This is a genomic window from Mesorhizobium sp. B283B1A, assembly GCF_020165735.1.
GTDB classification, from domain to species: domain Bacteria; phylum Pseudomonadota; class Alphaproteobacteria; order Rhizobiales; family Rhizobiaceae; genus Mesorhizobium; species Mesorhizobium opportunistum.
Genome location: NZ_JAIUIQ010000001.1, coordinates 109,227 through 221,366, shown reverse-complemented (window position 1 = coordinate 221,366; position 112,140 = coordinate 109,227). Strand labels below are relative to the sequence as shown.

110 protein-coding genes and 1 pseudogene (2 of these 111 running past the window's edge) are annotated in these 112,140 nt (G+C 63.5%); 46 read left to right on the top strand and 65 right to left on the bottom strand.

What is annotated here, in order from left to right; genetic code table 11:
• Both LB577_RS01155 and LB577_RS01150 read left to right on the top strand, forming a co-directional pair.
• Positions 1–81, top strand: partial view of a type II toxin-antitoxin system Phd/YefM family antitoxin gene (locus LB577_RS01155; protein ID WP_023780515.1) — the final stretch only. It extends 144 nt beyond the left edge of the window; the window shows 81 of its 225 coding nt (coding positions 145–225); its start codon lies beyond the left edge, outside the window; its stop codon occupies positions 79–81.
• The gene (locus LB577_RS01150) at positions 78–455 is read left to right on the top strand and encodes a type II toxin-antitoxin system VapC family toxin (protein ID WP_023780514.1); all 378 of its coding nucleotides are present in this window, start codon (positions 78–80) and stop codon (positions 453–455) included. The genes LB577_RS01155 and LB577_RS01150 overlap by 4 nt, the downstream gene beginning before the upstream one ends.
• A gap of 18 nt (positions 456–473) precedes the next feature.
• Here the strand turns inward: LB577_RS01150 and LB577_RS01145 are convergent, their stop codons facing one another.
• From LB577_RS01145 to hmgA, 4 genes are all read right to left on the bottom strand, one after another.
• Positions 474–1,010 carry a DinB family protein gene (locus tag LB577_RS01145; protein WP_224685200.1) on the bottom strand — a complete coding sequence of 179 codons (537 nt, stop codon included), beginning with the start codon at positions 1,008–1,010 and terminating at the stop codon, positions 474–476.
• Between the two features lie 16 nt (positions 1,011–1,026).
• The gene (locus LB577_RS01140) at positions 1,027–2,040 is read right to left on the bottom strand and encodes a fumarylacetoacetate hydrolase family protein (protein WP_224685199.1); all 1,014 of its coding nucleotides are present in this window, start codon (positions 2,038–2,040) and stop codon (positions 1,027–1,029) included.
• 112 nt (positions 2,041–2,152) lie between these two features.
• On the bottom strand, positions 2,153–3,007 hold the full coding sequence (locus LB577_RS01135) for an MBL fold metallo-hydrolase (protein WP_224685233.1): 855 nt from the start codon (positions 3,005–3,007) through the stop codon (positions 2,153–2,155).
• An 11-nt stretch (positions 3,008–3,018) separates the two neighbouring features.
• Positions 3,019–4,332, bottom strand: a complete 1,314-nt coding sequence (hmgA, locus tag LB577_RS01130) for a homogentisate 1,2-dioxygenase (RefSeq protein ID WP_224685198.1) — start codon at positions 4,330–4,332, stop codon at positions 3,019–3,021.
• Positions 4,333–4,428: 96 nt separating this feature from the next.
• On the opposite strand from hmgA, the gene LB577_RS01125 reads away from it, so the two are divergent.
• Positions 4,429–4,866 (top strand): MarR family winged helix-turn-helix transcriptional regulator, encoded by a 438-nt coding sequence (locus tag LB577_RS01125; protein WP_224685197.1) that lies wholly within the window; start codon positions 4,429–4,431, stop codon positions 4,864–4,866.
• 221 nt (positions 4,867–5,087) lie between these two features.
• Here the strand turns inward: LB577_RS01125 and tdh are convergent, their stop codons facing one another.
• Together tdh and LB577_RS01115 are read right to left on the bottom strand one after the other, a co-directional pair.
• On the bottom strand, positions 5,088–6,122 hold the full coding sequence (tdh, locus tag LB577_RS01120) for an L-threonine 3-dehydrogenase (RefSeq protein ID WP_224685196.1): 1,035 nt from the start codon (positions 6,120–6,122) through the stop codon (positions 5,088–5,090).
• Positions 6,123–6,290: 168 nt separating this feature from the next.
• Positions 6,291–7,478, bottom strand: coding sequence for a glycine C-acetyltransferase (locus tag LB577_RS01115; RefSeq protein ID WP_224685195.1), 1,188 nt, complete (start codon positions 7,476–7,478; stop codon positions 6,291–6,293).
• 328 nt (positions 7,479–7,806) lie between these two features.
• On the opposite strand from LB577_RS01115, the gene LB577_RS01110 reads away from it, so the two are divergent.
• The 3 genes from LB577_RS01110 to LB577_RS01100 all read left to right on the top strand — a co-directional run bounded on the left by LB577_RS01110 (position 7,807) and on the right by LB577_RS01100 (position 10,693).
• The gene (locus LB577_RS01110) at positions 7,807–9,879 is read left to right on the top strand and encodes a putative bifunctional diguanylate cyclase/phosphodiesterase (protein ID WP_224685194.1); all 2,073 of its coding nucleotides are present in this window, start codon (positions 7,807–7,809) and stop codon (positions 9,877–9,879) included.
• A 110-nt stretch (positions 9,880–9,989) separates the two neighbouring features.
• Positions 9,990–10,568 carry a polysaccharide deacetylase family protein gene (locus tag LB577_RS01105; protein WP_224685193.1) on the top strand — a complete coding sequence of 193 codons (579 nt, stop codon included), beginning with the start codon at positions 9,990–9,992 and terminating at the stop codon, positions 10,566–10,568.
• Positions 10,463–10,693 (top strand): hypothetical protein, encoded by a 231-nt coding sequence (locus tag LB577_RS01100; RefSeq protein ID WP_224685237.1) that lies wholly within the window; start codon positions 10,463–10,465, stop codon positions 10,691–10,693. Before LB577_RS01105 ends, LB577_RS01100 begins: the two co-directional genes overlap by 106 nt.
• 37 nt (positions 10,694–10,730) lie before the next feature.
• Here LB577_RS01100 and LB577_RS01095 read toward each other — a convergent pair whose 3' ends face one another.
• On the bottom strand, positions 10,731–11,186 hold the full coding sequence (locus LB577_RS01095) for a MarR family winged helix-turn-helix transcriptional regulator (RefSeq protein ID WP_224685192.1): 456 nt from the start codon (positions 11,184–11,186) through the stop codon (positions 10,731–10,733).
• A gap of 88 nt (positions 11,187–11,274) precedes the next feature.
• On the opposite strand from LB577_RS01095, the gene LB577_RS01090 reads away from it, so the two are divergent.
• A complete protein-coding gene (locus LB577_RS01090; protein ID WP_023780505.1) occupies positions 11,275–11,682 on the top strand; it encodes a hypothetical protein in 408 nt (135 codons plus the stop codon).
• A gap of 141 nt (positions 11,683–11,823) precedes the next feature.
• On the opposite strand, the gene LB577_RS01085 is transcribed toward LB577_RS01090, so the two are convergent.
• The gene (locus LB577_RS01085) at positions 11,824–13,869 is read right to left on the bottom strand and encodes an FAD-dependent oxidoreductase (RefSeq protein WP_224685191.1); all 2,046 of its coding nucleotides are present in this window, start codon (positions 13,867–13,869) and stop codon (positions 11,824–11,826) included.
• A 138-nt stretch (positions 13,870–14,007) separates the two neighbouring features.
• On the opposite strand from LB577_RS01085, the gene queF reads away from it, so the two are divergent.
• Positions 14,008–14,469: a preQ(1) synthase gene (queF, locus tag LB577_RS01080; RefSeq protein ID WP_224685190.1), complete on the top strand. Its 462-nt coding sequence runs from the start codon at positions 14,008–14,010 to the stop codon at positions 14,467–14,469.
• Between the two features lie 8 nt (positions 14,470–14,477).
• Here queF and LB577_RS01075 read toward each other — a convergent pair whose 3' ends face one another.
• The 6 genes from LB577_RS01075 to LB577_RS01050 form a co-directional block, all read right to left on the bottom strand.
• Positions 14,478–15,101: a hypothetical protein gene (locus LB577_RS01075; protein ID WP_224685189.1), complete on the bottom strand. Its 624-nt coding sequence runs from the start codon at positions 15,099–15,101 to the stop codon at positions 14,478–14,480.
• Between the two features lie 4 nt (positions 15,102–15,105).
• On the bottom strand, positions 15,106–15,600 hold the full coding sequence (locus LB577_RS01070) for a DUF3828 domain-containing protein (protein WP_224685188.1): 495 nt from the start codon (positions 15,598–15,600) through the stop codon (positions 15,106–15,108).
• Between the two features lie 173 nt (positions 15,601–15,773).
• The gene (locus LB577_RS01065) at positions 15,774–16,883 is read right to left on the bottom strand and encodes a mandelate racemase/muconate lactonizing enzyme family protein (protein WP_224685187.1); all 1,110 of its coding nucleotides are present in this window, start codon (positions 16,881–16,883) and stop codon (positions 15,774–15,776) included.
• A 128-nt stretch (positions 16,884–17,011) separates the two neighbouring features.
• Positions 17,012–17,704 carry a corrinoid protein gene (locus LB577_RS01060; RefSeq protein WP_013896099.1) on the bottom strand — a complete coding sequence of 231 codons (693 nt, stop codon included), beginning with the start codon at positions 17,702–17,704 and terminating at the stop codon, positions 17,012–17,014.
• A gap of 99 nt (positions 17,705–17,803) precedes the next feature.
• A complete protein-coding gene (locus tag LB577_RS01055; RefSeq protein ID WP_224685186.1) occupies positions 17,804–19,453 on the bottom strand; it encodes an ABC transporter substrate-binding protein in 1,650 nt (549 codons plus the stop codon).
• Positions 19,454–19,496: 43 nt separating this feature from the next.
• On the bottom strand, positions 19,497–21,047 hold the full coding sequence (locus LB577_RS01050; protein WP_023780501.1) for a trimethylamine methyltransferase family protein: 1,551 nt from the start codon (positions 21,045–21,047) through the stop codon (positions 19,497–19,499).
• Between the two features lie 92 nt (positions 21,048–21,139).
• On the opposite strand from LB577_RS01050, the gene LB577_RS01045 reads away from it, so the two are divergent.
• Both LB577_RS01045 and mutL read left to right on the top strand, forming a co-directional pair.
• On the top strand, positions 21,140–22,042 hold the full coding sequence (locus LB577_RS01045; protein WP_023766521.1) for a LysR substrate-binding domain-containing protein: 903 nt from the start codon (positions 21,140–21,142) through the stop codon (positions 22,040–22,042).
• 56 nt (positions 22,043–22,098) lie between these two features.
• Positions 22,099–23,973: a DNA mismatch repair endonuclease MutL gene (gene mutL / locus LB577_RS01040; RefSeq protein ID WP_224685185.1), complete on the top strand. Its 1,875-nt coding sequence runs from the start codon at positions 22,099–22,101 to the stop codon at positions 23,971–23,973.
• A gap of 200 nt (positions 23,974–24,173) precedes the next feature.
• On the opposite strand, the gene LB577_RS01035 is transcribed toward mutL, so the two are convergent.
• Complete coding sequence (locus LB577_RS01035; protein ID WP_224685184.1) at positions 24,174–25,067, bottom strand: DMT family transporter; 894 nt, start codon at positions 25,065–25,067, stop codon at positions 24,174–24,176.
• A 92-nt stretch (positions 25,068–25,159) separates the two neighbouring features.
• On the opposite strand from LB577_RS01035, the gene LB577_RS01030 reads away from it, so the two are divergent.
• A complete protein-coding gene (locus LB577_RS01030) occupies positions 25,160–26,086 on the top strand; it encodes a LysR substrate-binding domain-containing protein (protein WP_224685183.1) in 927 nt (308 codons plus the stop codon).
• Between the two features lie 30 nt (positions 26,087–26,116).
• On the opposite strand, the gene LB577_RS01025 is transcribed toward LB577_RS01030, so the two are convergent.
• A complete protein-coding gene (locus LB577_RS01025; RefSeq protein WP_224685182.1) occupies positions 26,117–26,704 on the bottom strand; it encodes a hypothetical protein in 588 nt (195 codons plus the stop codon).
• 126 nt (positions 26,705–26,830) lie between these two features.
• On the opposite strand from LB577_RS01025, the gene LB577_RS01020 reads away from it, so the two are divergent.
• Positions 26,831–27,064: a DUF2093 domain-containing protein gene (locus LB577_RS01020; protein WP_023779388.1), complete on the top strand. Its 234-nt coding sequence runs from the start codon at positions 26,831–26,833 to the stop codon at positions 27,062–27,064.
• Here the strand turns inward: LB577_RS01020 and lpxK are convergent.
• From lpxK to LB577_RS00990, 6 genes are all read right to left on the bottom strand, one after another.
• Entirely contained in the window at positions 27,061–28,086 is a 1,026-nt protein-coding gene (lpxK, locus tag LB577_RS01015; RefSeq protein ID WP_224685181.1) for a tetraacyldisaccharide 4'-kinase, read from the bottom strand. The two genes, LB577_RS01020 and lpxK, sit on opposite strands and share 4 nt — an antisense overlap.
• A gap of 115 nt (positions 28,087–28,201) precedes the next feature.
• Complete coding sequence (gene waaA, locus LB577_RS01010; RefSeq protein ID WP_224685180.1) at positions 28,202–29,518, bottom strand: lipid IV(A) 3-deoxy-D-manno-octulosonic acid transferase; 1,317 nt, start codon at positions 29,516–29,518, stop codon at positions 28,202–28,204.
• Positions 29,515–30,306, bottom strand: coding sequence for a lysophospholipid acyltransferase family protein (locus LB577_RS01005; RefSeq protein WP_140571575.1), 792 nt, complete (start codon positions 30,304–30,306; stop codon positions 29,515–29,517). Before LB577_RS01005 ends, waaA begins: the two co-directional genes overlap by 4 nt.
• Before the next feature lie 5 nt (positions 30,307–30,311).
• Positions 30,312–30,557, bottom strand: a complete 246-nt coding sequence (locus LB577_RS01000) for a DUF4170 domain-containing protein (RefSeq protein ID WP_013896111.1) — start codon at positions 30,555–30,557, stop codon at positions 30,312–30,314.
• A 76-nt stretch (positions 30,558–30,633) separates the two neighbouring features.
• Positions 30,634–31,437, bottom strand: coding sequence for a 3'(2'),5'-bisphosphate nucleotidase CysQ (locus LB577_RS00995; RefSeq protein WP_224685179.1), 804 nt, complete (start codon positions 31,435–31,437; stop codon positions 30,634–30,636).
• The gene (locus LB577_RS00990) at positions 31,424–32,767 is read right to left on the bottom strand and encodes a TldD/PmbA family protein (protein WP_224685178.1); all 1,344 of its coding nucleotides are present in this window, start codon (positions 32,765–32,767) and stop codon (positions 31,424–31,426) included. Before LB577_RS00990 ends, LB577_RS00995 begins: the two co-directional genes overlap by 14 nt.
• 170 nt (positions 32,768–32,937) lie before the next feature.
• Here LB577_RS00990 and LB577_RS00985 point away from each other — a divergent pair, with 170 nt between their 5' ends.
• Positions 32,938–33,354, top strand: coding sequence for a VOC family protein (locus tag LB577_RS00985; protein WP_023766510.1), 417 nt, complete (start codon positions 32,938–32,940; stop codon positions 33,352–33,354).
• A gap of 18 nt (positions 33,355–33,372) precedes the next feature.
• On the opposite strand, the gene epmA is transcribed toward LB577_RS00985, so the two are convergent.
• Positions 33,373–34,419 (bottom strand): EF-P lysine aminoacylase EpmA, encoded by a 1,047-nt coding sequence (epmA, locus tag LB577_RS00980; RefSeq protein ID WP_224685177.1) that lies wholly within the window; start codon positions 34,417–34,419, stop codon positions 33,373–33,375.
• Between the two features lie 126 nt (positions 34,420–34,545).
• Between epmA and efp the strand changes: the two genes are divergently transcribed.
• The gene (gene efp / locus LB577_RS00975; RefSeq protein WP_023766508.1) at positions 34,546–35,112 is read left to right on the top strand and encodes an elongation factor P; all 567 of its coding nucleotides are present in this window, start codon (positions 34,546–34,548) and stop codon (positions 35,110–35,112) included.
• 48 nt (positions 35,113–35,160) lie between these two features.
• On the opposite strand, the gene LB577_RS00970 is transcribed toward efp, so the two are convergent.
• Positions 35,161–36,060 carry an HNH endonuclease gene (locus LB577_RS00970; protein WP_224685176.1) on the bottom strand — a complete coding sequence of 300 codons (900 nt, stop codon included), beginning with the start codon at positions 36,058–36,060 and terminating at the stop codon, positions 35,161–35,163.
• Between the two features lie 174 nt (positions 36,061–36,234).
• On the opposite strand from LB577_RS00970, the gene LB577_RS00965 reads away from it, so the two are divergent.
• Positions 36,235–36,777 carry a dihydrofolate reductase family protein gene (locus tag LB577_RS00965; RefSeq protein ID WP_224685175.1) on the top strand — a complete coding sequence of 181 codons (543 nt, stop codon included), beginning with the start codon at positions 36,235–36,237 and terminating at the stop codon, positions 36,775–36,777.
• A gap of 67 nt (positions 36,778–36,844) precedes the next feature.
• Here the strand turns inward: LB577_RS00965 and LB577_RS00960 are convergent, their stop codons facing one another.
• The 5 genes from LB577_RS00960 to LB577_RS00940 form a co-directional block, all read right to left on the bottom strand.
• Positions 36,845–37,714 (bottom strand): patatin-like phospholipase family protein, encoded by an 870-nt coding sequence (locus LB577_RS00960; protein WP_224685174.1) that lies wholly within the window; start codon positions 37,712–37,714, stop codon positions 36,845–36,847.
• A complete protein-coding gene (locus LB577_RS00955; protein ID WP_224685173.1) occupies positions 37,711–39,033 on the bottom strand; it encodes a M16 family metallopeptidase in 1,323 nt (440 codons plus the stop codon). Before LB577_RS00955 ends, LB577_RS00960 begins: the two co-directional genes overlap by 4 nt.
• Before the next feature lie 203 nt (positions 39,034–39,236).
• Complete coding sequence (locus LB577_RS00950) at positions 39,237–40,625, bottom strand: M16 family metallopeptidase (protein ID WP_224685172.1); 1,389 nt, start codon at positions 40,623–40,625, stop codon at positions 39,237–39,239.
• 169 nt (positions 40,626–40,794) lie between these two features.
• Positions 40,795–41,349, bottom strand: a complete 555-nt coding sequence (rsmD, locus tag LB577_RS00945; RefSeq protein ID WP_140571595.1) for a 16S rRNA (guanine(966)-N(2))-methyltransferase RsmD — start codon at positions 41,347–41,349, stop codon at positions 40,795–40,797.
• Between the two features lie 30 nt (positions 41,350–41,379).
• Positions 41,380–43,494, bottom strand: a complete 2,115-nt coding sequence (locus LB577_RS00940) for a pseudouridine synthase (protein ID WP_224685171.1) — start codon at positions 43,492–43,494, stop codon at positions 41,380–41,382.
• 242 nt (positions 43,495–43,736) lie between these two features.
• On the opposite strand from LB577_RS00940, the gene LB577_RS00935 reads away from it, so the two are divergent.
• On the top strand, positions 43,737–44,186 hold the full coding sequence (locus LB577_RS00935; protein ID WP_023766501.1) for a nucleoside deaminase: 450 nt from the start codon (positions 43,737–43,739) through the stop codon (positions 44,184–44,186).
• A gap of 40 nt (positions 44,187–44,226) precedes the next feature.
• On the opposite strand, the gene LB577_RS00930 is transcribed toward LB577_RS00935, so the two are convergent.
• Both LB577_RS00930 and ileS read right to left on the bottom strand, forming a co-directional pair.
• A complete protein-coding gene (locus LB577_RS00930) occupies positions 44,227–44,904 on the bottom strand; it encodes a hypothetical protein (RefSeq protein ID WP_224685170.1) in 678 nt (225 codons plus the stop codon).
• A 258-nt stretch (positions 44,905–45,162) separates the two neighbouring features.
• Positions 45,163–48,132: an isoleucine--tRNA ligase gene (gene ileS / locus LB577_RS00925; protein WP_224685169.1), complete on the bottom strand. Its 2,970-nt coding sequence runs from the start codon at positions 48,130–48,132 to the stop codon at positions 45,163–45,165.
• Between the two features lie 108 nt (positions 48,133–48,240).
• Here ileS and LB577_RS00920 point away from each other — a divergent pair, with 108 nt between their 5' ends.
• Positions 48,241–48,444, top strand: a complete 204-nt coding sequence (locus LB577_RS00920) for a hypothetical protein (protein WP_156937931.1) — start codon at positions 48,241–48,243, stop codon at positions 48,442–48,444.
• Here the strand turns inward: LB577_RS00920 and LB577_RS00915 are convergent.
• Positions 48,420–49,190: a MipA/OmpV family protein gene (locus LB577_RS00915; protein ID WP_224685168.1), complete on the bottom strand. Its 771-nt coding sequence runs from the start codon at positions 49,188–49,190 to the stop codon at positions 48,420–48,422. The genes LB577_RS00920 and LB577_RS00915 overlap by 25 nt on opposite strands.
• Positions 49,191–49,420: 230 nt before the next feature.
• On the opposite strand from LB577_RS00915, the gene LB577_RS00910 reads away from it, so the two are divergent.
• On the top strand, positions 49,421–49,975 hold the full coding sequence (locus tag LB577_RS00910; RefSeq protein ID WP_224685232.1) for an HdeD family acid-resistance protein: 555 nt from the start codon (positions 49,421–49,423) through the stop codon (positions 49,973–49,975).
• 48 nt (positions 49,976–50,023) lie between these two features.
• On the opposite strand, the gene LB577_RS00905 is transcribed toward LB577_RS00910, so the two are convergent.
• The 3 genes from LB577_RS00905 to LB577_RS00895 are packed head-to-tail and all read right to left on the bottom strand — an operon-like array spanning position 50,024 to position 52,284.
• On the bottom strand, positions 50,024–50,398 hold the full coding sequence (locus tag LB577_RS00905) for a hypothetical protein (protein WP_224685167.1): 375 nt from the start codon (positions 50,396–50,398) through the stop codon (positions 50,024–50,026).
• Between the two features lie 38 nt (positions 50,399–50,436).
• Entirely contained in the window at positions 50,437–51,417 is a 981-nt protein-coding gene (locus tag LB577_RS00900) for a bifunctional riboflavin kinase/FAD synthetase (protein WP_224685166.1), read from the bottom strand.
• Between the two features lie 6 nt (positions 51,418–51,423).
• The gene (locus tag LB577_RS00895; RefSeq protein WP_224685165.1) at positions 51,424–52,284 is read right to left on the bottom strand and encodes a TIGR01459 family HAD-type hydrolase; all 861 of its coding nucleotides are present in this window, start codon (positions 52,282–52,284) and stop codon (positions 51,424–51,426) included.
• A 298-nt stretch (positions 52,285–52,582) separates the two neighbouring features.
• On the opposite strand from LB577_RS00895, the gene LB577_RS00890 reads away from it, so the two are divergent.
• From LB577_RS00890 to LB577_RS00880, 3 genes and pseudogenes are all read left to right on the top strand, one after another.
• Positions 52,583–54,547: a TadE/TadG family type IV pilus assembly protein gene (locus LB577_RS00890; RefSeq protein WP_224685164.1), complete on the top strand. Its 1,965-nt coding sequence runs from the start codon at positions 52,583–52,585 to the stop codon at positions 54,545–54,547.
• A gap of 200 nt (positions 54,548–54,747) precedes the next feature.
• A pseudogene (locus tag LB577_RS00885) lies at positions 54,748–56,731 on the top strand (pilus assembly protein TadG-related protein).
• A 128-nt stretch (positions 56,732–56,859) separates the two neighbouring features.
• Positions 56,860–57,492 carry a LysE family translocator gene (locus LB577_RS00880; RefSeq protein ID WP_224685163.1) on the top strand — a complete coding sequence of 211 codons (633 nt, stop codon included), beginning with the start codon at positions 56,860–56,862 and terminating at the stop codon, positions 57,490–57,492.
• Here LB577_RS00880 and LB577_RS00875 read toward each other — a convergent pair.
• Complete coding sequence (locus LB577_RS00875) at positions 57,489–57,659, bottom strand: hypothetical protein (protein ID WP_224685162.1); 171 nt, start codon at positions 57,657–57,659, stop codon at positions 57,489–57,491. The genes LB577_RS00880 and LB577_RS00875 overlap by 4 nt on opposite strands.
• Positions 57,660–57,729: 70 nt before the next feature.
• Positions 57,730–58,554 (bottom strand): DUF2189 domain-containing protein, encoded by an 825-nt coding sequence (locus tag LB577_RS00870; protein ID WP_224685161.1) that lies wholly within the window; start codon positions 58,552–58,554, stop codon positions 57,730–57,732.
• 198 nt (positions 58,555–58,752) lie between these two features.
• Here LB577_RS00870 and LB577_RS00865 point away from each other — a divergent pair, with 198 nt between their 5' ends.
• The 3 genes from LB577_RS00865 (at position 58,753) to LB577_RS00855 (ending at position 60,636) form a co-directional block, all read left to right on the top strand.
• Positions 58,753–59,346, top strand: a complete 594-nt coding sequence (locus LB577_RS00865) for a TetR/AcrR family transcriptional regulator (RefSeq protein ID WP_224685160.1) — start codon at positions 58,753–58,755, stop codon at positions 59,344–59,346.
• 76 nt (positions 59,347–59,422) lie between these two features.
• Positions 59,423–59,998, top strand: coding sequence for a DUF308 domain-containing protein (locus LB577_RS00860; protein WP_224685159.1), 576 nt, complete (start codon positions 59,423–59,425; stop codon positions 59,996–59,998).
• A 125-nt stretch (positions 59,999–60,123) separates the two neighbouring features.
• Positions 60,124–60,636: a CAP domain-containing protein gene (locus LB577_RS00855; RefSeq protein ID WP_224685158.1), complete on the top strand. Its 513-nt coding sequence runs from the start codon at positions 60,124–60,126 to the stop codon at positions 60,634–60,636.
• Positions 60,637–60,892: 256 nt separating this feature from the next.
• Here the strand turns inward: LB577_RS00855 and LB577_RS00850 are convergent, their stop codons facing one another.
• The 5 genes from LB577_RS00850 to LB577_RS00830 form a co-directional block, all read right to left on the bottom strand.
• Positions 60,893–61,330 (bottom strand): hypothetical protein, encoded by a 438-nt coding sequence (locus LB577_RS00850; protein WP_023766485.1) that lies wholly within the window; start codon positions 61,328–61,330, stop codon positions 60,893–60,895.
• Positions 61,331–61,970: 640 nt separating this feature from the next.
• The gene (locus tag LB577_RS00845) at positions 61,971–62,390 is read right to left on the bottom strand and encodes an ArsR/SmtB family transcription factor (RefSeq protein WP_224685157.1); all 420 of its coding nucleotides are present in this window, start codon (positions 62,388–62,390) and stop codon (positions 61,971–61,973) included.
• Between the two features lie 282 nt (positions 62,391–62,672).
• Positions 62,673–64,208 carry a DHA2 family efflux MFS transporter permease subunit gene (locus tag LB577_RS00840; protein ID WP_224685156.1) on the bottom strand — a complete coding sequence of 512 codons (1,536 nt, stop codon included), beginning with the start codon at positions 64,206–64,208 and terminating at the stop codon, positions 62,673–62,675.
• A 307-nt stretch (positions 64,209–64,515) separates the two neighbouring features.
• Positions 64,516–65,703 carry an HlyD family secretion protein gene (locus LB577_RS00835; protein WP_224685155.1) on the bottom strand — a complete coding sequence of 396 codons (1,188 nt, stop codon included), beginning with the start codon at positions 65,701–65,703 and terminating at the stop codon, positions 64,516–64,518.
• Positions 65,700–66,179 carry a MarR family winged helix-turn-helix transcriptional regulator gene (locus tag LB577_RS00830; protein WP_224685154.1) on the bottom strand — a complete coding sequence of 160 codons (480 nt, stop codon included), beginning with the start codon at positions 66,177–66,179 and terminating at the stop codon, positions 65,700–65,702. The genes LB577_RS00835 and LB577_RS00830 overlap by 4 nt, the downstream gene beginning before the upstream one ends.
• 257 nt (positions 66,180–66,436) lie before the next feature.
• On the opposite strand from LB577_RS00830, the gene LB577_RS00825 reads away from it, so the two are divergent.
• The 6 genes from LB577_RS00825 to LB577_RS00800 are packed head-to-tail and all read left to right on the top strand — an operon-like array spanning position 66,437 to position 72,254.
• On the top strand, positions 66,437–67,045 hold the full coding sequence (locus tag LB577_RS00825; RefSeq protein WP_023766481.1) for a CDP-alcohol phosphatidyltransferase family protein: 609 nt from the start codon (positions 66,437–66,439) through the stop codon (positions 67,043–67,045).
• A 36-nt stretch (positions 67,046–67,081) separates the two neighbouring features.
• A complete protein-coding gene (locus LB577_RS00820; protein ID WP_411969175.1) occupies positions 67,082–68,866 on the top strand; it encodes a bifunctional alpha/beta hydrolase/class I SAM-dependent methyltransferase in 1,785 nt (594 codons plus the stop codon).
• Positions 68,867–68,879: 13 nt separating this feature from the next.
• On the top strand, positions 68,880–70,220 hold the full coding sequence (locus LB577_RS00815; protein ID WP_224685153.1) for a phosphatase PAP2/dual specificity phosphatase family protein: 1,341 nt from the start codon (positions 68,880–68,882) through the stop codon (positions 70,218–70,220).
• Positions 70,217–70,660 (top strand): hypothetical protein, encoded by a 444-nt coding sequence (locus LB577_RS00810; protein WP_224685152.1) that lies wholly within the window; start codon positions 70,217–70,219, stop codon positions 70,658–70,660. The genes LB577_RS00815 and LB577_RS00810 overlap by 4 nt, the downstream gene beginning before the upstream one ends.
• Positions 70,657–71,319 (top strand): lysophospholipid acyltransferase family protein, encoded by a 663-nt coding sequence (locus tag LB577_RS00805; protein ID WP_224685151.1) that lies wholly within the window; start codon positions 70,657–70,659, stop codon positions 71,317–71,319. Before LB577_RS00810 ends, LB577_RS00805 begins: the two co-directional genes overlap by 4 nt.
• The gene (locus tag LB577_RS00800; protein ID WP_224685150.1) at positions 71,319–72,254 is read left to right on the top strand and encodes a phosphatidate cytidylyltransferase; all 936 of its coding nucleotides are present in this window, start codon (positions 71,319–71,321) and stop codon (positions 72,252–72,254) included. The genes LB577_RS00805 and LB577_RS00800 overlap by 1 nt, the downstream gene beginning before the upstream one ends.
• 69 nt (positions 72,255–72,323) lie before the next feature.
• On the opposite strand, the gene LB577_RS00795 is transcribed toward LB577_RS00800, so the two are convergent.
• From LB577_RS00795 to LB577_RS00785, 3 genes are read right to left on the bottom strand one after another with little or no spacing between them, the layout of a single operon-like run.
• Positions 72,324–72,764, bottom strand: a complete 441-nt coding sequence (locus tag LB577_RS00795) for a TadE/TadG family type IV pilus assembly protein (RefSeq protein WP_224685149.1) — start codon at positions 72,762–72,764, stop codon at positions 72,324–72,326.
• A gap of 13 nt (positions 72,765–72,777) precedes the next feature.
• Positions 72,778–73,218, bottom strand: a complete 441-nt coding sequence (locus LB577_RS00790; protein WP_224685148.1) for a TadE/TadG family type IV pilus assembly protein — start codon at positions 73,216–73,218, stop codon at positions 72,778–72,780.
• A 7-nt stretch (positions 73,219–73,225) separates the two neighbouring features.
• The gene (locus tag LB577_RS00785; RefSeq protein WP_224685147.1) at positions 73,226–74,455 is read right to left on the bottom strand and encodes a pilus assembly protein TadG-related protein; all 1,230 of its coding nucleotides are present in this window, start codon (positions 74,453–74,455) and stop codon (positions 73,226–73,228) included.
• A gap of 362 nt (positions 74,456–74,817) precedes the next feature.
• On the opposite strand from LB577_RS00785, the gene LB577_RS00780 reads away from it, so the two are divergent.
• Positions 74,818–80,043: an autotransporter outer membrane beta-barrel domain-containing protein gene (locus LB577_RS00780; RefSeq protein ID WP_224685146.1), complete on the top strand. Its 5,226-nt coding sequence runs from the start codon at positions 74,818–74,820 to the stop codon at positions 80,041–80,043.
• Between the two features lie 39 nt (positions 80,044–80,082).
• On the opposite strand, the gene LB577_RS00775 is transcribed toward LB577_RS00780, so the two are convergent.
• Positions 80,083–80,403, bottom strand: a complete 321-nt coding sequence (locus LB577_RS00775; RefSeq protein ID WP_224685236.1) for a hypothetical protein — start codon at positions 80,401–80,403, stop codon at positions 80,083–80,085.
• Between LB577_RS00775 and LB577_RS00770 the strand changes: the two genes are divergently transcribed.
• Positions 80,323–80,760, top strand: coding sequence for a hypothetical protein (locus LB577_RS00770; protein WP_224685230.1), 438 nt, complete (start codon positions 80,323–80,325; stop codon positions 80,758–80,760). The two genes, LB577_RS00775 and LB577_RS00770, sit on opposite strands and share 81 nt — an antisense overlap.
• A 104-nt stretch (positions 80,761–80,864) precedes the next feature.
• Here the strand turns inward: LB577_RS00770 and LB577_RS00765 are convergent, their stop codons facing one another.
• Positions 80,865–81,770, bottom strand: coding sequence for a hypothetical protein (locus tag LB577_RS00765; RefSeq protein WP_224685145.1), 906 nt, complete (start codon positions 81,768–81,770; stop codon positions 80,865–80,867).
• Between the two features lie 443 nt (positions 81,771–82,213).
• On the opposite strand from LB577_RS00765, the gene LB577_RS00760 reads away from it, so the two are divergent.
• Both LB577_RS00760 and LB577_RS00755 read left to right on the top strand, forming a co-directional pair.
• Complete coding sequence (locus LB577_RS00760; protein WP_224685144.1) at positions 82,214–83,236, top strand: aminopeptidase; 1,023 nt, start codon at positions 82,214–82,216, stop codon at positions 83,234–83,236.
• A gap of 131 nt (positions 83,237–83,367) precedes the next feature.
• A complete protein-coding gene (locus LB577_RS00755) occupies positions 83,368–85,719 on the top strand; it encodes an endonuclease/exonuclease/phosphatase family protein (protein ID WP_224685143.1) in 2,352 nt (783 codons plus the stop codon).
• 102 nt (positions 85,720–85,821) lie between these two features.
• Here LB577_RS00755 and LB577_RS00750 read toward each other — a convergent pair whose 3' ends face one another.
• From LB577_RS00750 to LB577_RS00730, 5 genes are all read right to left on the bottom strand, one after another.
• Entirely contained in the window at positions 85,822–86,805 is a 984-nt protein-coding gene (locus LB577_RS00750) for a substrate-binding domain-containing protein (RefSeq protein ID WP_023766465.1), read from the bottom strand.
• Positions 86,806–86,872: 67 nt separating this feature from the next.
• A complete protein-coding gene (locus LB577_RS00745) occupies positions 86,873–87,928 on the bottom strand; it encodes an ABC transporter permease (protein WP_023779330.1) in 1,056 nt (351 codons plus the stop codon).
• A complete protein-coding gene (locus LB577_RS00740) occupies positions 87,928–89,445 on the bottom strand; it encodes a sugar ABC transporter ATP-binding protein (protein ID WP_224685142.1) in 1,518 nt (505 codons plus the stop codon). The genes LB577_RS00745 and LB577_RS00740 overlap by 1 nt, the downstream gene beginning before the upstream one ends.
• Positions 89,442–90,485 carry a LacI family DNA-binding transcriptional regulator gene (locus LB577_RS00735; RefSeq protein WP_224685141.1) on the bottom strand — a complete coding sequence of 348 codons (1,044 nt, stop codon included), beginning with the start codon at positions 90,483–90,485 and terminating at the stop codon, positions 89,442–89,444. Before LB577_RS00735 ends, LB577_RS00740 begins: the two co-directional genes overlap by 4 nt.
• A complete protein-coding gene (locus LB577_RS00730) occupies positions 90,469–90,771 on the bottom strand; it encodes a hypothetical protein (RefSeq protein ID WP_156937930.1) in 303 nt (100 codons plus the stop codon). Before LB577_RS00730 ends, LB577_RS00735 begins: the two co-directional genes overlap by 17 nt.
• A 271-nt stretch (positions 90,772–91,042) precedes the next feature.
• On the opposite strand from LB577_RS00730, the gene LB577_RS00725 reads away from it, so the two are divergent.
• From LB577_RS00725 to LB577_RS00705, 5 genes are all read left to right on the top strand, one after another.
• Positions 91,043–92,716 carry a glycosyltransferase gene (locus LB577_RS00725; protein ID WP_224685140.1) on the top strand — a complete coding sequence of 558 codons (1,674 nt, stop codon included), beginning with the start codon at positions 91,043–91,045 and terminating at the stop codon, positions 92,714–92,716.
• A complete protein-coding gene (locus LB577_RS00720; RefSeq protein ID WP_224685139.1) occupies positions 92,713–93,603 on the top strand; it encodes a glycosyltransferase in 891 nt (296 codons plus the stop codon). The genes LB577_RS00725 and LB577_RS00720 overlap by 4 nt, the downstream gene beginning before the upstream one ends.
• Positions 93,594–94,340 (top strand): glycosyltransferase family 2 protein, encoded by a 747-nt coding sequence (locus tag LB577_RS00715; protein WP_224685138.1) that lies wholly within the window; start codon positions 93,594–93,596, stop codon positions 94,338–94,340. The genes LB577_RS00720 and LB577_RS00715 overlap by 10 nt, the downstream gene beginning before the upstream one ends.
• Complete coding sequence (locus tag LB577_RS00710) at positions 94,337–95,230, top strand: glycosyltransferase family 2 protein (RefSeq protein ID WP_224685137.1); 894 nt, start codon at positions 94,337–94,339, stop codon at positions 95,228–95,230. The genes LB577_RS00715 and LB577_RS00710 overlap by 4 nt, the downstream gene beginning before the upstream one ends.
• Before the next feature lie 90 nt (positions 95,231–95,320).
• Positions 95,321–96,154 (top strand): AraC family transcriptional regulator, encoded by an 834-nt coding sequence (locus tag LB577_RS00705; RefSeq protein ID WP_224685136.1) that lies wholly within the window; start codon positions 95,321–95,323, stop codon positions 96,152–96,154.
• Between the two features lie 178 nt (positions 96,155–96,332).
• Here LB577_RS00705 and LB577_RS00700 read toward each other — a convergent pair whose 3' ends face one another.
• The 4 genes from LB577_RS00700 to LB577_RS00685 are packed head-to-tail and all read right to left on the bottom strand — an operon-like array spanning position 96,333 to position 101,025.
• A complete protein-coding gene (locus tag LB577_RS00700) occupies positions 96,333–97,283 on the bottom strand; it encodes a helix-turn-helix domain-containing GNAT family N-acetyltransferase (RefSeq protein ID WP_224685135.1) in 951 nt (316 codons plus the stop codon).
• A gap of 60 nt (positions 97,284–97,343) precedes the next feature.
• Entirely contained in the window at positions 97,344–98,489 is a 1,146-nt protein-coding gene (locus LB577_RS00695; RefSeq protein ID WP_224685134.1) for a DSD1 family PLP-dependent enzyme, read from the bottom strand.
• Positions 98,486–99,787 carry a D-arabinono-1,4-lactone oxidase gene (locus tag LB577_RS00690; protein WP_224685229.1) on the bottom strand — a complete coding sequence of 434 codons (1,302 nt, stop codon included), beginning with the start codon at positions 99,785–99,787 and terminating at the stop codon, positions 98,486–98,488. The genes LB577_RS00695 and LB577_RS00690 overlap by 4 nt, the downstream gene beginning before the upstream one ends.
• Before the next feature lie 5 nt (positions 99,788–99,792).
• Positions 99,793–101,025 carry an MFS transporter gene (locus LB577_RS00685; protein ID WP_224685133.1) on the bottom strand — a complete coding sequence of 411 codons (1,233 nt, stop codon included), beginning with the start codon at positions 101,023–101,025 and terminating at the stop codon, positions 99,793–99,795.
• A gap of 124 nt (positions 101,026–101,149) precedes the next feature.
• On the opposite strand from LB577_RS00685, the gene LB577_RS00680 reads away from it, so the two are divergent.
• A complete protein-coding gene (locus LB577_RS00680; protein WP_224685132.1) occupies positions 101,150–101,776 on the top strand; it encodes a TetR family transcriptional regulator in 627 nt (208 codons plus the stop codon).
• A 97-nt stretch (positions 101,777–101,873) separates the two neighbouring features.
• Here LB577_RS00680 and LB577_RS00675 read toward each other — a convergent pair whose 3' ends face one another.
• Positions 101,874–102,725 (bottom strand): hypothetical protein, encoded by an 852-nt coding sequence (locus LB577_RS00675; protein ID WP_224685131.1) that lies wholly within the window; start codon positions 102,723–102,725, stop codon positions 101,874–101,876.
• Between the two features lie 70 nt (positions 102,726–102,795).
• Between LB577_RS00675 and LB577_RS00670 the strand changes: the two genes are divergently transcribed.
• The 3 genes from LB577_RS00670 (at position 102,796) to groL (ending at position 105,881) form a co-directional block, all read left to right on the top strand.
• A complete protein-coding gene (locus LB577_RS00670) occupies positions 102,796–103,590 on the top strand; it encodes a class I SAM-dependent methyltransferase (protein ID WP_224685130.1) in 795 nt (264 codons plus the stop codon).
• 276 nt (positions 103,591–103,866) lie between these two features.
• Complete coding sequence (gene groES / locus LB577_RS00665) at positions 103,867–104,163, top strand: co-chaperone GroES (RefSeq protein ID WP_006203049.1); 297 nt, start codon at positions 103,867–103,869, stop codon at positions 104,161–104,163.
• Between the two features lie 62 nt (positions 104,164–104,225).
• Complete coding sequence (gene groL / locus LB577_RS00660) at positions 104,226–105,881, top strand: chaperonin GroEL (RefSeq protein WP_013896172.1); 1,656 nt, start codon at positions 104,226–104,228, stop codon at positions 105,879–105,881.
• Positions 105,882–106,051: 170 nt separating this feature from the next.
• On the opposite strand, the gene LB577_RS00655 is transcribed toward groL, so the two are convergent.
• On the bottom strand, positions 106,052–106,660 hold the full coding sequence (locus tag LB577_RS00655) for a TetR/AcrR family transcriptional regulator (RefSeq protein ID WP_140571656.1): 609 nt from the start codon (positions 106,658–106,660) through the stop codon (positions 106,052–106,054).
• A gap of 98 nt (positions 106,661–106,758) precedes the next feature.
• On the opposite strand from LB577_RS00655, the gene LB577_RS00650 reads away from it, so the two are divergent.
• From LB577_RS00650 to LB577_RS00640, 3 genes are read left to right on the top strand one after another with little or no spacing between them, the layout of a single operon-like run.
• The gene (locus LB577_RS00650; protein WP_224685129.1) at positions 106,759–107,769 is read left to right on the top strand and encodes a zinc-dependent alcohol dehydrogenase family protein; all 1,011 of its coding nucleotides are present in this window, start codon (positions 106,759–106,761) and stop codon (positions 107,767–107,769) included.
• Positions 107,770–107,807: 38 nt separating this feature from the next.
• A complete protein-coding gene (locus LB577_RS00645; RefSeq protein ID WP_224685128.1) occupies positions 107,808–108,275 on the top strand; it encodes an OsmC family protein in 468 nt (155 codons plus the stop codon).
• Positions 108,272–108,658, top strand: a complete 387-nt coding sequence (locus tag LB577_RS00640) for a nuclear transport factor 2 family protein (protein WP_224685127.1) — start codon at positions 108,272–108,274, stop codon at positions 108,656–108,658. The genes LB577_RS00645 and LB577_RS00640 overlap by 4 nt, the downstream gene beginning before the upstream one ends.
• Positions 108,659–108,746: 88 nt before the next feature.
• Here the strand turns inward: LB577_RS00640 and LB577_RS00635 are convergent, their stop codons facing one another.
• The 7 genes from LB577_RS00635 to LB577_RS00605 all read right to left on the bottom strand — a co-directional run.
• Complete coding sequence (locus LB577_RS00635) at positions 108,747–109,358, bottom strand: LysE family translocator (RefSeq protein WP_224685126.1); 612 nt, start codon at positions 109,356–109,358, stop codon at positions 108,747–108,749.
• Between the two features lie 92 nt (positions 109,359–109,450).
• Positions 109,451–109,798, bottom strand: coding sequence for a YkgJ family cysteine cluster protein (locus tag LB577_RS00630; RefSeq protein WP_263495749.1), 348 nt, complete (start codon positions 109,796–109,798; stop codon positions 109,451–109,453).
• A 4-nt stretch (positions 109,799–109,802) separates the two neighbouring features.
• Positions 109,803–109,967 carry a hypothetical protein gene (locus LB577_RS00625; protein WP_224685125.1) on the bottom strand — a complete coding sequence of 55 codons (165 nt, stop codon included), beginning with the start codon at positions 109,965–109,967 and terminating at the stop codon, positions 109,803–109,805.
• Between the two features lies 1 nt (position 109,968).
• The gene (locus tag LB577_RS00620; RefSeq protein WP_013896180.1) at positions 109,969–110,376 is read right to left on the bottom strand and encodes a hypothetical protein; all 408 of its coding nucleotides are present in this window, start codon (positions 110,374–110,376) and stop codon (positions 109,969–109,971) included.
• A complete protein-coding gene (locus LB577_RS00615) occupies positions 110,376–110,603 on the bottom strand; it encodes a hypothetical protein (RefSeq protein WP_013896181.1) in 228 nt (75 codons plus the stop codon). The genes LB577_RS00620 and LB577_RS00615 overlap by 1 nt, the downstream gene beginning before the upstream one ends.
• Before the next feature lie 342 nt (positions 110,604–110,945).
• Complete coding sequence (locus LB577_RS00610) at positions 110,946–111,155, bottom strand: cold-shock protein (protein ID WP_010915421.1); 210 nt, start codon at positions 111,153–111,155, stop codon at positions 110,946–110,948.
• A gap of 511 nt (positions 111,156–111,666) precedes the next feature.
• Positions 111,667–112,140, bottom strand: partial view of an SDR family NAD(P)-dependent oxidoreductase gene (locus LB577_RS00605; protein ID WP_224685124.1) — the 3' portion only. Its footprint extends 282 nt past the window's final position; 474 of the gene's 756 nt are visible here — the last part of the coding sequence; its start codon lies off the right edge, out of view; the stop codon is at positions 111,667–111,669.

Here is a 112,140-nt window from a genome sequence, read left to right as displayed (position 1 = left end):
ATTGGCGCGTTGAAGGGCAAGATCTGGATAGCGGACGATTTTGACGAACTCGGTCCAGAGTGGGACGAGTACGTGAAATGACGGTCGGCCCGTTTCTCGCCGATACACATATCATCCTCTGGTCGATTTCGGACGATCGACGTCTTAGCGAACATCACCGCGCCATTCTGGCTTCGGAAGCGGTGGTTTTTGTGAGCGCGGCAAGCGTTTGGGAGATTGCCATCAAACGTTCGATCGGAAAACTCGATGCGCCGGATGACCTTCCAGTGCTGCTTCCAAGGATGCGATTTCAGCCGCTCGCCATCACGTTGCAGCATGCGAATGCGGTTGGCGACCTACTCCGGCATCATGGCGATCCATTTGACAGACTGCTGATTGCGCAGGCCCAAATCGAGAAGTTGACCATCATGACATCCGATCCGCATTTTGCCCGTTACGACGTCGCTTTGACTTGATCAGCGGGGTCCTTGATCTCACAAGCCCAGCCGCTCCACCTCGGCCTGCCTTAATTTCAAATCATAATCGAGCAGGAATTCGTCGAGCTGCGGCGGCGCGACCGAGGTGCCGGACAGCATCGCGTGCACCTGGCCGCGATGATGGATGTCGTGCAGGAAGACGTGAGCGAGGATGTCGCCGATGCGCTCGGGGATCATGCCGTCCTCGCGCCGGTCGGTGATGACGCGGCGATCGAGATCGGCCTCCGACAGGGTATCGCAAAAAGCGATCAACCGCCGGTCGGCCGCAAGCTGGGCGGCAAACAGCGCCCGGGCTTCCTCGAAGGGCACGTAGTCGTCATGGGCGGCCGCTCCGATGCCGCCCTCTTCGAGAAAATCGAGATAGAGATGATCGACCGCGAGGATATGGTTGAGCGTCGCCTTGATCGACGGGAAGAAGCTGGTGCGCTCGGCCTTGAATTCGCCCGGCTCGAGCGCGAGCACGGCTCGGTAGAGCCGATCGTTCGACCAGAGGTTGTTGCCGGCCATGCGGCGCAGATGGTCAAGAAGATTCATGGCTGAACGCAGGCCCTCATCGCTCGTATTTCTCTACCTTCTGCTCGATCGCGCCGAAGATCGAATGGCCGGCTCTGTCCTTCATCTCGATACGTACCGTGTCACCGAAGCGCAGGAATGGCGTCTTGGGCTCACCCGACACAATGGTCTCGATCATGCGCAGTTCGGCGATGCAGGAATAGCCGGCGCCGCCCGCCGACACCGGCTTGCCCGGCCCGCCATCGAGCTTGTTGGAGGCGGTCCCGGAGCCGATGATGGTGCCGGCAACCAGCGGCCGTGTCCGGGCGGCATGGGCGATCAGCACCGGAAAATCGAAGGTCATGTCGACACCGGTGTTGGCGCGGCCGAACGGCTTGCCGTTGAGATCGGCGAGCAGCGGCAGGCTGACCTTGCCGCCATCCCAGGCGTCACCCAACTCATCGGGTGTGACCGCGACCGGCGAAAAGGCCGAAGACGGTTTCGACTGGAAGAAGCCGAAACCCTTGGCCAATTCCGGCCCGGTCAGTGCGCGCAGCGTCACATCGTTGACCAGCATGACCAGCCGGATCGCGGCGCGTGCTTCGTCGAGGCTGGCGCCCATCGGCACGTCGTCGACGATGACCGCGACCTCCGCCTCCATGTCGATGCCGAAGGCCTCGTCAGCCATGCGGATCGGATCGCGCGGTGCGATGAAAGAGTCCGAGCCGCCCTGGTAGATCAGCGGATCGGTCCAGAAGCTCGCCGGCATTTCGACGCCGCGCGCCTTCCGTACCAGTTCGACATGGTTCACATAGGCCGATCCATCGGCCCATTGATAGGCGCGCGGCAGCGGCGAGTGTGCATCATGCTCGTGAAAGCGCGCCGACGGCACCGCGTTGTTCTCCAGCGATTCCGCGATTGTCGAGAGATGCGGCGAGATCCTGCGCCAATCGTCGAGTGCCGCTTGAAGCGTACGCGCCAGGAACGAGGCGTCGGTGTACTGCGTCAGGTCGCGCGAGACGACAACGAGTTTTCCGTCACGCGTCCCGTCCTTCAATGTGGCAAGCTTCATGCGGTTTCCTCTCCTGATGCGGCTTTGGCGCCGCTTTGGTTGTTTATTTTGCGCATGATCTTTTCCGAAAACCGGTTCCCACTTTTCGCTGACGCGGTCCTTCGGTTCGGGATCATGCTAGCTCCACAACAAGGCCGTCGCGGGCGATCGTCAAGTCGCCGGCCCATGTTTTCCTTACAGCGGCGACCCAGTCGGCATCGCCGATTTCGGCATCATCGGCCGGGATGAGATGGTTGAGCACCAGCCGCTTCACGCCGGCATCGGTGGCGATGCGCCCGGCCTCCTCGGCAAAGCTGTGGCTGGCGAGGAGATGTTCCCTGAGCCGCGCGCCGTTGCCGGTTCGGGTCACCAGCCGCTCGATGCCCTCTTCCAGCATGGCTTCGTGGACGAGGATGTCAGCCCCTTGGGCGAAATCGGCGAGCGGCGGAAAGAAGGCCGTGTCGGCGGAGAACACCACGCTTTTCCCGCCATGCTCGAGGCGCAGGGCAAAGCAGTCGGTCACCGGCGGATGGTCGACGCGCAGCGCCGAAACCTTCAGACCGCGTTGCCGGAGCACGTCGCCTTCGCCGAATTCGTCGATCGACACCAGTTCGCGGATGTCCGGCCGGCCTTCGTCGGCGATGCGGATTTCGATGTCGAATTCCATCGCCTGGCAAAAGCGCCGCCAGTAGTGGCCGGTGCCGGGCGGGCCGAATATGGTGACCGGCGTCGCCAGCCCCGCTGTCCAGGCGGTGTGGATCAGCGGCCCCAGTTCCAGCACATGGTCGGAATGCAGATGCGTGATGAAGATCAGGTCGAGCGCCTTCAGGCTGAGGCCGGCATCGACCAGACCGCGCGTGACGCCAAGCCCGCAGTCGACGACGATGGTCCGCCCGCCGATCTCAAGCAGCGACGAACTCGGCCACGGTCCGCCCGGCCGCAGCGCCGGGCCGCCTTTCGAGCCCATTAGCACCAACCGATCCGGCATTGGCTTGCCGCTCAAGACCAGTCGCCCTCCGGCGTGCCGTTGAAGCGCTTCTTCAGGTCGGCCCAGCAGTCGATGTAATTGTCCTGCCGTGTTTCCAGTTCGGCGCCGTAGCGGGTCAGCATCTGCGGAAAGCGGGTCTCGAACATGAACGCCATGGTGTTGTCGAGCTTGGCCGGTTTGAGCTCCGCGCGCGAGGCCTTTTCGAAGCCAGGCGCATCCGGGCCATGGGCCAGCATCAAATTGTGCAGGCTGATGCCGCCGGGGACAAAGCCTTCTTCCTTGGCATCGTACTGGCCGTGGATCAGCCCCATGAACTCGCTCATGATGTTGCGGTGATACCAGGGTGGCCGAAACGTATCTTCCGCCACCAGCCAGCGCGGCGGGAAGATGACGAAATCGATGTTGGCGGTGCCCTCCTCGCCGCTTGGCGCGGTGAGCACGGTGAAGATCGACGGATCGGGATGATCGAACAGGAGGGCGCCGACGGGCGAAAAGGTTGCCAGATCATATTTGTAGGGCGCGTAGTTGCCGTGCCAGGCGACAACGTCGAGCGGCGAATGACCGATCTCGGTGACGTGGAAATTGCCGCACCATTTCACCGTCAGCCGGCAAGGCGTTTCCTTCTCTTCGAACCAGGCGCAAGGCGTCTTGAAATCGCGGGGATTGGCGAGGCAATTGGCGCCGATCGGGCCACGGTCGGGCAGCGTCAGCTTGGCGCCGTAATTCTCGCAGACATAGCCGCGTACTTCCTTGTCGACGAGTTCGACCTTGAAGACGAGGCCGCGCGGCAGCACAGCGATCTCGCCGGGCCGAAGTTCGATGACCCCCATCTCGGTGACGAAGCGCAGGGCGCCGACCTGCGGCACGACCAGCAACTCGCCGTCGGCGTTGAAGAAATGGTCGTCGCCCATCGATGTGTTGGCGACATAGACATGGGCCGCCATGCCGGTCTGCCCGAGCACGTCACCGGCGGTGGTGATGCTGCGCATGCCCTGGACAAAGTCGGTCGGCTCCTTCGGCATCGGCACCGGATTCCAGCGATACTGGCCGAGCGCCAGCTCATGGTCGCCGACATTCGGCGCGCTCTTCCACAAGGGATAGTTCGACGCCTTGAAGTGGCCGGTGTGCTTGACGCTCGGCCTGATGCGATAGAGCCAGGAGCGCTCGTTGGTGCCGCGTGGCGCGGTGAACGGCGAGCCGGAAAGCTGTTCGGCGTAAAGGCCGTAGGCCGGCCGCTGGGGTGAGTTGCGGCCCTGCGGCAGCGAACCTGGCAAGGTTTCGGTCTCAAAATCATTGCCGAAACCCGGCATGTAGGAAAAGGCCATCGCTTCCTCCCGGAGTGGATCTCAATTGACCAAACTGGTTTCATTTGTAACCATCTAAAATGTAACTATCAATCCATCACGTCGGGACGTTAGGCCATGGAAATCCTGGAACTCGAAAGCTTCCTGCCCTATCGGCTCTATCGCCTGGCCGATGCCGTGAGCCGCGAATTCTCCGGGGTATACAAGGACAGCCATGGACTGACGCGGCCGGAGTGGCGCACGCTTTCCGGGCTCGGCCAGCGCGGCACAATGACCGCGACCGAACTTGGCGAGCAATCGGCCATGCACAAAACCAAGGTGTCGCGCGCCGTGGCCGAACTCGAACGGCGGCGCTGGCTGACGCGCACGCCTGATGGGAATGATCGCCGTGTCGAACATCTGACACTGACCAGAGCGGGGCTGGCCGCCTATCGCGAGATGGTGCCTTTGGCGAAGGCGTTCGAGAGGGAGTTGCTGGCGAGGCTGAGCGCCAGCGAACGCACGGCGATTGTCAGTGGGGTGGCGGCGCTGGAGAGAGCGTTGGAAGGAAAGTAGCGTTGATACGCTGGCGGGACAGCACCCCCCTCTGGCCTGCCGGCCATCTCCCCCGCAAGGGGGGAGATTGGCGGCTTCGGCGCCGCGCCATCTTTGCCACGTCCGTGATTGGCGAAGGCAGCAATCAAAACCAATCTCCCTCCTTGCGGGGGAGATGGCCGGCAGGCCAGAGGGGGGTGCTGTCCCGCTAACGTCTCCGGCACAGTGCCTTCACAGCAGCCTCACCAGTCCATCACCACCTTGCCGGAACTGCCGCTGCGCATTGCATCGAACCCAACCTGAAAATCGTCGATGCCGATGCGGTGGGTGATCAGGCCGGAGACATCGAGCGGACCCTGGACCAGGGCGATCATCTTGTACCAGGTCTCGAACATCTCGCGGCCGTAGATGCCCTTGAGATGCAGCATCTTGAAGATGACCTTGTTCCAGTCGATCTCGAAGCCGGTCGGCGCGATGCCCAGGATGGCGATCTTGCCGCCATTGTTCATGGTGTCGATCATGTCGCGGAAGGCGGGCGCGGCGCCCGACATTTCGAGGCCGACGTCAAAACCCTCTGTCATGCCGAGCGCCGGCATGACATCACGCAGCTTTTCCTTCGACGCATCGACGACATGCTGGACGCCGAGCTTTTTGGCCAGCGCCAGCCGCACTGGATTGATGTCGGTGATCACCACCTTGCGCGCGCCGACGCATTGGGCAACGAGCGCGCCCATGATGCCGATTGGCCCGGCACCGGTGACCAGCACATCTTCACCGACGAGGTCGAAAGACAGAGCGGTGTGCACCGCATTGCCCAGGGGATCGAAGATCGCGGCGACCTCATCGGGCACATCGTCGGGGATCGGCACCACATTGTGCTGCGGGATCGCCAGATACTCGCCGAAGGCGCCTGGACGGTTGACGCCGACGCCGAGCGTGTTGCGGCACAGATGGCCCCTGCCCGCACGGCAGTTGCGGCAATGGCCGCAGACGATATGGCCTTCGCCCGACACGCGCTGGCCAACCTTGTATTCGGTGACCGCAGCGCCGAAATCGGCGACGGTGCCGACGAATTCATGGCCGGTCACCATCGGCACGGGCACCGTCTTCTGCGCCCACTGGTCCCAATTGTAGATGTGGACATCGGTGCCGCAGATCGCGGTTTTCCTGATCTTGATCAGCACGTCGTTGGGGCCGATCTCCGGCACCGGCACCTCTTCCATCCAGATGCCCGGCTCGGCCTTGGCCTTCACCAGCGCCTTCATCATGTTCGACATGTCTCGCTCCTTACCCTCCCCCTTGTGGGGAGGGTGGCCCGAAGGGCCGGGTGGGGGTTCTAACTTTACCGGTGGAGATCCCTGCGCACCCCCACCCCGTCTCTCGACCACTTGCTTTGCAAGCAGTCGCTCGCCGACCCTCCCCGCAAGGGGGGAGGGTGAAGCGCCTCATCCAATCACGCCGAGTTCCCTGCCAACCTCGCCAAATGCCTCCACCGCACGATCGATGTCGGCAGTGGAATGCGCTGCCGACATCTGGGTGCGGATGCGCGCCTGGCCTTTCGGCACCACCGGGAAGGAAAAGCCGATGACATAGATGCCGCGTTTCAACATGCGCGCCGCCATCTCCTGCGCCAGGCTCGCATCGCCCAGCATCACCGGAATGATCGGATGGTCGGCTCCGGCCAAGGTGAAGCCGAGCTTGCCCATCTCAGACCTGAACCGCGCCGCATTGGCATAGAGGCGCTGGCGCAAGGCGTCGCCATTGCGGATCAGGTCGAACACCTTGATCGAAGCGCCCGCGATCGCCGGCATCAGCGTGTTGGAGAAGAGATAGGGGCGTGAGCGCTGGCGCAGCCAGTCGACCACCTGGTTTTTGCCCGAGGTGTAGCCGCCCGACGCGCCGCCGAGCGCCTTGCCCAGTGTCCCGGTGATGATGTCGACCCTGCCCTCGACACCGCAATGTTCCGGCGAACCACGGCCATTGTGGCCGACGAACCCGACGGCATGGCTGTCGTCGACCATGACCATGGCGTCGTATTTGTCGGCGAGATCGCAGACACCGCGGAGATTGGCGATGATGCCGTCCATCGAAAACACGCCGTCGGTAGCGATCAGCCGGAAACGGCAATCCTTCGCTTCTTTCAGCCGCGCTTCGAGATCGGCCATGTCGTTGTTGGCGTAGCGGAAGCGCTTGGCCTTCGACAGCCTGACCCCATCGATGATCGAGGCGTGGTTCAGCGCATCCGAGATGATCGCGTCTTCCTCGCCCAGCAGCGTCTCGAACAGACCGCCATTGGCGTCGAAGCACGAGCCGTAGAGGATGGTGTCCTCCAGGCCGAGAAAGGATGAAATCGTCGCCTCGAGCTGCTTGTGCTCCTCCTGCGTGCCGCAGATGAAGCGCACCGACGCCATGCCGTAGCCATAACGGTCGAGCGCCTGGCTGGCCGCGTCGCGCAGTTCGGCGCTGTCAGCGAGGCCGAGATAGTTGTTGGCGCAAAAGTTAAGCACTTTCTCACCGCCGACCTCGATCTGCGCCGACTGCATCGAGGAAATCACCCGTTCCGACTTGTAGAGACCGGCTGATTTGAGCCCTGCAAGCTCACTGTCGATATGGGAGAGAAATGCTGCGGTCATGATCAGGCCCTGTTTGACGTGGGTCGACTGTTGTCCTGTCCGCGCAAAAAATCCATCGCAAAAGCGACCGGGCCGGTGGTGGCCAGCATCAAATGAAGCGTCATGGGCATCGCCCAAGCACGCCCCAGGGGATCACAACGGCTGGCGAACGTTCAAATGCGGATTGAAGGCGAAAGGAGCCGATAACCATTCCGCGATCTTTCCGCGTTTCCCGCGATCTTTGCGCGTTTCCCCCTTGTCGGCCGGCTGTCGATTTCCGGTCCTGTTAACGTTTCCTGTTCAATGATGCCCACACAGGAATCCGTTGGCGAGAGGGCCGCCCCCGAAAATGTCGCAGCAGCCGGTGCAAACCGTTTCAGGCAAGCTCATACTTCTGATCAAGGCCGGCTATTGGCTAGCGCTGTTGATCATCGCCGCCATGGTGGCAGCCTCCTTCGTGCTGCTGCAGCAGACGATGGCCACGCACCAGCACAACCATACCCTGCTCGATATCGTCGGCACGCAGAAAACCTTGTCGCAGCGTATCGTTTTCCTTGCCAATGCGACGGATGTCGCCTCGCGCGAGAAGCAGCCGGCGCTGGTCAGCGCGCTCAAGCAGGCGACGGTGGAGTTCGAGACCAACTACGATCTGCTGCTCGAGCAGACGGGGGCAGATCCGCAATCACCGGCCAAGCTCGATCCGAAGTCGATCGAGAGCGTGCTCTTCGCCAAACCCTTCCATCTCGACTATTTCTCGGTTGGGCTGATCGCCAATGGCGACCGTCTGATCTCGGCGCTTGAATCGCAACTCAACAATCTCGACAATGGCGGCTACAAAGGCAGCGCCGAACGCGTCAACCTCGACATGTCGGTCGCCAACGCCACCTTGTCGGGCTATGCCGCGCTCGGCCAGCGTATCAGCGCCGAGGCCGACGAGCGCTCCGAAAAGTTGCTCTCCCTCCACCGCACGCTGTTCTACGCCACGCTCGGCGTCATCCTGCTGGTAGCGCTGTTCATCTTCAGGCCGATGTCCAACGCGATCCTTCGCAAGACCCGCGAACTGGTCGACGCGCGCAATTCGATGGCCTTCATCGCGGTTCATGACGGACTGACCGGCCTGCATAACCGAACCTTCCTGACCGACCATTTCGAGACGTTGATCAAGGGCGCGCATCGGCGACGCGAGCGTCTGGCCGTGGTCCAGCTCGATCTCGACCGTTTCAAGCAAATCAACGATACGCTGGGCCATGCCGCCGGCGACTATGTCCTGGTCATCACGGCACAGCGCATGCGCGATTCCTGCCGGGCGTCGGATCTGTGCGCGCGGCTCGGTGGCGACGAATTCGTGATGATCCTCAACGGCGCCGGCAGCACCGAAGATATCAACATGCTGGCACGGCGCATCCTGGCGCACATCAACGAGCCGATCGTTTTCCAGGGCACGACCATTCTTCCCGGCGCCAGCGCCGGCATCGCCGTGTATCCGATAGACGCCGACAACGCGCAAGATCTTTTGGTTCACGCCGATCTGGCGCTCTATTCGGCCAAGAAGATGGGAGGCGGCAACTTCTCGTTCTTCTCGGAGGAGCTGCGCCGCGAACTCGACTATCGCAAGCAACTCGAACACGACATCAAGGTCGCCATCTCCGAAAAGGCGTTCCAGGTCTATTTCCAGCCGCAGGTTTCGCTGACCACCGGCACGATCAGCGGCATCGAAGCGCTGGTGCGCTGGAACCATGCCGAACGCGGCATGATCTCGCCCGGCGAATTTATTCCGGTTGCGGAGAAATGCGGCTTCATGCCGGAAATCGGCCGCATCGTGATCAGCAAGGCGATCAACGAAGCCGCTGAATGGAACCGCGCCGGGATTGCCTTCGGGCGGCTAGCCGTCAATGTTTCGGGCACCGAGTTGCGCGAGCATGATTTCGATGCGTTCCTGTTCGGGACGCTGGAGAAGGCCGGACTGCCGCCGCAGAAACTGTCGCTGGAAATCGTCGAATCCGTCATTCTGGACGATGAGAAGACAGGCATCGCGGCAAAGCTGCGTCACATCAGGGCGGCCGGCGTCCATCTGGAACTCGATGATTTCGGCACCGGCTATGCTTCGCTGAGCCATGTCAATCCGAACGAGATCGACCGGCTCAAGATCGACCGCCGCTTCGTCCAGAACATCCACGAGAACGGCGACAACTCCAAGATCGTGCGCGCCATCACCGAGCTTGCCCGCGGCCTCGGCATCTCGATCGTCGCCGAAGGCGCCGAAACCGAAGCCGAACTCGACTCGCTGATGGCGATCGGCTGCGATCAGGTGCAAGGCTATTCCATCGCCTTCCCGATGCCGCAGGACAAGGCGCTCGAGTGGCTGACCGCCCGCATGCCGAAGAAGGCAAAGCTGACGGTGCTGCAAGGCAGTCTGGCGTAGGCACCCGCGCGTCCGCCTTGACAACCAGCCATGCACATGGCGGCCTGTCGCGACGCAAACGGATGCCGCGACCTATGACATCGTTTTGGTTTGTCCTCGCGGCCGTGTTGATGTCCGCGTTGCCGGCTCATGGGGCGGATCGCACGATCTATCTCACCTTCGACGACGGTCCGCTCAGCGGCACCGGCAACATCCTCGACGTGTTGCAGGCGAGCCAAGTTCAGGCAACGTTGTTCATGGTCGGCATGCACGCCGAGGCCAGTGCGTCCAACAAGATGCTGGTGCGGCGCGCCAAGGCGATGCCGCTGGTGACGATCGGCAACCACAGCTACAGCCACGCCTACAATCACTACCGGCACTTCTATGGCGATACGGAAGGCGTGGTCACCGATATGCTCAAGGCGAACGCCGTGCTCGGCCTGAAGCCTGCCGTGCACGCGCGCCTGCCAGGGCGCGATGTGTTCCGACTGCCCTCGATGTCAAAGGACGACAACTCGCTCGGGCCCGCGCAAGCCGGTCGTGAGGATCCCGACTACGAGTTCGTCGCGGCTTCCGGCTTCTATCTCTATGGCTGGGACCACGAATGGGTGCACAAGGCGGCGGTGAGCCGGTGCAGAGCGTCGACCATCTGGTCAGCGAGATCGATCACCTGTTCGGCTATGGTCATTTCGTCAGACCCGGCAAGCTGATCCTGTTGATGCATGACGAGATGTTCCAGGACCGCTTCGACGGCAAGACGAAGCTGACCAACCTGATCGCCGCGCTGAAGCTGCGCCACTATGCCTTTGGAACGATCCCGACCTATGACGACTGAGCCAACGGGTGACGACTAACCCAACGGGCAGACTTTCCTAGCTCTCCACATTGTTCCGCAACACCGCCAGCACCTGCGCGAACTCCGCCAGCCGCTCGTCGGACAGTCCCACCCGCAGCCGCTTGTCGAAAACAAGCGCGGCCTTGCGTAGTGTCTCGAACATCGCTTCTCCAGCCTCCGTCAATTCGACCAGATGGACCCGGCGGTTGACGGGATCGCGGCGACGCGTCAGCAGGCCCTGCGCCTCCATGGCGTTTAGGTGATGGGTCAGCGTCGCGCCCTGGATGCCGATCATGCCGGCAAGTTCGCGTTGATTGGCAAGCTTGCTCGACTTGACCGACAGCAGCGTGAGCCAGACCGGCAAGGTGCCGCCCGCTTCGACCAAGGCAGCGTCGAAGGCTTGGGCGACAAGCTTGGCGGTGCGGCCGAGATTCATGCCGACCGGCGGGCGTTCAAAGGGCGTCATTGCCGGACAGTAGACGGTGTTTTCCAAGGATGGAACTGGTTCATTTTATACATTGACATCGAATAGTTCGATATCTAATTATTGCACTGACAGCAAGCGAGAGAGGAGAGATGGCATGCAGTATGCCTACATCGTCGTCATCGGTCTTCACGTCATGGCAGGCGTATTCTGGGCGGGCACGACCATCGCGGTCGGCCGTGACCCGGACATCCGCGCGGAACGGTTCTTCCGGCCGCAAATGGGTGCTGCCGGCCTGGTTTTCCTGACCGGCATACTGCTCTGGTATTTCTTCCATGAGGGCGCTTTCGGCTCGATGGAGAAAGTGCTGGCACTGGGGATCGTGACGGCCCTGATCGCCGCCGGCGTGCAGGGCGCGCTGGTAGGCTCTGCCAGCAGGCAGCTTGCCGGCGCTGATGCGGCTACGGAAAGCCGGTTGCGCGCGAAGATGACAAGAGGCGAGCGCATCGCCGGAGGCCTGCTGGTGCTGACCGTGCTGTGCATGGCCACTGCCAGAATGTTCTGAGCGCCGCCACGCTGCAACCCTCACGGCATCGTGCGTTGTCTGGCAGCGAGCCAATGACGTGCGGGCGCGCGGATCGAGCCGGAATACATGGGCTCTCGTATGCCGGTTCGGCCGCGCGCCACCAATTTTCGCGACGAGATTTCAGATCCGCAAACCGAACCTGATCCCGTCATAGATGGCGGCATGGATGTTGCGCGAGGCGACCGCGTCGCCGATGCGCAACAGCACGAAGCCGGCTTCGTGGTTGCGTGCCGGAAAAATGTCGCCGCCGCTGACCAGGCGTTCGTAGTCGACCGCGCCGCCATTCTTCGACAGCGGTCTCAAGGCCAGGTAGAGATCGTCGAGCGGCGCGGTGCCATGCTCGACCACCACCTGGTCGACCCGCCGTTCACCGCGCCAGCCGTCGGCAAAGTCCGAAGCGAGTTCGGCGACCAGTTGATTGCCCTCGCGCCGCACCGAGCGCAGGCGCGTGTTGATGGTGATGGTGGCGCCCTTTTCCTGGAACGAGCGCATGTACGGCACATGGTTCATGCCGCCCATTTCGGGCGCGAAAAACCGCTCAGGCGAAACCAGTTCCAGCCGTGCGCCGCTGTTGGCGATCAGTTCGGCCGCACCCATGCCCTGATGGCCGCCATTGTCGTCATAGAGCAAGACATTCTCGGCCGGCTTGACACTGCCGGCCATGATGTCCCAGCTCGAGGTGACGAGATTGTCGCCCGCCGCCAGCGGCGGGTTCTGCGGCAAGCCGCCGGTGGCGACAATGACCACATCGGGCGCCAGCGCCAGGACATCGTCCTTCTCGGCCCAGGTATCGTAGCGGATCTCGACGCCGAGCCGATCGAGTTCTGCCAGCCGCCAGTCGATGATGCCGATCAATTCCTTTCGGCGCGGATTCTGGGTCGCCAGACGCACCTGGCCGCCGGCCTGGCTCGACGCTTCAAGCACCGTCACCTGATGGCCGCGCTCGGCCGCCACCCGCGCCGCCTCAAGTCCGCCGGCGCCGGCGCCGACGACAACGACCTTTTTCTTCGCCCCTTCTGTCTTGACGATGATGTGCGGAATATCGGCCTCGCGGCCGGTCGCCGCATTGTGGACGCACAGCGCCTCGCCGCCCTCATAGATACGGTCGAGGCAATAGGTGGCGCCGACGCAGGGGCGGATCTCGTGCTCGCGGCCTTCCATCACCTTTTTGATGATGTGCGGGTCGGCGATATGGGCGCGGGTCATGCCGACCATGTCGAGTTTGCCGGTCGCGATCGCATGGCGCGCGGTGGCGACATCGGAGATGCGCGCCGCATGGAAGGTCGGGAATTTCGTCGCCGCCCTCACCTCGCCCGCGAAATCGAGATGCGGCGAAGACCGCATGCCGGTCACCGGAATGACCTTGGTCAATGCCGCGTCGCTTTCGATCGAACCGCGGATGATGTTTAGGAAATCGACCTTGCCGGAGTCGGCCAGCCGCCTGGCGATCTCGACGCCCTCCTCCTTCGACAGGCCTTTCTCGAAGTCCTCGTCGGCGACCATGCGGATGCCGACGACGAATTTCTCGCCGACCGCCGCCCGCACGGCATCGAGCACCATGTTGGTGAAGCGCAAGCGGTTGTCGAGCGAGCCGCCATACTCATCGCCGCGATGATTGGTGGCCGGCGACCAGAAGCCGTCCATCAGATGGCCGTAGGACTCGAACTCGATACCGTCCAGGCCGGCCGCCTGGCAGCGCTGGGCGGCCGACGCATAGTCGGCGACGATGCGCTCGATGTCCCAGTCCTCGATGGTTTTTGGGAAAGCGCGGTGCGCCGGCTCGCGCACCGGCGAAGCCGAAACCACCGGCAGCCAGTCGGCCTTGTTCCAGCCGGTGCGGCGGCCGAGATGGGTGATCTGGATCATCACCTTGCAGTCATGCTCGTGGCAGGCGTCAGCAAGCTCGGCGAGCCACGGCACGATGCGGTCGTCATAGACATGCAGATTGCCGAAGGCTGCCGGACTGTCGCGCGAGACGATGGCCGAACCGGCGGTCATGGTCAGCGCCATGCCGCCCTTGGCCTTTTCGGCGTGATAGAGCCGGTAGCGCTGCTTCGGCATGCCGTCCTCGGAATAGGCCGGCTCATGGCTGGTCGACATCACCCGGTTCTTCAGCGTCAGATGCTTGAGCTGGTAGGGCTGGAGAAGCGGGTCGTTGCTGGTCATCGTCTTCCTGCTTTTCAAACTGTGTCGAAGCAGCATGAGCTGCTCCATTTCCTATTTAAGCGTCGGATTCGTCCGAAAACCGCTGCGCACTTTTCGATCCGATGCTAATGAGCGCCGCAAACCAAGAAGGCTTTGCTCATGATCGACACCAAAACCCTCACCCAGCTCGGCGCCCACGTCGAGACGCCACAGAGCCCCGAACAAGCGGTCCTGGAGACCGTGCCGTACACACGCGGCGACGGACCGCCGGCGATCGTGCGCTTCACCTGCCCGGAATTCACCTCGCTGTGCCCGGTCACCGGGCAGCCGGATTTCGCCCACATCGTCATCGACTACGCACCCGATGCAGCCCTGGTGGAATCGAAGTCGCTGAAGCTGTTCATGACCTCGTTCCGCAACCACGGCGCCTTCCACGAAGACTGCACGGTGATGATCGGCCGTCGCATCGTGGCGGCAACCAAGCCGCTGTGGCTGCGCATCGGCGGCTACTGGTTCCCGCGCGGCGGCATTCCGATCGACGTGTTCTGGCAGACCGGCGCGCCGCCCGAAGGCGCCTGGCTGCCGGACACCGGAGTGGCGTCTTATCGCGGGCGCGGCTAGCCCGCCCATCATTCGCACTGGTACTGGCTGAGCGCCCATTCGCCGGTCACCGACAACAGGTCCGATATCTTCCATTCGCCGCCCACCTTCTTGAATTTCCATTCAAGGCGATGCGGGTTGCCGGCGACGACGAAGGCGACGATGACCTTGGCCTGGTCTCCATTGATCGCCTCGAGCGTCTTCAGGCTCTTGTCGATCTGGTCCTTGTCGTAATCGGCATTGTCCAATGCCATGTTGGGGTCGAGGCATTCGCCCTGCCCGGATCTGCGCAGCGCATCGCTCTTGTCGAGCACGGTTTTCGCCGGATCGATGAAATGGCCGCGCTGTGACGGATCGACCTCCAGATTGACCTGATCGTAGAACGGCCGCACCACCGCTGTCGGCGATCCCGGCTGGATGGGTGCGGCCGGTTCGTTGGGGGGCCAGGCAACGGGTGGCGTTGCCGGCTCCGCTGCCCCACCGGGCGCGGTTGCGGGCGGCGACCCGCTGTCGCCCGGCGCGGTGGCCTCCGGGGCGTTTGCGGACGGAGCGTTTGCCGGCGGGGCGCCGAGCAGCCCTTGTGCGGCAGCGCCGCCTTGAACCACCGCCATCAGGCACATGGTCGACAGTGCCAGGAACGAGCGGCGGTCCATCACATCACTCCGGTGTCTGGCCGGCCATGCACTCCAACGCACTGAGCGTCCAGTCGCTGGTCTTCGAGGCGATGTCCGATATCTTCCACTTGCCGTCGATCTTCTTGAGCGACCAGACCATTTCGCGTTTGGCATCGTCGCCTTCCAAAAACAGGCTGAATGACGCTGTGACCTCGGCATTGTCCCCATCGCGCTTCTCAGACAGCTTCAGCGTCTTGGCCACGGACTTCTGGTCGAAATCCTGCGCGTCGAGACCCGGATCGAAATCGATGCACGCGACCTGGTCCGGATTCTTCTTCGTCGCCTGATCGTTGAGATCGAACAGTTTCGTCACCGGCTCGGTGAAGCGATCCCGGTATTGCGCGTCGGCCTCGAACTTGACCTCCGGAACATAGAAGAATTTCACGGCGTCGGACGCCGGACCGGCCCAGGCTGCAGCGGGCAAGGCCGCGGCGGGCAAGGCTGTCGAAAGAGCGGCAAGGAGCACTGTCAGTCTCATGCAGAATCTCCGGCTTTTGATGGCTTGCGGCAATCAATACCACGCATCCTGCATATCGGCTTTTTTGCGGCTCATGAAGTCCCTGGCGGCCAGTCCAGGGCGCCCCGCCAGACGTCCTGGAAGTTTGCAAAAGCACTTCCGCGGTCAACTGCCGACAATACATCATGGGATCCTCAGCCTCCGAAAGTCGCGACAGGCGCGTTGAGACGGGAGCGCTCGGGCTTGACACCGAGCCCCGGCGTCTGCGGGACGCGTATATGGCCGTTTTCGATGACGACGGGGTTTATGGGGTCGGTATGCCCTTCGATGTATTCCTGCGCGATCCAGGCGCCCTCGAAACGTCTCGGTTCGACGGTGGCGGCGAGGTGCACGCATGCCGCGGCGATGACATCCCCGCCCCAGGCATCGTCGCAGCTGTGCGGAAGAGATCGTATCGCACAGAGATCGCGGACGGTGGCCATCTTGGTGAGGCCGCCAAGGCGTGTGACTTTCAACCCAAATCCGTCCGCGATACCCGAAGAAATTGCCCGCAGGACGGCATTCAGATCCTCGGTATTCTCATCGAGGTAGACTGGATGGGTAACGCGCCCCTTGAGGCTCGCAACCTCCTCCATGGTGTTGCAAGGCTGTTCGAACACAAACGGGATCGCCTGGCAAAGCCGGTCGATGTGCAGCGTCGCCGCAGCGGTGAGGCCACGATTGGCGTCGACAGCTATCCGGGCCTTGAAACCGACCGCTTCCCATACTTTGTGCACGGTGGCGACGTCCTGCTCGAGATCGCGTCCGCCTATCTTGATCTGAAGCCGTTGGTACCCTGACTTGACCTTGTCGGCGGCGATACGCGCCGTCTCGTCCGGCGCGCCGACAATCGTCGAATAGTAGGACGGCACACGATCGGTGAGCGCACCACCCAGGAGCGTCGAGACCGGAACGCCCAGCCGCTGGCCGGCGAGGTCGAGGAGCGCTATGTCCAAGGCCGCCTTGGCATAGTTGTGACCGTTCAGCCGCTCGTCCATTCTTTTCGCGAGGCGGCGCAAGGACGTCGTGTCCTCGCCGACCAAGCCAGGCGCTATTTCGGCAATTGCCGATCTCGCGCCCAGGGCATGTTGGGGCTGATAGACAGGACCGACCGGGCAAGTCTCGCCCCAGCCCGACAGACCGTCCTCGGTGGTCACTTCAACGAGCGTGCTGTCCAGATCCTGAACGGTACCGCTAGCCATCCGGTAGGCACCGCCTTTCACCGGCAGATGCACCTGATAGACCTTGATCGTTTCGATGCGCATGCCGATCTCAGCCCCCTTCGAGCCAAGCTATCCCGGCCATCTTGCCGTTCCTCTGCATGACGGGCCAGCACATGACGGGCCGGCGCATGACGGCGCTCTCGATCACGAACCTGGGCCGACTGCCGTGCTCAGACCCGCACATTGTGCTTGCGCTTCATGAAGTCCTTGGCGGTCTCGACCGCCACGGCGGCATCGCGGCAATAGGCATCGGCGCCGACGGCCTTGCCGAATTCCTCGTTGAGCGGCGCGCCGCCAACCAGCACGACATAGTCGTCGCGGATGCCCTTTTCCTTCATCGTGTCGATGACGACCTTCATGTAGGGCATGGTCGTCGTCAGCAACGCCGACATGCCGATGATGTCGGGCTGGTGCTGCTCGATGGCATCGAGATATTTCTCGACCGCGTTGTTGATGCCAAGGTCGATGACGTCGAAGCCGGCGCCTTCCATCATCATGCCGACCAGGTTCTTGCCGATGTCGTGGATGTCCCCCTTGACGGTGCCGATCACCATCTTGCCCTGCTTGGGCGCGCCGGTGGCGGCCAGCAGCGGACGCAGGATGAACATGCCGGCCTTCATGGCATTGGCCGACAACAGCACTTCGGGAACGAACAGGATGCCGTCGCGAAAATCCTCGCCGACGATGCGCATGCCTTCGACCAGCGCCTCGGTCAGCACCTTGTAGGGCACCCAGCCGCGCTCGAGCAGGATCCGCGTGCCTTCCTCGATCTCTTCCTTCAGCCCGTCATAGAGATCGTCGTGCATCTGCTGCACCAACTCATCGTCGGAAAGCTCGGAAAGGATGATCTCGTCGTCGGCCATTTTCTGCCTGCGTGAATTTGCGTGTCAGTGATTTACGGGCCGCCGGCGCCTTTTGTGACAGGCGCCGGCAGCGTTTTCTTGCATGTCTCGGGAGTTATATCAGGCGTCCAGCCAGACGTTCTGGAAGTCCATTTCGTAGGTCTGGTGCATGCCGTAGTTCTTCACCTTCTTGCTCATATGGCAGTAGAGCTTCTGCCAGAACGGCTGGATGATGACGCCGGAATCCTGCAGGATCTGCTCGACGTCCTTCATCACTTCCTTGCGCTGGGCGGGATCGGCCAGCGACAGCGCCTGCTTGAGCTTGGCGTCAAAGTCCGGGTTGGAATAGGCCGTCTCATTCCAGGCCTCGCCGGTGCGGTATCCGAGCGCCAGCACCTGCACGCCGAGCGGGCGCATGTACCAGATCGTCATGGAATAGGGATACTTCGTCCAATCGTTCCAGAAGGTCGAGCCCGGGAGCACCGTACGCTTCACCTTGATGCCGGCGTCGCGCAGTTGGCCGGCGATCGCGTCGCCGGTGTTCTTCTGCCATTCGTCCTCGACGGTGATCAGCTCGTGCTCGAAATCCGCCTGGCCGGCATCCGCCATCAGCTTCTTGGCGCCCGCCGCATCCCGTGCCTTCTTGGGCAGCGGATAGTATTCGGGATGGATCGGGGCGACATGGTGATTCTCGCCGACGGTGCCGCGTCCGGCATAGCCGAGCTGCATCACGGCATCGTTGTCGACAGCCATCTGCAGTGCATTGCGCACCCGCTGATCGTCATAGGGCTTGTGAGTCACGTTGGTGCGGGCAACCAGCGTGGTCGCTGTCGCGACCTCCGATTTCACCAGATCCATCTTGTCGAGGGCGTCTATGAAGTCGGCCGGCGTTTCGAAATCGAGGTCGATCTCGCCGGATTCGAAGGCATTCAGCGTGGCATTGAAGTCGGTGCCGTAGTCGATGAACTCGACACTGTCGAGCGGTGCTTCGCCACCCCACCATTTGCCGTTTTCGCGGCGCTTTACCACCGCCTTTTGGCCGACCGCGTAGGAGACCAATTCGAAGGCCCCGGTACCAATTGGCTTGGTGGTCGGGTCGGCGCCATCCTTGTCGAAATCGCGATGCACGACCAGCGCCGGATAATCGGTTAAGCCCGGTATGATCGCAATGTCGGGTTCGTTGAGTTTCAGCTTGACCGTATGGTCGTCGACCTTGGTGATGGCACCATCCTTCGCCTTACCGGTCTTTGTGTCGATCAGCGCGCCGACGCGTGCCGCCATGGAATTGCCGGAAGCACCCTTCTCGCACCAGCGGTTCAGATTGGCGACCACGTCGTCGGCGTTGAAGGCATCGCCATTGTTCCAGGTCACACCCTTGCGCAGATGCAGCGTGTATTCGGTGGCATCGTCATTGACGTCCCAGCTTTCGAGCAGGACCGGCTCGAACGTGAACTGGCGCGTATAACGGACAAGCGGCTCGAGCCAGGTCCGGGTGACGTTTGCCATTTCCGTCCAGTCATAGGTGCGCGGGTCCTTCTGCGCCTTGACCGACATCGCGACATGCAGCGTCCCACCCTTTTTCGGTTCTTCCGCCAGGGCCTTTGTCGGCGCGGCAAGGCCGATCATGCCGTAGGCGAAAGCCGTCGTGGCGCCGAAGGCGCTGGCCAATGCCAGGAATTCGCGCCGGTCCATGCGACCCGCGCGCGCGTCCTCAGCCATCGCCTCTATGGCGGCGGGGACCCGGTCGCTATTGCTTCTGAAAAGTGTCATTTCTCTCTCCCATTGGTTCCGTCGGTTCTTTGCCCGTTCTCTCTCAACTAACGCTATCCGGCAGCTTTTCCTCGCGCCGGGCAATAAAATCCGCGAGACCCTCGGCGACACCCTCATCGAGCTTCGGCTCTTCATAATCGGCGAGCATGTTGCGCGCTTTTTCGCGGCCGCGGGTGTCGTGGTCCTTCGCCCCTTCGGCCTTCCACTGTTCGAACGAATTGAAGTCCATGATCGAGGGCATGAAGAAAGCGGACTCGAAATGTTCGAGTGTATGCTGGGTGCCGAGGAAATGGCCCTGCGGCCCCACTTCGCGAATCGCCGCCATCGCTTCCTTGAAGTCGTCGAACGGCAGCCCGCCGGCATATTTATACCAGCCGATGAGCTGTTCGCAGTCGGTGGCGAATTTCGAATAGCCGCAGGTCAGCCCCGCTTCCAGCCATCCAGCGGAATGCCAGATGTAGTTGGCGCCGGCGAGGATGGCGGCATGCATCAGCATGTTCGCCTCGTAGCCGGCCTGGGCGTCGTTGAGCTTCGAGCCGACATGGAAGCCGGAGGTGCGCCACGGCAGCCGGTATTTCCTGGCCAGCGCGCCCATCAGGTACATCATCTGCGCCGCCTCCGGCGTGCCGCCCATCGGCGCTCCGGTCTTCATGTCGACCGTGACCATGAACTGTCCGTAGATCTGCGGTGAACCTGGACGCAGGAGCTGCGTAAATGCGACGCCGGCCAGCGCTTCCGCATTGACCTGCGCGACCGCACCGACCGCGGAGGCCGAGGTCGAGGCGCCGCAGAGCGCGAAGGGCGCCAGGATCAGCGGCTGGTTGTGGCGCGCATAGACCTTCATGGCGTCCAGCATGGTGGCGTCCCACACCAGCGGCGAATTGCAATTGGTGATCGACACCAGGACGGGATTGTCGCGGACGAACTCCTCGCCGAATACGATCCCCGCCATCGCCATCGTGTCCTCGGCGCGTTCCTTCGAGGTGACGATGCCCATGAACGGCTTGTCGGAATGCTTCAGCGCCGAATGGATGATGTGGAGGTGACGCTTCGGCACCGCAATTTCCATCGGCTCGCAGATGACCGAGCTCGACGAGTGCAGCGCCGGTGCCATATAGGCGAGCTTGTGGAAATTGTTGAGGTCGGCGAGCGAGCCGTAGCGCCTGTTGTTGTCGAGGTCGCGCACATAGGGTGCGCCATACATCGGCACGAAGATGGAGTTCTTGCCGCCGACGCGCACGGTACGCTCCGGGTTGCGGGCATTGAGGGTAAACTCCGATGGGACCTTGGAGACAAGTTCCATCAAAAGCCCACGGTCGATACGGACGCGCGTCTCGGTGACATCGGCTCCGGCGGCCTTCCACAGGGCGATCGCCTCATCGTCGCGGAACTCGCAGCCGACCTCTTCGAGGATCGAGAGCGATTCCTGGTGGATCAACTCCACAGCCTCGTCAGGGACCATCTGATAGGCCGGGATCTCGCGCACCAGTGTCGGGAACGACGTGACCGGAGCGCCTCGCAGCGCCTTCCGTCCCAGGCGGCCGCCACTTCTGCGGTTGGCGTGTTCGGTCATGGCAACGGCCGGTGCATTCATGGCAACTCATCCTCCAACAGCCCCATCAACTTAGCGAGACGAGATATAGCTGTGACGCTGGAAAATCCTGATCTCTTGTATAAACTCTCCTTATGCGAAGCCTGCGCCACCTCCTGCCCTCGGCCGGCAGCCTGATCGTCTTCGAGGCGGCCGGCCGGCTGTCGAGCTTTACCGCCGCCGGTCGCGAGCTCGGCATGACGCAGGCGGCCGTCTCCTACGCCGTGCGCGGGCTGGAGGAACAGCTCGGCGCCAAGCTCTTCCAGCGCCGCCACCGCCAGGTTCTCCTGACGGAGGCCGGCGAGCGCTTCCACGCCGACGTCTCGCTCGGGCTGTCGCATATCCGCAAGTCGGCGGAGGATCTGCGCCTGCAGGCGACCGGCGGCCATGTGACGCTCGCCGCCTCGACCGCCTTCGGCTCGTTCTGGATGATGCCGCGGCTGCAGCAGTTCCGCGACGAACTGCCAGGCGTCGATCTGCGCATCCAGACCGCCGACCGCGACCTCGACATCATCGCCGAGGGCATCCCGCTAGGCGTACGCGGCGGCGTGCCGCGCGACTGGCCGGATTATCATTCGCTTTCGCTTGCCGACGAGGAGATCTTCCCGGTCGCTGGACCCAACTATCTGGCAAAGTTTGGGCTGCCGGAGACCGTCGCTGAGCTTGCCATGCACCGGCTCATCCATCTCGAGGAGCCCTACCGCGAGGCCCCGAACTGGGACGAATGGTTCGCGTCAGCCGGAACCAGCCTGCGCAATGCCGAGCGCGGATTGCGCATCAATGACTATGCCCTGGTGATTCAGGCGGTCATGGAGGGACAAGGCATTTCCCTCGGCTGGCGTCATCTTGTCGAGCGCCTCGTGGCATCAGGACTGTTGGTGCCGGTGACGGATCATGTGCTGAGAACCGGCATCGGATTCCACGTCATCTGGCCGAAAAACCGCGAACTCAGCGACAATGCCCGCAAGGTCAGGGACTGGCTGGTCGCGCAGGCATAGTTCGTTTGCTCAGTTCACCCTCGCCCGCGCGACACGAATCCGCCTATACTGTCGTCATGCCCATTCGCCAGCTTTCCGAAACGATGATCAACCAGATCGCCGCCGGCGAAGTCATCGAGCGTCCGGCAAGCGTGGTCAAGGAACTGGTCGAGAACGCGCTCGATGCCGGTGCAAGCAAGGTCGAGGTCGTCACCGCTGGCGGCGGGTTGAACCTGATCCGCGTCACCGATGACGGCTCCGGCATCCCCGAACATGAGCTTTCGCTGGCCATCGCGCGCCACTGCACGTCCAAGCTTGCCGAGGATATCCACGACATCCGCTCACTCGGTTTTCGCGGCGAGGCGCTGCCGTCGATCGGCTCGGTGTCGCGGCTGTCGATCCGCTCGCGCACGGCCTTGGGCGATAGCGCCGCCGAGATCGGCATCGAGGGCGGCCGCATCCTGCCGATCAGGCCGGCAGCGGCCAATCGCGGCACCACGGTCGAGGTGCGCGACCTGTTCTTCGCAACACCGGCACGGCTGAAATTCATGAAGGGCGAGCGCGCCGAAAGCTCGGTCATCAGCGATGTGGTCAAGCGCATCGCCATCGCCTTTCCCGCCGTGCGGTTCACGCTGGCGGGCTCCGACCGCTCGACGCTGGAATTGCCGGCGACCGACGAAAGTGCCGAAGGCAGCCTGCGCCGCGTCGCCCAGGTGATGGGCGCCGAGTTTCCCGACAATTCGATTCCCATCGACGCGATGCGCGAAGGCGTGCATCTGACGGGGCACGTTTCGATCCCCTCCTTCACTCGCGCCAACGCGCTGCAGCAATATGCCTATGTCAACGGCCGACCGGTGCGCGACAAGCTAATCGCCGGCGCCATCCGAGGCGCCTTCGCCGACGTCCTGCCGCGCGACCGCCACGCGGTGACGGTGCTGTTCCTGACGCTCGATCCGGCAACGGTCGACGTCAACGTCCACCCAGCCAAGGCCGACGTCCGTTTTCGCGATCCGGGCCTGGTGCGCGGGCTGATCGTCGGCGCCATTCGTCAGGCATTGGCCGATGCCGGAATCCGTTCAGCCACCACGGGAGCGGCCGGCATGATGGCGGCGTTCCGGCCGGGTGCCGCATCCTACGGCCATGGCGGCCCGGCCAACGGCCATCGCAGCTACGAAGCATCGTACCACGCCTCCGGCTCGGCCGGTTTCGATCCGGCGCGATCGTCGCAGCGGCCGCTCGATATGCAGTTCGATGGCGCGGGCTTCGAGCACCGCGGTTTGCGCGAGCCCGACCAGCCGGGGTTCGATGCCGGCCCGCTTGCCAGCGCCGATGCGCGCGCCGGACAGAGCGAGGCGGCCGAGACGCTGCTCGGCGCGGTGCTTGGTGCGGCACGCGCGCAGGTGCACGAAAACTATATCGTGGCGCAAACCCGGGATTCACTGGTCATCGTCGACCAGCATGCCGCGCATGAGCGGCTGGTCTATGAGGCGCTGAAGAACGCGCTGCATTCGCGGCCGGTTCCCTCCCAGATGCTGCTTCTGCCGGAGATCATCGATCTGCCGGAAGAGGATGCCGAGCGGCTCGCCCTGCATTCGGAAACGCTCGCCCGCTTCGGGCTCGGCATCGAGCGTTTCGGCCCGGGCGCCGTCGCGGTGCGCGAGACGCCGTCGATGCTGGGCGAGACCAATGTCGGCCAATTGGTGCGTGACCTCGCCGACGAGATCGCCGACAACGACACGGTCGAGACGCTGAAGGAGCGGCTGGACAAGATCGCCGCCACCATGGCCTGCCACGGATCGGTACGCTCCGGCCGGCTGCTCAAGCCCGAGGAGATGAACGCATTGCTGCGGCAGATGGAGGCGACGCCGGGTTCCGGAACCTGCAATCACGGACGGCCGACCTATATCGAACTCAAACTGGCCGATATCGAGCGGCTGTTCGGGCGGCGGTAAAGGCGACAGCCTGCGAGGTTCGCCGGCGCAGCCCCCCACCCCGCTGCTTCGCAGCGACCCTCCCCACAAGGGGGAGGATGAAGGGCTGGGCTCCCCACCTCCCCCTTGGGGGGAGGTCGGACCGAAGGTCCGGGTGGGGTCCGAAAAGAGCCGCTTTTGAGCGACTTTTTCGAATCAAGTAATGATCCCAACTCCCTGATTCACCGCTTCAAATTGACCACGATCACACCCCCGAGCGCCAGTGCGCCGCCGAGGATGCCGAGCAGCGTCGGTACTTCGCCGAGCCAGAAGAAGCCGATCAGGGCGGACACCGGCGAGACCAGATAGAGGAAGTTCGAGGCCCGCGCTGCCGGCAGGCGCGACAGGGCGGTCGCCCAGGCGGCATAAGCGATCAGGCTCGGCACGATGCCGAGATAGATGACGGCGCCGAGACCGGCGGTGTCGGCGACGGCCGCCTGCTGGAAAGCGGCAGGCAGGAAGGGCGCCAGGCAGAGCGCGCCGAGCACCATGTTGGAGGCCGAAATGGTCAGCGGATGGTGGCGGGCGAACAGCGGCTTCTGGACTATGGTGTTGACGGCCGAGCACAGCGCGGAGCCCAAAACCAGCAGAGCGCCGGCATTGAAGTGCAGGCCGTTGCCGTCGGCCATGGCAATGATGCCGATGCCGGCGAAGGAAATAACCGTGCCGAGCCACGCCATGCCGGAAAAGCGCTCGCCCAGAAGAGCCATCGCCATGATGGCGGTGAAGATCGGGCTGACATTGATGATGAAGCCGGCGGCACCGGCCGAGACCGTCAGTTCGCCGAAATTGAGCATGGCGGTGTAGAGCGCGACGAAGATGGCGCCGCCAAAGGCGAAGCGCCACAATTCGCCGATCCTGGGCAGCGCCGGGCGCTTGACGGCAAGGAAGATCGCCGCCGGCACCGCGGCAATGGCGAAGCGCATGGCGCCGAGTTCCAGCGGCTGAAAGGCGGCCAAGCCGGCGCGGATCGCCGGGAACGCGGATGCCCAGCCGACCACCGTCAGCGCCACGGCGACGATGGCCGTGGTGTCCATGCGCTGTGTCTGATTCAACGTGCCCGCCATCGCGCCCATCTCACTCTCCTCGCGTTCGTCTGGTCCTGAAAGGCAGAAAACGCCTTTTCCAGCCCGTTGACAAACGACCAAATCGAGGATCACCTGTGACTATGGATCACAGCTCAGATACGATGGTGCCCCTCGAAACCCTGCGGGCCTTCGACGCAGCGGCGCGAACCGGCAGCTTTTCGGCGGCGGCCGAGAAACTCAACATCACCCATGGCGCGGTCAGCCGGCAGATCGCCAAGCTCGAGGATTGGCTGGGCCTGAAAGTTTTCGACCGGGGCGCCCGGGGCGTCTCGCTGACGATCGAAGGCAACCGGCTGCATCTGCGCACGTCGGAAGCCTTCGCACTGATATCGAGCCATTCCGACCGCTGGGTCGAACCGCGCGGCACGGCCGTCGTGCGGCTGACCTCGATCCCGTCGGTCAGCGGGCTTTGGCTGATGCCGCGCATGGCCGCACTGGAGAACAATCCCACCAAGCTGCGCATCGTGCTCGATGTCGATGTCCGCCAGGCCGACCTTGCCGACGAGGGCATCGACCTGTCGATCCGCTGCGGCCGCGGCGGCATTCCGGGTCGTGTCTCGGTGCAGCTTTTCGAAGAGCATGTCTTCCCCGTCGCCTCGCCGGAGCTGGCGCGCGAGATCGGCCGCGGCGACCCGGCCCGGCTGCTCAAATTTCCGCTGATCAACGATTCCGACGCTTCCGGCTGGCGCGCCTGGTTCGCGGCGCAAGGCATGGACTACCGGCCGCGCCCACAGGACCGCCGCTTCGAGGACTACAATCTGGTGCTCGACGCGGCCGCCTATGGGCTCGGCATCGCGCTGGCGCGGCCGCCGCTGAGCGGACATCAGCTGGCGTCGGGCCGCATCACCGCTGTCGACGAGCGCACAGCGCTCAATCCCGTGTCCTACTGGCTCGACCGGCCGACAGGACGGCCACGCACTGCCGCAGCCGATCTCGCCCGCCGCATCGCGCAGCAGGCCGGCCTGGCGCCGGAAAAGATCGAGGCGTTCATCGAGGCCGAACGATAGGCCCCAACATATTCCGGGCTGATCCGGATTTCAGCGAAGCAGCAGCAGGACCAAGCCGAAGACCATAATTGCCAGCAGGCCGGTCATGATCGAAACAAAGCCGATCTTCACCAGCAGGCGTTCGGGATTCGGCACCGCACCGTGGGATTGATTGGCCGGCCTGTGCCGTCTTGCCGGCGTGCCTGAGGCGGCCGCGCCGCGCGGGACCGGAGACGGCGGCGGGATGAACGACAGCAAGGACAGGCCCGCGGCCCTGGCGGGAGCGTTGTCGTTGGCTGTTGTCGAAGGCGGCACGAAGCCGCGCTGCGTTTCGGTTTCGGGCGTTGCCTTTCTCGCCGCGACTGTTGCCAGCACCGCCTCGTCGCTTGTCTCGAGCTGCGCCTGATAGGCCTCGACGATACCGGCCGAAGCAATCTGCTGCGATCTGATGGCCATCGGCGCCGCAGGCATCGCCAGCAGCGCCGGCGCCGTCCGTTGAGCGAACAGGGAGGGTGTGGCTGGCTGGACCAATTCCCTGACCAGCGCCGCTCTGACCGGTTCGGCTTTCGCCAACGGCACGGGTTGCGGCGTCATCGCTTCCTTGAGCAAGGAAGCCAGGCGGGCGGAAGAAATATCCATCGTGCCCCCAACAAAAGCGCTTTTCACACCTGTCGTAGCGCCTCAGCATTGTCTGAGGCTTGTCGCATGCTTGACCCGGCCGCAGATTTGTGGCGATGAAATCTCCATGACATTCGGCACCAGCGCATGATGAACCGTTTTGAAGGCCCGGGCGGCAAGGAAGCCCGCATCCGCTACCTCGATGGCGATTTCCAGGTCACCAGCCCCGGCTCGTTCGTGCGCTGCGCCGTGACCGGGGAAAGCATCCCGCTGGATGAGCTGAAATACTGGAGCGTCGCCAGGCAGGAGCCTTACGTGAACGCCACCGCTTCGCTGCGCCGCGAAATCGAGGTGCATCCGGAACTGCGCAAGCGCAGCTAGCCCTTCAGCTTGCGCTGCCGCCAGGCATCGAGCGTTTCCTCGATGATGCGCTCAGGCACATGCTCGAGTTCAAACACCGTGTCGATTTCCAACACGTCGAGACGGTCGAGGAAGTCCTGCTGGGCGCCATGGCGCAGCCGGGCGGCATCCTTCGCCGTGGTGATGAGGCCGAGGCCTTCGGCGCGCGCCGTCATCGCCAGTTCGGCCAGCTCGTCCTCGGCATAGAAATGATGGTCCGGGAAAGGCCGCGAAAGAGCCACCTCGCCGCCGGCCTCACGAATGGTGTCGAAGAATTTCTCGGGATGGCCGATGCCGGCGAAGGCCAGGAAGCGCTTGCCGGCAAGCCCTGCCTTGCTGCTCGGCTCGGTGTGGGCCTCGAAGATCGGCCGGCCGGCACGCGCCGCCTGGCGGACCACGGGGTCGGCGGCGCTGCCCTCGCCCATCTTCAACAGCCCGCTGGTGAAGACCAGCTGGTCGACGATCTTGGCCCGGAGCGGGCCGCCCGGAATGACGCGGCCATTGCCGATGCCGTAGCGGGCATCGACCACGACCAGCGCGTAGTCGATGTGGATGCGCGCGCTCTGAAATCCGTCGTCCATGATCACGAAGTCGCAGCCGTGCCTTTCCAGCAGCAGCCGGGCGCCGGCGGCGCGATTGGGCGTCACCGCAACGGGCGCGTGTTCGGCGAGCAGCAACGGCTCGTCGCCGACATGCCTGGCGCTGTCGTGGTTGACATCAACGACATGCGGCTCGGCGAAGGAGCCGCCATGGCCGCGCGACAGGAAGCCGGGCTTGAGCCGCATGCGCTTGGCCTGTTGGGCGAGCGCGATGGCCACCGGCGTCTTGCCGGTGCCGCCGACGGTGAAATTGCCGATGCACAGGACCGGCGCCTCGATCTTCTCGCGCCGCGCGCGCCGCATGCCACGACCGGCGACGAGCGCATAGACAGCCGACAGCGGCGACAGTGCCAGGACTTTCCAGTCCGGCTCTTCCCACCAGAATGGTGGTGCTTCGGAGGCCACGCTAGAGCATGATGCCGAAAAGTGTGAAACGGTTTTCGGGTGACATCATGCTCTATCTCCTTGATTTAGAGGCGGATTCAGATTTCAGGTCGAATAGACCTGAAATCATCCGGCTCTAGCGCCCGTTGGCGCCCTTCAGGCGCGACTTGACGACCAGGGGCTGGATATAGGGTTCAAGCGATTTCAGCGTGCGCGCCAAGGCGCCGCGCATCTCGTCGACGGTCGCGATGCCCGCCGCCATCATTTCGTGACGCGCCACTTCGTTGGTCAAAAGGAAGTTGACCGCACCGGCCAGCATGTCGCGGTCGCGCACCAGCTTGGCGCCGCCGCTGTCGATCAGGCGCTGATAGGCCTCGCGAAAATTCTGCACGTTGCGCCCGGCCAGAACCGCCGTGTCGAGCATGGCCGGTTCGAGCGGATTCTGCCCGCCCTCGGAGGTCAGCGAACGGCCGACGAAGGCGATCTCGGTCAGCCGGAGATACAGACCCATCTCGCCGATCGTATCGCCGAGCAGGATATCGGTGTCGGGTCCGATGCGATCGCCCCTGCTGCGCCGCGCGACCTTCAGGCCCATGCCGGAAATCTGCGCGGCAAGGGCTTCGGCACGATCGGGATGGCGCGGAACGACGATCGTCAGCAAGCCGTGGTGACGCTTGTGCAGCGTCGCGTGGACTTCCGCCGCAACCACCTCCTCGCCATCATGGGTCGAGATCGCCGCCCAGGTCGGGCGGCTGCCGATCTGTCGCTGCAAGATGCCCAGCGCCCGATCATCGACCGGCGGCGGGTTGGTGTCGACCTTGAGGTTGCCCGACACCGTGACCGGCCGGGCACCCAGCGCGCGAAAACGCTCGCCGTCGACATCGGATTGAGCGACGACATGGGCGAGGTTCTCGAACAGCGCCTCGGCGATGTTGGCCCGCTTCTTCCACGAGGTGAACGAGCGGTCGGACAGCCGGCCATTGACCAGCACCTGCGGCACGTGGCGGGCGCCGAGCTCGAGGATGGTCATCGGCCAGATCTCGGATTCGGCGATGATCGCCAGGTCCGGGCGCCAGTGATCGAGGAACCGGCTGACCGCCGGCTTCAGGTCGAGCGGCACATATTGGTGGATGATGCGGTCGCCGAGCCGCTCGTCGGCAACCTGGGCCGATGTCACGGTGCCGGTGGTCAGCACGATGTTGACGCCATAGTCGAGAATGCTCTCGACCAGCGGCACGACGGCGATGGTCTCGCCGACGCTCGCGGCATGGATCCAGATCACCGGCCCTTCAGGACGCGGGCGGCCGGCAACGCCGTAGCGCTCGCGGCGGCGGTTGCGGTCCTCCTTGCCGCGCGAGGTGCGCCAGGCGACATAGGGCCCGACCAGCGGATAGGCGGCGGCACCGGCGAACCGGTATGCCGTCAGCATGGCGCGCGCCCAGCGACCGCTCATCGCGGGCCATCCACGAGACGGTAGGCCTCGGTGGTGGCGGCGTTGAGCGCGACCGTCACTTCCTGGCGCTTGCGCTCCATTTCGGCTTCGTCGGCGTCGGCCGGCACGAAGATCGGCGTGCCGATGGTCACCGCGGAACGGCCGAACGGCAGGTTGATGGTGGTCTTGTCCCAGCTCTTCTCCAGCACCTTGCGGCGGCTGGTGGCGATGGCGACTGGCAGCAGCGGCCGGCCCGAGAGGCGCGCCAGGAGGACGATACCGAGCCCCGCGTCGCGCGGCGTGCCGTGGGGAATGTCTGCGATCATGGCGACATTCTTGCCGGCCGTGAGCGACTTTTTCAGGGCGATGAGCGCCTTGGCCCCGCCCTTGTCGAGATGCCTGGCATTCTCGCGACCGCCAGACCCGCGCACCGCCTCGATGCCGAATTTTTCCAGCATCAGCGCGTTGAGCTCGGCATCGGCGCTGCGCGACACCATGGCGACCAGCGGCTTGCGCTTGGGGTAATAGGCCGGCGTCAACAGATGCTGGCCGTGCCACAAGGCGATGATGCCGGGTTCGAACTCGGCGTAGGCGCCTCCCGAAAAGCGTGCCGATCCGGCGACCAGCGGGCTGGTCAGGCGCACCAGGCGCACGAATTGCGCCAGCAGGCTGGCAATGGCGTTCTTGACGAATCGCGACTGCGCGAGCGGTTCGCGGATCTTGCGCCAGAAGGTCTTGGTCGTGCGGCTGCCGCCCCTGCCCGTGGGCGCGGCATCGCCGGCTGGCCCTTTCGCCAGGTCATGCTCCATCGAGGTCAACCGGCGGCCTTGCTGTCGGGATCCAGGAGACGGTGCAGATGAACGACGAAATAACGCATATGGGCATTGTCCACGCTGGCTTGCGCCTTGGCTTTCCACGCCGTATGCGCGGATTGATAGTCGGGATAGATGCCGACGATGTCGAGCCCGTCGAGGTCGCGGAACTCGGTACCGCCAAGCTTCTTCAGTTCGCCGCCGAACACCAGATGCAAAAGCTGTTTCTTTCCGTCTTCCGCGGCCATGTCGGTCCTTCACATATTGTGAGTTTGTGACAGGTCTAGACCAAAGCCGTCGACTTTGGAACCTTCGAAAACGCTTTCACGCGTCCAGCCCGGCGATGACGTCGACCAGCACCGCCAGCAGGTCGCCGCTGCCGGCGGCGAGCGCGCCGTGGCGGGTCACCTCGCCGGCATAGAGCGGCGCGCGGCCATGCGGGTCGAGCAACTGGCCGCCAGCCTCGCGCAGGATGAGGTCGGCGGCGGCGATGTCCCAGTCATGCGCGTTCGGCTTGACGAAGGTGCCGTCGAGCGTGCCGTTGGCGATCATTGCCACGCGATAGGCGAGCGAAGGGCTGTAGGGCGCCCGCGTCAACCGCTTCTGCCAGCCCGCCGGCATCAGGTCGATGAGCTGCTTCAACCCTGAAATCTCGGCCTTCTCGCCGGGCTGGCGCACCGCGATGCGCTTGCCGTTGCGGAAGGCGCCCTGCCCGGGCAGCGCCCAGTAGGTCTCATCCAACGCCGGGCATTCGAGCACGCCAGCGAGCGTGCGGCCATTTTCGACGACGGCGACGCTGACACACCAGGTGCGCTGGCCCTCCAGAAAGCCGCGCGTGCCGTCGATCGGGTCGACGACGAAGGTGCGGCGCGCCGAAAGCCGGGCCGGATCATCGACGGTCTCTTCCGACAGCCAGCCATAATCCGGCCGCGCCGCCAGCAGCGTCTGGCGCAGATAGGCGTCCGCCGCGTGATCGGCTTCGCTCACCGGCGAGGTGCCGCCCTTCATCCAGACCTGCGGGCTTTGGCCGAAGTAGCGCATGGCGATGAGGCCCGCCTCGCGGGCGGCGTCGCGCAGCAGCGGCAGGTCTTCCGTAGCGTCGGTCGAGATCAGCTCATGCTCCGGCAAGGGTCATGCCTTCGATCAGAAGCGTGGGGGCCGCCGTGCCGAAATTGCGGTCGAGGTCATCAGCCGGCACCATGTTCAGGAACATGGTCTTCAGATTGGAGGCGATGGTGACTTCGGCGACCGGATAGGCCAGCGCGCCATTCTCGATCCAGAATCCGGAAGCGCCGCGACTGTATTCGCCGGTGATCATGTCGACGCCCTGGCCGAACACTTCGGTGACGTAGAAGCCGCTCTTGAGCGACTTGATCATGTCCTGCGGCGAGCGTTCGCCCGGCTCGATGGCGAGATTGGTGGAGGATGGGGAGACGGAGGAGCCGCTGCGCGATCCTCGCCCGTTGGTGACGAGGCCAAGCTCGCGCGCGGCGGACGTCGACAGGAACCAGTGGTTGAGGACGCCCTTTTCGACCATCAAGAGCTTCTCGCCCTCGATGCCTTCGCCGTCGAATGGACGCGACGCCTGGCCACGCCGCCGCAGTGGCTCGTCGGTGACGGTGATGGCGGCAGCGGCGACCTGCTTGCCCATCATGTCGCGCAGAAACGAGGTTTTGCGCGCGACGGAGGCGCCATTGATGGCGCCGGCAAGGTGGCCGGCGATGCCGCGGGCAACGCGCGGGTCGAACACCACGTCGACCGGCCCGGTCGCCGCCTTGCGCGCGCCGATGCGGCACACGGCGCGTTCGCCGGCCTTGCGGCCGATGTCTTCGGGTGCATCGAGATCACTAAAATGCAGACGCGAGGAGAATTCATAGTCGCGCTCCATGCCGGTGCCCTCGCCGGCAATGACGCTGGCAGAGCGCGAAAAGCGCGAGACGACATAATGGCCGAGAAAGCCGTGCGAGGTGGCCAGCACAAGGCCGCCCATGCCGGCCCCGGCGCTGCTGCCGGACGAATTGGTGACGCCCTTGACGGCAAGGGCCGCCGCTTCCGCCGCCAATGCCGCCTCCTTCAACTGGTCGGCCGACACCTCGGTGGCGTCGAACAGGTCGAGATCAGGCGTCCGCTTGGCAAGCAACGCCGGATCGGCAAGGCCCTGATAGGGATCTTGCGGCGACACTTTCGCCATTGCGACGGCGCGTTCGGCGAGCGCTTTCGGGTCGGACGCGGCGGTCGCCGAAACGCTGGCGACCTTCTGGCCGACGAAGACGCGCAGCGCGACATCCTCGCTCTCGGATGCCTCGGTGGCCTCGACCTTGCCGAGCCGGACCGACACACCGGTTGAGCGGCCGCGCACAGCCACCGCGTCGGCGGCATCGGCGCCGGCCTTTTTGGCAGCCTCGACCAGCGCCGCAACGCGATCGGTCAGTCTTGCAGCGTCTGTTATATCGGCCATGCCTGTGATTCCTGCTGTTGCGGCCAGCGTCTGGCCGCTGCCCACCCATCTATTGTTCCGGTCCGGCTTGTGCAATGGCATAGGCCTCTATCAAAATGCGGCTTCACGGCTTCCGTCCGGAACCGTGAGAAGTAAAAAACGCAGCCCGCAGCTTGCACGGAGCATGTTCGATGACGCCTTTCCATCTCGCCTTTCCGGTCCGTGATCTCGATGAAACCCGTATTTTCTATGGCGAGGTGTTGGGCTGCACGATCGGCCGCTCGTCGGCGACATGGGTCGATTTCGATCTTTTCGGCCACCAGATGTCGGCGCATTTGCGGCCACAAGCCGCGCCAGCCGCAAGCGACGGCAAGGTCGATGGCATTTTGGTGCCGATCCCGCATTTCGGCGCCGTGCTGTTGATGGACGAGTGGCAGCGCCTGGCGGCACGGCTGGAAGCGCGCGACGACATCGACTGGCTGGAACGGCCCATGGTGCGCTTCAAGGGCGAGCCCGGCGAACAGGCGACGCTGTTCATTCGCGATCCCTCGGGCAATGCCTTGGAGTTCAAGGGTTTTCGCTCGCTGGAGCAGGTTTTCGCACATTGAGCTGGGGCGAGCCCGGAGTCACGACCCGGCCACTGGCGTCCAGATCACATCCTCGATCTTCCGCGCGCCGGTCGCCAGCATAGCCAGCCGGTCGAAGCCGAGCGCGATGCCGCTGGCCTGCGGCATGGTGGCAAGGGCGGCGAGAAAATCCTCGTCCAGCGGGTAGCGCTCGCCATAGATGCGCTCCTTCTCGTCCATCTCGAGGATGAAGCGCCGGCGCTGCTCGGCCGGGTCGGTCAGTTCGCCAAAGCCGTTGGCGAGCTCGACACCGCAGCAATAGAGTTCGAAGCGCTCGGCGACGCGGGGATCCCTAGGGCTCGGCCGGGCAAGTGCGGCCTCGGCGACTGGGTATTCGCACAGGATCGTCGCGCGGCCGATGCCCAGATTGGGCTCGATCTTTTCCACCATCACACGGCTGAACAGGTCGGCCCAGCTGTCGTCGGGCGCCGTGCGCAGGCCGGCCTTGATCAAGGCGGCGTAAAGCGCCTCGCGGTCTGTGCTCCCGTCGGCGGCGACCGTGGCCAGGAGATCGATGCCGGAATAGTGGGTGAAGGCATCCGCCACCGTCAGCCGCTCCGGCTCGGCGAACGGATCGCAATCGCGGTCCCGGAAGGAAAAGCGCGTGGCCCCTGCCCTGGTCGCCGCCAGCGCCAGCAGATCGGCGCAGTCGCGCATCAGGCTCTCATAGGTCTCGCCCACCCGGTACCATTCGAGCATGGTGAATTCGGGATGGTGCAAGGGACCGCGCTCGCGGTTGCGGTAAACCGAACCCAGGCTGAAAATGCGCTGCTCGCCGGCGGCGAGCAGCTTCTTGCAGGCGAATTCGGGCGAGGTGTGCAGATAAAGCGGCGACCCCGCGCCATCGGGCCCGACCACCTCGGTGGCGAAAGCCGCCAGATGCGCCTCGTTGCCGGGCGAGACCTGCAGCGCCGCCGTTTCCACCTCGACGAAATCCTGGGCCGCGAACCAGTCACGCAAGGCGGCGGTCAGGCCATTGCGCAGCATCAGGCGCGGGCGGCGGTCGGCGTGAACGTCAGGCGTCCACCAGGGCGAGGCGGCGGTCATCGCCGGGCCGCGGGCGTGTCAGTTTGCACTAGGGGCTGGCGGTTCGCGCCGAGATGCGCTAGGCCCCCATCCAGCGCCGCAGAAGCCGGCAAACGCCCATCAACTCTCGCAGGATAAAAAACCGTGGTGAAAGTCATCGCCAGTTCGCTCCGCAAAGGCAATGTCGTCGAAAAGGACGGCAAGCTTTATGTGATCCTCTTTGCCGAAAATATCCACCCAGGCAAGGGCACCCCGGTGACGCAGCTCGACATGCGCCGCATCGGCGATGGAGTGAAGGTCTCGGAGCGCTACCGCACCACCGAGCAGGTGGAGCGCGCCTATGTCGAGGAGCGTGAGCACACCTTCCTCTACGCCGACGGCGAAGGCTATCACTTCATGAACCCGGAAACCTACGACCAGGTGGCGGTGTCGGAAGCCGTGGTCGGCGATGCCGCGCCCTATCTGCAGGAAGGCATGCCGGTACAGGTCTCGCAGTTCAACGGCATCGCCATTTCCCTGGTGCTGCCGCAGCGTGCCACCTTCGAAGTGGTCGAGACCGAGCCGACGACCAAGGGCCAGACCGCATCGTCCTCCTACAAGCCCGCCGTGCTCTCCAACGGTGTCCGCACCACAGTGCCGCCGCACATCGCACCCGGCACCCGCGTGGTGGTGATGACGGCCGATGGCGCGTATGTGGAGCGGGCGAAGGACTGAGGGGCACTCTTAAGTCTGCCAATCCCAAGCTGGAAGCCAAGCGCTGCCTCACTGTTTGAAACAGTGTTCGCGATGCCATTGCAAAAAATGCGGATGTGGGCGCTCGATTTGGCGGCGGGGCGGAATCGCGCGGCGAGTCCTGTTTATGAACGTCTGCACGCTTTCGAAGTCGTTAACCTGCCTCGATATCAGGATTTCCAGATCATCGGATAGGCTGATCAGTCCTCGATCGAACATCCAATGCGCGGTACCGGATAGCGCAATCCCATTGCTCACGATATCAGGTCCATTCTTTTCGACAGGTCGAATATGGGCGGCAGAAACCTCTGCTCGACCGCCTCCATTTATCAACTTCAGTCCCGTGATCGCACAGCGCTCGTCATAGGCGCGCAAGACGATGCGGCGGAAAATACGGTCCCGCACGATTCGCGATCCGATGTAGCTCACACGGTCACGACTCTGCTCGAACTGGAATGCGGCCCCCTCGTCCTCAAACCCGGAGGAAATGCCGGTCTCATCCACGCGTGGCAGCAGCAACTCACGGGCATCAAGGCCAAGATCGACAATACGGTTGAAATCGCTTGGACTGATTGGCCGGACGGCAGATTGAGCGCGGCCGGAAATCCGCCCTTGGTCGTTAAGCAGGCCCCGCTCAGCGAGACCGTCTGTCCCATTAAATGGAACAGGATTGGCAAAATCGAGGTATGATCCTGGCTCAATCAAAGCGAGATACATACCAGGCGCATTGGGATCGGGAATAGCCTGCTGGACTTTGGCCATGGCGAAATAGCCACGGGTATCATCCACTTTGCTTGGTTCGTAGTAGATGATCCAGTCACCAACGCATGCTTCCACACGACGCAGATACTGGCTGGGGAACTGATATCGCTCAGCGGGGCTGTCGTCGTAGATCGAATCCGACCGGTGGATGAAGACCCCGAATCCCATGATCTTCCTGTAATTTTGGGGATATCCGCCGAGATGTAGCACCAAAATTCGATCTTGGAAGCTTAGTCTAGGCCAGAGAAATTACCCTCTCCGACAAACCGCTCCAGATTTTTTCACGGGGGCAGTCGCAAAGGGCCCGCCCGGTCCGTCCTTTGAGCAAAGAAGGAGGACGCCATGAGAAAACTTATCGTCACCGAATTCATCAGCGTCGATGGCATCGCCGAGGTCGAGAAGCTGCCAAGCATCACTTGGAACGATGAGATGAACAGGTTCAAGGAGGACGAACTAGCCGACAGCGGCGCCATGCTTCTGGGGCGCACTACCTATGAGATCTTTGCCGGCTCGTGGCCTGGTGAAACCGGGGACTTCGCCGACCGGTTCAACGCGCTGCCGAAGTATGTCGCTTCCAGCACCTTGAACGCGCTCGACTGGAAGCCTGCCGAACTGCTCAAGGGGCCACTGCCGGTGGCGGTGCGAGCCCTGAAGGAAGGCAGCGGCGGCAACATCTATGTGCATGGCAGCCCGAGCGTCGCGCAGGAACTGCTGCGCCACGGTCTGGTCGACCGCGTCAGGCTGCTCAGCTATCCCGGCGCTGTCGGCCAGGGCAAGAAGCTGTTTCCGCCTGGTGAACAAGTGCCGCTTGAGCTGATCTCCGCAACGCCATTCAGCAACGGGGTTGTAGCGCTTGAGTATGTGCCGGTGGCGGCGAAGTCGTAGTGGGCTTCCATGCCTGGATGACAACAGCAGTCGACCTTGGCGATCAATTGCCGGCGTGGCACCGTCCTTACCCGACTTTCTTGGCCCGCCTCCCCTTGGCGGCGGCGCCATTCCGCGCCTCCACCACCCGCTCCACCTCCCGCTTCAGCTGATCCTTGATCGCCACCGTCTCGTTCATCAGGGCGTCGATTTTCAGGAAATCGAGCACGCGGTATTTCGACACTGTCGGGCGGACCAGGATATCGGGCTGGGTTTGTCTCAGCTTGTTGGCGGTGATCGATTGCATCATCAGCTGCGTGGCACCGAACATCAGATCGACGGAGGTGGGGTGCTTGCGGTCGGCTTCTTCCGGCGCGCCGACCACGTCGACGCCGATGATGATGTCGGCATCGTTCTCGATCAGGTCGAACGGCACGGGATTGTAGATGCCGCCGTCGATCAGCAGGCGGCCGTCGCGTATCACCGGGCGGAACACGGCGGGAATGGCGGCCGAGGCGGCCAGCGCCGAATGCAGGTCGCCGTCGTCGAACACGGCGAGCTTGTGGCCGAAATAGTCGGTCGCCGTCACCTTCAGCGGGATCTTCAGCTCGGCGAAGCTTTCGGGAATGGCCTCGGGCAGGAAGGCCTTGAGGATGCGCTCGACATTGAACTGGCTGACGCGGATGCCGTTCTGCATGGCTTCGGCGATCGTGCCCGGCCGGGCTCGCCACATGCGGCTTGCCACCTCGGCGCGCCGGCCGAGGACCGAGCGGGCGTAGTCGTGGATGTCCTTGCCGGTCATGCCGGCGGCCATGCCGGCGCCCATGATGGCACCGATCGACGAGCCGGCGATCGCCACCGGCCGGATGCCGAGCTCGTCCAGCGCCTCGATGACATGGATATGCGCCAGGCCTCGTGCGCCGCCACCGCCGAACGCTATTCCAAAAGTCGGGCTCATCCCTTGCCGGCCCCGGCCAGCGGGGGCCCGACGACCATGATGGTCGGTTCGGCCGACAGCAGCTTCTTCGCCGCCGCCTTGACCTGGTCGAGCGTCACCGCGTTGATGTAGCCGGCGCGGCGCTGCATGTAGTCGATGCCGAGATCGTCGAGCTGCAGCTCGACCAGCGTCGCGGCGATGGAACTCGAGGAGTTCAGATTGCTGATGGCGTAGGCGCCGATCAGATATTTCTTGGTTGCGGCGAGCTCAGCCTCGGTCGGGCCGTCCTCAGCCAACCGCTTGGCGACGTCGCGCACGATGCCGAGCGTCTCGGCCGCGCGATCCGATCGCGTGCCGGTGGTGACGATCAGCGCGTTGGCGTGGTCCTGGTTGACCAGCGAGGAATCGACGCTGTAGGCCAGCCCGCGCTTTTCACGCACCTCCTGGAACAGGCGCGAGGTGAAGGTGCCGCCGCCGAGGATCTCGTTCATCAGCACGGCCGGGAAGAAATCCGCCGCCTTGCGCTTCACGCCGGGCCAGGCGAGCTGCAGCGAGGTTTGCGGCAGGTCGTAATTGACCTCCAGATGCTGCGCCAGCTTCGGCTCGATATCGGCGACAGGGGCGAGCGCCTGTTTCTCAGGCAGGTTGCCGAACACCATGTCCAGCTTCTTCTTCAGCGTCCCGGCATCGATGGCGCCGACCACGGCGACATGCAGGCCGCCGCGTGCGAACACCGCCTTGTGCAGCGCCTTGAGATCGTCCTGCGTGATGGTGGCGATGCTCTGCCTGGTGCCCTGGTCGGAGCGTGAATAGGGATGGTCGCCATAGATGGCGCGAGCCCATCGGTTCTGCGCGACCGTGTCGGGGTCATTCTCGTTGGCGATGATGCCGGACAGGATCTGCGCGCGGATGCGGTCGATCGGCGCCTGGTCGAAGCGCGGCTCGTTGACCGCCAGCCGCAGCAGGTCGAAGGCCTCGTCGCGCTGTTCGGCCAGCATGCGCATCGAACCGTAGACACCGTCGCGGTTCTCCTCGAAGCCCATTTCGGCACCGGCATCGTCGAGCCTGATCTGGAAGGCTTCCGAATCGAGCGGGCCGGCGCCCTCGTCGAACAGGCCGGTCATCAGATTGGCCAGTCCTTCCTTGCCCGGCGGATCCTGCGTCGAGCCGCCGCCGAAGACGAAACGGACGGCGACCACCGGCACGGAATAGTCCTCCACCAGCCAGGCGGTGACGCCCTTCGAGGAGGTGACGGACTGGATCTCCATGGCGCGGGCGGCAAGTGCCGGCAGGACCAGGAAGAGGATGGAGAGGACGAGGGTTGCGAGTGTGGTGGCCACGCGCGGTCTTCCCTTCTCCCCTTGCGGGAGAAGGTGGCCTCGCAAAGCGAGGTCGGATGAGGGGTGTTCCAGCTTGGCAAGGACGGCACTCTGTCGCGCACCCCTCATCCGTCTCGGCGCTGCGCGCCGATCCACCTTCTCCCACAAGGGGAGAAGGGAAGGCGCGTTCACGGGCTCGTGTATGTGCATCGAGCGCTTCATCATCAATTCCCCGCCTGTTGCTGCGGCAAGAGATAGCCGGTGGTCGAGTGGGCCAGCACCAGATAGCGCGCGGCGACGGCCTTGACCTCGTCCGCGGTGACCTTGCGGATGCGGTCAGGCCATTGCTGGACATCCTGCACATTGCCGCCGGTGGCCAGTGTCGAGCCATAGATTTCGGCCATGGAATCCTGCTTGTCGCGGGCAAAGACCATCGACCTGACATAGCGATCCTTGGCCTTTTCGAGCTCTCCCGGCGTAACCCCGCCGCTGGCTATGCGCGCCACCTCCGCATCGACAGCGGCTTCGATGTCGGCGAGCCTGGCGTCGCCGCGCGGCGAGCCGTAGACGGTGAAATTGGTGTCGTCGAGCATGGTGCCCTGGAAATACGCGCCGGCGTTGGAGGCGATGCCCTGCTTGACCACCAGCGCCTGGTAGAGCCGGCTGCGGTTACCGCCGCCGAGGATCTCGGCGAGCAGGTCGAGCGCCTCGGCCTCGCCCGGCTTGGCGGTGTGGTAGGACGGCACCACCCATTGCGTCGAAAAGCTGGGCACGCTGACGCGGGCGTCGGAAAGCGTGACGGTGCGCTTGGTGTTCTGCTCCGGTTCGACCGGGCGCACGCGCGGCGGCAGATCCGGCCCGCGCGCCACCTTGCCATAGGTCTTTTCAGCCAGCGCCCGCACCGCGTCGGGCTGGACATCGCCGGCGACGATCAGCACGGCGTTGTTGGGCCTATAATACTTGTCATAGAAGGCGGTGGCGTCGGTGCGGTTGAGCTGCTCCATCTCCTGCATCCAGCCGATCACCGGAATGCGGTAGGGCTGGTTCTGCCACAGCGTGGCATCGACTTCCTCGTCGAGCACGGCCTGCGGATTGTTGTCGATGCGCGAGCGGCGCTCCTCGAGGATGACATCGCGCTCGGTCTTGATGACGTCGTCTGTGAGGATGAGGTTTCGCATGCGGTCGGCCTCGAAGCTCATCATCTGTTCGAGCGCCGAGGGCGCCACCGTCTCGTGGAAAGCGGTGTAGTCATAGGAGGTGAAGGCGTTGTTGGAGCCGCCAATATCGGAGACGGCACGGTCAAACTCGCCGGCCGCGTGATGGGTCGTCGCCTTGAACATCAGATGCTCGAAGAAGTGGGCGATGCCGGATTTGCCCGGCGGCTCGTCGGCGCTGCCGATCTTGTACCACACCATGTGGGTGACGATGGGCGCGCGATGATCGGGAATGACGACCACTTCCATGCCGTTGTCGAGCAGGAAATCCGTCACCTTGAACTCGGCTGGCACGGTGTCTGGCAATACCGGGTTGGCGGCCAGCACTGGGCCGGCCGTGACAAAAGCCAGCGACGTCGCCAGCAGCCCTGCCCGCAGCCATTCAACCCTGGGTGTCATCAATGGCTCCGGTTTTCTCTTTGTTTTGACGCAATTCCCGTGGGAAAACCGCTTCACACTTTTCCTGGAATTGCTTGGACAGGACGATAGGCAAGGTGCCGGCGACAAGCAAAGTGAATTGTTGTTGCCGGCAAAGGCGGCGGCAAAGAGGCCGCTGAACGCAAGCGTGTCAGCCAGCCTCGATGAAGCGGATGATGGTCTCGCCGTAATTGCGCTCGTCGAGCACGGAAAAGCCGGCGCCTGGCTCGAAGGGAACCGCCGCGGTCTCCTCGACCACGCAGAGTGCGCCGGGACGCAGCCAGCCGCCGGCCTTGGCCGACTGCAGCGCGCGCTCGCCAAGCCCCTTGCCGTAGGGCGGATCGGCGAAGACGAGGCCGAACGGGGCCAGCGTGCCGGCCTCGCCAAGGGCGGTCGCGTCGCGGCGGAAGATCTTGGTGCGGCCGGTCAGCCCGAAGGCCTCGACATTGTCGCGGATCAGGCCACGGCCTTCGGCCGATTCCTCGATGAACACGCCATAGGATGCCCCCCGCGACAGCGCTTCCAGGCCAAGCGCGCCGGTGCCGGCAAACAGGTCGAGCACGCGCGCGCCGTCCAACTGCTCGCCAAAGCGATGCGCCAGCACGTTGAAGACGGCCTCGCGGGTGCGGTCGGTCGTCGGACGGATAGCGCTGCTGCGGGGCGTCGCCAGCGGACGCCCGCGAAACTCACCGCCGACGATTCTCATTTAAGTCCGGGTCTCATTTAAGTCCGGGCCTCATTTCGTTCTGGGCCCTTTGGGACCGCCGCGCGGCCGCTCACCGCCACCGGCGCCACCAGGACGCTCGCCACGCGGCTTGCCGAATGGTTTTGCGCCGCCCGGTTTGCCATAGGACGGCTTGAACGACGCCTTGCGCGCCTTGGCTTCGGCCGCCTTGGCGGCGTCGGCTTCCGCCCTGCCCTTGCCGATCGGCCGGGCACCCGGCGCCATCCAGACATTGGCCTTGCGTTGGCCGGGCGGCTCGATCGGCCGCTGCTCGCGCTCGGGCTTCTTACCGCCAAAACCGCCACGAGGCTTGTCACCGAAGCCACCGCGCGGCTTGTCGCCAAAATTGCCACGCGGCTTGTCGCCAAAGCTACCGCGTTCGGACCTCGGACCGCGTTCGCCAAAACTCTTTTCCGGTCTCTCGCCTCTGTCGGGACTGGTCGACAGCTTGCCCAGTGCCTCGTCGCGGCTGCCTTCGCGGCGCTTGCGGTTCTTGATCAGACCGCCCTCGCCGATCGGCCGGTGGTCGCCCTCGCGCATAACCTTCGGCCGCTCGACCTCTTCCTGACGCGGTTCGGTGCGCCGCACCGGCTTGTTGGAGAACGGCTTTGAAATCTCGGCGTCGAAATTGGCGCCGGATTCCTCGACCAGGCGCTCGCCAAGCTGGTCGCGCAGCACGCGGCCCTTGACCTCCAGCACATGGCCTTCGGGAAGATCCTCGAGCTGGAAAGGCCCGTAGGAGATGCGGATCAGCCGCGTCACGTCGAGGCCGAGCGCGCCGAGGATGTTCTTGACCTCGCGGTTCTTGCCTTCGCGAAGACCGATCGTCAGCCAGGCATTGGAGCCCTGCTCGCGGTCGAGGCTGGCTTCGATCGCACCATAAAAGACGCCGTCGACGGCGATGCCCTCGCGAAGCCCGGCAAGCGCGCTTTCCTCGACCTTGCCGTGGACGCGCACGCGGTAGCGGCGCAGCCAGCCGGTGGCCGGCAGTTCGAGCACGCGCGACAGGCCGCCATCATTGGTCAGCAGCAGCAGACCCTCGGTGTTGATGTCGAGCCGGCCGATGGTCATCAGCCGCGGCAGTTCGGCCGGCAGCACGTCGAAGACGGTCTTGCGGCCTTCCGGATCACGGTTGGTGGTGACGACGCCGGCCGGCTTGTGGAACAGGAACAGGCGCGTGCGCTCGATCGGCGGGATTTCCATGCCGTCGAGATGGATGATGTCACCGGGCATCACATTGAAGGCCGGCGAGGCCAGCACCCGGCCATTGACCTTGACGCGGCCGGCGGCGATCAGGTCCTCGGCATCGCGACGCGAGGCAAGACCGGCGCGCGCCAGGCGCTTTGCGATCCGTTCACCGGCTTCTTCTTCTGCCTCGGCGGGACGCGGGCGGGGCTTGAAGCCGCCGGACGCACCCTGCGGACGATCGCCGAAGTCGCGCTTGGGACGATCGTTGAAATCGCGCTTGGGACGGTCGCCGAAATCGCGCTTGGGACGGTCGAAGCGCCCTTCGCCACCTTCCGCCGAAGCAGCCGCCGGACGGTCGCCGCGTGGTGCGTAAGGCTTGCGCGGTCCTTCGCGCTTCTCATAGGGCTTGCGCTCGCCTTCGGCCGCCATTGGGCGATCACCGCGCGGCGCGTAGGGCTTGCGCGGGCCTTCCCGCTTCTCATAGGGTTTGCGCTCGCCTTCGGCCGCCATTGGACGATCGCCGCGCGGCGCGTAGGGTTTGCGCGTGCCTTCGCGCTTCTCGTAGGGCTTGCGCTCGCCTTCGGCGGCCATCGGGCGGTCGCCACGCGGCGCATAGGGCTTGCGCGGGCCTTCGCGCTTCTCGTAGGGCTTACGCTCGCCTTCGGCGGCCATCGGACGATCGCCGCGCGGCGCGTAAGGCTTGCGCGGACCTTCGCGCTTCTCATAGGGCTTGCCTTCGGGGCGCGGCCCCTTGCTGAACGGCTTGTCGCCGCTTTTGAAGTTGCGCTTCGGCCGCTCGCCTTCGGCGGCCATCGGACGTTCACCGCGCGGCGCGTAGGGTTTCTTTGCGCCGAAGGACGGCTTGCCACCGCCACGCGAGGCCGCGGGTTTCTTGCCCGGGCCTTTTTGGCGCGGAGATTTCTTGTCGTTGTCGTCCATGTGGCCTTTGTCCGTTTGCGCTGCTACAGCGTGGCGCATCCTTTCGGGCGCGCAACGAACGCTGTAGCACTTTTGATTTGGCGCATGATCATTTCCGAAAATCGAGTCCGATTTTCGGGGTTATGCGCTCAATAACAGGATCATCAGAGTTTGTCAGGGAAAAGTGGAGACCGGTTTTCCGGAAAGACAAAACGAAAACCAAAAGCCTGGAGCGGCGAGGAGATAATGGGAATGGAAACCGCGTGAAGCGGCCCGATTTCATGGCCCTGGCGCTGAAAGAGGCCGAAGCGGCCGCCCTGCGCGGCGAAGTGCCGGTCGGCGCCGTCATCGCCAGCGGCGGCACTGTCGTCGCCAGTGCCGGCAACCGCACCCGCGAGCTTGCCGACCCGACAGCGCATGCCGAGATGCTGGCGATCCGCGAGGCCTGCGGCAAACTGGCGACCGAGCGGCTCACCGGCCACGATCTCTATGTGACGCTGGAACCCTGCGCCATGTGCGCCGGCGCCATTTCCTTCGCCAGGCTGCGCCGTCTCTATTTCGGCGCGGCCGACGAAAAGGGCGGCGCGGTGGTCAACGGCGTGCGCTTCTTCGCCTCGCCGACCTGCCACCATGCGCCCGACATCTATGCGGGGATGGCCGAGACCGAAGCGGGCCTGCTGCTCAAGGGATTTTTCAGGGAACGTCGCGACTGAACCGGGCGCCGTGCCCGTCCACAATCGACGCAGCCGACTGTTACAGGGACGGCAGCCAGTCGAACCAGCCGCCCTTCTTGCCTTCCGCCTCTTTCTTCAGGCGGCGTTCCTTCTTGTATTCGTCCTCGCCAAGTTCATTCTGCGGTGCTGCGCCGGACGCGACACGGTAGGCCAATGGCGGCTCGCTCAGATATTTGCGGGTGTTGGGATCGCCCTGCTTGCCTTCGGCAAGGCGGCGCTGGATCTCGGCGGCGCGGCCCTTGTCGGAATCCGCGGGTTTCCAAGCCGGCGGGTGGCTGGAGCCTGAGTCGGCCATCGCCTTCTTGATCGCCTCGGGATCGGTCTGCACGTCGTCAACAATCTCAGACTGATAGTTCGGATCATCCTGGTGTGCCGTGGCGTCGGCGCGCAGGCGGGCGCGGCGCTGCTCGGGCGATTCAGGCCATTCGGCGCTCGCCGTCTGGATGCTGTTCTGCGGCGCCGGCAGCGCTTCCTTCTGGCCAGGTGCCGGCTTCACCAGCGTCGGGCGCGGCTTGTAGTCGATCGGATCCCTGCGCTTCGGCGCGAAGGAAACGGCGCCGGTGAGATCGCCGGCCAGCTGTTCGGCGGCAGTCTTGTCGGTTCCATAGGTCGGAGACCCCATGCAGCCGGACAAAGCGAGGCCCGATGCGACAAGCGGCGCCAGAAGCGCAAGGCGCGCGTTATATCTCTCGGTCATGCCAAAAAGTCCCACTCTAGACAGCCTCTCGATTGCCACCGGCCTTGTGTCCGGTCCCCATCGTCCAAGCACTTGCGACGGAAATCCGGCGACAATTTGTCTTCCGGAGTTTCGCGTGTTTACCTCAACCACTCATTAAGGGCAACGCGCGGGCGGATCAGCACCGCCCGGCGTGGTATTTGTGCACCGATATGCAGGGCATCCTGGCCGGGCATATCGGTGATCCCCAAACCGCCATGCACGTTTGGGCAACATGCATCAGAGCCGGCCGAGGGCCTTCAGTTCACGCAGCACGGCAGCATCGCGCGCCGAGACATCGGGAAATTCCGCGTCCTGCCCGACATCGGCCGTGTAGCGCCAGGAGCGTGCACATTTGACCAGGCCGCGATCCTCGGCCTTCTCGACCACCACGGCGACGCCCTTGACGTCGTCCAGCGTGAATGCGCTTTGCGGCGCCTGGCCATGAGCGATGACGAGATCGCTGGTGATCGCCATCTCGGCCATGTCGACGTCCGATATCGCCGCCTCGAGCGCCGCGTCGTTGATCGTGACCACCGGTACCGCCTCCAGCGAGGAGCCGATCACCTTCTGGGCACGCGCGATTTCGAGCGCGCCGGTGACGACGCGGCGCACCTGCCTGACCTTGCGCCATTTCTCCGCCAGGGCCTCGTTCTTCCAGTCCGCCGGGATTTCCGGGAACTGGTCGAGATGCACCGAGACCGCATCGGGATGACGGTCGAGCCAGGCCTCCTCCATTGTGAAGGGCAGCATCGGCGCCAGCCATTTCACCAGGCAGTCGAAGAGATGACGCACGACCTGCACGGAGGCCTTGCGCTTCGCGCTCGATGGCGCGTCGCAATAAAGCGCGTCCTTGCGGATGTCGAAATAGAAGGCCGACAGCTCGACCACCATGAAATCGATGAGCGCGCGGGTGATGCGCTTGAACTCGAACGCGTCATAGCCCTGGCGCACCAACTCGTCGAGTTCGGACAGCCGGTGCAGCATCAGCCGCTCCAGCTCCGGCATCGTTTCCAGCGGCACATCCTCGCCATCGTCATGGGCGAGCGTGCCCAGCATCCAGCGGACCGTATTGCGCAGCTTGCGGTAGGCGTCGATGTTGGTCTGCAGCACGTTCTTGCCGAGCCGCTGGTCTTCCCAATAATCCGTCGTCACCACCCAGAGCCGCAGGATATCGGCGCCGGACTGCTTGATCACGTCCTGCGGGATGACGGTGTTGCCGAGCGACTTCGACATCTTGCGCCCGTCCTCGTCCATGGTGAAGCCATGGGTGACGACCGTGTCGTAGGGCGCCCTGCCCCTGGTGCCGCAGCTTTCGAGCAACGAGGAATGGAACCAGCCGCGATGCTGGTCGGAGCCTTCGAGATAGACATCGGCTGGCCATTTCAGGTCGGGACGGTCCTCGAGCGTGAAGACATGCGTCGAACCCGAATCGAACCAGACGTCGAGGATGTCCATCACCTGCCGCCACCGGGAGGCGTCGTGATTGCCGAGGAAGCGTTCCTTGGCGCCAGCCGCGAACCAGGCGTCGGCGCCTTCCGTCTCGAAGGCGTCCATGATGCGCTGGTTGACGGCCTCGTCCTTGAGCACATTGCCGTCCTCGTCGGCGAAAACGGCGATCGGCACGCCCCAGGCACGCTGACGCGACAGCACCCAGTCGGGCCGTTCCTCGATCATGGCGCGGATGCGGTTCTGGCCTGCCGCCGGCACGAAACGGGTGTCGTCGATCGCCTTCAGCGCGCGGCTGCGTAGCGTCGTGCCGTCGCCAAGGTCCTTGTCCATGTAGATGAACCACTGCGGCGTGTTGCGGAAGATGATCGGCTTTTTCGACCGCCAGGAATGTGGATAGGAGTGTTTCAGACGGCCGCGCGCGAACAGCGCGTTGCGCTTGATCAGCTCGTCGATGACCGCCTGGTTGGCGTTCCCCTTCTTGCCGTTGTCGTCGATGACGCGCGCCGGCCCGCCCTCGCGATCCGGACCGAAGCCCGGCGCGTCCCTGGTGAAGAAGCCGCCATCGTCGACCGTGAACGGGATCGCGGTGTCGACACCGCGCGCGCGCAGGTCGGCAGCGGAATCCATCCAGGCGTCGAAATCCTCGCGGCCGTGGCCGGGCGCGGTGTGGACGAAACCGGTGCCCGCATCGTCGGTGACATGATCGCCGGCGAGCATCGGAACGGCAAATTCGTAGCCGCCGCCAAAACCCTTGAACGGATGCGAAAGCGTAAGGCTTCCAAGCTGTTCGGCCGAAACGCTATGAAGGCGATTCAACGTGACCTTGGCCTTGGTCGCGCAATCTTCCGCCAGAGCATCGGCAAAGATCAGCTTCTCGCCCGGTTGCGGCCCGAAGGCATTCTCGGCCGCGGTGACCTCATAAAGACCATAGCCGATGCGCGGCGAATAGCTGACGGCGCGGTTGCCGGGGATGGTCCAAGGCGTCGTCGTCCAGATGACGACATGAGCTTCCAGCAGGTCCAGCGACGTCTCGGTCAGCTTCGCCGGCTCTTCGGCACTGGCGACCTCCCGGGCAAGGCTGACGACCGGGAATTTCACCCAGATCGTGTCGCTCTCATAGTCCTGGTACTCGATCTCGGCCTCGGCCAGGGCGGTGCGTTCGACGACGCTCCACATCACCGGCTTCGAGCCGCGATAGAGCTGGCCCGACATGGCGAATTTCAACAATTCGCCGGCGATGCGGGCCTCGGCGTGGAAAGCCATCGTCGTATAGGGGTTCTTGAAGTCGCCGATGACGCCGAGGCGCTGGAACTCGCCGCCCTGCACGGAGATCCAGTGCGCGGCGAATTCACGGCATTCCTTGCGGAACTCGTTGACCGGCACCTCGTCCTTGTTCTTGCCCTTGGCGCGGTACTGCTCCTCGATCTTCCATTCGATCGGCAGGCCGTGGCAATCCCAGCCGGGCACGTAGTTGGAATCATAGCCGCGCATCTGGAACGAACGGGTGATGACGTCCTTGAGGATCTTGTTCAGCGCATGGCCGATGTGGATGTTGCCGTTGGCGTAGGGCGGGCCGTCATGCAGCACGTATTTCGTGCGGCCGGCGGCTTCCTCGCGCAGCTTGCGGTAGAGGTCCATGTCCTGCCAGCGCTTGACCAGCACCGGCTCTTTCTCGGGCAGGCCGGCGCGCATCGGGAAATCCGTCTGCGGCAGGTAGAGCGTCTTGGAATAGTCGATCGTTTCAACAGTGTCGGTCATTGATCTGCCATCTGCATAGCCCGTCGGCACAAAAGCCGGGGCGTTGAAGTCTTTGGTTGACGCATACCGTTTCCCAAAATCGGACCCACTTTTGGGTGATATGCATTGATGTTCTGGAAAAAGCGCGAGGGCGCGCGAGAAACTCCCGGCGGTTCCGGCGGCGCTCAGGCCGCCCGGAACACCGGGCCTGTAATTCGTATCGCGATCGCGAAAAGGCGCAAAAAGCTGCTCATGGCTGGGCTTTTAGCCGATGCCGCGGCAGGAATAAAGCGTCTCGTTCAATTCGCCTACATCGAAAAGTCGAAGCGATAGGTCGTCGACACGCCGACCATGAACTGGTTGCGGTCGCCACGTTCCCTGACCAGGCTGGAATCGGCGGCCGGACCCTCAAGGCGCGAATATTCGCCGAATAGGCTGGCGGTCATCGGATCGGTCACTTTCCAGGTCACCGCGCCGCCGAGGCCGACAGACTTCAGGCCGCCGCCGGGATTGTACTGGCTCAGGCCCGATGCCACGGCCTCCTGCGCATTGACGCCATAATAGGCGTCGAAATAGTTGGCCGAGGCAAAAGACACGCGCGGTCCACCCGAAATCCTGACGGTCGGCGTCACGTCGTAGAAACCATCGACGGCGATATCGGCGACAAAGCCGTTGTGGGCCCGGATGCCATGCCGCAATTCGGCACGCGCGCGCATCCAGTCCGTCGGATAGAATTCGAAGAAGCCGCCGACTTCGCCGCCCCAGCGAACAGGATCGAGACCCTCGAGTTCGTCGGCATTGCTGTCGTCGCGCGAGAACAGGAACTTGCCGGTCAGGCCGGCGCGAACGCTGCCATCGTCGACAAGCGCCAATGAGATGTTGTCGTTGCGGGAGGTGAAACGGGCCGCGGGGCCGGCCTTGCCCAGCGAAATGATCGGCGAGGCACTGAGCAGGTACTGCCTGCCGCCCTCGAAATTGGGCGCCACCATGCCGGTGGCGCCGACCGTCAGGTACCAGTCACCGGACAACCAGCCGAAAGCGCCCTCGCCGGCCTCGGCCGCGCCTGAGGTAGCCAGCATGACGGTTGCCAAGGCTGCAGAAATCTTCCCGACCGGACTCATGGCCACTCCACTAACACAATACAACTGTCCTTCGGCGACAGCATTGAAGGGGCTTTGGTAAAATTTGATTTAAGGACGAGACATCCGGCTCTGGGTGCCTGCACCGTCCGGCCCGCCATCGGCTGGACGCGGATCGGCGCCAGGGATAACTTCGTTGCATGCTGGTGGCCCTCGATGGAGGTGGCGACATGACCTTGCACGGCGATACACTGACGAACGCGATCGGCCAGACGCGAGACAAGTGGGGATGGTTCGTCGGTCTGGGCGTGCTGCTGCTGATCCTCGGCGGCATCGCCTTCGGCAATCTGTTCATCGCCACTGTGGCTTCCGTCTATGTCGTCGGCTGGCTGATGCTGGTGGCCGGCATCATCGAGATCATGCATGCGTTCGGCGTCAAGACCTGGGGGCGCTTCTTCTATTGGCTGCTCAGCGGACTGCTTTACGCGGTTGCCGGATTTTTCGCCTTCGACAATCCATTGCTCGCCTCGGCGGTGCTGACCTTCCTGCTGGCCGTTGCGCTCGTCGCTTCCGGCGCTCTCAGGGCCTGGGTCGGCTACAGTCACCGCCCGGAACGCGGCTGGGGCTGGATCGTCGCGGCGGGCGTCATCAGCGTGCTCGCCGGCCTGATCATCGCCATGGGCTGGCCGGTCAACAGCCTGTGGGTGCTCGGACTGTTCCTGGCGATCGACCTGATTTTCCAGGGCTGGACCTTCATCGCGGTCGGGCTTGCCTTGAAGAAGTAGGGCCTTGAAGAAGTAGGGCCTTGAAGAAGTAGGGCGTTGAGGGAATGATCAGGCGAGGTTGAGCAGCGTCACCGAGATCAGCGCGAGTGCGATTCCAATATATTGCAGCGACGATACCTCTTCCTTGAAGACGACAGCACCGACCAGCACGGCGCCGGCGACCACGATGGTGTTGACCAGAGCCCCGGTCACGGCAAGATCCAGTCGTGTGTTGATGAAGGCAAAGGCCCAATAGGAGAGCGGCGACAGCAGCATGACATAGGCCAGGCTGCGGCCGCTGCCGGTCTTGCCCCAATGCGCGCTCAGCCCATCGCAAAGTATGAACAACCCTGCGCAGACGATCACCACGCCCCAGACGAACATGTCGATTTTCATCAACGAGTGTTGGGCGCCCTGCCAACCGACTTCGATGAATTGTTTCACAGTCTTTGGCGTTTTCCCGCGCTATCAGCCAAGGGCCGTCAGAAAGCGATCGCGCTGTCCAGCTCCGAAAGCGGTTTGACGCCGGCCAGCAGCGCCTTTGCCTCGGCTTCATCGCGCTTCATCTGCACGACCAGCGCATCGAGCCCGTCGAACTTTATCTCGCTGCGCAGGAAGCCGAAGAAGGACACCTGGCAAATCTCGCCATAAAGGTCGCCTGAGAAATCGAAGACGAAGGTTTCGAGAAGCGGCGCGCCATTGTCGTCGACGGTCGGACGGCGGCCGAAACTGGCGACGCCATCGTGCAGCGTGCCGTCGGCGCGCCGAAAGCGGACGGCATAGATCCCTTGCTTGAGGGCGGCTTCCGCGGGAAGCCGCATGTTCGCTGTCGGAAAACCGAGCGTTCGCCCGAGCTGCTGGCCACCGACGACCTCACTTTCCACCGTGAAGCGGTAGCCGAGCAGGCCGGCGGCCTCGGCCACCTCGCCATCGCATAGCAAAGCGCGGATGCGGCTCGACGAGACCACCTCGGCCCCCTCGTCCCGGAAAGCGTCGACAAGCGTGACGCCGAAGCCATGGCGCTCGCCGGCCGCCATGAGATAGGCCGGACCGCCCTGGCGGTCCTTGCCGAAATGGAAATCGAAACCGGTCACGGCATGCGTGATGCCGAGCGTCCTTTCCAGCACATCGGTGACGAACGCTTCCGCCGACAGCGAGGCGAAGTCGCGCGTGAACGGCTGTTCGACCAACGCGGCAAAGCCCAGCAAGGACAGGAGCCGCGCTTTCATCGGCGGCGGCGTCAGCACGAACAACGGCATGTCTGGCCTGAAGATCGTTCGCGGGTGCGGCTCGAAGGTCAGCACCAGGGCCGGCACGCCGCGCCGCACGGCCTCGGCCAACGCCCGTTCGAGAACCGCCTGATGGCCACGGTGGACGCCGTCGAAATTGCCGATCGCGACAACGCCGCCCCTCAGGTCGGCGGGCAGCGGCATGGTCGCCGAGAGGTGCTGAAAGGCTTCCATTGCCACCTACCGCAGTCTGGCTATGACGGCCACCGGGCGATAGCCGTGCCGTTCCAGGAAGAGGCCGAGCCTTGCCGGATCCGGGTGCAAAGCATCGCCATAGTCGCGGGCGTGAATGCCGCCGGAGACATAGAGAACGTCGAAACCATTGTCGGCCGCGCCCTTCACATCGGTCATCATGCCGTCGCCGATGGCCAATACCTGCGAACGCTCGAGCGGTCGGCCAAGAGCCTCGGCCGCTTCCTTCATCGCGACCGCGTAGATCGGCGCGTAGGGTTTGCCGGCGATCAGTGTGCGGCCGCCGAGCTGCGCATAGTCGCGCGCCAGGGCGCCGGCGCACCAGATGATCCGTTCGCCACGCTCCACCATGATATCGGGGTTGGCGCAGATGAACGGCAGGTTCCTGGCACGCAACCGGCGCAGCAGTTCGGCATAGTCCTCGGGCTTTTCGACCTCGTCATCGAACAGCCCGGTGCAAACAACGCCGGTGGCCTCGAACTCCTCGACGAGATCGACATCGAGACCGTCATAAAGAGTCAAATCGCGGTCGGCGCCGATGTGGAAGACTTTGCGCGGGCCTTCCGCGATCAGGTCACGGGTCACGTCGCCCGAGGTCACCACACGGTCATAGGCTGACGGCGGAACGCCGATCGCGCTCATCTGAGCCACGACATCGGCGCTGCGGCGGGGCGAATTGGTGATGAGGACAACGGGAATACCAGCCGCCCTTGCCGCCGCCAACGCGGCCGCGGCTGCCGGAAAATGCCATTCGCCGTTGTGCACCACGCCCCAGACATCGCAAAGAATTGCCGAATAGGCTTTCGACACGTCTTCGAGCGAGCCGACGATTCCAGGCGAATCCGCCATGTCGTTCCCTTCAATATGATCCGTTGCGAGCGCTGCGGCCGACGGTTCGCCGCGACCGGTCCGAATTATCCGAACCGGCCCATGCTGTCACCAGCTTTCGCCCGGGTGTCGCATGGAGATCGCAAAGAGCCGCTTGTCCGCCGATGGGTGTCCCGTTCGGCGGCGGAAACCGCGGCCGATGTTTGGTTAACGAGCTTTGAAAGCGGGGCTCGACCTTGGATATATTCCGGCAACCTGAAATTTAACGATTTATGACACAGTCACCACCAATTTGATTTGGCGGGGGGTGGGTAAAGGCATGATCCGGAAATTCGCAAACGATCGGCGCGGCAATTATGCGCTGATGACCGTCCTTGCCATGGTGCCGCTCATGGGTGCCCTGGCGATCGGCATCGACTTTACGGAAATGACGCGCGAGCGGCAAAACGCCCTGAACGCACTGGATGCCGCGGGCATCGCCACCGCCCAGCAGATCGTTGCCGGCGCCACCGATGCCGACGCGAAAGCCTATGCCAAGAATTTCTTCGAGGCCAATCTCGCGCATATCGATCCGGCCAACACCACGCTGGCGGTGACGCTGCCCAACAACAACGCCGGCGGCGGAACACTGAAGCTATGCGGCACGCTGACCTACAAGCCCTACTTCCTGCCGACGGCGAAGATATTGGTGGGCGGCAGCAGCGGCGACGCCACCACCATGGCCTTCAACACATGCTCGGAAGTGCGCCTGAAGAACACGCTGGAAGTGTCGCTGGTGCTCGACAATTCCGGCTCGATGACGGAACTCGGCAAAGGTTCCAACAAGGTGCGGTTCGACCTGCTCAAGGACGCCGCCAAGCAGCTGGTCGACCAATTGGCCGGCCAGGCCCAGTTGATGAAGCAGGTCAGCAAGCCGGTCCAATTCAGCCTCGTTCCCTTCGCCGCCTCGGTGAATGTCGGTTCGGGCAATGCCTCGGCGGCATGGATGGACACCACCGGCATCTCGCCGATCCATCATGAGAATTTCAATTGGGCGGGCATGAACTCTACCTCCTATCCAACCAAATACGCGCAAAACATCGCCGGCGTCTGGTACGCCAAGGGCACTGGCTGGGATGTGACCCAGAAAGACCTGCCGCTGACCCGGTTCTCGATCTACAACCAGATGAAGCGCGTGGCGACGGCCACCTATGTCAGTCAGTTCAAGTGCACGGCCACCTATTCCAACGGCTCGTGCAAGACGTGGCAGAGCGGTTACAACTACACCTATGCAGGCGTTGCCGCATGGGGTGGCTGCGTGGAATCCCGTCCTTATCCCGACAACATCCAGGACACGGTACCTTCAAGCTCGACACCGGCAACCCTGTTCGTGCCGATGTTCGCACCTGATGAAACCGATCTGACCGACAGCAACTACCCACCTCGCCCCGCCAACAACAATTGGATGGCCGACGGGACACCTGGCGCAAGCACGAGCGCGCAACGTCAGAGCTTTATGCCCAAATACTTTGCGGATCCGGGCACCACGGTGACGCCGGGCTACGGCATGAACGCCGGACCCAATACGAGCTGCAGCACGACGGCGATCACGCCGCTTACCGATGTTTCCGTTGCAGCGGGGGCAACCGCGGTAAAGGCGGCGATCGACGCCATGGCGGCCAGCGGTGCGACCAATGTGCCCGAAGGAATGGCCTGGGGTTGGAGGACGCTCTCCAGCACCGCTCCCTTTACCGGGGGCCGGGCCGAGACGGAAAGAGGCAACGACAAGGTGCTGATCGTCCTGACCGATGGAGCGAACACCTATTACACACCAACGTCGGTGACGGCCCAGACCTACTCCGGGACCAACTGGAACTATGGCGGCAACGACATGGCCGGCAGTAAGGCCATCTATTCGGCTCTTGGCTACATCGTGCCGTTCAGCAACGTCACTTACAGCTATGGGCGCATGTTCCTGGGGACCAGCAGCAACGTCACCAAGACCGACTACTCCAACGCCAACTACACCAAGGCGATGAATGAGCATTTCACCACGCTCTGCAACAACGCCAAGGCCGCCAATATCATGGTCATGACCATCGCGCTCGACCTGGATGCGACCAATACCGCGGAAAAAACGCAGATGGATGCGCTGAAGGCGTGCTCTTCGGATTCGCGCTTCAGCAAGGACCCGACGGACCCCAGCAAGCCGATGAAACTGTTCTGGAATTCCACCGGGGCAACGCTGTCCAACGATTTCAAGGCGATCGGCAACGAGCTCTCCAATCTGCGCATCGTCAGCTGATCGGCAGGTCTCCCCTATGAACGCCCTGCCCCGGCAGGGCGTTTTGCTTTTGGAGGTATCCGGGGCCCGCAGGCTCTGGATTGGTTAGCGGTTGGTGAAGTGCCAACCAAGCAATAGAGCGGTTTCCCAAACCCGTCCTTCAGCGTTTTGTGAAAAGCTGGCGCCAATCGAGAATCCGCCGGCGGGGGCCGCTGCAAGACATGCATGAAATCTGGCGTCAGTTCCGCCGCGACAGGCGCGGCAACTATGCTCTCATGACAGCCGTGGCGATGATACCGCTGATGGGAGGCCTGGCGCTCGCGATCGACTTCACGGAAATGAACCGCGAAAAGCAGATGGTGACGAACGCGCTCGACGCCGCCAATTTCGCCACGGCGCGCCGGCTGACGGAAGGCGCGACCGACGATCAGTTGAGAGCCTATGCGCTCGACTTCTTCAATGCCAACCTGAACGATCTCAATCCCGCCAACGCGACGCTCAATGTCACCTTGCCCAGCAACACCGCCGGCGGCGGCTTGCTCAAGATGACCGCCCGGCTGAACTACAAGCCCTATTTCTATCCTGCCTTCGCCCAGCTCGTCGGCAAATCCGCAACCGATGCGAACCAGAGCATCAGCTTCGACGTCATCTCCCAGGTGCGGCTGAAGAACACTCTGGAAGTTGCCCTGGTGCTCGACAATTCCGGATCGATGACAACGCTCGGCACGGGCTCGGGCCAAAAACGCATCGACCTCCTCAAGACCGCGTCCAAGCAGCTGGTCGACACGCTTGCCCAGCAGGCGGTCATGATCAAGCAGGTCGACAAGCCGGTGCAATTCGGCCTCGTGCCATTCGCCGCCTCGGTGAATGTCGGCCCTGGCAATGGCAACGCATCATGGATGGACACCGAAGGCCTGTCTCCTCTGTCGAACGAGAATTTCGACTGGTCGACGCTGAACGCCGCCGACAAATACGCCCAGAAGACCAACGGCATCTGGTACAAGCGCGGCACCGGCTGGGGCAGCGAGGAAGGCCAGATGCTGACCCGGTTTTCGCTCTACCGCGACATGCAGGTGGTCACCAACCACGAGCGTGTCGTCAACAGCAAGCGCGTGGTGTGCGACGAATATTATTCGAACAACACCTGCAAACGCAGCCACAACGAGTACGACTACGTCGATACCTATGGCCCGTTCGCCAGCTGGCAGGGCTGCGTCGAAGCCCGGCCCTACCCCTATAATGTCAACGACGCCCCGCCGTCCGGCGGCTCGGCCAACACCGGCATAGGCGTCGGCGATCCGGCAACGATGTTCGTGCCGATGTTCGCCCCGGACGAACCCGGCAATCACTGGAAGCTCACCCAGGATCCCGACGAGGCCGCCCCGGTGACCTACGGCGCGGTGAACAGCTGGTGGAATGACGATCCTTCAAGCACCAGCGGCCAATCACGGTTGCGCAACATGGCCAAGTATTTCCAGCCGCGGCCGATCAATGCACCGGCATTGCCCACCGGCAACGGCCCGAACTACAGCTGCACCACCAACGCGATCACGCCTTTGACCGATGTCAGCGTCACCGATGGAGCCACCGCGATCAAGGCCGCGATCGACCTGATGCAGCCGAACGGCGGCACCAATGTTCCCGAGGGCATGGCGTGGGGCTGGCGGGTGGTTTCGAGCGGAGAGCCGTTCACGCAAGGGCGCCTGGAGACGGAAAAAGGCAACGACAAGGTGGTGATCGTTTTGACCGACGGCGCCAACCTACTATACGCCGTCCTCGCTGAGTTATTCAGATCCCGCCGACTCGAAATCGACCTATGCGTCCTACGGCTATCTCAACCCCGGTTACAACGGCACCTCGGTCGGGCGGATGTTCATGGGCACATCGACCGCCATCGGTCAGTTCGACTATTCGAACGGAAACTACACGAACGCCCTCAACGAGCAGATGGCAACGCTTTGCAACAACGCAAAGGCGGCCAACATCATGGTGATGACGGTAGCGCTCGACCTGTCGCCGACCAAGGCCAGCGACAAGCTGGCGATCGATGCGCTGAAATCCTGCTCGTCGGAGTCGCGCTTCCGAAAGGACCCGACCGATCCGAGCAAGCCGGCGAAGCTGTTCTGGAATGCGACCGGGGCCAGCCTGTCGAACGATTTCAAGGAAATCGGCAACGAACTGTCGAACCTGCGGGTGGTCGGCTAAGCTTCCCTGGCGCAACGCGTGGCGCCGCCAAGCCCTTGCGGGCGCCTGCCGCGACGGGCACATATTGGGCGCTCGCGAGATCGCCCGCATCCATCGCGACACGCCGCGACGAGCCTTGGGGACGAACAATGCCCGACACCGCCAATCATGTCGCTTTCGCGCTGGTCTGCCTCGGCATGGTGCTGACGCCAGGCCCGAACATGATCTACCTGATCTCGCGCTCGCTGTCGCAAGGGCCGAAGGCCGGGCTGATCTCGCTTGGCGGGGTTGCGGTCGGCTTCCTGTTCTATGTGGTGTCGGCTGCGTTCGGCATCACCGCGCTGCTGCTCGCCGTGCCTTTCGCCTATGATGCGCTGCGCTTTGCCGGCGTGCTCTACCTCTTGTGGCTGGCCTGGCAGGCGGTGAAGCCTGGCGGACACTCGCCGTTCCAGGTGCGCGATTTGCCGAAGGATGGGCCGCGCAAGCTGTTCGCCATGGGGCTGATGACCAATCTCCTCAACCCCAAGGTGGCCGTGCTCTATCTGTCGCTGCTGCCGCAATTCATCAGTCCCGGCAAGGGCCATGTGCTGTCGCAGCTTCTGGTGCTCGGCGCGACGCAGATATCGATCAGCCTCAGCGTCAATGCCCTCATCGCCGTGACGGCAGGCTCGATTGCCGCCTTCCTTGCCGGCCGGCCATTGTGGCTGGTCATCCAGCGTTGGATGATGGGCACGGTGCTGACGGCGCTGGCCCTGAAGATGGCGACCGACGCGCAACGCTAGCCGCCGAACGCTTCTTTCAGGAAGACGTGTACGTCGGTTATCGATTGCTCGGTGGCAGCCACATTGTACTCTACCCGGTGGCTATACGGCGTCGGCGCGACCGCCGCGCTTTGAAATCGCACCGCTTCTTGGGCGTTCACGGGCGCGCAAGCGAGATAGCCGGCCATGCCAAGGCAGATCGGCCGGAAAAGCTTCCCAAGCGGTCCCGGCCGTTGCATGCGATTGGCGCCGGCTTGCCTACATCGGCCGCCTTATCTGTTGCGTCCGCTCCGGCTCTATCACCTTGCGGTAGAGGTGCCAGGTGGCATGGCCAAGGATCGGCATGACCACGGCCAGGCCGGCAAAGAGCGGGACCGAGCCGATCACCAGAAGCACGGCGACCATCAGGCCCCACAGCGCCATTTGCAGCGGATTTGCCATGACCGCGCGGGCCGAAGTCTCGATTGCCGAAACGGCGCCGACATCGCGGTCGAGCAACAGCGGGAAGGCGATCACCGTGGTGGCCAGCACGACCACGGCGAAGACGAAGCCAGCGGCATTGCCGGCGAGGATCAACGTCCAACCCTTGCTGGTCGTCAGCACGTCGCGCAGGAAGGCGCCGACGGAAGCCGGCGGCTGGTCGCCGAACTGGCTGGTGTAGATCGACTGCGCCGTGAACAGCCACAGCAGGAACAGCGCGAACAGCATGATGCCGATGACCGCAATCGATGGCAGTGCCGAGGAGTGGCGGACATCGAGGGCATGCCGCCAGTTGGTGTTCATGCCGAGTTCGCGCCGGCGGCTGATCTCGTAAAGGCCGATGGCGGCGAATGGGCCGACCAATGCAAAGCCCGACATCAAGGGATAGACGAGCTGGATGGCATTGGAGCCCGACGACCATTGGGTGAGGATCAGGCCGACGATCGGGTAGATCAGGCACAGGAACACATAGTGGGACGGTTTTGCCCAGAAATCCTCGGCGCCGAGCCGCAACGCGTCCCAGAGATCCGACGTGGTGATGTGGCGCACCGTCGGTTGCACATGCATTCCACGCGCGTCCGCCATGACATGAAAGCTGGCCATAACCTTCCCTCCGTTAATCGGGGGCGGTCACCGCCGTGAGGCCGCCCGCAGCTGCCACTAGTAGATGTGGCAGCATAGCCGATTTGCCAGGGCTTGTCGCCAAATCGATGGTCTTGGATACGCCATCACAAGATTGTGCTCACCGTCACCCAAGCTAGTCCACTTGACGACCATCCTACCAGAAGGTAGGTAAGAGCCATGAGCAACCTGTCTACGACCTCCGACGACATCCTGGCTTGCGCGCGTTCGCTGATCGTCGCTGGCGGCTACAACGGTTTCAGTTATGCCGACATCGCCGACGTCGTCGGGATTCGCAAGGCGAGCATCCATCACCATTTCCCAAGCAAGGTCGACCTGGTCCGCACGCTGGTTGCGCGGTATCGGGAAGAAGCCGAAGCGGGGATGGCTAATCTCGAACTGCAGGTCTCCGACCCGCTCGAACAGCTTCGGCTCTATGTTGGGTACTGGGAAGCCTGTATCGCGGACGCCAGCGCTCCATTCTGCGTCTGCGCGCTGCTGGCAGGCCAACTCCCGGTCCTGCCCGAGGAAGTTGGCCTGGAGGTCCGCGCCCATTTCCGCTCCCTGTCAGCGTGGCTGACATCCGTGCTGGAGCGCGGGGCGCGGCATGGCCAGCTGCACCTGATGACCGCCCCTCGCGCAGAGGCCGAAGCGTTCATGGCGACGGTTCACGGCGCGATGCTTTCGGCGCGGGCCTATGGCGATCCGAAGATATTCGGCGCCGTGACGGGCCCGCTCCTGGAGCGGCTCGCTTCGCTCCAGATACGGTCCTAGGTCTCAAACACCACAACGCAAATTACTCCGGGACGCTCGTCGCGAATCCCTACCTATTAGTCGAAAGGACAATCCAATGACGGTTCACAGTGGCGATCTTCCCAGGGCCAGCGAGGAACAATGGCTCAAACTCTACTACTTCGCCCGGACGGCATTCTCGGCGGCCTGGGTGGCGGCTGCCTTCACGGTGGGACAGCATTCCTTGGCGGTCGCCGCGGTTCTACTCGTGGCTTATCCCGCATGGGATGCGCTGGCCAATTTTGTCGACGCACCGCGCAGCGGAGGATTGGGACGCAATCGCACGCAGGCCATCAACGTCCTGGCCAGCCTGGCGACAGCGCTCGCGGTGGTTCTCGCGCTGACGATGAACATGAATTGGGTGCTCGGCGTGTTCGGCGTATGGGCGATCCTGTCCGGCCTGCTTCAGCTCGGCACCGCCGTCCGCCGTTGGAAGCGTTTTGGCGCGCAGTGGGCGATGATCCTGAGCGGCGGGCAATCAGCGCTGGCGGGCAGCTTTTTCATCATCCAGGCGCGGATGCCGATGCCGCCCTCCATCACCAACGTGGCCGGCTATGCCGCGGTAGGCGCCTTCTACTTCCTGGTTTCGGCGGTGTGGCTGAGCGTGAGCCAATCGCGGCGGAAGGCTGGATAAGCCGCCGTCCCAGGCCGCCTCGTTGTCCTTAAGGACTGGCAGGAACCGATTGGCGCAAAGGGCGGCGGCGCAAAAATTTCGCCGCTTGCCCGTCAAAAGCCACGATCGCGACTATTCAGGCAGGAATGATCACTGCTGCTCGTTCCCATTCCGCCGTCGAACCGCGCCTAAGCAGGCGTGCCCTTCTGATCGGTCTCGCGGCCCTGGCCGGCCTTGCCGCCTGCGGCACCGTTTCGCTGCCGACCGGGCAAGGCGCCGGAGTCTCGTCCTCCGCGACCGGCACGCTGGCAAGCCTGCGCGCCACCGCGGGGCTCGGGCCGCTCGTCCCCGATGCTCAGTTGGAGCAGGCAGCGCTGCAGCAGGCAGGCTATATGGCGTCGCGTGAGCGCATGAGCCACACCACGGGCTGGGGCAAGGATTTTGCCTCGCGCATGAAGGACAACGGAGTACGGGGGGCCGCGGCCGAGAACATCGCCGAAGGCCGCTTCGACCAGCAAAAACTGTTCGACATCTGGATGCATTCGCAGGGCCACCGGCGCAACATACTCGATCCGGATTTCAGCCGCTTCGGGCTCGCCTACGTCCGCGACGGGCGTGACCCTAACCTGCGCTATTGGGCGCTGGTGCTGGGCAGGTAGAGCTTCCCGGCTATCCTACTTTCCTTACGTCGTTAGCGCGCCCCATGCCGGAACGACATCACTGGCTTCCAGGATGGCGCGGTAGAGGCTGTCAACTTCCTCATCGATCTCTATCCCGCTTAATCCCGACTGCGTTAGGTTCCAGCAGCCGCTTCCTCATCTTGCACACCCATAACGCCTGCCGTGTGGCAGCTTGCCACCGCCACACGGACGGCTCGGCGACAAAGTCGCCACCGTTGCGAATGCGTCGCAGACCTTAAGCTGGGATCAAGAGTGCAATTCGATGGATGCCAACCACGTTGCTGATGTTAGTGGCTTTATCCGACTTTCCCTTGCCGCAGCTGTAGAGGCCGCCGTCTTTGACGGTATAGGCCGGAATACCTTTCTTCTCGATTTTGAACTCACCGGCAATGATGTGGCAGATCATGTCCATGTCCATCATAGGCTGGTCGTCCGGATCGGAAGCTCCGGGTTGATAGATCACATCGATTATCTTGATGCTCTTGTAAGCACTGATCTGTGACTCCTGCTCCCCGACTTCCACCATCCGTCGTCCGTGTCCCATGTCCATACCATCAGTGGCGCTATAGCTGGGAGCTGCCGCCTCCGCCGGCGCTGCTAATGAAAATACGGGGGTCGCGGCGGTCGCAGCGAGACCAAATTTAAGGGCTGATCTGCGATTAAGGTGTTCCATGTACGGTCCTCCCTTTGAGCAGTCGTGCGATAATTCGCGCGGGAGACTCGGCGCTCAAGTTCGAAAACTGTCAACTGTTGTCTCCGAAGCTGAGCAACCGTCAGCTCAGGCTGACTGGACTGCCGGCTCGGCGGCGAGCCAAATGTCGATCGTTAACAACATATGGAACATGGGATCTACCGCATCGCTGCGAAGAACGGCCTCAAGTCCGTGGCCCTTTGTACCGAGAGCCCTCTATCCACAGTGCGAGCGCGATTGTTGCCGAACGGCCCTTAACTTCAAAATTGCGGCCTCGATAGCTTCCTGCCGCAGTCCATACCGTTTTTGAGCGTTGTTTGATTAAGATGCCGCGACTGTTCGCCCACTCGAAAATCTTTGCGCCAATTTGTTGCATAGACCCGAGATTCGATAGCCTTTGTCACAACGGTCGACAGATTGCAGTTGCGGACGGAGGTGAAACGGCCCTCGTCAAGCATCAGGAATACCGAAACGCAAATCCCGCCGCCCCATTCACGGCAGCGGCGGGCGTCCCCGGGATTCTGGGACTACACGGGCCGTTGGGACCCATGCTGGACTGGGAGAAGCAAATGTCGTGCCGAGATTGCCTATGGCGAGACAGTGAAAGCCCGCGTCCGATACTTCAAGGTCGCTCTAGCGCACCAGACGGGGGCGCAGGAAGCGCATTGTTCCGGGCCAGAAGATCAAGCACTCTGATGACATCCTTGGCGGCTTCCGATTTGCAGGAATAGTACCGCCACCGGCCTTCGGCCCGACTTTCAACTATCCCCATTTCAACAAGCATGCCCAGGTGCTGCGACAGGGAGTGCTGGGTCCCGCCCACGCGCGAGAGCAGGTCCGTCACCGTTCTCTCGCCGTCCATCAGATGAATGCAGGTCAAGAGGCGCTTCTCGTGCGCCAAGGCGGCCAGAAACTTCGCCACCACAACCGCCTGTTTCTGGAAGCTAAGGGGCTTGGCTGGCCGACGCCGCAGGGCAGGGTCGGCTTGGATTTCCGCAAGTCGCTGTCTGACGTATGAAACCATGCTCGTGCCGCCGGTCAACAGTGACCCCGAATCGCTGAGATGCCTCTAATAAAGCAAATGATCAGAAAGCTCGCCAGCCGTGAAACCAGCGAGCTCCTGTCAGGGCAGGCTTGGAGTTGGGGGCATATCTGCCCTAACAGGAGCAAATTGCTGCTGAAGCTTTGTGCAGTCAATTCGTCCGAATGGGTACGGTCGGCTTCGGCCACAGCGCGGCCCGCACCACTTGGGGCGATGCGGCCCCGGCCGAGGCTTGGCTGCCCTGTGTCATCGCGACCCCTCAGGTTTCGACATCAAGGCTCGCTAGTCCATATGCGCGGCAGGCGCGCCGCCGGCGGCCGGACTGGCCTTCGGCTTGCGCAGCAGGACGACGAACGGGATGGCCAGCAGCGTCATCATCATCAGTATTTTGAAGTCGTTGACGTAGGAGATCATCATGGCTTGGATGTTGACCATGCGATCGACCTCCGACAGCGCCATCGGATCGCCGCCCGCGGCCGCCGGCGAAACCGCCCAGAGATTGGGGTTGAACGGGTTGATGAAGGCCGAAAGCTCGGTGTGATTGACCTGCGTGTTGCGCACCATCAAGACCGTCACCACCGACACGCCGATGGACGAACCGAGGTTGCGCACCAGGCTGAACAAAGCGGTGGCATCGGTGCGGAAGCGCACGTCGAGCGTGGCGAAGGCTACCGTCGACAACGGCACGAACACCATTCCCATGCCCAGGCCCTGGATGACGCCGGAGCTGAGGATCAGCCAGTTGTCCATCTGGGGCGTGAAGGAGGACATGGTGTAGAGCGACTGCGCGGTCAACAGAAAGCCGATGACGACCAGGATCCTGGCGTCGATCCTGTTCATCAGCCGCCCTACGACGAGCATCGAAATCATCGTGCCGACACCGCGCGGCCCCAGGACGATGCCGATGGTGACGGTCGGATAGCCGAAGATGGTCGACAGCATCGGCGGCAGCAACGACATCGAGGCGAGAATCAGCACGCCCATCACGAAGATGAAGGCTAGCCCGGTCACGAAATTGCGGTCGAGGAAGATCTTGGGATCGATGAAAGGACGTTCCGCCGTCACCGTGTGAATGATGAACACCCAGAAGCCGGTGATCGAAAGAGCAAGCTCGATCCAGATTTCGACCGACGAAAACCAGTCGACCTCGCCGCCGCGATCGAGCAGCAGCTGCAGCGCACCGACGCCCAGCGACAACATGGCGAAGCCGAAGAAATCGAAGCTTCGCACCCGCCGGGCAACTGCCGGCAGATAGGCCGCCATGCCGAGGAAGGCGATGATACCGACCGGCAAATTGATGAAGAACACCCAGCGCCAGTTGAAATTCTCGGTCAGCCAGCCGCCCAGCGTCGGGCCCAGGATCGGCCCCAGCATGATGCCGGCGCCCCAGATGGCCATTGCCTGGCCATGGCGTTCCCTGGGGTTGATGTCGAGCAGGAAGGTCTGCGACAGCGGCACGATGGCCGCGCCGAACACGCCCTGCATCAGACGGAAGAACACTATGCTCTCCAGGCTCCAGGCGATACCGCACAGCATCGAGAACACGGTGAAGCCGACAACCGCCCCCAGGAACAGTTCCTTGCGGCCGAAGCGGTCGGCGAGCCAGCCGGTCACCGGCGTCATGATGGCGGCGGCAACGATGTAGGAGGTCAGCACCCAGTTAATATTGTCGGGCGAGGCGCCGAGATCGCCGGTCATGGTCGGCAGCGCGACGTTGGCGATCGTGGTGTCGAGCGCCTGCATGATCGTCGCCAGCATCAGCGCGACCGTGATCAGGCCGCGATGCGGCACTTCCTTGAAAGGTTCGGGCGTGCTCATGGCGTTGAACTTCCAGCCGGTAACAAAAACGTGTACAACGGGTTTCCGGGCGGCAATGCCTTCCGTTGAGAGACCCTCATCGCGGTGGGACGCGATTTGTCGATGTGGGGGTTACATCGACCGAAGTCTCTGATGAGCGGATGTCTGCCGCCCGGAAACATGAGGACCGACGGGTCCGTGTCGAAGGTTTCAAAATTCGGGCAAGCCGCGACGCGGTTCGGCCAAACGCTGATCCTTCCCACCACTCCCATCAGACCAATCCTGCTGTTCGCTTCCACCCGCCTCTGGTCCCGGCGGGCTTCGCTTTCTACTGCGCGGTCTCGCCGGCCGTGGCGTGACCGAAGATCGACGGCCAGCCACGCGCCACACCGGTGTCGACGGTGACGGCGGCGCTCATGCCGGTGCGCAGCGCCATCTTGGCGTCGGGGTCCGTCAGTTCCAGGCGCACCGGAATGCGCTGCGTGACCTTGACCCAGTTGCCGGTGGCATTCTGCGCCGGGAGCAGCGAAAACTCTGCCCCGGTGCCGGCGCCGATCGCCTTGACCGTCGCCTCGAAGGTGCGGCCGGGATAGGTGTCGACCACGATCTCGGCCTTCTGGCCGGGCTTCATGTGGGTCAGCTGCGTTTCCTTGAAATTGGCGTCGATCCAGGTGTCGCCGGTCTCTACCAGCGCAAACAAGGGCGTGCCGGAACCGACATACTGGCCGACCTTGAACGAGGAGGCTTGGCTGATGACGCCGTCAGCGGGCGCCCTGACCGTGGTCTGCGCCAGATCGTAGGCGGCCTTGTCGCGCGCGGCGAGCGCCGCCATCACGGTCGGATGCTTGTCGGTCTCGATGTCGGGATTGCCGGCAAGCGCCGCCTTGGCGCTGATGATGCCCTGCTCGGCAACCGCCAGCTGCTGCCTGGCCTTGTCGAGATCGTTCTTGGCCTGGTCGAGCGACGATTTGGCGTTGATGCCCTTTTGGGCAAGGTCGGCGGCGCGGTCGTATTGCGACTGGGCGAAGGCGACCTCGCTGGCATCCGACTTTTGCTGCGCCGTCGCCTGGCTGTAGGCCGCGCGCAACTGCTCGATACCGACGCGTGCGACCGCGACCGCCGCGTCGGCCTGGGCCAATGCGATGCGGTAAGGCTCGGGATCGATGGCAAACAGCACATCGCCCTGCTTGACCAGCTGGTTGTCGGATATGGCGACCTTAACGATGCGGCCAGCCGTATCCGAGGCGATCGACACCTTGGCCTGCTGCAGGTTGGCGTTCTCCGTCTCCTGGTAGCGCCCGCCGGTGACCCAGACATAGCCGCCGCCGATGGCCAGCGCCGCCGGCAAGGCAAACATCAAGAGCGAGCGGCCGATGCGGCGCTTCTTCTTTGGCGCCGGGACCGGCTCCGGCACCACTGGGGCCGCCGCGACGGGCGTGGCGGCCGGCTTGGCCGGCGCTTCCATCTCCGCCTTGGGAGTGCTTTCGTTCTCGTCTATCTTCGCTACGGCATTCATGCTGCTGCGCCTTCTGTATTCTTGATCTTTTCGTCGGACGGCGAATCGCCGTCGCCGAGATTCCGTGCCATCGCGTCGAGCGCCCTGATCAGGACGCGACGATCCTCCGGCGAAACGCCGACGAGCGATTCTTCATAGACTTCGCCAGCCAGGCTCTTGACCTCCGCATAGGCGGCACTCGCCTTGGCGGTCGGGAAAATCATGCGCACACGGCGATCGGCGGCGTCGGCGCGGCGTTCGATCCAGCCGCCCTCCTCCATCCGGTCGACAAGGCGCGAGACGCTGATCGGTTCGATCTCGAGCAGTTCGGCGAGCCGCGCCTGCGTGATGCCTGCTTCCTTGGCGACGCGCACCATCAGCCGCCATTGCGCCGAGGACAGGCCAAGGCCGCTGGCGCGCGTCTCGAAACGCTTGCGCATCAAGCGCTGCACGTCGTGGATCAAAAATCCCAATCTGTCCAAGCCATCTGAAACCATGAGCGGTATATATGATAAGCGTGCTCACTATTCAAGCCGCTATATCGCGGTTGAAAGCCGGCACATGCGCATGGCGGCCGCGCAATGTCATCGTGGTTAGCGACTGGTGACACTCGCGGCCCGAGCTAGCGACTGCCGATCTCCGGGCAGCGTCCAATCCGCCATATCAGACGCCAGCACCCGTTTGGGCGCTGCAGCCGCTGGTCGCGTACGACATATTCATGTACAGCCGCAGTCAGGATCGGGGGATCGACGCAATGCCGACGCTTTACGCGCTCAAGCCGGCTTTCCAGGGGAGACTGCGGCCGCTGGTCAACCGGCTGGCGGCCATCGGTGTCACCGCCAACAGCGTAACCATCCTGGCTGCCCTGATGTCGATCGCGGCCGGAGCGGTCATCGCGACCCTGCCTGAATGGCGCTGGCCACTGCTGCTCATTCCCGTGGTGCTGTTCGTGCGCATGGCGCTCAATGCGGTGGACGGCATGCTGGCGCGCGAACATGGCCAGGCTTCGACGCTCGGCATGTATCTGAACGAGATCTGCGACGTCGTTTCAGACCTGGCGCTGATCCTGCCTTTTGCAGCCTTTGCGCTGTTCAATACATGGGGTGTCATCGCCTTTGCCATCACTGCGGTGCTGACCGAGTTCGCAGGTGTGCTCGGCATCGCGGCCGGCATCGGGCGCAATTATGCCGGGCCGTTCGGCAAGAGCGACAGGGCGCTGGCGCTGGGCGTGGTGGCCGTTCTGTGCGCCGCCGATCTGTGGTCTCCATCCATCGCGCCGCTTGTGTTTCCGGCCATGGCAACGCTTTCGCTGCTGACCGCCATAAACCGGATACGCGCCGGCCTTATTGGCAGCGCCAGCTGAGCACCGGTGCTCGCCATGCCGCCAGAGGGGAAGACCATGATGCACGGATCGATCGCAGCGGCTGCCGAAAGCCTTGGCCGGCAAGCACAAGAGCGTGTCTTCCTTAGCCACGACGGGACCGAAATCTTCTACCGGTTCTGGCCGGCGGTTTGCGCGGATGCCAAGGGCGCGGTGGTGCTCTTCCATCGCGGTCATGAACATGGCGGCCGCATGGCCCATCTCGTCGACGAATTGCAGATGCCGGATCACGCCTTCTATGCCTGGGATGCCCGCGGCAACGGCCGTTCGTCCGGCGAACGCGGCTATGCTCCGTCCTTCGCGGCGCTGGTGCGCGACATAGACTGCTTCATGCGCGAGATCGCCGCCAGGGATGGCTTCGCGACGCAGGATATCGCGCTGATTGCGCAGTCCTTCGGCGCTGTGCTTGCCGCCGCCTGGGTGCACGACTATGCGCCGAAACTGCGCGCCCTGGTGCTGGCCTCGCCGGCCTTTTCGGTCAAGCTCTACGTGCCCTTCGCCAAGGAAGGCATCGCGCTCTGGCAAAGGCTCAAGGGCCGTTTCTTCGTCAACTCCTACGTCAAGGCGAAATTCCTGACCCATGATCCCGTGCGCATCGCCTCTTTCGAGAGCGATCCGCTGATCACGCGGCCGATCGCCTCCAACATCCTGGTCGAACTCTACCAGCACGCCGCCCGTATCGTCGCAGACGCCCGCGCCATCACCGTGCCGACGCAGCTTCTGCTTTCGGGAAGCGACTGGGTGGTACGCCATGGCCCCCAGCACGAATTCTTCGTCAATCTCGGCAGCAGGACCAAGGAACGACATGTGTTGCCGGGTTTCTTCCACGACACGCTGGGCGAGCGCGACCGGGCGCAGGCCCTCGACCTGATCCGGCCGTTCCTGGCCAAGCAGTTCACGGCGCCGGACGCGGTGACCGACCTGAAGCAGGCCGATATTGCCGGCTACACGCGCGACGAAGCCGACCGGCTTGCCTCGCCGCTCGATTTGCTGTCGCCAAAAGGCCTCTATTGGTCGTTCAGCCGCGCCTCCATCCGCATGGGCGCCTGGGTCTCGTCGGGCATGAAGGCCGGTGTTACCACCGGCTTCGATTCCGGCTCGACGCTGGACTATGTCTATGAGAACGACGCGCGCGGGCTGACGCCGCTTGGCCGCTTCGTCGACCGCATCTTCCTGGAGGCCATCGGCTGGCGCGGCATCCGCCAGCGCAAGCTGCATCTGGAAGAACTGATCGGCTCTTGCCTGGCGACGCTGAAGGCCGCCGGCCGGCCGGCCCACATTCTCGATATCGCCGCCGGCCACGGCCGCTATGTTCTCGATGCGATCGTGAAGAGCCCCGACCAGCCGGCAAGCGTTCGCCTGCAGGATTATTCCGACCTCAATGTCGAGCTCGGCCGCAAGCTTATTGCCGAGCGGCACTTCCCGGCCAGCATCTCGTTCAAGCGCGCCGACGCTTTCGATGCGGACATGCTCGCCGCGACCGATCCGGCGCCGGACCTCGCCATCGTTTCAGGCCTCTACGAACTGTTCTGCGACAATGCGATGATCGCCCGCTCGCTCGGTGGACTGGCCAGCGCCATGCAGCCGGGCAGCCTGCTCCTCTACACCAACCAGCCCTGGCATCCGCAGCTTGAGATGATCGCCCGCAGCCTGACCTCGCATCGCGGTGGCCAGGCCTGGGTCATGCGCCGGCGCACGCAAGGCGAAATGGACCAGCTCGTCGAGGCGTCCGGGTTCGAGAAGCTCGACCAGCGCATCGACCAATGGGGCATCTTCACCGTCTCGGTCGCGCGGCGCCTGTAGGACCCGCCGCGGCATGCCCACTGACCCTGAAGCTTCGCAATCCGCACCTGCCGCAGCCGCTGAACCCTATAGCCGGGTGGTGGTCAGGGCCGCGTTGTGGCTGGCGTTCCTGGCGCCGTTCTTCTACCTGACCTATGGCTTCGCCAACTCGCTGGCGTCGCGGCGCGACGATGTCGGCAGCATCGTGTTCTCCTGGGAACACAACATCCCGTTCGTCGCCTGGACCATAGTGCCCTACTGGTCGATCAACCTGTTCTATGGCCTGTCGCTGCTGCTCAACGATAGCAGGCAAGGGGTCGACCGCCTGGCTGGCCGCTTACTCACCGCGCAAATCGTGGCCGTCGCCTGCTTCATCCTGTTCCCGCTGTCGGCGACATTCGTGCGGCCGCAAACGACCGGCCTGCCGGGCTTCATGTTTGCCGTGCTTGGCGGTTTCGACAAACCGTTCAACCAGGCGCCCTCGTTGCACATCGCCCTGCTGGTGATCATCTGGGACCATTGGCGCCACCGGCTCGGCGGCCTTCTCCTGCCGTTCTGGCATGGCTGGTGCTTCCTGATCGGCGCCTCGGTGCTGACGACATGGCAGCATCATTTCATCGACATCCCGACCGGCGCGCTGCTCGGATTTTTCGCGCTCTGGCTGTTTCCGCGCAGCGGCGAATTGCCGATTTCAGACTTCCGGTTGACCCGCGATGCGAAAGCCCGCCGGCTGGCGCGGTTCTATGCGCTGGGCGCCGTCCTTGCGCTGGCGGGCGCCGTGTTCGGTGCGTCCGTTTCAGCCGTCGCGCTCTTCCTGCTTTGGCCGACTTTGGCACTGGTCATCGTCGCCCTCGCCTATGCCGGGGCCGGCTCAAAAGTGTTCCAGAAATCCGCCGATGGCGGCGTCGCCCTCGCAAGCCGCATCCTGCTCCTGCCCTACCGCCTTGGCGCCAGGACAAACATATGGGCCTGGACACGGGATCTTGCTGCGCAGGCGGAGGTCGCCGACGGCGTCTTTCTCGGACGCTTTCCCACCGCAAGCGAGGCCAACGGCCTCGGCACGGTCATCGACCTCGCCGCCGAACTGGAAAGGCCGGCGGGAGCGATTTGCCGCTGGATCAGCTTTCCGATGGTCGACCTGTTGCAGCCGCACGCAATGATGCAGCAACAAGCAGCCGGCGCGCTGGAGAAAGCGCGCCGCAACGGTACGGTGCTTGTCTGCTGTGCGCTCGGCTTCCAGCGCAGCGCCGGCGTTGTCGCCGAATGGCTGGTCGCGACAGGCAGGGCCAAGACGCCGGCCCTGGCTCGCGAGATGCTGACGGCCGCCGGCCGGCCGGTTCATCTTGCCGAGGCCGTGCAGCGGGCGGCATCATGACCGGCAGTGCCTATCGGGAAAGCACCGACCGCCTCGCCGGCATGCTGATGCGGCAGGCCGCGTGGCCGGCCGCACTCGTGGTGGCCGCAAACGTGCTGGCGCCCCTGGCCGCTTCAGCGCGCGGCGCCTTCGAGACCTGGCCTGCAGCCGTCGCGCTGTCGCTCGCCGCCGCGAGCGCGGTTGCCGTGCTGGCGCTGTCGGCGCTGCTGGCATTCGACGCGCTGCTGTTCCGGCTGATGGCCAGCCATGACGATGAGACTTCCGGCGGCGCTGCTGTGGACGACATCCTTGCAGGCATGCGCCTGAAGCGGCTGCCGCCCTCTACACGTTCGCTCGACGAGCGCATGGCCGGTACGCGCCGGTTGCTGACCAGGCAGCGCGCAGCCCTTGGCCTGTTCGTGGCGATGCTTTTGGCGGCGGGATTCTGGGCGCCGCGATGAGCAGGCTTGCGCTGAAGACTTTTACCCTGCTGCAGACGGTAACCTCCGTCGGCCTCTCGGCGCTGGCCTGGGCGGTGACCGGGGTGCGCCCGATCTGGAACGGCAGCCTGCCGTCGGACCGGCAGCGCATCTATTTCGCCAATCACACCAGCCATGGCGACTTCATCCTCTTGTCCGCGTGCCTGAGCGAAAAGGAGCGCGCGATCACCCATGCCGTGGCGGCGGGCGAGTATTGGGGAAAATCGCGGCTGCGCCGCTTCATCGCCGAAGACATGCTGTCGTCCGTGCTCATCAACCGGCAATGGACGAAGCCCGAGGAAAACCCGATCGAGATCATGCTGTCGGTCCTCGACCAGGGCCACTCGCTGATCCTGTTTCCCGAAGGCACCCGCAACATGACCGAGGAGCCGCTGCTGGCCTTCCGCTCCGGGCTCTACAATTTGTCGATGGCGCGGCCTGCCGTCGAGCTGATCCCGTGCTGGATCGAGAACATGTCGCGCGTGCTGCCCAAGGGCCAGTTCCTGCCGGTTCCGCTTCTGTGCCGCGTCGTCTTCGGCGCGCCGGTGACGGTGGCTCCGGGCGAAGAGCGCCGTGCCTTTCTCGACCGAGCCCACGCCACGCTCCTGGCGCTCAACCCGCGCCCCGAGCGAGACAAATGATGCGCCACGACATCTCGATTTTGATCATCGGCCTGCTGGTGGTGCTGACGACCGCCAGCATCGTCGCCGCCATGCTGTCGGCGCGAGCGCCGAAGCCGCTCAGTTCGACGCTGATCAATCTGACCCAACGCATCAACGCGTGGTGGGTGATGGTGGCGCTGATGACGGTCGCCTTCTTCTTCGGCCGCTACGGCATGACCATCCTGTTCGCGCTGATTTCCTTCGCGTCGCTGCGCGAATTCGTCACGCTGACGCACACAAGCCGCAGCGACCATTGGGTGCTGCTTGGCATGTTCGGCATCATCATACCGGTTCAATACTGGCTGGTGTGGACCGCCTGGTACGGGCTCTTCGTCATTTTCATTCCGGTTTATTGCTTCCTGCTGATGCCGGCCATTACCGCGCTGCACGGCGACACCGAACGCTTTCTCGAGCGGATCGCCGCGCAGCAATGGGCTGTCATGATCTCGGTCTATTGCGTCAGCCATGTTCCAGCGTTGCTGACACTCGATGTGCCCGGCTTCGAAGGCCGCAATCTGCTGCTGATCGCCTTTCTCATCATCGTCGTGCAAGGCAGCGACGTGCTGCAATACATCTTCGGCAAGCTGTTCGGAAAACACCGTTTCTCGCCGACCGTCTCGCCGTCGAAAACCTGGGAAGGCCTGATCGGCGGAGTGGTGTCGGCGAGCCTGCTCGGCGCGCTCTTGTCCTTCGTGACGCCGTTCTCGCCGCTGCAGGCGGCGTGTGTGGCCTTCGTCGCCTGTTCAATGGGGTTTCTGGGCGGGCTGGTCGCCTCGGCCATCAAGCGCGACCAGGGCGTCAAGGACTGGGGCCATCTCATCGAAGGCCATGGCGGCATGATGGACCGCACCGACAGCCTGATCTTCGCGGCCCCGATCTTCTTTCACATCGTGCGCTATTTATGGACACTCTGAGCCGACAAACGCCGGCCCTCAGAACTGGTTCCGGACCTCCACCCAAAGCGCATACCGGCTGACCGCCGGCTAACTGCCGACCAGCGGCACGGTAACGGTTGTCGCGTAGTTGATGGGAAAGGCGCTGAAGTATGGGAAATCGATTACGAAGGCATAGGTGGCGGTCAGATGCGCCATGCGAAAGCCGCCGCTCGCCGGGTCGATGAGGATCGTGACGTTCACATCCTTCAGGCCCAGGGCCTGTAGCTTCTGCGTCGCGATCGATTGGATGTCGGCCTGCGTCAAATTGTTCTGAAGTTGCAGCGAGCGTGACGATGTCTCGAGCGTATACCGAACGCTAGAGACGGAGTTCATCGACCAACCGAAGGCGAAGATGCCGAACAGCAACATGATGAGAAAAGGCGCGATGAGCGCGAATTCCAACCCAGCCCCGCCCGACCGATCCCGGCTGAATGCGTTTGCCTCAGCGCCTTGTTTTGAAGCGGCTCCAAACGGAAAACCGCCACGCACTCCCTGTATTGCCCTAGCGGACACGGATCACCTCGAGGTGGCCAATGGTGCTGGAAGCGGAAAAGACGCCGAAGGTGACGGGCGGCACCCAGGTCGCGGATGCCTGGATCTGAACATAGATCGACGGCACCTTCGGCCCGCTGCACAAGGCGGAGGCGTCGACCACGGTGGTTCCGCACATGTAAATCCGGCTTAGCGTGACCTGGCCGTCCGGCGGCCTATGCTCCCAGCTCGCAATGGCAACCGCTTGGGTCACGGTATCGCTGGCCGATCCTTCCATGATCAAGTTGGCGGCCGTCTTCACGCCGGCGCGCATCGACAGCGAGCTGGTCATATAGGACCAGCCGTCCAGGATTCCTAGCAGTGCTACGCACAGCAAGGGGAGCACCAACGCGAACTCGACCGCGGCAACACCCGTATCGTCACTCAGGATCGGCACTGGTGGTCGTTCCATGGACGGGCTACTCGACCAGCGCCACGGAGGGCGCGGCTGGAATGTTGTCTATTCCCAGGCTCTTGCAATCCTGGTTGATGGTTGAGTTGCCGGACCACTGGATCATATCCGCAACAACCCGGGTGCAACCGTTCTTGCCCGAGAAATTGCCGAGATAGTTGACCTGTTGCTTGGGGAAATATAGCGCGCCCGTCAGCAGCGACGACGCCGTGCCGTTGAAGGTGCTCTGTCCACCGGTACCCGTCCTGTCACCATACATCAGCACGCCCGAATAGGTGCCGGATGTCGGTGCGCTTAACGTGACGGTGGCGTTGCCGTTCATCGACACACGCGATGCACCGGCAACGTAAATGGTAACGCCATCGCCGGAGATATTGGCGTTCGCATTCACTTTGAAATCGCCGCCCTGGATGACATAGACGCCGGGCTGAAGCGTGACATTGCCGCTAAGACTGAGTCCATTACAGTACGTACCCGGCCCTAATGTCGGTTTGTTGGCGTTCTGGCAGGGGTTCGAGGCCGCCGGTGCCGGCAAGCCGGCATATGGGTCGGCGGCGGGCAGCGCCTGGGTGATCGGCGCGGCGCAGACCGTGGTGACGGGGTTGCTGAGAGAAACACCGCCCGCCGTTATCAGGCAATCCGCCTGGAGGCCGGCCGAGCCCTGAAGCTTGATGGCGTCGGAAGCGATCGAATTCGACATAACCGAGCAGCCGGTGACCTTCACGGTCGTATTGCCTGAAAACAGCACCGCCTGCGGAGCAGACGGATCGAGCGCGAGCATGCAGGCGCTCGAGGCATCGGTGATGAGCGCCACGGCCCTCGCGTGCTCCGGAACCTTGTCTTGCGTGAAAATCGACGTGAAAATGCGGTCGAGGTTCTGCCCGACGATGACCTCGACCGCCTTCTTGGCCGTGTTCGGCCCAGACACGGGCGGCGTATTGACGACGATCGTGCCCGAGCCGAGCCCATTCGTCGCGGCCGACTGGGTCGCCGCCGCGATGATTGTCGGCTTGTCGGAACCCGAAATTTGCTCCAGCGCGCCGGCATAGGCCGCGGCATCCGCCGTGGCCTGCAATCTTAGGCTGTTATAATACCAGTAGGAGGTTTCCACCCCAAAACCCGCCGCACCGACGACGATCGGCAGGGTAAGCGCGAAGATGGTGGCGACGTTTGCACTCTTGCTCCGGCATAGAGCGGTCGCCATGCGCCGAATTCGGGTGAAGCAATCGCAGGCCATAACGTAAATTAGAAAGCACGCATATGTAAAGGAATGGCTAAAAAGTTCCGTTCATTTTTTGTCGCGGCTTCGATTTGATTCAAGCCGGCCTTGATTGATCGGTGCACGTAAATTTCTCGCGAACAATAAATCCTCGGCGCGGGCGCCGCGGATGGTTTACCGGCTGTTAACGGCACGAGCGCCCCTCTGTATAGTTTGATAAGCTAATTTAGATATTACAAATATAAATTTATCTGCCTCCGTTATATAGTTGCAGTCGCACAACATCCTTAGCGTTTTGGTAGTCCTCTGGACTATAGATGGATTGCCGGGCGGTAGCATTCATGCTGCGTTCGGTGCATCAGGAATCAGGGGACGAAGGCATGGCGGAACGGATTCACGTGCGCGGCGGGGTTTTGGCCGTAGCGCGCGGGCGGTTTTGGGCGGGGGCTTCCCTGGCAGCGCTGGTCGCCGCCGGGATGGCGCCGCGCCAGGCGATGGCGGGCAACTACGTCGCCAACAGCGATGCCTCGCTTCGCGCCGCGATTACAGCCGCGAACGCCGATCCTGATCCCAACGCGACGATCACGCTGACGGCCAGCTTCGCGGTGTCGCCCACGGCCATGCCGATGCCCACCAAGGCACTAACGATCGACACGCAGAGCTTCGTTCTGTCCGGGATTGCCGCGCCTCCTACGTCGGGCAGTGTTACCTTTTCCGGCGCCTTCCCCGGAGCCGGCTCCCTGACCATCACCGGCACTCTTGTGGGCGGCGGCTCATCAGGCTCAATCGTACCTGGAACTGGCCTTTTCGTGAACAGCCAGGCCGGAAGCAGCGGCCAAGTCGTGAACAATGGTTCGGTCACGGGCGGAACGGCAAGTGTCAGCGGACAGTCAGGCGGCATAGGCGTCGCAGTGGGCAGCGGTGCGGACCTGGTCAACAACGGCGCGATCAGTGGTGGTACCAGTCTGGCGTACACAGGCAGCGGGCTCAACGCAGCAGCTGGCGTATCGCTCAACAATGGCGGGACGTTCATCAACAACAGCACCGTGCAAGGTGGCAACAGCCAGGGCGCCGGCGCCGGCATGGGCGTTTATCTGAACGGCTTTGCCGGTGCTGCCACCGTGGTCAACAACGGCACGATTACCGGCGGCTCGGACCTGACCGGCGTCAATGTGGGCAACGTCGCCATCCGGGGCCGCGGAAGCCAGTTGCAATACATCGCCAATACGGGGCAGTTGGCAGGCGGCAACGGCGCGGCGGCGATCGACAGCAACGGCACAACGAACCTGGCCGTCGTCAACAGCGGTCTCATCAAGGCCGGAATCGGCCAGACCGACGCAATCCAGTTCGGCGCGACGGCGACGAGCAGGGCCACACTGGAGCTATGGGCCGCGTCGGTCATCCAGGGGAATGTCGTCGGCAGCGCGCTCGGCGCCAACGATATCTTGCGCCTTGGCGGCACGGCTGATGGTAGTTTCGATGTCTCGGCCATCGGCGCAGCGGCGCAATACCGGAATTTCGACACCTTCCAGAAGACGGGCGCCAGCACCTGGACGCTGACGGGAACCGGCACGGCCACCACCAACTGGGATATCCAGCAAGGCACGCTGCAACTGGGCAATGGCGGCACCAGCGGCTCGATCATCGGCGACGTCACCAACGCCGGCACGCTTGCCTTCGACCGAAGCGACGCGTTGACATTTGACGGTATCATCAGCGGCACGGGCTCGGTCAGCCAGATCGGCAGCGGAACGACGATCCTCACTGGCGTCAACACCTATAGCGGCGGCACGATGATCAACGCCGGCACGCTTCAAGTGGCCGGCGACAGCAATCTTGGCGCCGCCTCCGGCAATCTCAGCTTCGGCGGCGGCACGTTGCGCACGACCGCCAGCTTTTCCACTGCCCGTGTTATCCAGCTCAATGGCGATGGCGGATTCGATACAGCCGCGGGCACGCAGCTCGATGTCACTGGCAAAGTGACCGGTGTCGGCACGCTGATCAAGAATGGCACCGGCACGCTCAATCTCACCAGTTTTTCCAACAATTACACGGGCGGCAACATCGTCAATGCCGGTACGCTCGCCGGCAACACCGTGGCCATCCGTGGCGACATCCTGAACAACGGCGCGGTCTCGTTTCTCGACCTCGGGCCCAACAGCTTCGGCGGAAACATCTCCGGCTCGGGCAGCCTCGATATCGAAGGCGTGGGCACGCTGAAGCTTACCGGCGTCAACACGCACAGCGGCGGCACCAAAGTCGGGGTGGGCAAAAGCATTTCGGTCGCGTCGGACCAGAATCTGGGCGCCGCGACAGGCCTGTTGACACTCGACGGCGGAGAACTCGGCACCACGGCAACCTTTGCCATGAGCCGCGATATCAGCCTCGCGTCCGCCTCTGGTTTCTTCCGCACGGCGACGGGCACGACACTGACCGCGAACGGCGAACTGAGCGGCGTGGGCGGCGTCTACAAGGAGGGCGCCGGCACCGTGGTGCTCAACGGCGACAGCACCTATTCCGGCCGCACCACCGTCGACGCCGGCAAGCTCGTCGTCGAGGGTTCGCTCGGCAACACCGAAACGACGGTCAACAGCGGCGGAACGCTGGGCGGCTCCGGCTCGATCGGCGGCGCGGTGATCGTCGCCGACGGCGGCGTCCTGGCGCCAGGGTCCAGCCCGGGCACGCTTACGGTCGGGTCGCTCAGCCTGAGCTCCGGCTCGATCCTCGACTACGAGCTTGGCCAGGCCGGCATTGTCGGCGGCGGTGTCAACGACCTGATCGAGGTGACCGGCGCGCTGACGCTGGACGGCAGCCTCAACATCACCGATGTCGGTGGCTTCGGGCCCGGCGTCTACCGGCTGATCAATTATGGCGGCGCGCTCACCGACCACGGTCTCGAACTCGGCAATTTGCCGGTCGGCGTCACGGCCGCCGACCTGACGGTGCAGACCTCGGTCGACAAGCAGGTCAATCTGATCAGCAGCGTCGGCACCGATTTGTGGTTTTGGGACGGCGACGCAGCCGGCAATGCCAACAACGATCTGGTCGATGGCGGCAACGGCACCTGGACGGCGACGAGCCCAAATTGGACGACCAGCACCGGCCTGGTGAACGGAGCCATGAAACCGCAACCCGGCTTTGCCGTCTTCCAGACGCTCGGCGGCACCGTCGTCGCCGACGACAGTGCCGGCGCGCTGGAGGTCACCGGAATGCAGTTCGCCGCCGATGGCTACCGCATCGAGGGCGATCCGGTCACACTGGCCGGCGCCGGCGGCGAGAGCATCATCCGGGTCGGCGACGGCACGGTGGCCGGCGCGGGCTATACAGCCACCATCGCCTCGGTGCTGACCGGGGCCAGCAGCCTGACCAAGACCGATGCGGGCACGCTGGTGCTGTCGGGCGCCAACACCTACACCGGCGGCACGACGGTGTTGGGCGGCGTGCTTTCGGTTGCGGCCGACAACAATCTGGGCGCCGCCGCTGGCGCCCTCACCCTGTCAGGCGGCACGCTGCGCAATACGGCGGCCTTCGGCTCCGCGCGCGGTGTCATACTTTCGGCGGCCGGAGGCACATTCGACACCGTGGCCGACCTCACCTTGTCCGGCGCGATCTCGGGCGCCGGCAGCCTTGCCAAGACCGGCGCCGGCACGCTGACGCTGACGGGAACCAACAGCTATGGCGGCAACACGCTGGTGGGGGCTGGCACGCTGGTCGGCAATGCCGCTTCGATCCGTGGCGACATCGGCAATGCAGGGACGGTCGTCTTCGACCAGGCGGCGGACGCCAGCTTTGCCGGCGATATTTCCGGCACCGGCGCGATGGTGAAGGACGGCGCCGGCACGCTGACGCTTTCAGGCACGTCGCTGCTGGACTGGACCATCGACCAAGGCGGCCTCGTCGCGGCGGCCGAGCGCTTCGGCGGCGATGTCTCGATCGGCGCCGGCGCCTCGTTCACCTTCGACCAAACAGCCAATGCGAGCTATGCCGGCGCGCTCTCGGGCGCCGGCACGTTCGTCAAAGTCGGCTTGGGGACAGTGGTTCTGACCTCGGACAACTCGGCTTTCGCCGGCGCCACTTTGGTCAATGGCGGCACGCTCGCCGCGGGCGCGGCCAACGCGTTCAGTTCCGCCTCGCAATTCTCGGTCGCGGCGGGCGCGACGCTCGATCTCGCCGGCACCTCGCAGACGATCGCAGGGCTGACCAACGCGGGAACGGTAGGCATCGCCGGCAGCCTCGGAAGCAAGCTGACCGTCAGCGGCGACTATGTCGGCAGTGGCGGCAACATTCTCATCGGCACCGCCCTGGGTGCCGACAACTCGGCGACCAACATGCTGGTTATCGCCGGGGGCACGTCAGGCACGGGCACGCTCCAAATTGTCAATCTCGGCGGCGGCGGCGCGCAGACGGTCGAAGGCATCAAGATCGTCGATGTCGGCGGCGTCTCGAATGGCAGCTTCTCGCTCAAGGGCAACTACACCTTCGAAGGCGATCAGGCGGTGGTCGGCGGCGCCTATGCCTACCGGCTCTACCAGGGCGGCACGAGCACACCCGGCGACGGCGACTGGTATCTGCGTTCCGCCCTGATCGATGGCGGTGGACCCGGAACGCCGCTCTATCAGGCCGGCGCACCGCTGTACGAGGCTTATGCGGGTGCATTGCAGACCTTCAACCAATTGGGTACTCTGCAGCAGCGGCTCGGCAACCGGTCGTGGACCGTCGAAGCGCAGGGCGCCGACGGGGTTTCCGACGATGTGAGGGCCGAGGCAGGCATCGGCCTGTGGGGCAGGATCGAGGGCACCAGCGGCTCCTACGATCCGGAAAACTCCACAACCGGGACGACTTACGACACTTCGACCTGGAAGCTTCAGACTGGCGCAGACATGCTGCTTTCCGACAGCGCCGCCGGCCAGCTCATCGGCGGTGTCGCTTTCCAGTACGGCACCGTATCAGCCGACGTCTCGTCGCTATTCGGCAGCGGGTCGATCGACAGCACCGGCACCGGCGTTTCCGGCTCGCTGACGTGGTATGGTGCGGAAGGGTTCTACCTCGACAGCCAGGCGCAGGTGATCTGGTATGACAGCGATCTCGACTCGGCGACCGCCGGACAGCGGCTGGTCGACGGCAGCAATGGCGTCGGCTATGCGCTCGGCGTCGAAGCGGGCAAGCGCATCATGCTCGACCCGAGCTGGTCGCTGACGCCGCAAGCGCAGCTTGCCTGGTCGTCCGTCGACCTCGACGCGTTCACCGACGCCTTTGGTGCGAGGGTTACTCCCGGCAGCAATGACAGCCTGCTTGGCCGTCTCGGCCTGTCGCTCGACCACCAGTCGCAGTGGCAGGACCGGGCGGGCCGCACCGGGCACACGAATGTCTACACGATCGCCAACCTCTATTACGACTTCGAGGACGGCTCGTCGGTCGACCTGGCCGGCAGCAGCCTCTCAAGCCGAAACGACAAGCTCTGGGGCGGTCTCGGCATCGGCGGCACGATCAACTGGGCCGACGACAAGTTCTCCGTCTTTGGCGAAGCTGTCGCCCGCACGGGGTTGGAGAACTTCGGTGACAGTCATGCACTGACGGGTTCGCTCGGTTTGCGGGTCAAGTGGTAGAAAGCCCACGGCCGTTAGGTCCGTTGCGGAACCTGCCGCTCAGTATGCCGCGTGGCGGCCATGATCGACCCGACCGTTGTCACCACGGAGAAAGCCGAGCAGCATCCCGCATCCGATGCCGCGTTTCAGTTGAAATTTGACTTTTGCCGTGGTCGCATCCGGTTTCCGGCTCCTGTATGGCTGGCGGAAGTATGCAGGAGGCGTGGGGTCATGAGCGTAACGAACAGCAAGCCCGAGCATGTCGCTGCCGCTTTTGCGAACGCTTGGAACCGGCATGACATGGATGAGTTCGCATCTCTGTTCGCTTTCAACGTCGTAGGTGTTTGGTGGAAGAACCGGTCCGAAATCGAAGCTGCGCACCGAGCCACTCACGAGACCATGTTTCGGGATAGCCGCCTGGAAGGCGATGTCTCGTCGGTTGTGGAATTGGCTCAGGGGCTTGCTTCCATTCACTACAGTTGGACCCTAACGGGAGCATCTGCTCCGGACGGAACCCCGGTCGGGATCAGGAAGGGCATATTGCTTCTGATCGTCCAAGAAGGGCGGTCGGGATGGCGCATCAAGGTGCTCAGAACACGGATATTGTTCCTACCATCATCGCCCGTGCAGCTTGAGCCTGCGCACCGACCAAAACGGCGCGCGAAGCTGCCATTCTCCGGCAGGCCACCCCCAAAACAAACAAGGCCCCTACCAGGGCTTTGCGTGTTACGGGTATGACGGTCTGGAATTTCGAGAAGATAGGCGGCATGCACCATTTGCATAAAGGGCTAAGGCATCAATCTGATTTGAGAAAGTCCCGTCTAACGCGGCCTCCAGCTTTTTCAAGGGTTATATTCTGAGTAAGTGCAACTAAGAAATGTAGTTAGTAGTTGTCGTATTGAGCGCCACTCACCAAGCAGATCATACGAGTAAGATGCTTTAATATTTATGTTATTGTAGTCAAACTCATGAATACACTGAGGGAATCGTACGCTGTCACCCTTGATGCATTCGATTTCGTCGGGGCGATCGCCTTCCGCAGCGTTCGTAAAGAGGGTCATATTCTGATACGCTGGAATCTTCTCGTTCGTGACCTCGACTAGCCCGTCAATGTTGCTGGGTTGCGTTTGTAGCGGCGGCATCTCGCGCGACCACCCGAGGCCCATCGCGGTTCGTACCCGTATCGCCAGGACATCTTTGACGCTGTAGCGATGATAGAGGAGGAATCTCACCCTCGGAGGCAACTTCCACGGTGCGATTGGCGCCCCTTTCGCTGTGTGGCGATCCACCCAAGGTAGAGGCCGTCCGTCCATTAGCATCAAGAAGTTCTCACCGCTCTGGACTGTTTGAGCTCTAGGTCCGGCGGGAAAAGGAAACGCCAGATACGATCCCGGGTAGGTAATTTGTACCGGGGCGGCGGACTTGTCAGAGCTCGCGATGACGACTTGCCTCGTGTCAGCACTGCCTTTGACGAATTCGCACCCCCGCAGATAGTTCAGGGATGCGGACATTGCGACGTCGAGGGGGGCAAGCCAGGTCACCAAGCTTAAGACTGAAATCTGGAAAGCTCTGTCTCGAATGCGTCGGTGGAAATCGCGCTGACAGCCGTTGTTGGCGATCCAAGAACCAACAACCGCGTCGGCGCGAACCGCGGACCGCAACAAAATCGATCGCCAATGGCAGACCGCTGACTGCTTCAGATCAGCGCGCACAAAATCGACAAGGCCAAGCGTGGCGTTTGACATCATGCGACTCTCCGCCGCTTTAAGATTTGACGCGTTCTTCGCTTCGCTATCCCTCTGTAGACTCGGTAGCATAGCTGCGATTAAGTTAAGACATTGTCGTAAGTAAAGGTAAAATATTTCCCGAGGTTTAGATCTAATACAGTCGCCGCCTTGAGTAACTAGCAAGGACGATATCTAACAGCTTAAGGCCTAGGCGCGATTGAGGGTATCTCTCTCTTTTTATTACCATTTTGTGTAATTCGAGTTTCGATTTACAGTTGCCGGCACTCTTCATACGCGAACAGCCGCCTCGCCAATCCCACTAAAGTCCGCCCCTGCTACCCCCACCAGCCCTTGACGAAAATCGGCGCGCCTGTTTGAGACATGAGGGCAAATGGGTCATTTGCTCGGGAGACAAGCAGGCGGTGGGCAGGAAGCGGGTTTTTCGATGGCTTGCCGCTGTGATCATGGCGTCCGGCTTGGCCGGGTGCACCAGCGTTTCCTATTATGCGCAGTCGGTGGAGGGCCATGTGCGGATCATGGCGGCGCGGAAAAATGTCGGGAGGCTGATCCGCGATCCTTCGACGCCGGAGGCATTGCGCACCAAGCTGACGTCGGCGAGCGCCATACGTCGCTTTGCCACGGATGAACTGGCGCTGCCCGAAAACGGCAGCTACCGCAGTTATGTCGACATCGGCCGGGACGATGTGACGTATGCGGTTTTTGCCGCGCCGCAATTCTCGCTCACGCCAATTACATGGTGTTTTCCGGTCTTCGGCTGCGTTCCGTACCGGGGCTATTTTTCGCGGAAATCCGCGGCTGAAAGTGCTGTCGAACTGCAGCGACGGGGGCTCGACGTTTACGTCTCGGGCGTCACCGCATATTCCACGCTGGGCTGGTTCAGCGACCCGCTGCTCAGCACCATGCTGCGCCAGGACGACACCTATCTCGCCAGCCTTGTCTTTCACGAGCTGGCGCATCAGAAAATCTATGTCGACGGCGACTCCGCGTTCAACGAGGCTTTCGCGGTCTCCGTCGAAACCAGCGGCGTGCGGAAATGGCTGCGCGCCACCGGCAACCGCGCCGGGTTGCGCCGCTACGAAGCCAATCGAAAGCGTAGCGCCGATTTTCTCGGACTGATCGCGAAAACGCGGGACGAGTTGGGCCAAGTCTATGGAAGTCCCCGGACCCCGGAGAAGATGGCGGCTGCCAAGGCAGCCACGATCGACAGGCTGCGGGTGCGCTACCGGCGGATGCGCGACAAGCAATGGGCCGGATATCGGGGATACGATGCCTGGTTCGCCGCCCCGATCAACAACGCCAAGCTCGCCGCGACCGCTGTCTACGGCGAACAGGTTCCGGCATTTCTTCGCCTGTTCGATTTGTGTTCCGGCGACTATCCAAGGTTTTATGCCGCCGTTCGCCGGATCGGGGATCTGCCCGCACCTTCCCGAGCCCAGGCTCTGAAGACCGCGGCTGCCTGTAACTGACATTGGCGAGCAAGGCCGCGCAAGCCTGACCCGCAGGGCAATGTGAAGCGCTTCATGGTCTGGACGGTTGTCTTTGTCATAGTTTCATTGGGTGAGCAGGGTTACGTCACGTGAGCGCGGGGGGGGCAAAGATGGGCGGTCGGTTGCTGGAGGTTGCTTGCGGGTCCTGGCTGGGCAGAGTCCTGGCCGGGTTGGCGATCTTTGCTGTTACGCTTCTTGCCGAGCCGATCGGCGCGAGCGGCCAGGAAGTGGAAACGGTGCGCGTCGCCACCTTCAACGCCTATCTGCTGTCGCCGATCTTCAAATGCGCCAATCCGAACTTCGCCGATTGCCTCATCCAGATCCACGGCCAGACTGAAAAACAGGCCAAGCATCTCGCCGAGACCATTCTCAAGGACACCGACCGCTTCGACATCATCGTCATCAACGAGGCCTGGGACGAGGACGCCAAGCAGATCCTCATCGACAGGCTGACGCCGGTCTATCCGAACTTCGTGCGCAAGATCGACGCCGCGCTCTTGAAGGTGCGGCCGCAGGCCATCGTCGATGCCATCACCAGCCTCGATCCGGCGGCGGCCGTCGCCATCTATGGCGAGCCGATCGAGAAGATCGACGGCGAGGACAGCGGCCTGATGTTCTTCGCCAAGAAGGACTTCAAGTTCCTGCCGCTGCCCGACGGCAGCTTCAAATGGGGCAAGAACGATGGCGAGACGCTGGATGCCGCGACCGACGAGGTCGGCTTCACGCTCTACGATCATTGCGGCGGCGTCGACTGCCTGTCCGGCAAGGGCGCGGCGATCGTGCGGCTGCTCCACCAGCCCTCGCAAAGCAATTACACGGTCGTCTTCACCCATGCCCAGGCCGACTATTTCGACAAGAGCCCGCCCGAGCTTCACGCCGACGCCCGCGATGCGCAGTTCGACCAGGTCCAGAAGCTGATCGAGACGACGCTGTCGCCGCTGACGGCCGCGCAGCGAAAGCGCGAACGGGTGCTGGTGATGGGCGACCTCAACGTGCCGGTGTTCCACCAGCCGATGGGCGAATGGGCGCGCCGCTTCGCCAGTCCCGGCAAATACTGGACATCCAAGCACTATGACAGCTGGGCGGCGACCAACCGCGCCGACCCCGGCATCTCCAACTACATCGACGGCGAACGCTACGATTATATCCTCGCCGCGCCGCAGCCATATCTGAGCGGCGGCGTCGAAGGGCCGATCTGCGTCCAGCATGTCACCATCCCGGTCGATTTCGTCAACCTCGAGAGCGACCACAATCTTTTGACCGCCGACCTCAATCTCGGCAACAATTTCTGCCATCCGGGCATCGCCTACCAAGTCGACCTGAAACCGAAGAAGGGGCCCGACGGCAAGCCGCAGGCCGAGGAGGTGATCGATTTCAGGAACGGCCAGGACGTCACCCAGATCCGCTTCCCGGGTTCGATGCAGTGGTTCCACGTCGTGCGTCAGGATGCGGGCAGCTATTCGATCGGCGCCGACAATCCGGGCGTCAACATCGACATCTACCAGCCGTCCAACATGACGACGCCGATCTCCAGCTATTACGGCGACACCAGGACGGTCCACGACGGCGAGCAAACCTTCACCGTCCACACCTATGCGCTGCCCAAGGAGTTCTTCATCCGCATCACCGGCAAGGATCGCAACTGGCGAGGCAATTATGCGCTGCTGGTGCGCCGCCACACCTGTGCGACCAAGGAAGAGGCCTGCCCGCTGCAGCCTGGCGAGCCGCCGCAGTTCGCCTCGCTCACGGAAGCCGGCAGCCTGCTCGGCAGCCAGGACGAAGCCTGGTTCCGTTTCGACGTCGTCGGCGAGGCCGACAGCGGCGCCGACCAGACCGTCACGCTGACCGCCGACGGCTTGCCCGACCCGAACGGCTACAAGGCGACGCTGGAGGAGTTCGACAACCCGCATGGCGGCGAACCGCCGATCGCTATCTCCGGCAGCAGCCGCATCGTCAGCGACGCCATGGGCGACGGCACGCATGGCTATCTGGTCATCCAACAGGCCGCGGCTGGAAACCAGCCGGTGCGGGTGCGCGCCTCCATGCAGACCACGGTGCGCAATCTCGAGATCAAGGCGCTGATCTGCGAGGACGAGACCAATCCGGAATTCGGCTCCGACGACATCTTCACGCAGCTGTCGATCGACAGCCGCACCATCCGTTTTCCGGCTTCGGGCGAGGTGGAGTTCGACTGCGACGACTCCGCCGACCAGAAGGATTGGGCGACGCGGTTCGGCAGATCGACCCTTACCTTCGTCGACCATGCCGGACTTAAGGTGTTCGAGCAGGACACCATCCGGGACGACCCCAGCCACGTCAGGGATTTTCCCGACCTGCCGGCCGGCGCCAGCTCGATCGACGGCGTGCGCACCCCGCTGATCTGGAATTTCGAGGGCGGCCGCTACCGGCTCAACTACGAACTGACGATGCGCAGGAACGAGCCCGTGGCGGCCGCGCCGTAGCAAAGCCGAGGTCGAGCCGCGTCCCTGTCGATTGATCGATTTCTCAAAAACAAGGCCCCTTGCGGGGCCTTGTCGCGACACTTTCGATTGTAGAGCCCTGCCCTACTTCCCGGCCAGCGCCTTGGCGTTCTCGGCCGTGATCGCGGTGGTCTCCACCGTCACCGTCGGCTCCACCGAGGTCGCACAATCGAGCAGGATCTTCTTCGACATCTCGATCGCTTCCTTGGCGCCCGTCGGATAGGTGAAGGTCGCCGCCCAGTCACCCTTGGCGACGGCCTCGATGCCACCGGCCGGCCCCGGCAGGCCATCGGTGCCGATGATCTTGACGTCCTTGCCGGCACCCTTGGCGGCGAGCAGCGCGCCGGCCGCCATCATGTCGTTGGAAGCATAGAGCACCTTGATGTCGGGATGCGCCTGCAGCATGGCGGCGAAGGCGGTCTGCGCTTTGTCCGGCACCCAGTCGGCGGCCTGTTCGGCGACGACCTGGATCTTGGCGTTCTCCTTCACGCCGTCCTTGAAGCCGTTGAGGCGTTCGACAGCCGGCGTCGAGCTCGGCAGGCCTTCCAGCACCGCCGCCTCGCCGCCATCCGGCAGCAGGGTCTTGGCGGTGTATTTGCCGGCTTCCATGGCGATCTTGTAATTGTCGCCGCCGATGAAGGCGGTGTAGTCCTTGCCGGGGTCGCCGACCGTCTTGCGGTCAAGTTCGATGACCGGGATGCCGGCATCCATGGCGCGCTTGACCGCCGGCGTCAGCGGGGCCGCCTCGAAGGGCGAGATCAGCAGGATGTCGACCTTCTGGGTGATGAAGTTGTCGACCTGCGAGGTCTGCGTGTTGACATTGCCGGCGCCGTCGGCGATCTGAAGGGTAAAGCCCGGCACTTCCTTGGCCGCCGCGGTCAGCTCGTCATTGACGTGCTGGCGGTAGGGTTCGGCATTGTTCGCCTGCGAAAAGCCAATGATGAACTGGCCGTCCTTGGCGCAGGCTTTCACCATCGGGTCGGCGGCTTGCGCCGCTCCCGCAATGCACAGGCCAGCGCCTGCCAGAAGCGCGGCCTTGAGCACACGTCTTTGTGTTGTGGTTTTCATGACTCTCTCCTCCTCGTCGGGCCGGGGGCCAGACCTTGGTTGACGTCCACTTGCTGCCGCCTTCCTCCTAACGACCCAAACCCTCGCGGCGGCGAACGAGGGATTGAAGCACTGCCGCCAGCACGATGATCGCGGCGGTCGCGAGCAGCTGCATGGCCGGCGTGATGTTGTTGAGCTGAAGTATGTTGGCCAACGCGCCGAGCATGATGGTGCCGGCAACGGTGCCGACCATCGAGCCGGCGCCGCCGAACAGGCTGGTGCCGCCGATGACCACGGCGGCGATGGCCGTCAGCTCGTAGCCCATGCCGTCATTGGCGCTGCCGAAATTGAACTGGCCGGCATGCACGATGCCGGCAAGCGCCGCGGCAAAACCGGTGATGGCATAGACCGAGATCTTCACCATGGAGACGGGCACGCCGGAAATGCGCGCCGCGCGCTCATTGCCGCCGACGGCAAAGACGTAGCGGCCGAAGCGCGTGGTGTTGAGCACCACCGTGGCGATCGCGGCAAAGACGATGAAGACCAGCGTCGCCACCGGCACGGTGTTGTTGAACAGACGCTCGCCCAGCACGGCAAATACCGGCGGCGCCAGGCCCGGCCCGTCGCCATAGGAGATGTTGATGTACTGGTTGCCGGAGACGACGAGTGCCAGACCGCGCGCGGCCTGCAGGCCGGCGAGCGTGACGATGAAGGGTTCGAGCCGGAAACGGGTGGAGATGGTGCCCTGGATGGTGCCGAAGACGATGCCCATGACCAGCACGGCAAGGATGGTGGGGATGAGGCCGAAACCGCCGGAAATCATCATCGACGCTGTCACCACGCTGGACAGGCCGAGCACGGCGCCGACCGAGAGGTCGATGCCGGCGGTGATGATGACGAAGGTCATGCCGATGGCGATGATGCCGGTCTCCGACACGGCGCGCACGATGTTGGCGATGTTGTCGGGGTTCAGGAACAGGATCTCGCCATGCCGGCGCGGCGAGAAGATGATGCCGCCGATCGCCACCAGCACCAGGCCGATCAGGCTCTGGAAGCGCACGATGAGGGCCAGCGGGTCGCGATGCTTTGGCGCTGCCGCCGGCACCGCCGGAGCTACTGCCACCGAGATCTTTTCGTCCGCCATCAGGCCTCCCTGCCATTTGCCGCGGCCAGCACCGTGTGCTCGTCGACGCCGCCGATGAATTCCGCCACATTGCGCCCCTGGCGCAGCACCACGATGCGATCGCAGAGCCCGATCAGTTCCGGCATCTCGCTGGAGGCGACCAGGATGCCGAGGCCCTGTGCCGCCAATTGCCGCAACCGTGCGTAAATCTCGCCCTTGGCGCCGACATCGACGCCGCGTGTCGGCTCGTCGAGCAGCAGCAGCCGGGGATTGCCGAGGATTTCCTTTGCCAGCACCACTTTCTGCTGATTGCCGCCGGACAACGCGCCGACGGCGATGTCGGGGTTCTTCGGCCGGATGTCGAACTGGCCGAAGGATTGCCGCACCGCATCGGCCTGGCGGCGCGGCGACATCAGCCCGGCCGGCGAGATGCGGCGGATCACCGACATCACGAGATTGAGGCCAACCGCCATCCTGAGCATCAGGCCGCTGCCGCGGCGGTCGTCGGTGACAAAGGCAATGCCGGCCGCGCGCGCCGCCTTGATCGAATCCAGTTTCACCGGCCGTCCGTCGATGGCGACCTCGCCCTCCCAGCGGCCGGACAGGCCGGCGCCATAGAGCGCGCTGAGCAGTTCCGTACGACCTGCCCCCATGATGCCGGCCAGCCCGACGATTTCACCCGCATTGACGTCGAGCGAGATGCCGGTCGGCGGCTGCCATCCGGCACTTTCATGGGCAAGCCTGAAGCTCGCATCGCGCAAGCTGAGCAGCGTCTTGCCGGCGGTCTTCGAGCGTTCGGGATAAAGCTCGTCCAGCGGCCGCCCGACCAGGAGCCGGACCAGCTCCGCCTGCGGCGCGTGCGGCTCGGTGATGCCGGCAATGCTGCCGTCACGCATCACCGTCACCCGGTCGGCGATCTGCGGCACCTCCTCCAGGCGATGCGAGATGTAGACGATGCCGACGCCGGTGGCGGCAAGCTTGCGCATGATGTCGAACAGCCTTTCGACCTCACCGACCGTCAGCGCCGCCGTCGGCTCGTCCATGATCAGCACGCGCGAGGCGTAGGACAGCGCCTTGACGATCGCCACGACCTGGCGCTGGCCGATCGACAGATCGGCGACCATGCTGGCCGGGTCGATGGCAAGCTCGATGGCTTCCAGCCGCTTGCGGGCCTCGCCGCGCATCGCCGGCACGTCGAGGAAGCCACCTGGCCGCATCAGCTCGCGGCCAAGGAACAGGTTGGCGGCGACGTCGAGCGTCGGCACCAGGTCGAGCTCCTGGAAGATGGTGGCGATACCGGCCGCTTGCGCCTCGCGCGGATTGTTGAAGGTTACCTGCTTGCCGTCGATGAGGATGGTGCCCTCGTCCGGCGTGTAGACGCCCGACAACAGGTTCATCAGCGTCGACTTGCCGGCGCCGTTCTCGCCGAGCAAGGCGTGGATCTCGCCGGCCTTGAGATCGAAGTCGACGCCACGCAGCGCCTGGACGCCGCCAAAGCGCTTGACCGCACCGGTAACGGAAAGCAACGGCGCGCTCATATTGACCTCGCGGGGGCTGACCTCATGGGGGCCGACATTATGGGGGTCGGCCCCGCACAGGATTGCCGGACCTGCAGCGTCGCCTGCAGCCGGACCGCCTGCGGCTCCAGGCCGCTCGACGCGATGCGGGCGCACAGCAAGGTCGCCGCCTGCCGGCCGATCTCGGTGCAGGGCTGCGCGACGAGCGTCAGCCGCGGCTCGAAGCAATCGGCCCATTCGAAATCATCGAAACCGGCAAGCGAGAGATCCCCCGGTATCGAGAGGCCCCTTTCGCGGATTGCCCGCACCGCTCCGATGGTCGTCATGTTGTTGCCGGTGACCAATGCCGTGGGCGACGATGGCAGGGACAGGATGGCGTGGGTCGATGCCGTGGCGCTCGCCGTGTCGACGTTCTCGGGCGAGACGTAGTGCGGCAGGCACTCAAGTCCATTGGCGGTCAGCGAGGCGCGAAAAGCCTCGATGCGTTCGCGCGTCGTCGCCAGGCCCGGCTGGCCGGCGATATAGCCGATGCGCTTGTGGCCGAAGGAGGCGACGTGGTCGATGAGCGCCCGCATCGCGGTTTCGTTCTCGACGCCGATCTGGTCGAAGCGCTGATCGGCGAAGCGGTCGATGAGCACGCAAGGCAGCTTCTTCTCGGCCAGGTAGTCGATGGCGCGCTGCGGCGAACCCGACGGTGCCAGGATGACGCCGTCGACCCGGCGCTGGTGGAAGGCGCGCACCACCGACAGCTCGCGGTCGGGATCTTCCTGCGTGTCGGAGAGGAACACCATGAGGCCGAGCCGCGCGCATTCGGCCTCAACCGCGCAGATTATGTCGGTGAAATAGGGATTGGAAATCGCCGAGATCGCCAGGCCGACACTGTTGGTCGACGCCACCTTCAACGACCGCGCCAGCTCGTTGGGCTGATAGCCCATCGCGGCAATCGCATCATTGATGAGCCGCGCCTTCTCAGGCGAGACGAAACGGGTGTGGTTGATGACATGCGAGACGGTCGAAACCGACACGCCGGCGCGGCGCGCGACCTCAGCCATTGTCGGCATGATGGCTCAATCGGAGTGCTGGCAAGCGCTCCTCCCTGATGATGCGTTTCCTGGCCCGCTCTAATTGATTTCGGCGGATTTTGGGAAACCATAATGTCATCGAAACGTTTGCGCAATCGCTTCGATGCGTTTTTTCGCCGAGACCGTTCGTTGGGGTGCCGTGGCGATCGCGCAATCTTATCTTTGGCGGAAAATAGAGCGTGCGCGCACGGTTGACCTGCCGATACTCGTGAGAACACATTGCGGTATCGTTCGGGATCGCAGAAGCATCTGGGTCCAGCTTCACGAAGAAAGGCTCGCTTGAAATGGCTGGTATTTTCTATTTCCGGAGCCCGGCTGGTCGTTGACGCGTCGGGCGAGAGAGGGGCTGGTTTTCCGCATCGGGCGCCGGATCGACGCAAGGTCGTCGTTGGCCGGCATTCCCGGCCTGAGATTCACGAAACCGGGCAAACCTCGGTTATCTCCATGCCAAGCACGGCGCGACGCCGGCGACGTTATCTGGCGCGACGGGACCGCACAGCGGAGGTGCCCGGCATGATGCGTGGTAACCCAGCCGAATGAACGAGCCGACGGTAGCAATCTGCATGCTCGCGATCGGCAAGCCAGGCTATGCGCTGGCGGCGCGCGAAGCCGTTACGTCCTTTCTCCGGAACACGGATTTCGAAATCTATATAGTCACGGATCGGTTCTCCGCCCCAATGCTGCCGCCCTCGCCGCGCATCCATCTCGACTTGCTCGACGCCGCACGGCAGGAATTCCGGGCCGACGGGTTTCTGGCCAAATTCGACGCATTGGCCTGGTGTCTCGGGCAGTCCAGCGCCGAGATCATTATTCAGGTCGATGCCGATACCATCCTGTTGCGCCCCCTGGCGGCGGCCGAGGTGTCGACGGCGCTGGGCGAACAGCGGATGGCAATGGTCGAACAGACCGGCATCGCTGGTTCGGGCATGACGCCGGGGGACTTCCAGGAACATTACAGCAAGCGCTCGCTTGCATTCATCGACGGATCAGCGGCGGCGCCACCCGCGATATCGTTTCGCTACTTCAACAGTGGGGTGGTGCTGGCCTTCAGGGACGAACTGCAGCTTCTGCTGGAGTGGGTAGCGGCCCGGCGGTTGCTTCTGCCTGCCGACCACTCGGTTGGCGCGCACATGATCGCCGACCAGGACTATTTCCAGGTGTGGACAAACTCAGTGGTGCCGGATCGCTGCGCCTCCCTCTCCTGGCAATGGAACCATTGCGGCCACTGGGATACGGGCTTTCCCCGACCGGATGCGCTGATCGCCCACTTCAGCAACTTCTGCAACGGCCCCGAATTTGAAACCGTTCTCGCGATGCATAACCTTCTTGCCGAAGGTCCCGCCGGCCCCTTGCTAGACAACGCAGCGACAGGGCAACCTGCCGACCTGGCGTTCATCATCATCACCTACAACTCGTCAAAGATAATCGGCTACTGCCTCGACGCCCTGCCGGACCAGCATGAGATCATTGTCGTCGACAATGCCTCGACCGACGAGACACTCGATCACGTGACGCATGAGGGCGTGACCATCATCCGGAACAAAAACAATGAGGGTTTCGCCGCCGCCGCCAACCAAGGCGCCGCCGCCGCCAGCGTCAAATATCTATGCTTCCTCAACCCGGACTGCCTTGTGACATCGGCCGCGGTCGAGGCGGCACTCTCGACGCTTCGTCGAAAACCCGATGCTATGATCGTTCCCGACTATGTCGACTGGCATGGCGGAGTCACAGCCGGTCGCCAGCCCGGCTATTCCCGACTCAAGCTGACAGCCGACCTTCTCGACAATAACGGCATGGCGAAATGGGCTCGGCGCCTGAGACGTCTCCCATTCTATCACGACCACAAGTGGAGCTGGCCGCTCGCGGCCGCCCTGTTCGTTCGACGAGAGACTTTTCATGCTATCGGCGGTTTCGACGAGAGATACTTTTGCTACATGGAAGATGTCGCGGTCGGATTTGAAATGGCGCGGCGTGGGCTCGAAATCGTCGAACTGGACCATGTGCTGCCGCATCTCGGTCAGCAAGGCGCGGATATCCCGACCTCCGTCAGGATCTCGTTGATCGATAATGCGCGGCTCAAGTTCGCGGAGCTGCATTACGGCCGTGCCTTTGCGGCTACGCTCCGCGGTCTGCGATGGGTTCTCCATCGCCGCCTCGGCATCAGGGACGCGCTGCGCCGAAAACGGTGGCGCGCGCTAGAAGGCCGATGAACTACTATGTTCTGCCTGGGGTCGGTATATATGGCGGCATCAAGGTTGGCTTCCAGTTCGCGCAGTTGCTGACGGACGCCGGCGTGCCGATGGCGGTCGCGACCCCTGGCAACCTTGCGCCTTCATGGTTCCGATGCAGTCAGCCTGTGGTGGACAGGCAGCAGGTCGTCGCGAATGCCGGGAAGAGCGATACGCTCATCTTCTCATTGCCGCACGACTATCCCGAGTTGAAGGCAACTGGGGCGCGGCTGATCTTCCACTGCCAAGGTACCGACCCCCTCATCAATCCGATTCTGCACGACAGGGATGTCACCGTGCTGACGTGTTGGGAACAAGCGACGACTTATGCAATGTTCGTCGCCCGGCGCGTTTCGATCGATGTCGGCATATCGATCTCCGACGCTTTCTTCCATGACGGATCCCCCAAGGATGAGCGGTGCGCAGCCTTCATGCCGCGCAGAGGCGCCGCGATAGCCCAATCGGCGAAGAAGCATGTGCTCTCCCTCCGCTTCCTGCCGATTGACGGCGTTAGTGAAGATATCTGCGCGAACAGTCTTAAGCGCTCCGGGTTCTTCCTGGGCACGGCAGTCTCTGAAGGCTTCGGACTGCCGGCGCTCGAGGCGATGGCGGCGGGCTGCGTTGTAGTATCGGTTCCAGTCGTCGGCGGGATGGAGTACCTCAAACATGGGCACACCGCGTACATCGCTGAGCCGAGAGAACTGCCAGCCGCGCTCGCCGAAATCAGCAAGCAAGGCGCAGGCTCCCGGCGTGCCGCCCTGCGCGACGGCGGCGCGGCGATGGCATCCCGTTACCGCATCGCGGTTCAGAGAAAGAAACTGCGATCTGCTATGGAGGCGGGCTTGAAGGACGCCTTGTCATGGAGCTAAGCGTCATCGTTCCTTCATGGGGCCTGACGGCGCTGCTGCGAAGTTGCTTGCTGCAGCTTGAGCATGCCTTGGCGAGGACACAGCTAGGCAAGACCTGTGTCGTCGTCGTCGACAATGGCTCCGCCATACCCTATCTCGCCGATGATCTCGCACCGGCGCAAGTGCGGATCGTCAGGCTGGATCTAAGGCATTCCTTCTCGGCAGCCTGCAATCGCGGCGCCCGCGAGCTTGCCGCCACACGGTACCTCTTCCTCAACAATGACGTGCTTCTGCATCCAGACGCTCTGGTGGAGATGCTTGAGATCTTCCGTGACCACAAGGTTGGCATCTGCGGCACAAGGCTGGTCTTGCCCGACGACACGATCCAGCATTGCGGTGTGCGGTTCGACGCTGGAGAACGTGGCCCCTATCACCAGGATCATGGCAGGCGAAGCGCGATCGTCAGCCGGGCGACGACTTTCCCGCAGGCCGTGACGGCGGCTGCCATGATGATCGACCATGCGGTCTTCAACGCCTTGAACGGTTTCGACGAGACATTCCCTTTCGGCTATGAGGATGTCGATCTCTGTCTTCGGGCACGGCAATTGGGAATCCGCATCGCATGCGGCCAGCGCCGGGATTCATTGCATCTGGAATCGACCTCGGACCGGCGGCCTGACCGTCACAAGGCCTCGCGCAAACTGTTCTTCGAGCGGTGGCGTGGGCGCTACACCATAGACGGAGACGAGAGCGGGTGACGCAGGCAAACGAGATATCGCTGATCGTCCATACGCGGGATTCGGCACTGACCTTGCCCCGGCTGCTGGCGACCACCGCCTGGGCAGCGGAGCGCATCGTCGTTGACATGCAAAGCGGCGATGCGACCATCGAGATCGCACGTGCGGCCGGCTGCCGGGTGCTGAGTTGTGCAATCGTCGATGCCGTCGACGCAATCCGCAACCAATACCTGCCGCAGGCGCAAAACGACTGGGTGCTTGTGCTGGATTCCGACGAGTACCTCGCCGACGACGCATACGAGGCACTGCAAGGGCTTGTGCGCGATTATAGTGACAACACTGACGCCTTTGCGCTGCCAAGATTCAACTCCGTCGCCGGCCATGTCATGCGCGGCTCCGGCTTCTATCCGGATCACCAGATACGGTTTTTCCGCAAGGGGACCGTCGCTTGGCAACCAGGCCATCATCGCGTGCCGCAGGTTCTGACCGGTGCCAAGCGCCTTCGTCGGCTGGAGGCACCGAACTGCCTCCACATTCACCACGAAAACTATGTCGACATCGCTTCGTTCATTGCCCGGCAGGCGCGCTATGCGCTAAGCGATTCGTACGATCCCAATCCCGACAATTTCGATTTCGGGACCTATGTCGCCGAGGCCTATGCCGAGTTCGAGCGGCGCCATGAGCCCGCCAATGATGGTGAACTTTCCACCGCAGTGGCAACCGTGCTTGCCTGGGACCGGATCATGCGCGGGCTGATCCACTGGGAACGGCTAGGGCGCCAACAGCCACTCAACCCGGCCTTCTCCCTGCCGATCGTGCCAACCGCCCAAAAACATCAAGGCAGATTGCGCCATCAGCCGCGCGAGATCGGGCGCCGGCTTCGCCGGTTCTTCCAGCGTCGCCGGCGCTAGTTGGTATCACTTTGCGCGCTGCGCAATTTCGATCAAACCGGCCGCGTGGAAAGGCGGCAGTATGATCTGGCCAATGCGGGAAGGAGAGCCATGAACCCGACCGAAAAAGCGCTGTGGTTCGTCGAGAGCCATCTGCCGGACGCGATATCACTCGACGATGTCGCCCAAAGCAGCGGTGTGTCGCGCTTTCATGTGACGCGCGCCTTCGGCGCCGCCACCGGCCGCTCGGTCATGGGCTACATGCGCGCGCGGCGCCTGAGCGAGGCGGCGCGCAAGCTCGCCGGCGGGGCGCCCGACATCCTGCGCGTCGCGCTCGACGCCGGCTACAACTCGCATGAGGCTTTCACCCGGGCCTTCCGCGACCAGTTCGGCACCACGCCGGAACTGGTGCGCGCGCAAGGTTCGACCAAGTCCCTCGACCTCGTGGAGCCAATCCTGATGGACCAGTCCCCTCTCACCAATCTTGAACCGCCACGCTTCGAGACCAGCCGGCCGTTCCTGATCGCAGGTCTCGGCGAACGCTACAGCTGCGAAACCAGTGCCGCCATTCCGATGCAATGGCAGCGCTTCGGCCCCTATATCGGCAACATCCCCGGCGAGACCGGTGACGTCGCCTACGGCGTCTGCGTCAACGGCGACGATGCCGGCAATTTCGACTACATCGCCGGCGTCGAGGTGACGGACTTTTCCGATCTTCCCAGGGAATTCAGCCGCGTGCGGATACCGGCTCAGAAATATGCGGTGTTCTCGCATCGCGAGCACATCTCGACCATCCGCCGTACGGTCAACACGATCTGGAACACATGGCTGCCCGCGTCCGGGCACGAGGTGGCCGACGCGCCAGATTTCGAGCGCTATGGTCCGGAGTTCGATCCGCGCAGCGGCAATGGCGGGCTGGAGATCTGGATACCGGTCAAATCATAGCCGGAAAGCGCCGGCTGGTTCTTCCTTCTCCCCTTGTGGGAGAAGGTGGCCTCGCGAAGCGAGGTCGGATGAGGGGTGTTCCAGCTTGACACCGACAGCGCTCCGGCCAACACCCCTCAACCGTCTCGGCGCTGCGCGCCGATCCACCTTCTCCCGCAAGGGGAGAAGGAAGGAGACGCTACAGCTCCAGGTTCCAGTTCTGGCCGACCAGATCCTTGCCGAAGGAATGGTGCCGCTCTTCCTCGGTCAGTTGGAAGCCGGCCGCCTGGTAGATGTGCCGGGCGGCCGAGAGAATGTCGTTGGTCCACAGGGTCAGCGTCTTGTACCCCTTGGCGCGGGCAAAGCCGATGCACTCCTCGACCAGCCGCTTGCCGATGCCGAGGCCACGTGCCGAGGGCTCGACATAGAGCAGGCGCAGCTTCGCCACCTGGTCGGACTTGCGCACGATGAAGACCGAGCCGACGACCTCGCCTGCCCGCTCGGCGATCCAGGCGCGCTCCCATTTCGGGTCGAAGGATTTGACGAACGCCGCGAGGATCTCGGCGACCAGTGCCTCATAGGTTTCGTCCCAGCCATACTCCTGCGCGTATAGCATTCCTTGCCGGCGGGTGATCCAGCCGATGTCGCCGACCTGCAGCGGCCGCAGGATGTAAGGCACCCCAGGTTCAGGCTTGTCGCCGAGCAGGTCCTGCACAATGCGCATCGCCTTGACCAGTCGGTCCTGATCGGCGGGCGCCAGATGATCGAGCAACGCACGCACCTGATCGTGCGAATCCTGGTTAAGCGGCGCAAATGCATCCTTGCCCGCCGGCGTCAACGCAATCGAGGCGCGGCGCGCATCAGCTTCCGTCGCGGCGCGTTCGACCAAGCCCCGCTCCTCGAATTTCTTCAGCAGGCGGCTGACGTAGCCGGGATCGAGACCGAGATCGCGCACAAGGTCGCTGGCAACGAGTCCGTCGCGATGGGCAAGCTCATAAAGCACCCGCGCCTCGGTCAGCGAGAACGGGCTCTTTAACAGCCCCTCGTCAAGCAGGCCGATCTGGCGGGTATAGAAGCGGTTGAAGGCCCGCACCGCATCGATCAGTTCCTTGTTGGGCGCTTCCTTGCCGGGCTGATGGTGAATCGTCATGGGTATCTCCTGTTGGCACAGGATCAATCTTTTACTTGACAGAGTCAACTATCCGCATGATCACATCATCGGCAACACCGGCCAGCGATCGACGATTTTGCCGCCGGAAAGCACCGCGATCGGCCCGAATTGCTGCAGCACGGCCTCGCTCTGCGTCGGCCGCAGGAATGCATAGTCGCCCGGACTGGCAACGACATCGGCAGGCAGACCCATGAATTGCTGGTTGGAGGACAAGCCGAGCAGGCTGTTCGTCTTCATCCCCCGGGGAAACACCGGTTCGGCCATCCATTTGCCGCCATAGAGATAGCAGCCCTTGCGCGGAAACCGGCCGAGCGCCCGCAGCAGGCGGGAAACAGCCGGCGGGCCGGGCAGCATCGGCTCGACCACTTTCAGGATCGGCGTCGCGATGAAAGCCGCCGGCTGGAAACCGTCGAGGCCGGGTGTGTCGAAATCGCCGGGCAGCACGAAGGCCGAACCCATCGATACTTCATTGGCCATGCCGCCGCGGTGAAGCAGCGCGGTCTTGGAGCCGCCGATGTTGAGAATGCCGCGCTGGCCGGCGCCGAGGCACGCAACGAAAGCGGTGGCCCGCTCTGACGCTCGCGCCAGCGCCCTCGCCGGCCCGCCGAACAGGCCGGGAATGTGCGGCGCATGCGCCTCATAGGCCATGACGCCCTCGCAGCGCAGCCTTTTGTGCGCCGACAGTCCCTTCAAGGTTTGCGACAAGGCCGCCGGTTCAGCGAAGCCGCCGCGATGTAGCCCGACATCGATTTCGAAGGCGATGCGCAGGTCGACATCGAGCTCGGCTGCCAGGGCGCCATACTCCGCCAGCCGCTCTCGCGTGTCGATCAGCCAGCAGATGCGTGTCCGGTCAACTTCGCCCTTCGAAAGCATGGCTCTGGCCGCTCCGACCGGCATCGGCTTGCCGTACAGGAGGTCCGCATCCGGAAACGCCTTCAGCACCGCCTCGCTGATCGGCGGATGGAAGGTCATGAAGCGATCGGTTCCAAGCGCATTGCCGATGTGCGAAAGCAGCGGCAGGCAGGCGAGCGACTTGTCGACCAGCCGCACCGCAAGGCCGGGGTCAAGTCTCGCTTTGACCAGGGCAATGTTGCTATCCAGCCGTTCGCGGTCGAGCAGCAGGCAGGGCTGGAAGATGCCGGCTTGCTTCAGCGCCTCTGACAGCGTGGCGAAATAGGCGCTCATCGGTCGACACCGAAAGGACTGGGCTCGATGCCGAACAGGCCAGCCATGTAGGGCGAGACGAAACGGTTCTGCGGATCGATGTCGCGGCGCACCGCCATCGCATCATCCCAACGCGGGTAAAGCTTCTTCAGGTCCGCCGCTTGCAGGCTGTGCATCTTGCCCCAATGCGGCCTGCCGCCATATTTGCGGAAGATCGGCTCGGCCGCGCGCATGAACGGCAGCGGATCGTTGGCGGCATCGTGGTGGATGGCGATCGAACAGGTCGGCCTGTCGTAGAAGGGCGAAAGCCAGAACCGATCGGCCGCGACGCTGCGCACCTCCATCGGGAAATAGACCTCGGGAAAGCGCTTCTCGGTCAGTTCGATGATTTCGGCCAGCGCCTTCGGGCCCTCCTCGAAGGGAAGGTGATATTCCATTTCGTTGAATTTTGTCTGCCGGTCGCTGGCATAGACGTTGATCCAGTCCTGCACATAGTCCTCGGATGGCACTTTGGCGACGGCGCCCAGGATCAGCCGGCGGCGCAGCGACGGCAGCCAGGCAAGCGTAGTGCGCAGCCGGCGCAGCGTCCTCAACGAGCCCTCGTCATCCTCGGTCGGGCGTGCGGTGGTCGCCTCGGTGCTGAAATCACTGGCGATGAACTGCGCATAGCCGGAGAACGGAATGTAATAGAACTCGGCCGACCGGTGCGCGGTCATCATGGTCTCGAAATCGCGCAGCATGTCGGCGATGGGCAGCACCCATTTGCGTCGGCGCAGCCGGTAGGTCGGGATGTTGTTGAGCGTCACTTCGTTGAGGATGCCGAAAGCGCCGAGCGCGACGCCGATGGCGTGGATCATGTCCTGATCCCCAGCCCGACTGAAGTCACGGACCTTGCCAAGCCCGTCGACGATCTGCACCGTTTCCAACTGCGTGTGATAGGCGCCGAGCGTCGGTCCGGAGCCATGGGTGGCGGTTCCCAGTGCGCCGCCGATCGCCTGGCGGTCGATGTCGCCCATATTGGGCAGGCCCTGGCCGATGCCTTGAAGGATGTGCATCAGCGAACCGAGCCGCGTCCCTGCCCGCACGCGCGCCTGATGCTTTTGCGCGTCATGCGAGACCAGGCCTTCGAGCTTCTCGAGCGACAGGATCGTGCCCTGCGATTTCACCAGCGGCGTGAAGGAATGACCGGCGCCGACGACGCGGACGGGACCAGGTGCCGTGCGAATGAGATCGCCGAGTTCGCCGGCATCGGCGGGGCTGGCGATCAGCCGTGGCTCGGCGGTGACAAAGCCGGACCAGTTGCTCCAGGTTTTCGACATGGCGCTCACGCAACAATCCGGCGGCGCCGCGCCACCAGAATGAACAGGCCGAGCAATGCCACGCTGGCGACAGCGCTGGCGGCGGCGAATTCCGGCACCGGGCGAAAATCCTTGCCGTCGATGAGCAGCGACGCCGCGACCGGACCGATCGCCAGGCCAAAGAGTTGGGCGGCCGGCACCAAAAGCACGGCGGTGCGCGTCTCGTCGGCGGTGATCGCCAGCCGGATCTGGTAGGGCACGATGAACAGGAGGATGAAACCAATCATCAGGGCTGTGACCCAGAAGGTGTTGAGATCAGGTCCGCCGGCGAGCACGAGCGAAGCGACGACCGCGACGGCGCCAATGGCTGCGATGGCGATGCGATAGTCGATGCGCGCCTCGAACACGGTCGCCGTCGTCGCGCCCAGCACCTGCACCGCGAGGCTGGCCGAGACGATCAGGCCAACGGTGCGATCGTCGATCCCGAATTGCGCGCCGAGCGGCTCGAGAAAGGCCCACACCGCGCCGAAGAACATGAAGTAGCAGAAGACCGACAGCAAAGCGGTGATCGAGGGAACCGTCAGCACATTGGCCAGATCCTCCTCCTTCGGCAGATCGGCGTAGTCAGCGGGAACAATGAAGGCGATCACGAGCGACAGGACGCAGACGACCGCGAGGCTGAAGAAGCCGCCGGCCGATCCGGCGGCGGGGATGACATAGAGCGCCAGCAGCAACGCCAGGGCGCATTGCGCCAGGGTCTGCATGGTGACGAAATAGCCACCGATGCGTTCGGCTCGCCGCGAACGGGCGATCAGTTCGGTGGCGACCGCAACCAGGCCGCCCTCGGCGAGACCAGCCAGGGCACGTGCGGCCATCAATGTGCCGGCCCCGGCGGCATAGGCCGTCCATATGTTCGCCAGCGCCAGCAGCAGCAGCAGAACCGCACTCTTCCAGCGCATGTTGTGGGCGGACAGCAGCATCGCCACGATCGCCGAGCCGATGGCGATGGCGATCATCTCGGCGGTGGCAACCAGCGCCAGTTCATCGCCGCTGACATGGCCCTCGGTATAGAGGGCGCCGAGCAGCACGGGCTGCAGCCCAAGGATCAGCAGGCCGACCGACCCGATCCACAGAGCCGAGGCAAGCTGCCCGCCGGTCGGATTGCCGACCAGCCAGTCGCCATTGCCCTTGTGTCCGGTGTCCTTGTGTCCGGTGCCCGTGTGGCCGGTGCCGGTGTGGCCGGTATTTGTCGAAGCCAAAGGCGCCTCCCAACGTCCTTGCCGCGCGGCAAAAAAACTGACAATCTGTCAGGATTCCAGAAATTGATACTTGATCATATTTGTTGTCAACCAGAATTTGGAAACGCGCGCGAAAGACCAGTGCATGGTTGAAGCAAGGCAGACGGTGATCGAACCGAGGCGCAGGCCCAAGCAGGAGCGCAGCCGCGAGCGCATCGACGCTATCCTGTCGACGACCATGCGGCTGATCGGCGAGAAGGGCATCGATGCCGTCACCATGAAGGAAGTCGGCATGCTGGCGGGCGGGCCGATCGCCACCGTCTATCACTACTTCCCCAACAAGTCGGCGATCCTGGCGATGCTCTATGAGCGTTTCTCCGAAGTCAGCCGCGCGCGGCTGTCAGCGATTGTCGCCGATGTCCGGGAAGCCAAGGACATCATCGTGGCGGCCGACCGGTTGCTCGACGACTATCGCGGCCGCGTTGCCGGCGATCCGGCAATCCAGGATCTGCAGAACGCCATCCAGGCCGACAAGGCGCTCAAGAATCTCGACATCGCCGAGACCCGGCATCAAGCGAAGATGTTCTGCGACCGCGTCATCGCCTTGCTCGCGCCGGACAAGCACGAGCAGTTCGAACGCATGGTTCTCTTGATCTTCCAGCTCGCCGGTGGCGTGGTGCGGCTGGCGCTCGCGCAAGGCGAAGCCGAAAGCCGCCGGACCATCGAGGATTACCGGTCGATCATCCACACCCAGTTGCGGCTGTTTTTATAGCCCTGTGTTTTTGTAGCCTTGGCGATCTGTAGCCCTGGCGATCATCAGCAAGCTGCCGCGAATGAGAGGTGTCGGGGCGCAAGCATCAGGACGCCCGCTATGCGAGCTGGCGGACAAGGCCTTCGAAGCCGTCGGCAAGATTGGCATTGCCGGCGGCGAGAAACGCGGAAAGATTGCGGGCGCCACCGGGCGTCTTGTTGGCGTCAAGCAGCACCGCCCTGCCCTCATGCATGACGAAATCGAACTTTCCGTAGTCAAAGCCAAGCCGGCGCCTCAGAGCGCGAAGCTCCTCGGGAACCGGAACCGGCTCACGGCGGACCGTGTCGTCGCCTTTGACGAGGCTCTGCGGCGAGACGTGGCGGGTGCAGCGCTCGCGCTCGCCGCAGAATATCCAGAAGCGGGCTCCAAAGCCGTCCGGTTCCGGCTCGGGAATGAATTTCTCGACGACGAGATCGCTGCGGTCGAAGACCGCCGGCGCAACCTCCGAAAGGGATGCATAGACGCGATAACCCTCGACAGGCTCGACGCCGGGAAACGGCTTCGGCTTTCCGGCACGCAGCGATCGCCGGTTGAGCGTCTGCTCCCGCATCCCGAGATTGTTGAGATTGCTCTTGACGATGACCGGCCCTGGCCAGTCGTCGTCCTTGCCGATCGCCGCGCCACTGATGCGTCGCTTGGAGATGTCGGCGGCCCCAATGTTCAGGCAGAAGGGAAAAGCGCGTGCGTATTCGACATATTCGGGTGGCGTCACGGTCGCGTCGACGTGCAGCACCGCTATATCGGCCTCCGGCTTTGCCGACGTTCCGGGGATTATGCGGACGGAATGTCCGCGTCGCTTCAGTTCCTCCAGCAGATCGAACAGCATGTAGGGGCTGTCGCGGCGAAACAGCGGCCCGCGCCGGCGTTCGAACCTGTCGAACTCATGCGTAATTACCGCGATGCGCGTCATGCTTCCCCCGCTTGGTCTCTTTAACGTCCTCTATTATAGCTGCCAATACAACGCGGGCTTGGGGCTGTGGATGACCGACCATTGGAATACCATTCGAAGGCATTGGCAGTTGCTCGGGCCACCGTTGCGGCCGCCAGCGGAAGCGGTTGAGGCCTATGAGCGTGAGCTCGACCTTTCGAAGGCGCACGTCATTCTGCTCGGCGTGACGCCGGAACTCGCCGGGCTCGGGACGACGATGACGGCCGTCGATGAATCGTCCGACATGATCGCCGGTATCTGGCCAGGCGACACCGCGTTTCGAAAGGCGATCAACGGCGACTGGCTGGACTTGCCGGTACCGAACACAAGCGTCGATGCGGTGATCGGCGACGGCTGCCTGTCGACGCTCGGCCTTTCAACCGCGCGCCGGGCGCTGTTTGCGGCGATCGCCGGCGTACTGCGCACCGACGGCCGGGCGGGACTGCGTCTCTTTGCCGGTCCCGAAACACCGGACGAGCCGGCGGCGGTGCGGGCGCTTGCACTCTCGGGCGGTGTCTCGACCTTCCACGAACTCAAATGGCGCGTCGCCATGACCGCGACGGGCGATGCGCCCGACCATGCCATTCCGGTCAGGACGATCGCGGAAAGGTTCGACGCACTGTTTCCTGACCGCAACGAGCTTTCGGCTCGCACAGGCTGGGACCTGCCAACCATCGGCACCATCGATGCCTATCGGAACTCGCCGGCCATCTACACCTTCGCACCGGCGACTACACTAGTGAGCGAGGCGGGAGCGTTTTTTGGTGATGTTCGCATCGCTTTGACCGGGAGCTATGGGCTTGCCGAGCGATGCCCGCTGTTGGTGCTGCGGGCGCCAAGACACTGAAGGCGCCAAGACACTGAAGTTAGCAGGACGGCGCTCAAGCCGGGGCAGGCACAACCCAGGCTTTCTAAAATCGTGCGGCAGCATGAGAAAAATTTCGCTCGCATCGCGGCCTTCGCCCGCCTTGACTCTCGCCAGCCGTCAGCCTATTTCAGCGCCACGTTAGCACTCGCCTTTGGTGAGTGCTAATCACAGGGCCCGGCGCCGCCGGGCTTTGTTGTTGTCCGGCTTCGCCGGATGGAGGAACTGTTTCTCACCGTTCTCATCGAGGAAGAAAAAATGGCAAAGTCGAAGTTCCGCCCGCTTCATGACCGCGTGGTCGTTCGCCGGGTCGAATCCGAATCCAAGACCGCTGGCGGGATCATCATCCCGGATACGGCAAAGGAAAAGCCGCAGGAAGGCGAGATCATCGCCGTCGGCTCCGGTGCTCGTGACGAAGCCGGCAAGCTGGTCCCGCTGGACGTCAAGGCTGGCGACCGCATCCTGTTCGGCAAGTGGTCGGGCACCGAAGTCAAGCTCAATGGCGAAGACCTTCTGATCATGAAGGAATCCGACATCATGGGCATCATCGGCTGATCATCGGCCTCACCGTCAACTGAATTCCGGGCTTACCCCAAGCCCCTGCCAGGAGCTAAAAAATGGCTGCCAAAGACGTAAAATTCTCCCGTGATGCCCGCGAGCGCATGCTGCGCGGCGTCAACATCCTCGCCGACGCGGTGAAGGTCACGCTCGGCCCCAAGGGCCGCAACGTCGTCATCGACAAGTCGTTCGGTGCCCCGCGCATCACCAAGGACGGCGTCACCGTCGCCAAGGAAATCGAGCTTGAGGACAAGTTCGAGAACATGGGCGCGCAGATGGTCCGCGAAGTCGCTTCGAAGACCAACGACATCGCCGGCGACGGCACCACGACCGCGACCGTCCTGGCCCAGTCGATCGTCCAGGAAGGCCACAAGGCCGTTGCCGCCGGCATGAACCCGATGGACCTGAAGCGCGGCATCGATCTGGCCGTGACCGAAGTCGTGGCGGCGCTTGGCAAGGCTGCCAAGAAGATCAAGACCTCCGAGGAAGTTGCCCAGGTCGGCACGATCTCGGCCAATGGCGACGAGTCGGTCGGCAAGATGATCGCGGAAGCGATGCAGAAGGTCGGCAACGAAGGCGTCATCACGGTTGAAGAAGCCAAGACCGCCGAGACCGAGCTCGAAGTCGTCGAAGGCATGCAGTTCGACCGCGGCTACCTGTCGCCCTACTTCGTCACCAATGCCGACAAGATGGTTGCCGAGCTCGAGGACGTCTACATCCTCCTCCACGAGAAGAAGCTCTCCAACCTGCAGGCCATGCTGCCGGTTCTCGAAGCCGTCGTGCAGACCTCCAAGCCGCTGCTCATCATCTCGGAAGACGTCGAAGGCGAGGCCCTGGCCACGCTGGTCGTCAACAAGCTGCGTGGCGGCCTGAAGATCGCCGCCGTCAAGGCTCCGGGCTTCGGCGATCGCCGCAAGGCCATGCTGGAAGACATCGCCATCCTCACCGGTGGCCAGGTCATCTCGGAAGACCTCGGCATCAAGCTCGAGAACGTCGGCCTCAACATGCTCGGCCGCGCCAAGAAGGTGTCGATCTCCAAGGAGAACACCACCATCGTCGACGGCGCCGGCAAGAAGGCCGAGATCCAGGGCCGCGTTGCCCAGATCAAGCAGCAGATCGAAGAGACCACTTCGGACTACGACAAGGAGAAGCTGCAGGAACGTCTGGCGAAGCTCGCCGGCGGCGTTGCGGTGATCCGCGTCGGCGGTGCGACGGAAGTCGAAGTCAAGGAAAAGAAGGACCGCGTCGATGACGCCCTCAACGCGACCCGCGCGGCCGTGGAAGAAGGCATCGTTGCAGGCGGCGGCGTTGCCCTGCTGCGCGCTTCGGCCAACATCAAGGCCACCGGCGTCAATGCCGACCAGGCCGCCGGCATCAACATCGTGCGTCGTGCGCTGCAGGCTCCGGCCCGCCAGATCGCGGCCAACGCCGGTGCGGAAGCTTCGATCGTTGCCGGCAAGATCCTTGAGAACAAGGGCGCGACTTTCGGCTACAACGCCCAGTCGGGCGAATATGGCGACATGATCGCCATGGGCATCGTCGACCCGGTCAAGGTCGTGCGCACCGCTCTCCAGGACGCGGCCTCGGTCGCCGGCCTGCTCGTCACCACCGAAGCCATGATCGCGGAGGCTCCGAAGAAGGAGTCGGCTGGCGGCGGCGGCATGCCTGGCGGCATGGGCGGCGGCATGGGCGGCATGGGCGGCATGGATTTCTAAGAAATCCATAAAGCACGCCCATGAACTCACATTGCTCAAGCCCGCAAGCGGGCTTGAGTGGCGGCATGGATTTCTAATCCACGCTTCCATCAGCCTTCAGATACGGAAAGGGCGGCAGCGATGCCGCCCTTTTTGCTTACATGCTTCCTGATCGCCGCCCTTCGATGCCCTCAGACGGTTGTATCCGCGCGTTGCCGTGCCTCCCCAGCCAGCACGGCGCCTTCAATCAGTGCCGCGACCTCGTCGGCCACCGCCTTCAATGGCGCGCGGTCGCGGGTGGCGCGCGCGATCACCATCAGCCCTTCCAGAGATGATTCGACCAGCAGCGCCAAGGCATGCGCGCGACGCTCGGGCACCCCTGCCCTGACGAAGGCATCTCGCAGCAAGCCTATCCACTGCTCGAAGGCCGAGCGGCACAGTTCGGCAAGCTCGGGCACGTCGCTTGGCGAGTCCAGCACGACCGGCGCGATCGGGCAGCCGAGCGAGAACTCATTCTCTTCGAGCATATGTCCCACCGACTGATAGATGTGATGGACGGCGACCGCGGGGTCGCGTTCGGCTGCCAAAGCCGCGCCAAGCCTCTCGGTGACGTCGGCAACGCTATCGCGCGTCACCTCGATCACCAGTTGGTCCTTGCCGCCGGGAAAATGGAAGTAGAGCGAGCCGCGCGGCGCGCCGCTGGCGCTCAATATGTCGTTGAGCGAAGTGCCGTGATAGCCGCGCTGCCTGAGCAGCAGTCCAGTCGTTTCGAGTATGCGGGCCCGTGTATCGTTCGCCATGTCAACCTCTGTCAGCAGCGATCATTATAGGCCTTGCATCGAATATGACAATCGGTCTACATAATATGTAGATCAGTCTATATATTCGAGAGACCGACATGCAAAGCTATCGCCTTGAAGGGTCCGCGGGAATCGAAAGCCTGGTGATGCGCGACGAGCCGCGGCCGGAGCCAGGACCTCATGAAATCATGGTGCGCGTTCGCGCCGCCTCGCTCAACCGGCGCGACACGATGATCCTCAACGGCACCTATCCGCTGACGCCGCGCCGGGGCATCGTGCCGCTGAGCGATGGCGCCGGTGAAATTGTCGCCATCGGCAATGAAGTCACTCGCTTCGCCGTTGGCGACCGCGTCACCGGCAGCTATTTCGCACGCTGGATCGACGGCCGCATAAACGCCGGTCTCATCGACCAGCTCGGCTGCACGCTGGACGGTATGCTGGCCGAATATGCGGTCCTCGACGAACAATGGGCCGTACGCCTGCCCGATCATCTCGACTGGCATGAAGCGGCGACCCTGACCTGCGCCGGCGTCACCGCCTGGAATGCAGTGACGGGCGCCGGGATGCCGAAGCCTGGCCGGTGGGTTCTGGTCATCGGCTCCGGTGGCGTCTCGCTGTTTGCGCTGCAGTTCGCCAAGCTGCTCGGCTGCCGCGTCGCGGCTGTCACCTCGCGCGGCGCGAAGGCCGACAGGCTGCGGGCGCTGGGTGCCGATCTTGTGATCTCGACATCGGAGATGGCCGAATGGGGTGCGACGGTCCGAGACCAGACCGGCGGCATCGACCTTGTCGTTGAAACCGGCGGCCCGGCGACATTCGTGCAATCGCTGATCGCAAGCACACTCTACGGGCACATCGTGCTGCTGACGCTGCAGGATGCACGAGGCAGATCGATCGAAATGCCCGCGGCCCTCTACCAGCGCAGCCTCGCAACCATCAGCCGCCTTTTCGTCGGCAGCCGGACCAACCTCGAGGCCATGCTGCGCGCGGTCTCGCAGCACGGGTTGCGGCCGGTCATCGACAAGAGCTTTGCCTTTGCCGAGGCCGGCGACGCGTACCGTTATTTCCAGCAAGGCGACGTCTTCGGGAAGGTCACCATCGACGGCGCCTGATCCCGACTTCTCACAATCAAACAAGGGAGAGCAGACCAATGACAATTCGTGAAGCTTCGGCCAAATGGCAAGGCTCGCTGAAGGAAGGTTCGGGCCGGTTGCGGCTCGGCAGCGGTGTCTTCGAAGGCGCCTATTCCTTTCCGTCGCGTTTCGAGAACGGTCCAGGCACCAACCCGGAGGAGCTGATCGCCGCGGCGCATGCCGGCTGCTTCTCGATGGCGCTGAGCGCCGTCCTCGGCAGCGAGGGCCACACGGCCCAAACTATCCACACGACAGCCAAGGTGCATCTCGGGGCGACCGCGGCCGGACCGACGATCACCCATATCGAACTCGAGACTGAGGCAAGTGTCGCCGGGCTGGGCGCGGACGATTTCGAGAGGCTGGCGCAGTCGGCCAAGGCAGGCTGCCTCGTCTCCCGGGCACTGGCAGGTGTCGCCACGATCACGCTGAAGGCGACCCTCGTCGACGCCGCCATCGATCACGGAACGAACGGAGCCAACCAATGACCAGGGAACTCATCATCGACCTCGCCACGGCAAAGCTCTCCGGCCAAACAGCCGAAATCATGCGGCGTTACAACGACGTGTTCCAGCGTCGCGATCCATCGGCGCTCAACGAACTGGTGGCGCAGGACTGCGTGATCGAGAACACCACGCCGGCGCCGGACGGCGCCCGCCGCGCCGGCAAGGCCGCCTGCGTCGAACTGTGGTCGGCGATCGCCACCGGACCCGGCACGCGCTTCGACATCGAAGAGACTTTCGTGGCCGGCGACCGTGCCACGATCCGCTGGCGCTACTGGATGGCCGACGGCCATTCGGTGCGCGGCGTCAACCTCATGCGCGTCGCCGACGGACGGATCATCGAGGCGATGGGCTATGTAAAGGGATAGCGCGCCCTGAACAGGGATATCCGGTTTTCGGTCCGGAATTGCGTATGAACAAGCACGGAGCAGCGGGACTGAACCGCTCCTGGTGGCGCTACCGATCGGCTAGCGCCAGCTTGGCGCCGAGCATGACGAAGGCTCCGGCAAAAGTCCTGCGCATCCAGGTCAGCACCATGGGCCGCGACACGACATGGCTGCGGATCGAGGCGGCGAAGATGCCGTAGCCGACGAAGACCACGAAGGTCAAAAGCATGAAGACGGAGCTGAGCTCCAGCATCTTCGACAGCGCGTTCGGTTCGGTGGTGCTGACGAATTGCGGCAGGAAGGCGAAGAAGAAGATCGACAGTTTCGGGTTGAGCACGTTGACGAGGATGCCGGTGGCGATCACCTTGCCGGCCGAACGCGGCGCGACATTGTCCTCGACGCTCAGGCCGCCCTTCTCCTTCAGCGTGTTCCAGGCCATGTAGAGCAGATAGGCGACGCCGAGATATTTCAGCGTCTCGAAGGCGACCGCGCTGGTGTGCAGCAGCGCCGCAAGGCCGGTGATGGCGGCCGCCATGTGCGGGATGATGCCCAGCGTGCAGCCGAAGGCAGCAATGATCGAGGCCCGCCCACCGCGCGAAAGTCCGGCGCTCAGCGTGTAGAGAACGCCGGTGCCGGGCGAAGCCACGACGATCAGCGACGTCAACAGGAATTCGATGCTCACGATGATTTCCTCCGGCAGCCTGCCCGGCCAGGAAGGTACCGGGCCGCGGGGCCGCGCACAAGCGGGGGAGATCGGCAGTTACACGGGCAATTCTAGAAGATCGGCAATCCGTGTTCGCGGCGCGCCATCAGGCACTCCGCGTCGCCGGGCATGCAGGCGCGGCAGACGTCTGGCCGGACATCGTAGATGCCGCAAGCCGTCGCCTTGCCGACTTCGCCGGACAGGGCCGAGCAGCGCACGCCGTCGCAGCGCATGCCGGACAGGTCAGCCGCTATATATTTTTCCGGGATGCGGTCGAGCTGCGCGTCATCCTCGGTGGAAAAACGCGGCCATTCGGCCGAGTAGGAGCAGCAGGCGCCGCAGCTCTGGCAGTCGAAGGCAGGCACCCGCGAGCCGCACGGTGCGAGCGCGGCAAGGTCATGATCGGCGTCGCGCGGCAAGGCGCTATTTCTTCTTGCCTGCCTTGCCGCGGGGCGTCTCGGCCGGCGACTTGAACAGGTCGGTCGCGGTGTCGGCCGGGTCGGTTTTCGGCGCGGCGGCCGGCTTGGCCGGCTTTACTGCGGCGACCGGCGCCGCAGGCTGGTCCTTGGCTGAGAATTTTATGGCCATGTCAGTCCTCGTCGGCGAAACGCGATGATGGTGCGCGCGGATTGCGCAAGCGGCCGATCAGTGCCGAAACCGCCGTGATGTTCATTTCCTCGGGCGACCAGTTCTTTGCCGCCTCGATGTGGTGGGGCGCCAGTTCGCGATGCGTGCTGCCGCTGTAGGCGGCGTCCTGATAAGTCACCCGCTCATGGGTCTTGGCGTCTTCGCGGACATATTCGATCAGGTAGTTCGGGCACTCGGCACGGCCGCGCACACCGACGCGCACCTGGGCATCGCCATGGGCGCGTTTGCAGCGCTCGAGCTTTTCCAGCACACGCCGGACATATTCGACGGGCTTGTCGAGCCCTTCGACCATGTCGGCGATGGTCGCGTCGGCGGCGATCGGCGTTGGCGGTACGCGCTTCGTGGCCATCAGCGTTTTCCAGCCCGTTTCGGCAATGCCGGGCGCGCCGCGGCCGCGGCCATCTCATCGGCTTCCTTTTCCAGGCGCAGTTCGCGCAAGCGTGCCGTCTTGGCCTCACGCGCCTCACTGACGGCATCGCGCTCGGACATGATGCGGTTGAGCGACATCGACTGGGTTTGCGTCTTGCTGAACAGCGACACCGCCGGATCGGCGGCTGTCTTCGAATGGGCGGTCAAAATCTTTCTCCTGTCAGGAGCCTGGTGCCGATAGGGCGAGACCGGGTCTTCGGTCAGGACCACGCACTGCTGGAGCGTCCCTTAGCACGTTCAGCACGATGCGCAGCGCATTTTCGGCGGCAACAAGCGTAAAATGAAAAAGGCCAGGCACCGCCTGACCTTCCGTGGGGAGCACCGCGCATCCACGCGCATCCAGATGGATGCACAGGCTGGATGTACAGGAACACTCCTCTCATGCGCATGATGTGCCTTGGAAACTCAGGTCTCCGTGGCCAAGCGCCAGAATTCGCCACTCAACGGTGCCAGTACATCCGTGGTCACCGGGAGGGCCGAATTCTTTTTTCAGGCCGCCTTCAACTGGTCGGCGGACATCTTGCCCGACTTGTTGTCGCGGACCATCTCGTAGCCAAGCTTCTGGCCCTCGACGATGTCGCGCATGCCGGCGCGCTCTACGGCCGAGATGTGGACGAAAACGTCGGCCGAGCCGTCGTCAGGCTGAATAAAACCAAAACCTTTGGTGGCGTTGAACCATTTAACTGTGCCGGTGCTCATAAACGAACCCTTTCCATGGCAAATATTCGCTAATCGCGGTGCGAATGCACAACGATTTTGTCTCGATTTTTGATGGGGAAGTTCGTCAAAGGCGCGCATTCGGGCGCGGATAACAAAAGTCAGTCAAACAAATATCGACATGTTTCTTGTAGACTTCTTTTGGCGGCGAGTCAATTTCTGGTTTTTCAGCGGCCCGAATTCAATTTTGGGTTGCTCGGTGCATCGGCCTCAACTGGCGAACCGGCTGAACGATCGTGCGTTCATTTTCCCGAAAAAAACGCACCACGCCCGGAACCAATTCCACACCGGCGCATTTCAATGGTGTCGGCAATCCTAGAGAGAAATCTCGGGAATGCCGACAAAAGGACGCCTCCCGCACGATAAAAGGTGCGAGGGGCGTTCTTGTATGTGCCGGGTCCCGCCGATCGGCGGCAGGAAATCGTCATGGCAACCGAGGCCCGAACGCGCCACCGGATCGCCGGCGGTCACGGTCCCTGCCCCGCGCTGCGGTTCAGCGCTCCTGATCGGTCGGGCGGATGAGGATTTCGTTGATGTTGACGCGCGGTGGCTGGCTGACGGCGTAGAGGATGGCGTTCGCAATATCGTCGGCGGTCAGCGCTTCCAGGGTGGCGAGGCGCTGGTCGAGGCCGGCCTTCATGGCGGGATTGGTGATATGGTCGCCAAGCTCGGTGCGCACCAGGCCGGGTTCGATGACGGTGACGCGGACCTTGTCGACATAGACCTCGCGGCGCAGCGATTCCGAGAAGGCGACGACACCAAACTTGGTTGCCGCGTAGCCGCTGGCACCCGGATTGGCGACGCGGCCGGCGACCGAGGATACGTTGACGACATGGCCCTTGGCGGCCTTGAGGTGCGGCAATGCCGCCTTGGTGGCGGCCATCAGGCCGATCAGATTGAGCTCGATCATGCGGCGCCAATCATCGAGGTCGGCTTCGGCCGCCGGCGACAGCAGCATGACCCCGGC

Coding starts and splice junctions, on each gene's coding strand:
- LB577_RS00760 (WP_224685144.1), top strand. CDS start 82,214: ATGGCGTCCGGCTTGGCCGGGTGCACCAGCGTTTCCTATTATGCGCAG.
- LB577_RS00805 (WP_224685151.1), top strand. CDS start 70,657: ATGAGCAGGCTTGCGCTGAAGACTTTTACCCTGCTGCAGACGGTAACC.
- groES (WP_006203049.1), top strand. CDS start 103,867: ATGGCAAAGTCGAAGTTCCGCCCGCTTCATGACCGCGTGGTCGTTCGC.
- queF (WP_224685190.1), top strand. CDS start 14,008: ATGATCGACACCAAAACCCTCACCCAGCTCGGCGCCCACGTCGAGACG.
- LB577_RS01145 (WP_224685200.1), bottom strand. CDS start 1,010: ATGAATCTTCTTGACCATCTGCGCCGCATGGCCGGCAACAACCTCTGG.
- LB577_RS00675 (WP_224685131.1), bottom strand. CDS start 102,725: ATGACGCGCATCGCGGTAATTACGCATGAGTTCGACAGGTTCGAACGC.
- LB577_RS01055 (WP_224685186.1), bottom strand. CDS start 19,453: ATGACACTTTTCAGAAGCAATAGCGACCGGGTCCCCGCCGCCATAGAG.
- LB577_RS00800 (WP_224685150.1), top strand. CDS start 71,319: ATGCGCCACGACATCTCGATTTTGATCATCGGCCTGCTGGTGGTGCTG.
- LB577_RS00910 (WP_224685232.1), top strand. CDS start 49,421: ATGACCTTGCACGGCGATACACTGACGAACGCGATCGGCCAGACGCGA.
- LB577_RS00940 (WP_224685171.1), bottom strand. CDS start 43,494: ATGGACGACAACGACAAGAAATCTCCGCGCCAAAAAGGCCCGGGCAAG.
- LB577_RS01140 (WP_224685199.1), bottom strand. CDS start 2,040: ATGAAGCTTGCCACATTGAAGGACGGGACGCGTGACGGAAAACTCGTT.
- LB577_RS00770 (WP_224685230.1), top strand. CDS start 80,323: ATGGATGAGTTCGCATCTCTGTTCGCTTTCAACGTCGTAGGTGTTTGG.
- LB577_RS00705 (WP_224685136.1), top strand. CDS start 95,321: ATGAACCCGACCGAAAAAGCGCTGTGGTTCGTCGAGAGCCATCTGCCG.
- LB577_RS01035 (WP_224685184.1), bottom strand. CDS start 25,067: ATGGGCGCGATGGCGGGCACGTTGAATCAGACACAGCGCATGGACACC.
- rsmD (WP_140571595.1), bottom strand. CDS start 41,349: ATGAGAATCGTCGGCGGTGAGTTTCGCGGGCGTCCGCTGGCGACGCCC.
- LB577_RS01020 (WP_023779388.1), top strand. CDS start 26,831: ATGATGAACCGTTTTGAAGGCCCGGGCGGCAAGGAAGCCCGCATCCGC.
- LB577_RS01000 (WP_013896111.1), bottom strand. CDS start 30,557: ATGGCCGCGGAAGACGGAAAGAAACAGCTTTTGCATCTGGTGTTCGGC.
- LB577_RS00815 (WP_224685153.1), top strand. CDS start 68,880: ATGCCCACTGACCCTGAAGCTTCGCAATCCGCACCTGCCGCAGCCGCT.
- LB577_RS00860 (WP_224685159.1), top strand. CDS start 59,423: ATGACGGTTCACAGTGGCGATCTTCCCAGGGCCAGCGAGGAACAATGG.
- LB577_RS01115 (WP_224685195.1), bottom strand. CDS start 7,478: ATGACCGCAGCATTTCTCTCCCATATCGACAGTGAGCTTGCAGGGCTC.
- LB577_RS00650 (WP_224685129.1), top strand. CDS start 106,759: ATGCAAAGCTATCGCCTTGAAGGGTCCGCGGGAATCGAAAGCCTGGTG.
- LB577_RS00715 (WP_224685138.1), top strand. CDS start 93,594: ATGGAGCTAAGCGTCATCGTTCCTTCATGGGGCCTGACGGCGCTGCTG.
- LB577_RS00890 (WP_224685164.1), top strand. CDS start 52,583: ATGATCCGGAAATTCGCAAACGATCGGCGCGGCAATTATGCGCTGATG.
- tdh (WP_224685196.1), bottom strand. CDS start 6,122: ATGTCGAACATGATGAAGGCGCTGGTGAAGGCCAAGGCCGAGCCGGGC.
- LB577_RS00790 (WP_224685148.1), bottom strand. CDS start 73,218: ATGGAACGACCACCAGTGCCGATCCTGAGTGACGATACGGGTGTTGCC.
- LB577_RS00745 (WP_023779330.1), bottom strand. CDS start 87,928: ATGGCGGACGAAAAGATCTCGGTGGCAGTAGCTCCGGCGGTGCCGGCG.
- ileS (WP_224685169.1), bottom strand. CDS start 48,132: ATGACCGACACTGTTGAAACGATCGACTATTCCAAGACGCTCTACCTG.
- LB577_RS00835 (WP_224685155.1), bottom strand. CDS start 65,703: ATGAATGCCGTAGCGAAGATAGACGAGAACGAAAGCACTCCCAAGGCG.
- LB577_RS00670 (WP_224685130.1), top strand. CDS start 102,796: ATGACCGACCATTGGAATACCATTCGAAGGCATTGGCAGTTGCTCGGG.
- LB577_RS00725 (WP_224685140.1), top strand. CDS start 91,043: ATGAACGAGCCGACGGTAGCAATCTGCATGCTCGCGATCGGCAAGCCA.
- LB577_RS00840 (WP_224685156.1), bottom strand. CDS start 64,208: ATGAGCACGCCCGAACCTTTCAAGGAAGTGCCGCATCGCGGCCTGATC.
- LB577_RS00965 (WP_224685175.1), top strand. CDS start 36,235: ATGAGAAAACTTATCGTCACCGAATTCATCAGCGTCGATGGCATCGCC.
- LB577_RS00950 (WP_224685172.1), bottom strand. CDS start 40,625: ATGACACCCAGGGTTGAATGGCTGCGGGCAGGGCTGCTGGCGACGTCG.
- LB577_RS00875 (WP_224685162.1), bottom strand. CDS start 57,659: ATGGCCGGCTATCTCGCTTGCGCGCCCGTGAACGCCCAAGAAGCGGTG.
- epmA (WP_224685177.1), bottom strand. CDS start 34,419: ATGACCGCCGCCTCGCCCTGGTGGACGCCTGACGTTCACGCCGACCGC.
- LB577_RS00780 (WP_224685146.1), top strand. CDS start 74,818: ATGGCGGAACGGATTCACGTGCGCGGCGGGGTTTTGGCCGTAGCGCGC.
- LB577_RS00855 (WP_224685158.1), top strand. CDS start 60,124: ATGATCACTGCTGCTCGTTCCCATTCCGCCGTCGAACCGCGCCTAAGC.
- LB577_RS01135 (WP_224685233.1), bottom strand. CDS start 3,007: ATGCCGGATCGGTTGGTGCTAATGGGCTCGAAAGGCGGCCCGGCGCTG.
- LB577_RS00655 (WP_140571656.1), bottom strand. CDS start 106,660: ATGGCGAACGATACACGGGCCCGCATACTCGAAACGACTGGACTGCTG.
- LB577_RS01085 (WP_224685191.1), bottom strand. CDS start 13,869: ATGACCAGCAACGACCCGCTTCTCCAGCCCTACCAGCTCAAGCATCTG.
- LB577_RS01090 (WP_023780505.1), top strand. CDS start 11,275: ATGCAGTATGCCTACATCGTCGTCATCGGTCTTCACGTCATGGCAGGC.
- LB577_RS01150 (WP_023780514.1), top strand. CDS start 78: ATGACGGTCGGCCCGTTTCTCGCCGATACACATATCATCCTCTGGTCG.
- LB577_RS00755 (WP_224685143.1), top strand. CDS start 83,368: ATGGGCGGTCGGTTGCTGGAGGTTGCTTGCGGGTCCTGGCTGGGCAGA.
- hmgA (WP_224685198.1), bottom strand. CDS start 4,332: ATGGCCTTTTCCTACATGCCGGGTTTCGGCAATGATTTTGAGACCGAA.
- LB577_RS00825 (WP_023766481.1), top strand. CDS start 66,437: ATGCCGACGCTTTACGCGCTCAAGCCGGCTTTCCAGGGGAGACTGCGG.
- groL (WP_013896172.1), top strand. CDS start 104,226: ATGGCTGCCAAAGACGTAAAATTCTCCCGTGATGCCCGCGAGCGCATG.
- LB577_RS00610 (WP_010915421.1), bottom strand. CDS start 111,155: ATGAGCACCGGCACAGTTAAATGGTTCAACGCCACCAAAGGTTTTGGT.
- LB577_RS00990 (WP_224685178.1), bottom strand. CDS start 32,767: ATGGCCGATATAACAGACGCTGCAAGACTGACCGATCGCGTTGCGGCG.
- LB577_RS00765 (WP_224685145.1), bottom strand. CDS start 81,770: ATGATGTCAAACGCCACGCTTGGCCTTGTCGATTTTGTGCGCGCTGAT.
- LB577_RS00645 (WP_224685128.1), top strand. CDS start 107,808: ATGACAATTCGTGAAGCTTCGGCCAAATGGCAAGGCTCGCTGAAGGAA.
- LB577_RS00810 (WP_224685152.1), top strand. CDS start 70,217: ATGACCGGCAGTGCCTATCGGGAAAGCACCGACCGCCTCGCCGGCATG.
- LB577_RS00820 (WP_411969175.1), top strand. CDS start 67,082: ATGATGCACGGATCGATCGCAGCGGCTGCCGAAAGCCTTGGCCGGCAA.
- LB577_RS00680 (WP_224685132.1), top strand. CDS start 101,150: ATGGTTGAAGCAAGGCAGACGGTGATCGAACCGAGGCGCAGGCCCAAG.
- LB577_RS00880 (WP_224685163.1), top strand. CDS start 56,860: ATGCCCGACACCGCCAATCATGTCGCTTTCGCGCTGGTCTGCCTCGGC.
- LB577_RS01070 (WP_224685188.1), bottom strand. CDS start 15,600: ATGAGACTGACAGTGCTCCTTGCCGCTCTTTCGACAGCCTTGCCCGCC.
- LB577_RS01060 (WP_013896099.1), bottom strand. CDS start 17,704: ATGGCCGACGACGAGATCATCCTTTCCGAGCTTTCCGACGATGAGTTG.
- LB577_RS00960 (WP_224685174.1), bottom strand. CDS start 37,714: ATGAGCCCGACTTTTGGAATAGCGTTCGGCGGTGGCGGCGCACGAGGC.
- LB577_RS01100 (WP_224685237.1), top strand. CDS start 10,463: ATGGGTGCACAAGGCGGCGGTGAGCCGGTGCAGAGCGTCGACCATCTG.
- LB577_RS00625 (WP_224685125.1), bottom strand. CDS start 109,967: ATGGCCATAAAATTCTCAGCCAAGGACCAGCCTGCGGCGCCGGTCGCC.
- LB577_RS00620 (WP_013896180.1), bottom strand. CDS start 110,376: ATGGCCACGAAGCGCGTACCGCCAACGCCGATCGCCGCCGACGCGACC.
- LB577_RS01050 (WP_023780501.1), bottom strand. CDS start 21,047: ATGAATGCACCGGCCGTTGCCATGACCGAACACGCCAACCGCAGAAGT.
- LB577_RS00735 (WP_224685141.1), bottom strand. CDS start 90,485: ATGCCGACAATGGCTGAGGTCGCGCGCCGCGCCGGCGTGTCGGTTTCG.
- LB577_RS00970 (WP_224685176.1), bottom strand. CDS start 36,060: ATGGGATTCGGGGTCTTCATCCACCGGTCGGATTCGATCTACGACGAC.
- LB577_RS01025 (WP_224685182.1), bottom strand. CDS start 26,704: ATGGATATTTCTTCCGCCCGCCTGGCTTCCTTGCTCAAGGAAGCGATG.
- LB577_RS00750 (WP_023766465.1), bottom strand. CDS start 86,805: ATGAAAACCACAACACAAAGACGTGTGCTCAAGGCCGCGCTTCTGGCA.
- LB577_RS00850 (WP_023766485.1), bottom strand. CDS start 61,330: ATGGAACACCTTAATCGCAGATCAGCCCTTAAATTTGGTCTCGCTGCG.
- LB577_RS00900 (WP_224685166.1), bottom strand. CDS start 51,417: ATGGAAGCCTTTCAGCACCTCTCGGCGACCATGCCGCTGCCCGCCGAC.
- LB577_RS00740 (WP_224685142.1), bottom strand. CDS start 89,445: ATGAGCGCGCCGTTGCTTTCCGTTACCGGTGCGGTCAAGCGCTTTGGC.
- LB577_RS01005 (WP_140571575.1), bottom strand. CDS start 30,306: ATGGAGCATGACCTGGCGAAAGGGCCAGCCGGCGATGCCGCGCCCACG.
- LB577_RS00915 (WP_224685168.1), bottom strand. CDS start 49,190: ATGCTGGCTACCTCAGGCGCGGCCGAGGCCGGCGAGGGCGCTTTCGGC.
- LB577_RS00785 (WP_224685147.1), bottom strand. CDS start 74,455: ATGGCCTGCGATTGCTTCACCCGAATTCGGCGCATGGCGACCGCTCTA.
- LB577_RS00720 (WP_224685139.1), top strand. CDS start 92,713: ATGAACTACTATGTTCTGCCTGGGGTCGGTATATATGGCGGCATCAAG.
- LB577_RS01110 (WP_224685194.1), top strand. CDS start 7,807: ATGTCGCAGCAGCCGGTGCAAACCGTTTCAGGCAAGCTCATACTTCTG.
- LB577_RS00920 (WP_156937931.1), top strand. CDS start 48,241: ATGTTCTGGAAAAAGCGCGAGGGCGCGCGAGAAACTCCCGGCGGTTCC.
- LB577_RS00695 (WP_224685134.1), bottom strand. CDS start 98,489: ATGAGCGCCTATTTCGCCACGCTGTCAGAGGCGCTGAAGCAAGCCGGC.
- LB577_RS01045 (WP_023766521.1), top strand. CDS start 21,140: ATGCGAAGCCTGCGCCACCTCCTGCCCTCGGCCGGCAGCCTGATCGTC.
- waaA (WP_224685180.1), bottom strand. CDS start 29,518: ATGAGCGGTCGCTGGGCGCGCGCCATGCTGACGGCATACCGGTTCGCC.
- LB577_RS00700 (WP_224685135.1), bottom strand. CDS start 97,283: ATGACGATTCACCATCAGCCCGGCAAGGAAGCGCCCAACAAGGAACTG.
- LB577_RS01125 (WP_224685197.1), top strand. CDS start 4,429: ATGGAAATCCTGGAACTCGAAAGCTTCCTGCCCTATCGGCTCTATCGC.
- LB577_RS01075 (WP_224685189.1), bottom strand. CDS start 15,101: ATGGACCGCCGCTCGTTCCTGGCACTGTCGACCATGTGCCTGATGGCG.
- LB577_RS01030 (WP_224685183.1), top strand. CDS start 25,160: ATGGATCACAGCTCAGATACGATGGTGCCCCTCGAAACCCTGCGGGCC.
- LB577_RS00690 (WP_224685229.1), bottom strand. CDS start 99,787: ATGTCGAAAACCTGGAGCAACTGGTCCGGCTTTGTCACCGCCGAGCCA.
- mutL (WP_224685185.1), top strand. CDS start 22,099: ATGCCCATTCGCCAGCTTTCCGAAACGATGATCAACCAGATCGCCGCC.
- LB577_RS00830 (WP_224685154.1), bottom strand. CDS start 66,179: ATGGTTTCAGATGGCTTGGACAGATTGGGATTTTTGATCCACGACGTG.
- LB577_RS00870 (WP_224685161.1), bottom strand. CDS start 58,554: ATGGCCAGCTTTCATGTCATGGCGGACGCGCGTGGAATGCATGTGCAA.
- LB577_RS01105 (WP_224685193.1), top strand. CDS start 9,990: ATGTCCGCGTTGCCGGCTCATGGGGCGGATCGCACGATCTATCTCACC.
- LB577_RS00985 (WP_023766510.1), top strand. CDS start 32,938: ATGACGCCTTTCCATCTCGCCTTTCCGGTCCGTGATCTCGATGAAACC.
- LB577_RS00930 (WP_224685170.1), bottom strand. CDS start 44,904: ATGACCGAGAGATATAACGCGCGCCTTGCGCTTCTGGCGCCGCTTGTC.
- LB577_RS00640 (WP_224685127.1), top strand. CDS start 108,272: ATGACCAGGGAACTCATCATCGACCTCGCCACGGCAAAGCTCTCCGGC.
- LB577_RS00895 (WP_224685165.1), bottom strand. CDS start 52,284: ATGGCGGATTCGCCTGGAATCGTCGGCTCGCTCGAAGACGTGTCGAAA.
- LB577_RS00865 (WP_224685160.1), top strand. CDS start 58,753: ATGAGCAACCTGTCTACGACCTCCGACGACATCCTGGCTTGCGCGCGT.
- LB577_RS01065 (WP_224685187.1), bottom strand. CDS start 16,883: ATGCGCATCGAAACGATCAAGGTCTATCAGGTGCATCTGCCGGTGAAA.